The organism is Noviherbaspirillum sp. (genome assembly GCF_035254685.1).
In the GTDB taxonomy this organism is placed as follows: Bacteria; Pseudomonadota; Gammaproteobacteria; order Burkholderiales; family Burkholderiaceae_D; genus Noviherbaspirillum.
In genome coordinates this window covers 56,444-169,627 of the sequence record NZ_DATFAI010000041.1, presented here as the reverse complement: position 1 = coordinate 169,627, position 113,184 = coordinate 56,444, and the positions used below count along the sequence as shown (strand labels likewise).

General features: G+C 62.1%; 103 protein-coding genes and 1 CRISPR repeat array (1 of these 104 running past the window's edge). Of the genes, 42 read left to right on the top strand and 61 right to left on the bottom strand.

All coding sequences use genetic code 11. The features are described from left to right. The 3 genes from VJ698_RS18405 to VJ698_RS18395 all read right to left on the bottom strand — a co-directional run. Positions 1-1,081 carry the 5' portion of an efflux RND transporter periplasmic adaptor subunit gene (locus VJ698_RS18405; protein ID WP_324104253.1) on the bottom strand. The gene continues 17 nt to the left of window position 1, outside the view, so 1,081 of the gene's 1,098 nt are visible here — the first part of the coding sequence; its start codon is at positions 1,079-1,081; the stop codon falls past the left edge of the window. A 205-nt stretch (positions 1,082-1,286) separates the two neighbouring features. Further along, positions 1,287-1,667 (bottom strand): group III truncated hemoglobin, encoded by a 381-nt coding sequence (locus VJ698_RS18400; protein WP_324104252.1) that lies wholly within the window; start codon positions 1,665-1,667, stop codon positions 1,287-1,289. Between the two features lie 69 nt (positions 1,668-1,736). Further along, complete coding sequence (locus VJ698_RS18395) at positions 1,737-2,216, bottom strand: Rrf2 family transcriptional regulator (protein WP_324104251.1); 480 nt, start codon at positions 2,214-2,216, stop codon at positions 1,737-1,739. Between the two features lie 279 nt (positions 2,217-2,495). On the opposite strand from VJ698_RS18395, the gene VJ698_RS18390 reads away from it, so the two are divergent. After that, positions 2,496-2,855 (top strand): hypothetical protein, encoded by a 360-nt coding sequence (locus VJ698_RS18390; RefSeq protein WP_324104250.1) that lies wholly within the window; start codon positions 2,496-2,498, stop codon positions 2,853-2,855. A 181-nt stretch (positions 2,856-3,036) separates the two neighbouring features. After that, complete coding sequence (locus VJ698_RS18385; RefSeq protein ID WP_324104249.1) at positions 3,037-3,576, top strand: REP-associated tyrosine transposase; 540 nt, start codon at positions 3,037-3,039, stop codon at positions 3,574-3,576. A gap of 83 nt (positions 3,577-3,659) precedes the next feature. On the opposite strand, the gene VJ698_RS18380 is transcribed toward VJ698_RS18385, so the two are convergent. The 3 genes from VJ698_RS18380 to VJ698_RS18370 are packed head-to-tail and all read right to left on the bottom strand — an operon-like array spanning position 3,660 to position 6,819. Further along, on the bottom strand, positions 3,660-4,445 hold the full coding sequence (locus VJ698_RS18380; protein WP_324104248.1) for a metallophosphoesterase: 786 nt from the start codon (positions 4,443-4,445) through the stop codon (positions 3,660-3,662). 12 nt (positions 4,446-4,457) lie between these two features. Next, on the bottom strand, positions 4,458-5,600 hold the full coding sequence (locus tag VJ698_RS18375) for an acyl-CoA dehydrogenase family protein (protein WP_324104247.1): 1,143 nt from the start codon (positions 5,598-5,600) through the stop codon (positions 4,458-4,460). 34 nt (positions 5,601-5,634) lie between these two features. Beyond that, positions 5,635-6,819, bottom strand: coding sequence for a lipid-transfer protein (locus VJ698_RS18370; RefSeq protein WP_324104246.1), 1,185 nt, complete (start codon positions 6,817-6,819; stop codon positions 5,635-5,637). Between the two features lie 141 nt (positions 6,820-6,960). Between VJ698_RS18370 and VJ698_RS18365 the strand changes: the two genes are divergently transcribed. The 3 genes from VJ698_RS18365 to VJ698_RS18355 all read left to right on the top strand — a co-directional run bounded on the left by VJ698_RS18365 (position 6,961) and on the right by VJ698_RS18355 (position 10,253). Further along, on the top strand, positions 6,961-7,608 hold the full coding sequence (locus VJ698_RS18365) for a TetR/AcrR family transcriptional regulator (protein ID WP_324104245.1): 648 nt from the start codon (positions 6,961-6,963) through the stop codon (positions 7,606-7,608). 16 nt (positions 7,609-7,624) lie between these two features. Next, positions 7,625-8,635, top strand: a complete 1,011-nt coding sequence (locus VJ698_RS18360; RefSeq protein WP_324104244.1) for a DUF2804 domain-containing protein — start codon at positions 7,625-7,627, stop codon at positions 8,633-8,635. Positions 8,636-9,047: 412 nt separating this feature from the next. Next, a complete protein-coding gene (locus VJ698_RS18355; protein ID WP_324104243.1) occupies positions 9,048-10,253 on the top strand; it encodes an MFS transporter in 1,206 nt (401 codons plus the stop codon). A 17-nt stretch (positions 10,254-10,270) separates the two neighbouring features. On the opposite strand, the gene VJ698_RS18350 is transcribed toward VJ698_RS18355, so the two are convergent. Genes VJ698_RS18350 through VJ698_RS18330 form a run of 5 tightly spaced genes read right to left on the bottom strand, consistent with a single transcriptional unit; the run spans position 10,271 to position 14,621 of the window. After that, positions 10,271-11,650 carry a sensor histidine kinase gene (locus VJ698_RS18350; protein WP_324104242.1) on the bottom strand — a complete coding sequence of 460 codons (1,380 nt, stop codon included), beginning with the start codon at positions 11,648-11,650 and terminating at the stop codon, positions 10,271-10,273. Beyond that, positions 11,631-12,305 carry a response regulator gene (locus VJ698_RS18345; protein WP_324104241.1) on the bottom strand — a complete coding sequence of 225 codons (675 nt, stop codon included), beginning with the start codon at positions 12,303-12,305 and terminating at the stop codon, positions 11,631-11,633. The genes VJ698_RS18350 and VJ698_RS18345 overlap by 20 nt, the downstream gene beginning before the upstream one ends. A 3-nt stretch (positions 12,306-12,308) precedes the next feature. Next, positions 12,309-13,535: a beta-ketoacyl-[acyl-carrier-protein] synthase family protein gene (locus tag VJ698_RS18340; RefSeq protein ID WP_324104240.1), complete on the bottom strand. Its 1,227-nt coding sequence runs from the start codon at positions 13,533-13,535 to the stop codon at positions 12,309-12,311. Beyond that, on the bottom strand, positions 13,532-13,774 hold the full coding sequence (locus VJ698_RS18335) for an acyl carrier protein (protein ID WP_324104239.1): 243 nt from the start codon (positions 13,772-13,774) through the stop codon (positions 13,532-13,534). The genes VJ698_RS18340 and VJ698_RS18335 overlap by 4 nt, the downstream gene beginning before the upstream one ends. A gap of 19 nt (positions 13,775-13,793) precedes the next feature. After that, the gene (locus VJ698_RS18330; protein ID WP_324104238.1) at positions 13,794-14,621 is read right to left on the bottom strand and encodes an alpha/beta hydrolase; all 828 of its coding nucleotides are present in this window, start codon (positions 14,619-14,621) and stop codon (positions 13,794-13,796) included. Positions 14,622-14,754: 133 nt separating this feature from the next. Between VJ698_RS18330 and pcaC the strand changes: the two genes are divergently transcribed. Continuing rightward, entirely contained in the window at positions 14,755-15,138 is a 384-nt protein-coding gene (gene pcaC / locus VJ698_RS18325; RefSeq protein ID WP_324104237.1) for a 4-carboxymuconolactone decarboxylase, read from the top strand. Between the two features lie 59 nt (positions 15,139-15,197). After that, positions 15,198-15,872, top strand: coding sequence for a CHRD domain-containing protein (locus tag VJ698_RS18320; RefSeq protein ID WP_324104236.1), 675 nt, complete (start codon positions 15,198-15,200; stop codon positions 15,870-15,872). Positions 15,873-15,961: 89 nt separating this feature from the next. On the opposite strand, the gene VJ698_RS18315 is transcribed toward VJ698_RS18320, so the two are convergent. Both VJ698_RS18315 and VJ698_RS18310 read right to left on the bottom strand, forming a co-directional pair. Further along, entirely contained in the window at positions 15,962-17,392 is a 1,431-nt protein-coding gene (locus tag VJ698_RS18315; RefSeq protein WP_324104235.1) for a sugar dehydrogenase, read from the bottom strand. 241 nt (positions 17,393-17,633) lie between these two features. Next, complete coding sequence (locus VJ698_RS18310; RefSeq protein WP_324104234.1) at positions 17,634-19,064, bottom strand: phospholipase D-like domain-containing protein; 1,431 nt, start codon at positions 19,062-19,064, stop codon at positions 17,634-17,636. A 133-nt stretch (positions 19,065-19,197) separates the two neighbouring features. On the opposite strand from VJ698_RS18310, the gene VJ698_RS18305 reads away from it, so the two are divergent. Next, complete coding sequence (locus VJ698_RS18305) at positions 19,198-20,016, top strand: DUF429 domain-containing protein (RefSeq protein ID WP_414691189.1); 819 nt, start codon at positions 19,198-19,200, stop codon at positions 20,014-20,016. Between the two features lie 150 nt (positions 20,017-20,166). Here VJ698_RS18305 and VJ698_RS18300 read toward each other — a convergent pair whose 3' ends face one another. Continuing rightward, positions 20,167-20,418, bottom strand: a complete 252-nt coding sequence (locus tag VJ698_RS18300; protein ID WP_324104232.1) for a DUF6139 family protein — start codon at positions 20,416-20,418, stop codon at positions 20,167-20,169. Between the two features lie 388 nt (positions 20,419-20,806). On the opposite strand from VJ698_RS18300, the gene VJ698_RS18295 reads away from it, so the two are divergent. The 3 genes from VJ698_RS18295 (at position 20,807) to VJ698_RS18285 (ending at position 23,163) form a co-directional block, all read left to right on the top strand. Further along, complete coding sequence (locus VJ698_RS18295) at positions 20,807-22,093, top strand: dienelactone hydrolase family protein (RefSeq protein ID WP_324104231.1); 1,287 nt, start codon at positions 20,807-20,809, stop codon at positions 22,091-22,093. A 135-nt stretch (positions 22,094-22,228) separates the two neighbouring features. Next, entirely contained in the window at positions 22,229-22,465 is a 237-nt protein-coding gene (locus VJ698_RS18290) for a hypothetical protein (protein ID WP_324104230.1), read from the top strand. Positions 22,466-22,569: 104 nt separating this feature from the next. Further along, positions 22,570-23,163: a hypothetical protein gene (locus VJ698_RS18285; RefSeq protein ID WP_324104229.1), complete on the top strand. Its 594-nt coding sequence runs from the start codon at positions 22,570-22,572 to the stop codon at positions 23,161-23,163. 72 nt (positions 23,164-23,235) lie between these two features. Here the strand turns inward: VJ698_RS18285 and VJ698_RS18280 are convergent, their stop codons facing one another. Then, positions 23,236-23,556, bottom strand: a complete 321-nt coding sequence (locus VJ698_RS18280; protein WP_324104228.1) for a hypothetical protein — start codon at positions 23,554-23,556, stop codon at positions 23,236-23,238. A 162-nt stretch (positions 23,557-23,718) separates the two neighbouring features. Here VJ698_RS18280 and VJ698_RS18275 point away from each other — a divergent pair, with 162 nt between their 5' ends. Further along, positions 23,719-24,477 (top strand): YoaK family protein, encoded by a 759-nt coding sequence (locus VJ698_RS18275; protein WP_324104227.1) that lies wholly within the window; start codon positions 23,719-23,721, stop codon positions 24,475-24,477. A 194-nt stretch (positions 24,478-24,671) separates the two neighbouring features. Here VJ698_RS18275 and VJ698_RS18270 read toward each other — a convergent pair whose 3' ends face one another. Both VJ698_RS18270 and VJ698_RS18265 read right to left on the bottom strand, forming a co-directional pair. Beyond that, complete coding sequence (locus VJ698_RS18270; RefSeq protein WP_324104226.1) at positions 24,672-24,884, bottom strand: hypothetical protein; 213 nt, start codon at positions 24,882-24,884, stop codon at positions 24,672-24,674. Between the two features lie 154 nt (positions 24,885-25,038). Further along, positions 25,039-25,935: a DMT family transporter gene (locus VJ698_RS18265; protein WP_324104225.1), complete on the bottom strand. Its 897-nt coding sequence runs from the start codon at positions 25,933-25,935 to the stop codon at positions 25,039-25,041. A 218-nt stretch (positions 25,936-26,153) separates the two neighbouring features. Between VJ698_RS18265 and VJ698_RS18260 the strand changes: the two genes are divergently transcribed. The 6 genes from VJ698_RS18260 (at position 26,154) to siaD (ending at position 31,164) form a co-directional block, all read left to right on the top strand. Then, positions 26,154-26,870: an AzlC family ABC transporter permease gene (locus VJ698_RS18260; RefSeq protein ID WP_324104224.1), complete on the top strand. Its 717-nt coding sequence runs from the start codon at positions 26,154-26,156 to the stop codon at positions 26,868-26,870. Continuing rightward, a complete protein-coding gene (locus VJ698_RS18255) occupies positions 26,867-27,193 on the top strand; it encodes an AzlD domain-containing protein (protein ID WP_324104223.1) in 327 nt (108 codons plus the stop codon). The genes VJ698_RS18260 and VJ698_RS18255 overlap by 4 nt, the downstream gene beginning before the upstream one ends. Positions 27,194-27,425: 232 nt before the next feature. Continuing rightward, positions 27,426-29,417, top strand: a complete 1,992-nt coding sequence (siaA, locus tag VJ698_RS18250; protein WP_324104222.1) for a biofilm regulation protein phosphatase SiaA — start codon at positions 27,426-27,428, stop codon at positions 29,415-29,417. Between the two features lie 15 nt (positions 29,418-29,432). After that, positions 29,433-29,975, top strand: coding sequence for a biofilm regulation protein kinase SiaB (siaB, locus tag VJ698_RS18245; protein WP_324104221.1), 543 nt, complete (start codon positions 29,433-29,435; stop codon positions 29,973-29,975). A gap of 14 nt (positions 29,976-29,989) precedes the next feature. Next, positions 29,990-30,370 (top strand): biofilm regulation phosphoprotein SiaC, encoded by a 381-nt coding sequence (gene siaC, locus VJ698_RS18240; RefSeq protein WP_324104548.1) that lies wholly within the window; start codon positions 29,990-29,992, stop codon positions 30,368-30,370. A 2-nt stretch (positions 30,371-30,372) separates the two neighbouring features. Then, positions 30,373-31,164 (top strand): biofilm regulation diguanylate cyclase SiaD, encoded by a 792-nt coding sequence (siaD, locus tag VJ698_RS18235; RefSeq protein WP_324104220.1) that lies wholly within the window; start codon positions 30,373-30,375, stop codon positions 31,162-31,164. Between the two features lie 253 nt (positions 31,165-31,417). Here siaD and VJ698_RS18230 read toward each other — a convergent pair whose 3' ends face one another. After that, on the bottom strand, positions 31,418-31,915 hold the full coding sequence (locus VJ698_RS18230) for an SET domain-containing protein (RefSeq protein WP_324104219.1): 498 nt from the start codon (positions 31,913-31,915) through the stop codon (positions 31,418-31,420). Positions 31,916-32,185: 270 nt separating this feature from the next. Between VJ698_RS18230 and VJ698_RS18225 the strand changes: the two genes are divergently transcribed. The 6 genes from VJ698_RS18225 (at position 32,186) to VJ698_RS18200 (ending at position 41,890) form a co-directional block, all read left to right on the top strand. Next, positions 32,186-34,528 carry an AsmA family protein gene (locus VJ698_RS18225; protein ID WP_324104218.1) on the top strand — a complete coding sequence of 781 codons (2,343 nt, stop codon included), beginning with the start codon at positions 32,186-32,188 and terminating at the stop codon, positions 34,526-34,528. 550 nt (positions 34,529-35,078) lie between these two features. After that, a complete protein-coding gene (locus VJ698_RS18220; protein WP_324104217.1) occupies positions 35,079-37,001 on the top strand; it encodes a PrkA family serine protein kinase in 1,923 nt (640 codons plus the stop codon). Positions 37,002-37,233: 232 nt separating this feature from the next. Beyond that, positions 37,234-38,499 (top strand): YeaH/YhbH family protein, encoded by a 1,266-nt coding sequence (locus tag VJ698_RS18215; RefSeq protein WP_324104216.1) that lies wholly within the window; start codon positions 37,234-37,236, stop codon positions 38,497-38,499. After that, on the top strand, positions 38,496-40,055 hold the full coding sequence (locus VJ698_RS18210; protein ID WP_324104215.1) for a SpoVR family protein: 1,560 nt from the start codon (positions 38,496-38,498) through the stop codon (positions 40,053-40,055). Before VJ698_RS18215 ends, VJ698_RS18210 begins: the two co-directional genes overlap by 4 nt. Positions 40,056-40,480: 425 nt before the next feature. Further along, positions 40,481-41,350: a DUF4142 domain-containing protein gene (locus VJ698_RS18205; protein WP_324104214.1), complete on the top strand. Its 870-nt coding sequence runs from the start codon at positions 40,481-40,483 to the stop codon at positions 41,348-41,350. A 90-nt stretch (positions 41,351-41,440) separates the two neighbouring features. Continuing rightward, positions 41,441-41,890 carry a PA2169 family four-helix-bundle protein gene (locus VJ698_RS18200; RefSeq protein ID WP_324104213.1) on the top strand — a complete coding sequence of 150 codons (450 nt, stop codon included), beginning with the start codon at positions 41,441-41,443 and terminating at the stop codon, positions 41,888-41,890. 12 nt (positions 41,891-41,902) lie between these two features. Here VJ698_RS18200 and VJ698_RS18195 read toward each other — a convergent pair whose 3' ends face one another. Beyond that, the gene (locus VJ698_RS18195; protein ID WP_324104212.1) at positions 41,903-42,418 is read right to left on the bottom strand and encodes a BON domain-containing protein; all 516 of its coding nucleotides are present in this window, start codon (positions 42,416-42,418) and stop codon (positions 41,903-41,905) included. Positions 42,419-42,543: 125 nt separating this feature from the next. On the opposite strand from VJ698_RS18195, the gene VJ698_RS18190 reads away from it, so the two are divergent. Then, a complete protein-coding gene (locus VJ698_RS18190) occupies positions 42,544-44,202 on the top strand; it encodes an NAD(P)/FAD-dependent oxidoreductase (protein WP_324104211.1) in 1,659 nt (552 codons plus the stop codon). Between the two features lie 50 nt (positions 44,203-44,252). Next, entirely contained in the window at positions 44,253-44,438 is a 186-nt protein-coding gene (locus VJ698_RS18185; RefSeq protein ID WP_324104210.1) for a hypothetical protein, read from the top strand. Positions 44,439-44,512: 74 nt separating this feature from the next. Here the strand turns inward: VJ698_RS18185 and VJ698_RS18180 are convergent, their stop codons facing one another. The 10 genes from VJ698_RS18180 to VJ698_RS18135 all read right to left on the bottom strand — a co-directional run bounded on the left by VJ698_RS18180 (position 44,513) and on the right by VJ698_RS18135 (position 54,606). After that, positions 44,513-45,571 carry an AI-2E family transporter gene (locus tag VJ698_RS18180; RefSeq protein ID WP_324104209.1) on the bottom strand — a complete coding sequence of 353 codons (1,059 nt, stop codon included), beginning with the start codon at positions 45,569-45,571 and terminating at the stop codon, positions 44,513-44,515. A 327-nt stretch (positions 45,572-45,898) separates the two neighbouring features. Then, entirely contained in the window at positions 45,899-46,303 is a 405-nt protein-coding gene (locus tag VJ698_RS18175) for a ribonucleotide reductase subunit alpha (RefSeq protein ID WP_324104208.1), read from the bottom strand. A 179-nt stretch (positions 46,304-46,482) separates the two neighbouring features. Continuing rightward, complete coding sequence (locus VJ698_RS18170; protein WP_324104207.1) at positions 46,483-48,507, bottom strand: nitric oxide reductase activation protein NorD; 2,025 nt, start codon at positions 48,505-48,507, stop codon at positions 46,483-46,485. A 131-nt stretch (positions 48,508-48,638) separates the two neighbouring features. After that, entirely contained in the window at positions 48,639-49,439 is an 801-nt protein-coding gene (locus VJ698_RS18165) for an AAA family ATPase (protein ID WP_324104206.1), read from the bottom strand. A 15-nt stretch (positions 49,440-49,454) separates the two neighbouring features. Beyond that, positions 49,455-50,834, bottom strand: coding sequence for a cbb3-type cytochrome c oxidase subunit I (locus VJ698_RS18160; protein WP_324104205.1), 1,380 nt, complete (start codon positions 50,832-50,834; stop codon positions 49,455-49,457). Positions 50,835-50,847: 13 nt separating this feature from the next. Beyond that, on the bottom strand, positions 50,848-51,720 hold the full coding sequence (locus VJ698_RS18155; RefSeq protein ID WP_324104204.1) for a cytochrome c: 873 nt from the start codon (positions 51,718-51,720) through the stop codon (positions 50,848-50,850). Between the two features lie 15 nt (positions 51,721-51,735). Beyond that, complete coding sequence (locus tag VJ698_RS18150) at positions 51,736-51,861, bottom strand: hypothetical protein (protein ID WP_324104203.1); 126 nt, start codon at positions 51,859-51,861, stop codon at positions 51,736-51,738. A gap of 191 nt (positions 51,862-52,052) precedes the next feature. Then, positions 52,053-52,484 (bottom strand): hypothetical protein, encoded by a 432-nt coding sequence (locus VJ698_RS18145; RefSeq protein WP_324104202.1) that lies wholly within the window; start codon positions 52,482-52,484, stop codon positions 52,053-52,055. Beyond that, complete coding sequence (locus VJ698_RS18140; RefSeq protein ID WP_324104201.1) at positions 52,481-54,016, bottom strand: multicopper oxidase domain-containing protein; 1,536 nt, start codon at positions 54,014-54,016, stop codon at positions 52,481-52,483. The genes VJ698_RS18145 and VJ698_RS18140 overlap by 4 nt, the downstream gene beginning before the upstream one ends. Before the next feature lie 119 nt (positions 54,017-54,135). After that, entirely contained in the window at positions 54,136-54,606 is a 471-nt protein-coding gene (locus VJ698_RS18135) for a metallophosphoesterase family protein (RefSeq protein WP_324104200.1), read from the bottom strand. 301 nt (positions 54,607-54,907) lie between these two features. Here VJ698_RS18135 and cysE point away from each other — a divergent pair, with 301 nt between their 5' ends. From cysE to VJ698_RS18105, 6 genes are all read left to right on the top strand, one after another. Beyond that, on the top strand, positions 54,908-55,747 hold the full coding sequence (cysE, locus tag VJ698_RS18130) for a serine O-acetyltransferase (RefSeq protein ID WP_324104199.1): 840 nt from the start codon (positions 54,908-54,910) through the stop codon (positions 55,745-55,747). A gap of 268 nt (positions 55,748-56,015) precedes the next feature. Then, positions 56,016-57,893, top strand: coding sequence for a diguanylate cyclase (locus VJ698_RS18125; protein ID WP_324104198.1), 1,878 nt, complete (start codon positions 56,016-56,018; stop codon positions 57,891-57,893). Positions 57,894-58,010: 117 nt separating this feature from the next. Further along, a complete protein-coding gene (locus VJ698_RS18120) occupies positions 58,011-58,328 on the top strand; it encodes a hypothetical protein (RefSeq protein ID WP_324104197.1) in 318 nt (105 codons plus the stop codon). A 69-nt stretch (positions 58,329-58,397) separates the two neighbouring features. Further along, on the top strand, positions 58,398-59,855 hold the full coding sequence (locus VJ698_RS18115) for a hypothetical protein (protein WP_324104196.1): 1,458 nt from the start codon (positions 58,398-58,400) through the stop codon (positions 59,853-59,855). Between the two features lie 9 nt (positions 59,856-59,864). Then, the gene (locus VJ698_RS18110; protein ID WP_324104195.1) at positions 59,865-60,770 is read left to right on the top strand and encodes a metal ABC transporter substrate-binding protein; all 906 of its coding nucleotides are present in this window, start codon (positions 59,865-59,867) and stop codon (positions 60,768-60,770) included. Further along, on the top strand, positions 60,767-61,555 hold the full coding sequence (locus tag VJ698_RS18105) for a metal ABC transporter permease (RefSeq protein WP_324104194.1): 789 nt from the start codon (positions 60,767-60,769) through the stop codon (positions 61,553-61,555). Before VJ698_RS18110 ends, VJ698_RS18105 begins: the two co-directional genes overlap by 4 nt. A gap of 49 nt (positions 61,556-61,604) precedes the next feature. Here the strand turns inward: VJ698_RS18105 and VJ698_RS18100 are convergent, their stop codons facing one another. The 4 genes from VJ698_RS18100 to ygiD all read right to left on the bottom strand — a co-directional run bounded on the left by VJ698_RS18100 (position 61,605) and on the right by ygiD (position 67,270). Next, positions 61,605-62,321, bottom strand: coding sequence for a DUF2076 domain-containing protein (locus tag VJ698_RS18100; RefSeq protein ID WP_324104193.1), 717 nt, complete (start codon positions 62,319-62,321; stop codon positions 61,605-61,607). A 96-nt stretch (positions 62,322-62,417) separates the two neighbouring features. Next, entirely contained in the window at positions 62,418-63,797 is a 1,380-nt protein-coding gene (locus VJ698_RS18095) for a chloride channel protein (protein WP_414691188.1), read from the bottom strand. Between the two features lie 182 nt (positions 63,798-63,979). Continuing rightward, positions 63,980-66,199, bottom strand: a complete 2,220-nt coding sequence (locus VJ698_RS18090; RefSeq protein WP_324104191.1) for a two-component system response regulator — start codon at positions 66,197-66,199, stop codon at positions 63,980-63,982. A 228-nt stretch (positions 66,200-66,427) separates the two neighbouring features. Then, the gene (ygiD, locus tag VJ698_RS18085; RefSeq protein ID WP_324104190.1) at positions 66,428-67,270 is read right to left on the bottom strand and encodes a 4,5-DOPA dioxygenase extradiol; all 843 of its coding nucleotides are present in this window, start codon (positions 67,268-67,270) and stop codon (positions 66,428-66,430) included. 203 nt (positions 67,271-67,473) lie between these two features. On the opposite strand from ygiD, the gene VJ698_RS18080 reads away from it, so the two are divergent. Beyond that, on the top strand, positions 67,474-68,133 hold the full coding sequence (locus tag VJ698_RS18080; protein WP_324104189.1) for a class I SAM-dependent methyltransferase: 660 nt from the start codon (positions 67,474-67,476) through the stop codon (positions 68,131-68,133). 173 nt (positions 68,134-68,306) lie between these two features. On the opposite strand, the gene VJ698_RS18075 is transcribed toward VJ698_RS18080, so the two are convergent. From VJ698_RS18075 to gstA, 7 genes are all read right to left on the bottom strand, one after another. Beyond that, on the bottom strand, positions 68,307-70,325 hold the full coding sequence (locus VJ698_RS18075) for a sigma-54-dependent Fis family transcriptional regulator (protein WP_324104188.1): 2,019 nt from the start codon (positions 70,323-70,325) through the stop codon (positions 68,307-68,309). A 509-nt stretch (positions 70,326-70,834) separates the two neighbouring features. Further along, positions 70,835-71,341 (bottom strand): acetone carboxylase subunit gamma, encoded by a 507-nt coding sequence (locus tag VJ698_RS18070; RefSeq protein WP_324104187.1) that lies wholly within the window; start codon positions 71,339-71,341, stop codon positions 70,835-70,837. A gap of 32 nt (positions 71,342-71,373) precedes the next feature. Then, a complete protein-coding gene (locus VJ698_RS18065; protein WP_324104186.1) occupies positions 71,374-73,698 on the bottom strand; it encodes a hydantoinase B/oxoprolinase family protein in 2,325 nt (774 codons plus the stop codon). Positions 73,699-73,709: 11 nt separating this feature from the next. Continuing rightward, positions 73,710-75,854, bottom strand: a complete 2,145-nt coding sequence (locus tag VJ698_RS18060) for a hydantoinase/oxoprolinase family protein (protein WP_324104185.1) — start codon at positions 75,852-75,854, stop codon at positions 73,710-73,712. A 290-nt stretch (positions 75,855-76,144) separates the two neighbouring features. Next, entirely contained in the window at positions 76,145-77,125 is a 981-nt protein-coding gene (locus VJ698_RS18055) for an aldo/keto reductase (protein ID WP_324104184.1), read from the bottom strand. An 86-nt stretch (positions 77,126-77,211) separates the two neighbouring features. Then, positions 77,212-78,372 carry a patatin-like phospholipase family protein gene (locus VJ698_RS18050; RefSeq protein ID WP_324104183.1) on the bottom strand — a complete coding sequence of 387 codons (1,161 nt, stop codon included), beginning with the start codon at positions 78,370-78,372 and terminating at the stop codon, positions 77,212-77,214. Positions 78,373-78,406: 34 nt separating this feature from the next. Further along, positions 78,407-79,015, bottom strand: a complete 609-nt coding sequence (gene gstA / locus VJ698_RS18045) for a glutathione transferase GstA (RefSeq protein ID WP_324104182.1) — start codon at positions 79,013-79,015, stop codon at positions 78,407-78,409. A gap of 187 nt (positions 79,016-79,202) precedes the next feature. Here gstA and VJ698_RS18040 point away from each other — a divergent pair, with 187 nt between their 5' ends. Beyond that, a complete protein-coding gene (locus VJ698_RS18040) occupies positions 79,203-80,861 on the top strand; it encodes a long-chain fatty acid--CoA ligase (RefSeq protein WP_324104181.1) in 1,659 nt (552 codons plus the stop codon). A 295-nt stretch (positions 80,862-81,156) separates the two neighbouring features. Continuing rightward, positions 81,157-82,893, top strand: a complete 1,737-nt coding sequence (locus VJ698_RS18035) for a methyl-accepting chemotaxis protein (protein ID WP_324104180.1) — start codon at positions 81,157-81,159, stop codon at positions 82,891-82,893. 84 nt (positions 82,894-82,977) lie between these two features. On the opposite strand, the gene VJ698_RS18030 is transcribed toward VJ698_RS18035, so the two are convergent. Beyond that, positions 82,978-84,831 carry a glycosyltransferase family A protein gene (locus VJ698_RS18030; protein WP_324104179.1) on the bottom strand — a complete coding sequence of 618 codons (1,854 nt, stop codon included), beginning with the start codon at positions 84,829-84,831 and terminating at the stop codon, positions 82,978-82,980. 405 nt (positions 84,832-85,236) lie between these two features. Here VJ698_RS18030 and VJ698_RS18025 point away from each other — a divergent pair, with 405 nt between their 5' ends. Then, positions 85,237-86,070: an SGNH/GDSL hydrolase family protein gene (locus VJ698_RS18025; RefSeq protein WP_324104178.1), complete on the top strand. Its 834-nt coding sequence runs from the start codon at positions 85,237-85,239 to the stop codon at positions 86,068-86,070. A 283-nt stretch (positions 86,071-86,353) separates the two neighbouring features. Further along, on the top strand, positions 86,354-87,853 hold the full coding sequence (locus VJ698_RS18020) for a B12-binding domain-containing radical SAM protein (RefSeq protein ID WP_324104177.1): 1,500 nt from the start codon (positions 86,354-86,356) through the stop codon (positions 87,851-87,853). A 266-nt stretch (positions 87,854-88,119) separates the two neighbouring features. Here the strand turns inward: VJ698_RS18020 and VJ698_RS18015 are convergent, their stop codons facing one another. Further along, positions 88,120-89,019: a sigma-70 family RNA polymerase sigma factor gene (locus VJ698_RS18015; protein WP_324104176.1), complete on the bottom strand. Its 900-nt coding sequence runs from the start codon at positions 89,017-89,019 to the stop codon at positions 88,120-88,122. A gap of 123 nt (positions 89,020-89,142) precedes the next feature. Continuing rightward, a complete protein-coding gene (locus VJ698_RS18010) occupies positions 89,143-89,379 on the bottom strand; it encodes a hypothetical protein (protein ID WP_324104175.1) in 237 nt (78 codons plus the stop codon). 362 nt (positions 89,380-89,741) lie between these two features. Here VJ698_RS18010 and VJ698_RS18005 point away from each other — a divergent pair, with 362 nt between their 5' ends. Beyond that, a complete protein-coding gene (locus VJ698_RS18005) occupies positions 89,742-90,464 on the top strand; it encodes a phosphatase PAP2 family protein (RefSeq protein WP_324104174.1) in 723 nt (240 codons plus the stop codon). Between the two features lie 173 nt (positions 90,465-90,637). Then, positions 90,638-91,476: direct repeats of the CRISPR family, unit length 37 nt; unit sequence GTTTCAATCCACGCCCAACCCAAAGGTCGGGCGACAC. Positions 91,477-91,652: 176 nt separating this feature from the next. On the opposite strand, the gene cas2 is transcribed toward VJ698_RS18005, so the two are convergent. From cas2 to VJ698_RS17925, 16 genes are all read right to left on the bottom strand, one after another. Further along, complete coding sequence (gene cas2, locus VJ698_RS18000; protein ID WP_324104173.1) at positions 91,653-91,943, bottom strand: CRISPR-associated endonuclease Cas2; 291 nt, start codon at positions 91,941-91,943, stop codon at positions 91,653-91,655. A gap of 8 nt (positions 91,944-91,951) precedes the next feature. Then, the gene (gene cas1c, locus VJ698_RS17995) at positions 91,952-92,986 is read right to left on the bottom strand and encodes a type I-C CRISPR-associated endonuclease Cas1c (RefSeq protein ID WP_324104172.1); all 1,035 of its coding nucleotides are present in this window, start codon (positions 92,984-92,986) and stop codon (positions 91,952-91,954) included. 1 nt (position 92,987) lies between these two features. Then, complete coding sequence (cas4, locus tag VJ698_RS17990) at positions 92,988-93,620, bottom strand: CRISPR-associated protein Cas4 (RefSeq protein WP_324104171.1); 633 nt, start codon at positions 93,618-93,620, stop codon at positions 92,988-92,990. 47 nt (positions 93,621-93,667) lie between these two features. Then, positions 93,668-94,552, bottom strand: a complete 885-nt coding sequence (gene cas7c, locus VJ698_RS17985; RefSeq protein ID WP_324104170.1) for a type I-C CRISPR-associated protein Cas7/Csd2 — start codon at positions 94,550-94,552, stop codon at positions 93,668-93,670. Continuing rightward, positions 94,549-96,297: a type I-C CRISPR-associated protein Cas8c/Csd1 gene (cas8c, locus tag VJ698_RS17980; RefSeq protein ID WP_324104169.1), complete on the bottom strand. Its 1,749-nt coding sequence runs from the start codon at positions 96,295-96,297 to the stop codon at positions 94,549-94,551. The genes cas7c and cas8c overlap by 4 nt, the downstream gene beginning before the upstream one ends. After that, complete coding sequence (gene cas5c, locus VJ698_RS17975; RefSeq protein ID WP_324104168.1) at positions 96,294-96,959, bottom strand: type I-C CRISPR-associated protein Cas5c; 666 nt, start codon at positions 96,957-96,959, stop codon at positions 96,294-96,296. The genes cas8c and cas5c overlap by 4 nt, the downstream gene beginning before the upstream one ends. Positions 96,960-96,987: 28 nt before the next feature. Further along, the gene (gene cas3, locus VJ698_RS17970; RefSeq protein ID WP_324104167.1) at positions 96,988-99,246 is read right to left on the bottom strand and encodes a CRISPR-associated helicase Cas3'; all 2,259 of its coding nucleotides are present in this window, start codon (positions 99,244-99,246) and stop codon (positions 96,988-96,990) included. A gap of 366 nt (positions 99,247-99,612) precedes the next feature. Continuing rightward, positions 99,613-100,815 (bottom strand): pyridoxal phosphate-dependent aminotransferase, encoded by a 1,203-nt coding sequence (locus VJ698_RS17965; RefSeq protein ID WP_324104166.1) that lies wholly within the window; start codon positions 100,813-100,815, stop codon positions 99,613-99,615. Then, positions 100,806-100,934, bottom strand: a complete 129-nt coding sequence (locus VJ698_RS17960) for a hypothetical protein (RefSeq protein ID WP_324104165.1) — start codon at positions 100,932-100,934, stop codon at positions 100,806-100,808. The genes VJ698_RS17965 and VJ698_RS17960 overlap by 10 nt, the downstream gene beginning before the upstream one ends. An 8-nt stretch (positions 100,935-100,942) precedes the next feature. Further along, positions 100,943-102,160: an MFS transporter gene (locus tag VJ698_RS17955; RefSeq protein WP_324104164.1), complete on the bottom strand. Its 1,218-nt coding sequence runs from the start codon at positions 102,158-102,160 to the stop codon at positions 100,943-100,945. Positions 102,161-102,443: 283 nt separating this feature from the next. Then, complete coding sequence (locus VJ698_RS17950; RefSeq protein ID WP_324104163.1) at positions 102,444-103,280, bottom strand: alpha/beta hydrolase; 837 nt, start codon at positions 103,278-103,280, stop codon at positions 102,444-102,446. Next, the gene (locus VJ698_RS17945) at positions 103,280-104,341 is read right to left on the bottom strand and encodes a branched-chain amino acid ABC transporter permease (RefSeq protein WP_324104162.1); all 1,062 of its coding nucleotides are present in this window, start codon (positions 104,339-104,341) and stop codon (positions 103,280-103,282) included. The genes VJ698_RS17950 and VJ698_RS17945 overlap by 1 nt, the downstream gene beginning before the upstream one ends. Beyond that, positions 104,338-105,354, bottom strand: a complete 1,017-nt coding sequence (locus tag VJ698_RS17940; protein ID WP_324104161.1) for a branched-chain amino acid ABC transporter permease — start codon at positions 105,352-105,354, stop codon at positions 104,338-104,340. Before VJ698_RS17940 ends, VJ698_RS17945 begins: the two co-directional genes overlap by 4 nt. Positions 105,355-105,509: 155 nt before the next feature. Continuing rightward, positions 105,510-106,247, bottom strand: a complete 738-nt coding sequence (locus VJ698_RS17935) for an ABC transporter ATP-binding protein (protein WP_324104160.1) — start codon at positions 106,245-106,247, stop codon at positions 105,510-105,512. After that, positions 106,244-107,038, bottom strand: a complete 795-nt coding sequence (locus VJ698_RS17930) for an ABC transporter ATP-binding protein (RefSeq protein ID WP_324104159.1) — start codon at positions 107,036-107,038, stop codon at positions 106,244-106,246. Before VJ698_RS17930 ends, VJ698_RS17935 begins: the two co-directional genes overlap by 4 nt. Before the next feature lie 282 nt (positions 107,039-107,320). Further along, positions 107,321-108,478, bottom strand: a complete 1,158-nt coding sequence (locus VJ698_RS17925) for a substrate-binding domain-containing protein (RefSeq protein WP_414691187.1) — start codon at positions 108,476-108,478, stop codon at positions 107,321-107,323. Positions 108,479-108,741: 263 nt separating this feature from the next. Here VJ698_RS17925 and VJ698_RS17920 point away from each other — a divergent pair, with 263 nt between their 5' ends. The 4 genes from VJ698_RS17920 to VJ698_RS17905 all read left to right on the top strand — a co-directional run bounded on the left by VJ698_RS17920 (position 108,742) and on the right by VJ698_RS17905 (position 112,420). Next, positions 108,742-110,223, top strand: a complete 1,482-nt coding sequence (locus VJ698_RS17920; RefSeq protein WP_324104157.1) for a DNA-3-methyladenine glycosylase 2 family protein — start codon at positions 108,742-108,744, stop codon at positions 110,221-110,223. After that, positions 110,211-110,702, top strand: a complete 492-nt coding sequence (locus VJ698_RS17915) for a methylated-DNA--[protein]-cysteine S-methyltransferase (protein ID WP_324104156.1) — start codon at positions 110,211-110,213, stop codon at positions 110,700-110,702. Before VJ698_RS17920 ends, VJ698_RS17915 begins: the two co-directional genes overlap by 13 nt. Before the next feature lie 115 nt (positions 110,703-110,817). After that, positions 110,818-111,024 carry a hypothetical protein gene (locus VJ698_RS17910; protein ID WP_324104155.1) on the top strand — a complete coding sequence of 69 codons (207 nt, stop codon included), beginning with the start codon at positions 110,818-110,820 and terminating at the stop codon, positions 111,022-111,024. A gap of 475 nt (positions 111,025-111,499) precedes the next feature. Continuing rightward, entirely contained in the window at positions 111,500-112,420 is a 921-nt protein-coding gene (locus tag VJ698_RS17905) for a cation diffusion facilitator family transporter (protein WP_324104154.1), read from the top strand. Positions 112,421-112,456: 36 nt separating this feature from the next. Here the strand turns inward: VJ698_RS17905 and VJ698_RS17900 are convergent, their stop codons facing one another. Then, entirely contained in the window at positions 112,457-112,678 is a 222-nt protein-coding gene (locus VJ698_RS17900) for a glycine zipper 2TM domain-containing protein (protein WP_324104153.1), read from the bottom strand. Between the two features lie 139 nt (positions 112,679-112,817). Further along, positions 112,818-113,162: a DUF4870 domain-containing protein gene (locus VJ698_RS17895; protein WP_324104152.1), complete on the bottom strand. Its 345-nt coding sequence runs from the start codon at positions 113,160-113,162 to the stop codon at positions 112,818-112,820. Positions 113,163-113,184: the final 22 nt, after the last annotated feature.

Sequence of the window (113,184 nt, the reverse complement as noted above, 5' to 3'; positions counted from 1 at the left end):
ATCCGCCCAGGCCCAGCCACATGCCCTTGAGGGTTGATACCCCGCGCACCGCGATCTCATCGCCGGCCTTGAGCGCTCCCTGCACCGCCGCGCGCTCGGCGCCGCGGCTGGCGACCGTCACTTCGGCCGGGCGGAATCCGCCGCTTGTACGCACGAACACGTAGTCCTTGCCCTCAAAGCGCACCAGTGCTGCTGACGGCACCTCCATCGTGCCGGCCTGGGCACGACCCGGCTTAACGATCGCTTCGACAAACTGGTTCGGACGCAGGCAGGATTCCGCCGACGGCAGCTCGGCGCGCAGGATGATGTTCTGCGTCGCGCTGTCCACCTGCATGCCGACCGCGCTGATGCGGCCCGGCTTCGGGCATCCCTCCACGCTGACCGCGTCACCGACGGCGATCTGCGCGGCCTGCGCCCTGGCCGCCTGCAGCTCCAGCCACAGCCTGTTCGATTGCGCGATCTTCGCCAGCGGCGCGCCGGCTTCCACCCGCTGTCCCGGGGCGGCCATCTGCTCAATGATGGTGCCCGCCGAAGGCGCGGCAACGGTCAGGATGGGGGAAATTGCCTGCGAGCCGGCGAGCTTCCTGATGTCCTTGTCGCCCATGCCGGCGATCTTCAGCGCCTGGCGCTGCTCCTGCTCGGCCACACTGCTTTGCACCAGCGCGCTGCGCGCCTCCTGCAGGCGGCTTTCCGCGATGATGCCCTCCTTGAACAAGGCCTCATCGCGCTGGTACTTCGTGCGGGCGAGTTGCGCCTGCACGCTGGCCTGCACATAGCTGCGCTGCCATTCCATCAATTGCGGGCTGTGGATGCGCACGAGCGGCGCGCCGGCCGCGACCTTGTCCAGCGGCTCCGTCAGCACTGCCTGGACGACGCCGGCCGCCGAGGCGCTGATGACCTGGACGGCCTTGGCGGGAAATACCGCGTTGCCGGACAGCCGCAGGCCATCGCCCGCGGTGGACGAGGACGCGATGCGTTCCAGCGCGATGCCCGACTTGCGCATCTGGTCGTCGCTCAGCTTGAGTAAATTTGGGGACGCCGCGCTGGCGGAGGCGAGCGCGATGCCAAAGAGAAGTGGCAAAAAGGAAATTGTTTTCGTGCGTTTCATGAGCTGCCCGTGATTCATTTTTATGACGAGCCACTCTAGAAAGCAAACCTTAAGGCGTTCTTAAGAAACGGTTCCCTTGAGTAAAAACAAGAAAGTGCAGCAATGGATTGCTGCGCGGTATGGCGGGGTCAGGCGCAGCGGTGGAGCGTGAGGAGTACGTTGCGCGGAGTGCGACGCATTACAGGCGCACTGTCCGCTCTCCGAAATAGCCGAGTTGCAGGCTGCCCGCGATGCGGTCCGCGATCAGCAGCATCTCGCGCGATGCCGGATCGTCGAACAGGTCCGTTGCCGTCTGCTTGAACAGCGACAGCCAGCGCACGAAATGTTCCTCGCGGATGCCGGTGAGCGCCATGTGCTTGCCGAACACGTTGCCCTGAAAGCGCGCGGTGCCGAGCAGGACGGTCGACCAGAAGGCATACATGCGCGGCATGTGTTCATCCCACTTGCCATGCAAGGCTTCCTCGAATACCGGTCCCAGGACTTCGTCCTTGCGGACCCTGTCGTAGAAGGTGTCGACCAGGACGCGAATGGATTCTTCAGTAACTGCTTGAAATTTCATGATGTCTTGGGTAACGCAGAAAGGCGCGACCGCTGTGCGAACATCGCGACGGCACATGTTCAGAAACCGTCAGCGTGTTCGCGATCCGCCGGCGGCACGCGACAACTCTTTCAGGAAGCCGGTGTGCATCCGGGCAATCTGCTTGCCCGTGCTGCCCTCGGTGATATCGGCCAGCGTGTAGTTGTCCATGGTGGCGTAGAAGGCGCACAGTCCGACGCGCAGCGCATCGCGCAGCAGGCACACTCGCTTCAATGCGCAGCCGCGCTCTTCACAGCCAACCAGCTCGGTGTCGCCCTCGAGTTCGCGCAGCACCACGCCGACCTTCAGTTCCGCCGGATCCGCGCACAGGCTGATCCCGCCATTACGGCCGCGTATCGCCAGTATCCATCCAGCGCGCGCTAGATGGCCGACCACCTTCACCAGATGGTTCGCGGGAATCTCGAATTGGGTCGCGATCTCCGCCACCGTGACCGGCACCGTCCTCTCGCCGGTCTGGGCGAGGTACATCAGGACGCGCAGTCCGATATCCGAAAAGTGGGTCAGGTGCATGACAGGGCCGTGTGGTGGGGTTGGGGAATTTTACCAAACGCCGGTTTCGGGGAGGGCGAGGCGGAAGGGGGCGGGTGTGGATGAGCATCGCAGTATGGCATGCTGATGTTGTAATAATTGCAATAAAAACGTTAAACTGCGCGTCGGTGTTTGGCGTCGGGCGCTTGAACTGCATCTTGTCGAGAACGCTGTAGCTGGCAATCGCGTCATTCACTTCCGTCTTATGCGTTATATGCCTGAGATATTTTTAATTCATTAGCAGCTCAAACAGAGGACGTCATGCATCCTGTTATTCAAAAAACCCTTGGTGGCCTGTCGGCACCGTATTACTTCCGGCAAATGTTTTTTGGTCTTCTGCTTGCCGGTTTTGTTTATGTCATGTCAACGCGCGGTGGACACGGCATACCCATCGGCATGTGGTTCCTCATCATCGTCAACACCTTGCTATATCCCTACTCCCGCTTTGTTTATGAGAGCATCGTCGGCTTCCTCATGGGCGAGAATATCTTCGTTGTTCATGCATTGTTAATGTTGTTGGTTAAAACCCTGACCGTGTTGTTGTGCTGGGGCTTTGCAATCTTCGTTGCGCCGATCGGTCTGTTATACCTATACATCTATCATTCGCGGGCTCGACGTTAAGCTCTCCAGCACATATGTTGGGCAGCAAAGCCCAACATCGTAGGCTGCAAGCTCCAATGCGATGGCGGAGATCAAGCCGACGTTGCGGACGGTGGATGTTGGGCTTCCTTCGTCAGCACCAACCTACATCCATTATTGACAAGCAGCGCGGTAGGTTGGGCTGCAAAGCCCAACATTAAGCATGACACCAACAATGCAATACCGCAGATCAAACACGCCAGGGGGTACGTACTTTTTCACGGTCAATCTCGCAGACCGGAAAAGTGGTCTGCTGACAGATCACATCGCAGCGCTTCGACATGCGGTACGAACGATCCGCCAATCCCATCCTTTCGACATCGTCGCCATGGTGGTATTGCCGGATCATTTGCATGCGATCTGGCGCTTGCCGTTGGAAGATGCGGATTTCCCTTTGCGCTGGTCTTTGATCAAAGGCGTATTTTCACGTGCGATTCCCAAAACCGAAGTGGTTCGGCGCAGCAGGGAAATGAAACGCGAGCGCGGCATATGGCAGAGGAGATATTGGGAGCATCGGATCAGGGGTGAAGACGACCTTGCGCGGCATGTGGCTTATATCCACTTCAACCCGGTCAAGCATGGCTACGTCAAGCGTGCGACGGATTGGCCTTATTCCTCCATTCACCGGGAGATCCGACGGGGGAATTTGAATGATGATTGGGGCGGTGCGGCGGAAGAGGAAAGTGGAGACTGGGGTGAATAGGGCGATCTGTGCTGCGGGCGGTGGATGTCGGGCTTCCTTCGTCAGTACCAACCAACGTCCATTATTGACGAGCGGCGTCTCGCCTACACTTCAATTACCATCCGCGGATCAAATCCCGGATTCTCCCACTGCAGTTCCTCCGGCGATTGCGCACTCGAACGATTCAGCGTGTAGCCGCGCGGGTTGGCGATGACGCGTGTCTTGCCAACGCGGTAATCGAAGCTGTCGTGCACATGGCCGTGGATCCAGATGTCGGCCTGTTCGAGCAACGGCCCCAGGTCGCTGATGAAGGACGGGTTCAGCGGGCTGTCGGCGAAGCGCGGATGGATCGATGCGCGATGCGGGGCGTGATGGGTGACGACGATGGTCGTGCCGTCGAAGCGTTCCTGCAGTTTTTTTTCTAGCCAAGCGCGCGATGTGAGGTGCAACGCCTCGGCATCGCGCGGTAGGAAGAAGTTGCCGTTCAGCTTGATCAGTTCATGGTCGATCAGGATGCGCTCCGCTTCGGCCATGGATTCTTCTTTCCGGCCGCTGTACAGCTGGTAATCGGTCCACAGGCAGCAGCCAAGAAAACGCACGCCACCCTGCACATGTTCGTCGCATTCGAGGAAGCGGACCTTGGTGCCTTCTGCGCCTTCGCGCAGGCTCTTCACCATCTCGAGATAGTCGTGGTGATAAGCCTCGTGGTTGCCGTGCACGTAGAGCACGGGAATCGGCCAGTTGCGGAAGGCCTCAATGGCGCGGTTGCCCTTGTGTATATCGCCGGCGATCACCAGCAGGTCGGCATCCGTCGGCTCCACCACCCGGTAGTCCGGAAAACGGCGCGTGAGAAATTCGAGATGGAGATCGGAGGCGATTTGTATCTTCATGGTCGCGTCATCTTACAACGAGCGCGAAATAATTTCTTTCATGATCTCGTTGGCGCCGCCGTAGATGCGTTGCACACGGGCATCGGCGTACATCTGCGCGATCGGATATTCCAGCATGTAGCCGTAGCCGCCGAAGAGCTGCAGGCATTTGTCGATGAGCGCGCATTGCAGATCGGAGATCCAGTATTTCGCCATCGAGGCGAGCACGGTGTCCATGCGGCCTTCCATCATGTCGACGATGCAGCGGTCGATGAAGATGCGTGCGACCGTGGCTTCGGTCTTGACTTCCGCCAGCACGAAGCGCGTGTTCTGCATCTCGATCAGCGGTTGCCCGAAGGCCTTGCGTTCGCGCGTGTAGTCGATCGTGAGCTGCAATGCGCGTTCGATGCTGGCGACGCCGGCCACCCCGATGATGGTGCGCTCGTAGGGCAGTTCGTTCATGAGCTGCGCGAAACCCTTGCCTTCGACGCCGCCGAGCACGCTGTCGAGCGGCATGCGCACGTTGTCGAAGAACAGTTCACAGGTGTCCTGTCCTTTCTGGCCGAGCTTTTCCAGGATGCGGCCGACGCGGAAGCCTTCGCAGTTGCGGGTTTCCAGCAGCATCAGCGATACGCCCTTGGCGCCCGCTTCCGGTTCGGTCTTCGCGACGACCACGATCAGGTCGGCGAGATTGCCGTTGGAGATGAAGGTCTTGGAGCCGTTCAGCACATACGCATCGCCGTCCTTCAGCGCGGTGGTGCGCACGCCCTTCAGGTCGGAGCCGGCGCCGGGCTCGGTCATGGCGATGGCGGCAACCATCTCGCCGCTGGCCAGCTTCGGCAGGTATTTCTGCTTCTGCGCTTCGGTACCCTGGTTCAGCAGATAGTGCGCGACGATGGCGTGCACGTGCAGGCCGAAGGCGGTATCGCCGGCATGGCTCAATTCCTCGAAGACGACGCACTGGTGCGCGAAAGTGCCGCCCGAGCCGCCGTAGCTTTCGGGAATGTCGGCCAGCAGCATGCCCATTTCACCCGCCTTGTTCCACAGCCCACGGTCGACATGCTGCTGCTTTTTCCAGGCGTCCTGATGCGGCACGATCTCTGCATTGACGAAACGGTGCACGGCATCGCGAAAGCCTTCGAGTTCCGGCGTCATCCAGGGGGAGATGATATTCATGTTGTTCCTCTCGATGTGGAATGCGTGGAAGGCATCAGGATGCCTGATACAGGGTGACGACACAGGCGCCGCCGAGGCCGAGGTTGTGCTGCAATGCCGTGCGCGCGCGGGTGACCTGGCGCGCTTCCGCCGTACCGCGCAACTGGTGCGTCAGTTCGTAGCATTGCGCGAGGCCGGTAGCGCCGAGCGGATGGCCTTTCGACAGCAGGCCGCCTGAGGGGTTGGTGACGACCTTGCCGCCGTAGGTGTTGTCGCCTGCATCGACGAACTGTTCGGCGCTGCCTTCCGGGCACAGACCGAGCGCTTCATAGGTGATCAGTTCATTCTGCGCGAAGCAGTCGTGCAGTTCGACGACATCCAGCGCGTCCGGGCCGATGCCGGCTTCTTCGTAGACCTTGCTTGCCGCTTCCTTCGCCATGTCGTAGCCGACGAGCTGCATCATGTCGCCGGATTCGAAGGTACCCGGACGATCGGTGGTCATGGCCTGCGCGGCGATGTGCACCGAGGTGTTGAGGCCGTGCCTTCTGGCGAACTCTTCCGATACCAGCACCGCCGCAGCGCCGCCGCAGGTCGGCGGGCAGGCCATCAGCCGCGTCATCACGCCGGGCCAGATCATCGGGGCGTTCATCACGTCGTCGGTAGAGACCACCTTCCTGAACAGCGCGAGCGGATTGTTTTCGGCATGCCGGCTGGCTTTCGCGCGGATCTTCGCAAAGGTCTCGAGCTTCGTGCCGTACTTCTTCATATGGGCGAGGCCCGCGCCGCCGAAGTAGCGCAGCGCCAGCGGGATCTCGGGCATGCCGACCAGCTTGTCCGTGACGGCGTCGAAGGCATCGAAGGGCGTGGGGCGGTCCTGGAACACGGAGCCGAGCGCGCCAGGGCTCATCTGCTCGAAGCCGAGCGCAAGCACGCAGTCGACCGCGCCGCTGGCCACCGCTTGGCGTGCGAGGAAGAGTGCCGTCGAGCCGGTGGAGCAGTTGTTGTTCACGTTGACGATGGGAATGCCCGTCATGCCGAGCTGGTAGAGCGCCTTCTGGCCGGCGGTGGAGTCGCCGTACACATAGCCGGCATACGCCTGCTGCACCTCCGCATAGGCGATGCCCGCGTCCTGCAGCGCAAGCCGTCCGGCCGCAGCACCCATCTGATCGTAGCTGGCGCTCGCGCCCGGTTTTGCGAAGGGGATCATGCCTACGCCGGCGACATACACTTTTCGGCTCATGTTGTGCTCCGTCAAATTGGAAAAATTGTCCTTGTGCTACTTATTAGGTCGATTGACCGAGTAGGAAAAAGCATTATAGGTCAAGTGTACTATTCGTCAACGGACGTGGGATAATTTTGCGATCGATCAATTGACCTTGCAATGCCACTGAACATGCTGCCTGCACTCAAGACCTCGCTCAAGGGGAAAACCTCGAACACCACCGAAAAGGGCTACGAGCGGGCGCGCGATATCCTGCAGGCCGCACGGGAAATCTTCGCAGCCGAGGGCTATGGCGGATTGTCGATGCGGCGCGTGGCGGCGCATGTCGGCGTGAGCCTGAGCAACGTGCAGCATTACTTCGGCAGCAAGGACACGCTGATCGAAGCCTTGCTGCTCGACTCGATGAACCAGTTCCAGGAGAAGATCGACAATATCGTCGCTTCCATGGCCGGCAAGTCGCGCGTCGAGCAGTTCGTGGCGACGATCGACATGTTCCTCGAGGAACTCGGCAACCCGGTCACGCGCGGCATGTTCTTCGAGTTCTGGGCATTGGCGACACGCAATACCTTTGCATCTGCCCTGATGGAAAAGATGCAGGCGCGCGAGCGGAAGGCGATCTTCCGGCTGATCCAGGGCATGTCACCGCGCATTGCGGATGAGGATTACGTCATCCGCGCGGCGCTGATCGTGGCGCAGGTCGAGGGGCTGATGCTGTTCCGGGTGCGCAACCGCCCGAAACGCCCCGAGCTCGAAGGCCTGGAAAAGGCCGCACGCGAAGCGGTCCTGCGTCTGGCGACGCAACCCTGACGAGAACGGACTGAACATGACCGCATCGCCTTCGCAACCACTTCCCACCGCGCCGCGCCAGGTGCCAGGCCCTGACGGCGTACCGCGCTTCGGCCGTTTCACGGGCGCCACCGAAACCATTGACTGGGCGCGTCTCGATGCACCCTATGCGCGCAGCGCATTCTGGCGCCGCACCCATCACAAGCGCTGGCACTATGTCGCGCTCACCACCGACGTACTGTTCTGCGGCATGGCTATCGTCGATCTTGGCTGGAGCAATACCGCGTTCGCCTATGCTTTCGACCGGCGGCTCGGCAAGGAAGTGGCGGCTTACTCGCAGAACGGATTGCCGGGGCTGGGCGCACAGGTGGCGCAGCAACCCGGGCAGGGCAGCGCCTTCCACTGGCTCGGCAACCGGATCGCGATCCAGCCCCTCGGTGCGCAACGCCGGCAGGTGCTTCTGCATTGTGGCAATTTCCGGATCGATGCCGAGTTCGATGCTTCAGGTACCGCTCCGGTGCTGCTGGCAGTCGGGCCGATCTGCGGCGGTTCGGTGCATGCGACGCAGAAGTCGCCCGGTATGCCGCTGAGCGGCAAGGTGCAGGCCGGCGGCCGCACCTACGACCTGCGCGGCGGCGTCGCCAGCACCGACTATTCGAACGGACTGCTGGCGCGCCGCACCGCCTGGCGCTGGGCATCCGCGCACAGCCTGAAACTCGGCTTCAACCTGCAGGACGGCTATTTCGAGGACCGCGAGAACGCACTCTGGCTGGACGGACAGCTGATTCCGCTCGCGCAGGCGCGCTTCGAGTACGATCCGGCGAATCCGCTCGCGCCCTGGCACATCCATACTGACGATGGCCTGCTGGACCTGCACTTCACGCCCGAAGGCGCGCGCCGCGAGAACAAGCGCCTGTTAATTGCAGCATCACGCTACATCCAGCCCGTCGGCACCTTCAGCGGCTGGGTCAAGCCCGCGCCCGACGCCCCACCACGCGTGGTCGAACGGCTGGCCGGCGTAACGGAGGATCATTTTTCCAGATGGTAGCCAGCCGTGTGCGGCTGCGGGTACACTGAGCAGATATCCGCGTCATTCCGGCCACCTGATACGACGGCGCCATGAGCAAGCACTTAACGTTTCCTTTTCCGCGCAAGGGCTGAGGTTTCTCACAAGTCGGCTGATGTGCGCGCCGGCGTATGAGGAGCGTATCGTACGGTTCCTTCCCCCTTTGAGGGGGAAGGTCAGGATGGGGGTAGTGAGGTTGAATCGCCGCAAACGAAAAATCGATCTTCCCACCCCCATCCCAGCCTTCCCCCTCAGAGGGGGAAGGAGCCTTGCAGTGCGCCGGTCATGCTGCGCTCGCATGTCTTGACTTGTCGCCAACCCTACAGCTGCAAAGGAGGTCTGCAGCGCAGCGTTTGACGCAATAGTTACATGGCCTCATTCACAAGCCGCACGCATGCCCGACCGCAAAGATCCCTGGAAAATCATCCGCCTCCTGGCCATCACACAGATCGTGTCATGGGGCTCGCTGTTTTACGCCTTCGCCATCGTTGCGCACGATATCCAGCGCGAGCTCGGCTGGCGCACGGAACTCGTGTTCGGCGCCTACTCATGGAGCCTGCTGGTATCGGGCCTGGCCGCGACGCCGGCCGGCATGCTGATCGACCGCTACGGCGGCCGCTGGGTGATGGGCATCGGCTCGCTGCTGGCGGGCGCAGGCATGATCGGTCTTGCGCTCTCGCACTCCTTCGCGCTCTACCTCGTATCGTGGACAGTGATCGGATTCGCGATGGCGATGGTCCTGTACGAAGCCGCGTTCGCGACCATCAACCGCGAATTTCTGCACAGCCCGCGCAAGGGCATATCCGTACTGACGCTGTTCGGCGGGCTGGCCAGTACGGTGTTCTGGCCGCTTACGCTCAAGCTCAACGGCATGCTCGGCTGGCGCGACACCTTCCTGGTCTATGGCCTGATCCACCTGTTGCTGTGCGCGCCGCTGCACGCGTTGCTGCATGCCGGTCCGCGCCGCGCCGTTCCCGCCGCAGTCAAGGTGGCACGCGATTACACCCTGCACGAAGCCTTGCGCGATCCGACCTTCTGGAAGCTGGCCTTCGCGTTCTCCGCCAACATGTTCATCTTTTCTTCGCTGTCGGTGCATCTGATTCCCCTGCTGCAGCGCTTCGGCCACAGCGCCGGCATGGCTGTGCTGGTATCGACGCTGATCGGGCCGATGCAAGTCGCCGGCCGCATCGTTGAAATGACCCTGGCGCGGAACATCCGCCCGCAGATGATAGGCAAGCTGACCTTCGCCAGCATGCCGGCCGGCTTGCTGGCGCTGCTGTTCCTCGGCCAGCACGAGGTGGCGGTCGCCGCCTTTTGCATCCTCTATGGCGCGAGCAACGGCGTGCTCACGATCGTGCGCGGCACGGTGCCGCAGGTTCTGTTCGGCCGGGAAAACTACGGCGCGATTTCCGGCGCGCTGGCCGGACCGTCCCTGCTCGCCAAGTCCGCCGGGCCGATCGCTGCCGCGGCGTTCATCGAGTTCAATTCCTCTCCCGCGTGGCTGCTCGGCATTCTGTTCGCAGTGTCTGTGCTGTCGCTGGTCTTTTTCCTGGCGGCGGTCCGGTCCGAGCGTGCCGGCAATGCGATGGCGATGGAGTAGGGGTGCGCAGGGTCGGCCTACGCCGGCACGAAACTGACCCTGATGCAGGTCCCGCCCTTCTCGGGCGAGCTTTGCAGGCTGATCGTTGCGTCATGCCGGTCGGCCACTTCCTTGACGATCGCCAGCCCGAGGCCGGTGCCGGTGGGTGAGCCATCGGCGAGCCGGTAGAAGCGCTCGAAGATTCGCTCATGTGCGTAGGTCGGAATGCCCGGCCCGTTGTCTTCCACCTCCACGAACGGCCGTCCGTCTTCGCCGATGCCGCTGCGCGCGGTTACCGTGCCGCCGCGCGGCGTGTACTGGATGGCGTTGTTGATCAGGTTGGCAAGCAGTTCGCGCAACAGCCACTCCGAACCTTCGACCAGTGCCGGCTCCGGTTCGAACCCGAGGTCGATGCCTTTGGCCAGCGCGGCATCGAACCATGACGAGGCACTGGCGCGTAGCAGGTCTGCAAGGTCGATCCTGCGGCGCTCGTTGCCGATGTTTGCCTCGGGCCCCGAGCGCGCCAGGGCCAGCAGCTGATGCGTCAGGTGGCCGAGCCGTACGGTGGCGTCATGGAGGCGCACCACGCGGCTGTGATGCTCCTCGGGCAATTCCTCCAGCGCGAGTTCAAGCTGCGTCTGCAGGCCGGACAGCGGCGTCTTCAACTGGTGCGCGGCGTTGGCGAGGAATACCTGCTGCCCGGCGGCGGCGGCACGCAGGTCCGCGATGAGTCCGTTCATCGCATTGATGAGCGGTTCCGCTTCGCCCGGCGTATCGCGCTTGGGTATCGGACTGGTGTCATGCGCGGGCCGGCCGGCGATTTCCTGGCCGAGACGGTCCAGCGGCGCCAGGCCCCGGCGCACGCCGAAGTAGACCAGCACAAGGGTTGCCATCACGAGCAGCACATTGGGCAGAACCATCGCTGCCAGTATCCGCGACCCGGCGCGCTCGCGCTTTCTCAATGTCTCGGCAAACACGACGGTAACGTCCCCGAGGCCGGTCGCCTTCCTGTACGTCGCTTTGCGGATACGGGTGCCGCGCAGCGTCGCGTCGGAGATGCGCAGGCCGCTGGCGGGCAGCCGCATGTCCGGGGTGAGGTCTGCATCGCCGGCGAGCAGGCGGCCCTGCGGGCCGTAGACTGCGAGGAATTCCTGGTCGGTGCGATCGGCCCGCATGAGCGACTCGACGTCAGGCGGAAGATCGACGCGCAGCATGCCGTCACGCACGACGACGCGCATCGCGAGCTCATAGGCGCTTTCCGACAACGCATAATCGTAGGCTTCCTGCGCGGGGCTGTTTGCGAGCCGGTAGTCGAAGGGCAGGCCGAGCACGAGCAATGCGGCCAGCGGCAGCAGCAGGAAAACGAGCAGGCGCCGGCGCAGTGTCTGGCGCGCGGGTTCAGGTGGGGGCAACTTCATCGACGCGGTAACCGATTCCGCGCAAGGTGCGCACTTCCACCCCGCTGTTGCGCAGCTTGGTGCGCAGGCGGGAGATGTAGATTTCGATGGCGTTCATGGTCAGCTCGTTGTCCCATTCGCTCAGGCTCTCCACCAGCTTCTGCTTGGTGACGACGTTCGGGCTGGCGAGCATCAGCTGCTGCAGGATGTCCCATTCGCGGCCGGTCAGTTCGAGCGGTGCGTTCTTTACCGTCGCGGTGCGGCGGGCAAGGTCGAGGCTCAGCGGGCCGACGCTCAGCTCGGAGGATGCGACCGAGCGGCTGCGGCGGATCAGCGCGCGCACGCGTGCCTGCAGTTCGGACAGGTGGAAGGGCTTGACCATGTAATCGTCCGCGCCGAGGTCGAGCCCGCGCACGCGGTCGTCGACGCCGTCGCGTGCGGTCAGGATGAGCACCGGCACGCTGATGCCCCGCGCGCGGATCTTGTGGATGAAATCATGGCCGCTCATGCCGGGCAGGCCGATGTCAACGATGGCAAGGTCGTACTGCGTGAGCTCCATCGCATGCTCGACCGGTTCGGCCGAGAGGCTGTGGTCCACGGCATTGCCCGATTTCTCCAGCGCCTCGCGGATGCCGGAGGCCACCATGACATCGTCCTCGATCAGCAGGATGCGCATGGTTCACGCGGCGCGATGGCGCCTGATCGCGAGCGATACGTTGCTGCCGCCGAAGGCAAAGGTATTGGAGAGTGCCACGTCGATGTCCATGTGTTTTGCCTGACCGTGAAGGAGTTCGATGCCGTCCACGCCCGGTTCGTCGAGATGGGCGGTAGGCGGCAGCGTGCCGCGCTCCAGCGCCAGCACGGTGATCGCCAGCTCCAGCGCGCCGGCCGCGCCCAGCGTGTGCCCGTGCACGCCCTTGGTGGATGATACCGCAGGCGCCGCGCCGCTACCGGAAAAGAACTCGCGGATGGCGGCGGCCTCGATCTGGTCGCCGACGGTTGTCGCCGTGGCATGGGCATTGATGTAGCCGATCTCCGCCAGCGCCACTTCGCCGTCCCGCACGGCAAGCGCCATGGCGCGCCGCTGGCCGTCCGCATCCGGCCGCGCGTAATGGCTGGCGTCACCGGCATTGCCGTAGCCGCACAGTTCTGCGTGGATATGCGCACCGCGCGCCAGTGCCACGCTCTCCCGTTCCAGCACGAAGGCCGCGGCGCCTTCGCCAAGCGCCAGGCCGGTGCGCTTGCGATCGAAGGGACGGCAGCTTTTCTCCGGCGCATTCTCATCGCGGCGGGCCAGCACGCGCAAGGCGTCCCATGCCTGCATCTGGCCCGGCACGACGGGCGCTTCCGAGCCGCCGACAATGATCCGGTCGGCGCGACCCCAGCGCAGCGCCAGCATGGCTTCGCCGATGGCGGTCGCGGCCGATGCGCACGCCTGCGAGACGGAGAGTTGCGGCCCGCGCAGGCCGAACTCCAGCGCGATCTGCGCCAGCGCCGCATTCTGCATGGCGAGCAGCACGGTCATCGGACCGATGCGCTGACCCGCATGCAGGCGGGCGTAGCTGTTCTCGGTGGTCGCGGCGCTGCCGACGCCCGTGCCCCAGTAGACCCCGAAGCGTTCGCTCTGCACGGCAGACAGCTCGCCCAGCTGCGCATTTGCCAAGGCTTCGCGCACGGCGAGCGTGGCAAAGCCGACATGCCGGTCGACATTGGTCGGCAGCCCCGGCATCGAGCGTGAAGCCATCTCCTCGGGGATGGTGGCGGCCACCCAGCGGCTGTCCGGCCCGGGCCAGGGGCGGATTCCGGATTCGCCCGCAAGTGCGCCGGCAAACAGCGGTTCGATGCCGGCACCGAGCGCTGACACCGCGCCGATCCCGGTGATGACGACACGCTCCGGCCCGTTCATTGCACCGCCGGCGTGCGAAGCTGATCGACGAGGCTGGCGATGTCGGCCAGGCTCTTCAGGTTCTCGGCCTGTGCATTGTCGACCTGGATGCCGAAAACTTCCTCCACGCGGAAGATGAATTCCAGCACGCCGATCGAATCGATACCGAGGTCGGCGATGGTGGCGTCGGGCGTGATCTTGGCCGGGTCGCAGTTGAATTCCTTGACAGCGAGTTCTGCCAGCATTTGTCGTGTGTCCATGTGTGACCTTTCTTTCAGTTCAGGCAAGACGTCTTGCCAGGTGGGGTGCTCCCTCCGCCAGTTCGCGCAGGAAGCCAACGCTGGCGCGCGCAACGGCATCGCGGTCATTGTCGAGGGTGAGCATGTGGTAGCTGTTGCTGAAAATGGTCTTGCGTATGATCGCCGAGCCAAGTCGGCCGGCAAGCAGCGTGGGCGAGCGCAGGCTCGCGATTTCGTCTTCGGCCGCATGCAGGATGAGCGCGGGCTGGCTGATCTCGCGCAGGCCTTTCTTGACGACGCGCATCAAGCGGTAGGCTTCGTGGATCGCTGTCAGCGGCAGGTCGCGTGCGCCTGCAGCGGAGTTGCCAGTGTTTTCCATCTGGCGCGCAATCCATTCGCGGATGCGTACGTTCTTCACGCCGTAGGGATCCTTCTCGCGCAGCGAATAGCAGTGCCGCAGCGGCGTGCATCCGGCGATGGGCAGCAGCCAGCGGTACGAAGGCAGGTTCCATCCGTCATAGAAGAGCGTGGTGGAAATGAGCAGCAGGGCGGAGACGGATTCGCCCGACAGCTGCGCCAGCCGCAGCGCGAGGTTCGCGCCGATGCAGATGCCGCCGGCGGCAACCGGGCCGTGGCTGCGCACCAGTCCGTCCAGGCGTTCTTTCGCCAGTTCCGTCCAGCGCTCGCTGCGCGCCAGCGGCGTGCGGTCATGTTCGCTGTGACCATAGCCCGGCAGGAACGGCACGCTCACGGTATGCCCGGCAGCATGCAGCCGTTGCGCGAGCAGCTGCAGCTCCATCGGATTGCCGCGCAGTCCGTGCAACAGCAGCACCGGGCTGCCGCGTCCTTCCAGGAACAGATCTTTCATGGGGCCAGTCTTCGTGATCGGGAAACCCATCTTATGCGGGGCTGCCTTTCAATTGCCTGACAGGACATACATTGCAAATTGGAAAGGATCGCGTGTTTATAATCCCCGTTTTTCCATTCATCCGGAGTACGCCATGGACCAGAAAGACCAGCAGTTCGAGAACGGCTTGCAGGTGCGCAAGCAGGTGATGGGCGAGGAGTTCGTCAGCAAGGCATTTGCCAATGCGGACGAGTTCACCATACCCTTGCAGGAATTCATCACGCGCAATGCGTGGGGCACGGTATGGTGCCGCGACGGACTGGACCTGAAGACGCGCAGCCTGGTCACAGTATCGATGCTGACAGCCCTGGGCCGCGCGCATGAGCTCAAGGGACATGTACGCGGCGCTCTCAACAATGGCGCGACGCCGGAGGAGATCCGCGAAGTGCTGCTGCATGCAGCGGTATATTGCGGCGCGCCCCTGGCAGTGGATGCTTTCCGCGTGGCACAGGAAGTTGTCGCAGATTTATCTCGCTAGCCATTTCATTGGCGCACATGCGGCATGCGCCCTATGATGAATAGGAACACCTTTTTATCATGCAATGCGCCCGTGATGCGCTGCCCCACGGTAATGCGGGGCGCTGCCAGGCCGCATTGCCCGAGGGAGAATCCTTCATGGAAGCCGAGCGCGTGACTGCATTCCTCGTCAGGATGCTGGCCATTCTTGTCACTGCCATTCTTGTCACTGCTTGTGGCGGCGGCCCGGGTCCGGGCGTACGGGTATTCGCCGTCACGCTCAGCGGCGCCGAGGAAGTGCCGCCCAATGCCAGCACGGCAATAGGCACCGGACTCATCACGGTTGACCTCGACACCCTGACGATGACCGCGAGCATCGTCACGACCGGCATTGCGGACACCGCCGCAGCCATGCAGGCAGGCGCGGTTAGCGTCAATGGTCCGGTGCTCTTGCCGCTGGCGCGGGTGTCAGGCAGCCCGGTGTGGACCGGCGGCGCGATGATCAGCAATACGCAATTGCGCGCGCTGCGCAACGGCGCCGATTACTTCAACGTCTCCAGCACGGCTTTTCCGAACGGCGAGCTCCGCGCCCAGATCATCGAGCAATGGCCGACCGACGACGAATGGAACCGCCTGCAGGCCGCGCGCTTCCTCTCGCCGCAACTCGACCAGCAGATGTGGCTGGTCGAGCACGCAGACGATCTCAGGGACTGGCACGGCTGGGGATGGGGGTTTGGGTTTACCCTCGGATTTTAGGAAAAGCTTTTGTCCACGGAAAACACTAGGCGTGCCCCACGAAAGACACGGAAAAATTCCGTGTTTTCCGTGTATTCCGTGGACAAGAATTATTTCGGATACAACTGATAAATCGCTCCTGCCAAGTCATCCGAAATCAGCAGACCGCCCTTGCCGTCCGGGATGACGTCTACCGGCCTTCCCCATACTTCGCGCGCATCCGGATCGGTGACGAAGCCCCTCACCAGGTCGATTTCGGCGCCGGCGTTGCCGGCATCGTCGAAGGGGAAGAAGACGACCTTGTAGCCGGCGCGCAGGCTGGTGCAATTCCAGCAGCCGTGCAGCGCGATCGCCGCGCCCTTGTTATACGGCGCCGGTACATTGCTGGCCTGCAGGAAGCTGAACCCGAGCGGTGCGGAATGCGCCTGTATACCCTTGGAGGCGCGGTCGACCTTTGCGCAGTCGAGGTTTTCACTGTTCCTGTTGAGTGTGAAGTCGGGCAGCAGGTCAAGGTTCGACATGCTCGCGTTGGGCACCGCGTTGCAGAATGGCCAGCCATAATTGGCGCCGTCGCGCACCACGGTGAAAGGCTCCGGAGGATTGTTGTCGACATAGGCAGGCAGCAGCTTGCCGAGATCGCTCACGCCGTCGCCGTCGAAATCCACATCCAGCGGAAAGCGCACCTGGTCGCTGTTATTGACTGCCGCCCAGAGCGTGTTCGTGCCGGGAATGAAATCGAGTCCTTCGGCGTTGCGCAGGCCGCGCGCAAACAGGCGTCCGTCCTTGCCGTCGGCGCTGTACTGGTAAATCGCGCCGCGCACCGGATTGCTCACGGTGTCCTCGGCGCAGGCATTGCAGGCCGATGCGATCGAGACGTACAGCTTGTGGTCGGGCGATAGCGCGATGTTTTTCAGCTGGTGGCCATAACTGCCTTGCAGCTCCGGTGTGGAATCGTCGGGCAGGTTGTCCACCACGGCTTCGCGCTCGCCGGAGGTCGTGTCGCCATCATGGTAGATCGAGCGGCTGATGCGATTGGATTCCGCGACATACAGGTACATGACGTCGCCGATACGATGGAACACCATGTCCTGCGGATTGTGCAAGCCGGTTACGAAGTCGAATGCCTTGGGCACGTCGCCCGGGCGTTCGCGCAGCAGCGTGATCTTGCCTGCGCCCGGATTCGATACCAGGACATCGCCGTTGGGTGCGAGCGCCATGAAGCGCGCGTTCTGCACGCGTGACCACAAGCGGATGCCAAAACCGGGCGGAACGCTCAGGCTGTGTTCCTGGTTGAAGGGCGTGTCGGCCAACGCCTCCGGCACCTCGAGCGTGCGTACCGTGCTTGCGGCGGCAAGCTGCGGCTGCGGTGCAGGCGTTGCGGCGGCCGGTGCGGGTGCTGCGCTTGCATTGCCGGCACTCGCGTCACTGGCCATTGCTCCACCGCCGCCACCGCACGCCGTCACGGCCACACCAAGCGTAAGCGACAGGCAAAGCAGCAGCACCAGCATGCGCTGCCTGTCACGGCGCCATGCTGCCATCATCGATGATTTCATTCTTTTACAAGGTCTGATCGCAATGGCCAGTGTGATGCGAAACTGTCAATTTGGTTCAACCTTGAGAAAACACAAGATTCTGCGCTGCCAGGATTTATAAAAATCAATGGCGCGCATCATCTTTTTTCTGACGGGAGATGAGGGCGTGAGATTGGAACGTGATATGGGGTGGGCTGTCGATTGGATGAATCGATAAATTGCGGCGCGATGCTGCGTGATCACTGCTGCATCACAGCCAATACTGCAACGCGCGTGCTGCCCACTCGAGCACACGCTCCTTGATGCCGCGACTGCGCCATTGCTCGCGCGTGATTTCTGTTGAATCCTGCAGGTCGCGCGCGAACAGGTCTTCCATGCGGCGCGCGAAATCGACATCCAGTACCACCGCGTTGAGTTCGTCGTTGTGCAGGAAGCTGCGCATGTCGAGATTGGTGGAGCCAATGGTGGACCACACGCCGTCGATCACTGCGGTCTTTGCGTGCAGCACGTAGGCCTTGCGCTCGTAGACGTGGATGCCGGCATCGAGCAGTTCCGCATAATAGGACCGGCCCGCGTACAGGATCAGGCCCACGTCACTCAGGCTGGGAAAGATGACGCGCACATCGACGCCGCGCCGCGCTGCGTCCGCCATGGCCTGCACCACCTGGCGGTCCGGCACGAAGTAGGCGGTGGTGACATGGATGGTCTTGTCGGCATTTGTGAAGGCCGAGATGTAGGTCTTGTAGATCGCGTAGTCGGCCTTGTCGGGCGTGCTGGCGATGGCCCGCACCAGCGCTTTGCCTTCCGCTTTCAGGGGCGGAAAGAAGTCTGCATCGGGCAGCGACTCGCCGGTCTCGCGCCGCCAGGTATCGAGGAACTGGCGCTGGAAGTCGGCGACCACCGGCCCTTCGATCTGCATGTGCGTGTCGCGCCATGCATTCTCCTTGGCGTCCTTGGGCGGCGGCTCGTTGCTCCTGCTCTTGAGGAGCGCGCTCTTGCCGTACACCTTGCTGATGTTCACGCCGCCGGTGAAGGCAATGCGGCCGTCGACAACCAGCAACTTGCGATGGTCGCGCTGGTTGATTTCCCAGTCGCCCCTGGCATTGGCCGGATTGACCGGGTTGTATTCGAGTACGCGGATGCCTGCTTCGCGCAGCCGGTCGAAGAATTCGCGCGGGGTGCCGAGCGCACCCACGCTGTCGTAGATCAGGTTGACGGCCATGCCTTCCGCTCTTTTCCGGATCAACAGGTCGGCCAGCGCGCGCCCGACTTCATCGTCCTCGAAGATGTAGGTTTCCAGGTTGACGTGATGGTGCGCGCCGCGGATGGCTTCCATCATCGCGCGCATGGTGACCGGACCATCCGCCAGCAAGGTGACCTTGTTGCCGGCGACCAGCGGCCTGCCGCTGATCGCTTCCTCCGCTGCCACATGGCGCGCGAGGATATCGGTCTCGCCGACACGGCTCGCCATGTGTTCCAACAGCGCATGCGTCTTTGCCTCGGGCAATTCGCCGCGCACGCTGACGATGCGGGCATCCTGCGGCACCAGTTCGCGCTCGCGCAGGTAGCGCACGTCGGGAAGGCTCGCGCACGATACCAGCAGCGCGACCAGCAACAGCGTGCTGATCCATGTGCCGCGCAGCCAGCCCAGGCGTCTCCGGTGTTGGGGCAAACCGTCCATTGCGGCATTCGCTTTCCGTTGTTCCTGATAATTTATTCCGATCGGTGAACCGCGGAAAAATTCCTGCAATCCTTGGATGCATAGCAAAAAATCACGGCATCGGCACGATGCATTGCACGTTACACTTGCCGCCATGAACATCATCGGCGTCGATTTCACCTCCGCACCGCGGCGTGCAAAACCCATCACCGTCGCGCATGGCGAGAGCCAGGGCGATGTGCTGCGTATTGACAGGATCGCCGCGCACGACGACTGGACATCCTACGAGGCATGGCTGGCGCAACCCGGTCCGTGGGTCGGCGCATTCGATTTTCCGTTCGGACTGTCGCGCGAACTGGTCGAGCATCTTCAGTGGCCGCAGACCTGGGCGGAACTTGTCTCGCATTGCGCATCCATTCCGCGTGCGGAGTTGCGCGCCACCTTCAAGGCCTTCTGCGATGCGCGTCCCGTTGGCAACAAGTTCGCGCATCGCGTCACCGACGGCCCGGCAGGTTCCAGCCCTTCAATGAAGTGGGTCAATCCGCCGGTCGCCTACATGTTCCATGAGGGCACGCGCCGGCTGTTGCAGGCTGGTGTGACGGTGTTCGGGTTGCAAGCGGGCGATCCGCATCGTATTGCGCTGGAAGGCTATCCGGGGCTGGTGGCGCGCGCAGTCACGCGCGCTTCCTACAAGAGCGACGAGCGCGCAAAGCAGACGCCGCAGCGGCGCGCGGCGCGACAGGAAATCATCAAGGCGCTGGAAGAGGGCACGCATCCGCTCGGTGTCGTCCTGCAGGTGAGCACGCGCTTGCGGCGCGAGCTGATGGATGACGGCACGGCGGACCGGCTCGATGCGGTGTTATGCGCTGTTGCTGCAGCGTGGGCAGCGCGCCGGCCGAATTACGGACTGCCCTTGCAGATCGATCCGATTGAGGGATGGACGGCGGGCGCGGCGCATGAGGGGCTGGAATAAGTGGCTGAAACAATCACTGACACAAGCACTGAAACAAGCACTAAAACAACGGGGGATGCATGTTGTGCATCCCCCGTTTTATCACGCTTCCTTTCCCGCAACGGGAATTGGCACGGCGCCAATGAATGGCCGCGCGTGTGTGAAATCTCTTCAGATATTCGGACCTATCCGGACCTTGTTGCTGATGCTGGATATGGCATAACCCTTGGCGTCGATCTGCGCGAGCGCATCATCCGCTGACAGGCCGTGCACCGGTTCGGTGTTCTGGTCGAGGTCGATATTGTGTTCTGCAGTCTCCCAATCGATGTTGGTTGCTTCTTCAGGAATCGGCCTTCCTTCCGGCACGGCCAGATACGAAAACCTGCCTCCCTGCTCAGGGCGTTTGTACACATCAACTTTCATGGTGCCATCCTTATAAAAACGGGTGTGAACTGTTGGGTGTGAGCTATTGACTCCTCGTCATCACAAAGGTTGCGCCTTTCCGAAATCCATTTCGTGCAATGGCGATGTTTGCCATTGGAGAAATGCGTCCTGCTTACAAAGTGTAGTGCATGAAATGCACTGCGCCACCAGCAATTGATGACCTTCCTGCAAGGGAATGCGGGAAAGCGTTTTGCTCTGACAACATATTCGTAAAAAAATGTTTCTGAGTTGCATAAACGTGTATTGAATCGGGGAAAACCGGTATTTAGAATGGGCAACACTTGCGCTGCATCAAGGAGACTGAAGCAGCGCCCCGGCGGTTCGCGCAGCGGGCCGGTGTGTTTGTCATTCGATGGGTATCGGATTCATGTCAATACAGAAACCCCACGCGAAGAAGACCTGGACCCTGTCCGCTGTTCTGGGCATTCTCATTTTCACTTCCAGCCTGTTCGCAGGCCCGACTGCCGCCGAAGCCGTGGTGCTCGATTCGACGCTGCGCGAGCAGGTTGTCATGCTTCCTGTCATCTCGGCCGGTGAAGCAGTGGATCTCGAAACCACGATTTTCAAGCCGCCAGGCATCGGACCGTTCCCGCTGGTCATCATGAACCACGGCAAGGCCCTCGGCAGCCCGCGCAACCAGCATCGCGACCGTTTCGTTTCCCTGAGCCGTGAATTCGTCAAGCGAGGCTATGCAGTCATCGTGCCGATGCGCAAGGGATTCTCGAAGTCGACCGGCGACTATGTCGACCCCGGCTGCGACATGACCGCACACGGCCAGACGCAGGCAGACGACCTGCAGGGCGTGGTGGAATACCTGCGCACCCAGAGCTGGGTCGATCGTGATCACATCATCATTGCCGGCCAGTCCTATGGCGGCCTCACCGCGCTGGCATTCGGCACGCGCCAGTTCCCCGGCGTGCGCGGCCTGATCAATTTTGCGGGCGGCCTGAAGATGCACGGCGGTGACTGCCATTGGCAGCAATCGCTGGTGCAGGCTTTCGCCGACTACGGCGCGAAGACAACGCTGCCGAGCATTTGGTTCTATGGCGAAAACGACCATCACTTCGGCCCGGAACTGGCGGCGCGCCTGTACAGCGCCTACAACCATGCTGGCGGGCACGCGACCCTGGTCGCCTACGGCCCGTTCAAGAAGGACGCGCACGGCATGAGCGCCAGCCGCGACGGCATCAGGATCTGGTGGCCGGAAACGGAAAAATTCCTGAAGGAAGTCGGCATGCCGACCGACCAGGTGGTTGCACTGGATGACGAGGTCAAGGTGCCGGAGCATGAGTACGCTGCCATCGATGACGTGAAAGCGATTCCCTATCTGAAGGGCAGCGCGCGCGAACAGTACCGCGCCTTCCTCGGCAAGTCCCTGCCGCGTGCCTTCGCTGTATCGGCGAGCGGCGCATGGAGCTGGGCCGAGGATGGGGACGATCCGGTGGAACAGGCGCTCGAGGATTGCCAGCAGCACAGCAGCGTGCCTTGCAAGCTGTATGCGGTCGACAATCACGTGGTGTGGGCCGACGGCCAGCAGCCGGTCATGGCCACGGCTGCGCCCGTTTCCACTCCCGAACCCGCTCCCGCAGTGGCGCCGGTGCAGACCGCCTCCGCGCCGGCCCAGGCCAGCACCGCCGCCGTTACTGGGCCCTGACAGCCGGCCGGCATGAGCGCCCCTGCCGCGGGTGTTCATGCCGTCTCGTCGTGCACATTTTTCAACAAGCATTTTCTTCCGCAAGCCTGATGGATTGCTTCGCAGGATCCTGCCGTAGCAATCAAGGAGCATTCGATGGACAAGCAATCCGATCCCTCCCGCAAGAAATCCGGTTTCCTCGCCCTGTTCACGAGGAATTACTCCGGTCCGCTGACCGGCGTCGCGCTTTCCGCACTGAGCGCCTGGATGATCGTCACCGGCCTGAAGGGGCTGGCCGGATTTGAAGTCACCCGGGAATCCGCGCTCGCGGATCTGCTGGGCATCATCCTCATCATCGGTGTGGCGCGCTGGATGAGGCCCAAGGCCAGGTAAGCCTCGGCGCTGCAAGCAGGTTTGCGTCCTCTCAAGGGACGGGTGGGGAACTCTGGTAAATGTTGCGGGTAACGCACATTTTCCTGTAACGGCCGCTGACCACCATGCGAATTTCCTCCCTGCTTGCGCTCGTCCTGCTGTTTCCCTGCGTGCTTGCGTTCGCCAGCGAGGCGGATTTCAGCGGCGCGTGGGTCGCCTGGCTCTGTCCGCACGACGTGAAGCGCGAATCCGGCAAGTGTTCGAATTTCGTGCTGGAGCTGCACCAGAAGGACGACAAGCTGTGCGGCGCCCATTTCTTCGCGACCGCCGGCGCTGCCAGTATCGACGAGGGAGCGGCGCCCTCGATCATGGGCGAGATCGTGAATGGCACTGCAAGCGTGACGACGATCAGCAGCCGTGCACCTACTCCTGTGCGCTTGCGTGCGGAGATCCGGAAGGTCGAAGGCGGCCTGCAGTGGCGGCGCCTGGACGAGCCGCCGGGCGATTACCTGCTGCCCGAGCGAGCCCGGTTGACGAAATCGAAAAGCCGGACCTTGTTCGCGCCGGTCTTCGCGCAGCAGCTCACTGCCGCCTGTTCCTCTGCCTTCACTATGATCGAACACCGCAATGACGCGGCGGCTTCATCGCCACCTTCATCACCGCCTCCATCGTCGCCCTCAATACTGCCCTCATCACCGCAGAAACCGCAAAACCCATGAGCGCAGGCGCAGGCAGCGTTCTTTGTCGCCTTCCGCACGGCCGTTTCGCGAAATCTTCTTAGACAGACCGCTTCACTTTCCGGATTTTCTCTGGCGCAATGCCTGATACATTCCCTGCATAGTCATCGTGCCCGTCGATCGGCGGGCCGAAGCGGCATGTGCCCTGCCTGCGGCACGAACCCTGACGAAATACTCACCTTCCTCAGTGTCTCCTGAGGCTTGGAGTGGAGACGATGCGATGGCATTGCGGTCTCCACTCCCTTTTTCCCGGCTTGCCAGCGGAATGTGCGGGTGCAAAGAGGTCGGCTCTTCTCTCGCCAGGACGCCAAGCACGCCAAGGAAACAAGGGGCTACTTGTCGATCGACGATGCGAGCGATTGCATCTTTCGCCATCCTCGCCTTTCTTGGCGTTCCCTGCGTCCTGGCGAGAGAAAAATGGTCTTCCAGTAAAAACACCCCGAAAAACATGCTGCGCCGCAATTGGGGCGGCCAAAGTCGGCGGAGAGTGATACGCTATACGTTTTGCCGTGCAGCATTCAATGCGCGGCCGCAGTCATGTTTGCAGTATTTCACTCCATGCCGATCAACTATCTCGCTTCTCTTACCGCTCCCGAACGTTCCGCACGCGCCAATCTGCACCTCGGCGTTTCGCTCGCCTTCGTTGCCGGCGCACTCAATGCCGGCGGCTTCCTCGCTATCGGCCAGTACACCTCCCACATGTCCGGAATGCTGTCGACCGCCGCTGACTTTACGGTGCTCGGTAATTTCGAGGTCGCCGGCACAGCATTCCTGTCCATCCTCTCCTTCATCTCCGGTGCGGCCTCCACGGCCTTGATGGTGAATTATTCAAAGCGCAACACCGACCGCAACATCTACATGCCGCCGCTGCTGCTCGAAGCCACGCTGCTGCTGGTGTTCGGCCTGATGGGGGCGAACCTGCAGATGCATGAGTTCATCAACCTGTCGCTGACGGCCGTGCTGCTGTGCTACGTGATGGGCCTGCAGAATGCGCTGGTCACGAAAATCTCCAATGCCGAGATCCGCACCACGCACGTGACCGGGCTGGTCACCGACATCGGCATCGAGCTCGGCAAGCTGTTCTACTGGAACCGGCATGACAGCGATGCCAGGGAATTCTACGTGCTGGCCAACCGCACCAAGTTGCGCGTGCACCTGATGCTCGTGATCTCCTTCTTCAGCGGCGGCGTGGTCGGCGCGCTGGGCTTCAAGCACATCGGCTTTTCCACCACCATCCCGCTGGCGATCGGCCTGGTGATCATGTCTTCCGCGCCCGTGTTCAAACCGGACGAATAACGGGACAAATAGCGGGGCGAACAAGCGGCCAGACAAGGAGGCGGCCGCAGGCCTGCGCAGTCACGCGCAGGGCGGGAACGAGATGTACAAGGAAGCGGTCTGCGAAGCTGCCGGGCGGAGCCCGGATTGAACCACTGCGGATTGAATCCCCGCGGATTGAATCCCCGCGGATTGAACCCCTGCATATGGCAGGGCTATTTGCAGGCGATCGTCAGGATTTCTTCTTCAACCGGCGCCGGATGCCAGGTCTTTTCATCCGGTCTCCGCGTCGCGCATTCCACTATCGTGCAATGGCGGTACATCTGAAAAAGCTTGCGCTCGGCATCAGGCCGGTCGCGTCCGCCGATGATGATGTTGTCCACCCGCTGGCCGCTCCGGTTCTTCACCGAGAAATTGAACTTCAACATTCGTCCTCCCCTTTGCACTTCTGCTTCTTGTAATTGTTGTCCCTTTATAGGAGACATCAGGGGTGATGTCAAAGCCGATCAGGCAGGTTAAACCCGCCTATTTCACACATTCTTACAGGATTTACACGGGCGTTGCGGAAAGCTTGCCAAAGCATCATGCCTTGCTGACGATGGCGGCCTTCCACTTGTCGACCAGGCCGAGTGCCAGCGCAGTTGCGCACAGGACGACGGCGATGCCGATGACGGTGCCCGGCGTGATCGGTTCGCCAAGCAGCAGCCAGGCCCAGATCGATGCGGTGGCCGGCACCAGAAAGGTCACGGTGATGGCCTTGCTCGATCCTTCGGTGGCGATCAGGTGGAAGAAAATCGCATAGGCCAGCCCGGTGCAGAAGATGCCGAGCACCGCAACGGCCACCAGCACCGTTCCCGTTACCGTCGTTGCAGCATGCGGCACGGCGGGCAGGGCGAAGGGCAGCAGCGCGAGGCCGGCCGTCAGCTGGCTGCCCGTGGCCGTTGCCAGCGAGGGCAGGTCGGATGCCTTCATGCGGGTATAGGTGGCGGCGTAGCCGTAGCAGACCGCGGCGCCCATCCCGGCCAGTACCCCCAGCACCGTGTTGAGGTTGACGGCCGTCGGCCCGACACCGACCAGCACCGCCACACCGAGCAGGCCGAGCACGCAGGCCGCAATCCGCGTCGGCGTCAGGCGCTCGGCCAGCAGCAGGAAGCCGAACACGCCGGTGAAGATCGGCGCCAGCGAATTCATGGTGGCCATGTAGGACGAAGGGATATACAGCGCGGACCAGGCGAACAGCGCGAACGGGATCGCGGTATTGAACAGCCCGATAACGAGATAAGTGCGGGCGTTGCGCCGCCAGGCGAAGTCGATGCCGCGCGAGCGGGCGACGAAATACAGCGCGCTGCCGCCGAGCAGCACGCGCCCGAGCGTGGTCAGCATCGGGCCGATCACCGGCGCGGCGATGCGCATCAGCATGAAGCTCGTGCCCCAGATGGCACCGAGCAGGAAGAGTCTCAGAAGGTTGGAAGTGGACATGGTGCGGAAAGGATTTTGCAGGCCCGCGCAGGACTGCTGTTGTGAACAGGGCCGCTTTTAGAATCCACCATTTTATGCGGGTGCATGATGAAAGGCTAATGACATTTATTGACATGCCCTGTGAGAATAACTAACAACCGGCCGCACGGATGCATCGCCATGCGCAAGCAAACCAGGTCGCGTAAACTGGCGGCCTGAATCCATTCGACACTCACTTCATGATGCAAGCCTCACGTCTTTCAAGCTTCGCTGCCGGTGCGCGCGACACGCTGCCGATGCTGGTCGGCGCTGCGCCCTTCGGCATGATCTTCGGCACGCTCGTCGCCACTACTCCGCTCGCCGCGTGGCAGGGCCAGCTGATGTCGCTCAGCGTATTCGCCGGTTCCAGCCAGTTCATCGCGGTCGGTCTTGTCGCCGGCCATGCCGGCATGCTGGTGATCTGGCTGACGACCCTCATCGTCAACCTGCGCCACATGCTGTATGCCGCGACGCTGCTGCCGCACGTAGCCCATCTTCCCGCGCGCTGGCGCTGGACGCTCGGCTTCCTGCTGACGGACGAAACCTTCGCGGTGATGAACGGCTACTACAGCAAGCGCACCGACCCGCGGATCGGGCACTGGTACTTCCTCGGCTCCGGTCTGTCGATGTACGCCAACTGGCAGGCGTGGACGCTGGTCGGCCTGCTGTTCGGCGCGGTGTTCCCGCAACTGCAATCGCTCGGCCTCGACTTCGCCATGGTCGCGACCTTCATTGCCATCGTCGTGCCGCAGCTCAGCCGCCTGCCGCATCTCGGCGCGGCACTCGGCGCGGGCCTGTTCGCCTACCTGCTCAAGGACCTGCCGTACAAGCTCGGATTGATGTCTGCCGTGCTGGTCGGCGTCACCATCGGCGTGGCCCTGTCGCGCTGGCAGGCCAGGCAGGTGGAGGCGGCATGAACTTCACCCTCATGATCCTTGGTATGGCGGCGGTGACGATATTCATCAAGGCCGCCATCTTCGTGCTGGGCGGACGCGTGGTGTTTCCGCCCCTCCTGCAACAGGCGCTCGGCTTCGTGCCGGTCACCGTGCTGACCGCCATCATTGTGCCAATGGTGCTCGCGCCGCACGGCGAAGGGCTCGAACTCAACTGGCGCAATCCGCAACTGATCGGCGCGCTCGCGGCCATGCTGGTATGCGCCGCCACGCGGCGCCAGCTGCTGACGATCACGGTCGCGCTGGCCGTGTTCTTCGGCTGGCAGCTCGGCGTCATAGGGACGTAAATCGGCACATGAACCGGCACATGAATAGGTGCATGAGCAGGCATATGATTATTGAATTGATAACAATGTATCGCCCTTGATACGTTTCCCGGGTTGACTGGCTGTTGCTGCGGGCCTGACAATAATCAAAGGAAATATTTTGCCATCACAATACGCCGTGGCAGGCTGATACGAGGCTCAAGCAGAGGCTCATCATGCGTCGGGCCTGGCCATTCATCATGCTGGAGATTACATGGGTCGATCGCTGGGCCTGCGCGGCAAGTCTGTTCTCGCACTATTTATCACGTCCGTCCTGGTCCTGCTGATCGCCGGCGCAATCGGCTGGCAGGCGATCGACACCATACGCGCCCATCTCGGCACGGCCTTCACCCGCAACTTCACTTTGCTCAATCGCGAGCGCATCCTCGCTCCCGTGACGCGCGAACTGGCGCTGGCCAGGCGGCTCGCTGCCTCCCAGCTCATCCGCCAGTGGCTGGCCGATGACGCCGACCCTGCTAAGAAAGCGCTGGCATTGCGCGAAGCGGAGGACTTCCGCGCCGACTTCACCGACCACTCCTATTTCATTGTCGCCGCCGGCAGCAGGCACTACTACTTCAACGACACCCGGTCGCCCTTCAGCGCCGAAGCGCGCTACACGCTGAATCCCGCGGATGCCAACGATGCCTGGTTCTTCAATTCCATGAAAGCCGATGCCACGTTCAACATCAATGTCGACCCGGATGTGCGGCTGAACCTGCTCAAGGTCTGGATCAACGTGATCGTGCAGGACGGCGGGAAGCGGGTCGGCATGGCCGGCACCGGCCTCGACCTGACCACTTTCCTGCGCGAGTTCATTCATACCACCGAGCCGGGCGTGACGCCGATGGTGGTCAATCCCGACGGCGCGATCCAGGCGCATCCCGACGGCAAGCGCATCGCGTTCAACACCGCCGGGAAGAATGCCGGCGTGGAGCAATCCCTGTTCGGCATCGTGCAAGGAAAGAACGATGCCGCCATCGCGCGCGCCGCGCTCGCCTCCGCAGTCACCCAGCCCGGCAGCGCGCACCTGTTTTACGCCACACTGAACGGCAAGCGCCAGCTGCTGGCCGATTCCTACATCCCCGAACTGAAATGGCACGTGCTGACCGCGGTCGACCTCGATGCCGCGCAGCTGATCGATCCCGGCCTGATGAAATGGATCGCGGCAGCCGGGGTGGTGCTCTTCGCACTGGCGATGGCCGGCTTCGTGTACGCCGTCAACCGCCTGTTGATTGCGCCACTGCTGAAACTCAAGCAGTCGGCGCAGCAGATCGCGGCGGGCAATTACGCGGTCGCCCTGCCGGAAGGCCGTGCCGATGAAATCGGCGAACTGACCGAGAGCTTCGGCGCGATGGCGCAGAAGGTGCGCCGCCACACCGAGGAGCTGGAAGAAACGGTGCGCGAACGCACGCGCGAGCTGATGGTCGCCAACAGCGAGATGACGGCGGCCAACAAGAAGATCAGCGATTCGATTTCCTACGCCAGCCTGATCCAGCGCGCCATCCTGCCGGACCGCCAGCTTGGCCGCGCGCTGGGCAACAACCATTTCGTGCTGTGGCGGCCGCGCGATGTGGTCGGCGGCGATTTCTATGTCTACCGCGAAGCGGGCGACGGCTGCCTGCTCGGCATCGTCGACTGTGCCGGCCATGGTGTCCCGGGCGCCTTCATGACCATGCTCGCGCGCGCGGCCATGGACCAAGCGATCAATGAAGCCGGCGTGGCTGATCCCGCCGCGATCCTGCACCGCACCGATCGGGCGATGCGCGCGATGCTGCAGCTCGACGGCGGCCACAAGCACATTGCCACCATGATGGATGCCGGCGTGGCATGGATCGATTTCGCAAGTCGGCGCATCACTTTCGCCGGCGCGCGCATCGCGCTGTACTGGAGCGACGGCAGCGAGGTCGACAGCATCAAGGGCACGCGCCGCTCGCTGGGCGAGCGCCAGCAGGGAGAGTATGTCAACATGACGGCCGAGCTGCTGCCGTCACGCACCTTCTACCTGACGACCGACGGTTTTCTCGACCAGGCCGGCGGCAGCAAGGGCTTCGGCTTCGGCAATGCGCGCTTCACCGACATGCTGCGCCAGCATGCGAACCGGCCGCTGGCGGAGCAGAGCGGCGCATTCGAATCCACGCTGGCGGCATACCGGGGCGCGCATCCGCAGCGCGACGACATCACGATAGTGTGTTTCCGTTTCACCTGACCTGAGGGAGAAGGCATGCATTCAATCGATCTCTTTTCACTGCAGCAGACCTACAACCAGCAGCGCATCATGCTCTGCTTCAATGGTCCGCTGACCAGGAGTCTGATCGAGGAGATCGGCAACGCGCTGCGCAATTACATGCAGCGCGAAAACGCCACGGCTTCGTCCGCGATGGACGTGTTCGGCGCCTACATTGAACTGACGCAGAATATCCGGCATTACGCCGCGCGCAAGGGCTGGGATGATGCCAAGGCATCCGCTACGGTGATCATTGCGCGCGACGCCGAGGGGCGCTACGTGGTCTCGGCGGGAAATATCGTTGATGCGGGCGACGGCCCGGAACTACAGGCGCGCGTCAAGGCGCTGGCCGCGATGGACAAGGTGCAGCTCAAGGCAAGATACAAGGAGCAGTTGCGCCAGCCGCGCGACGAAGGTTCCACGACCGGCGCCGGCCTGGGGCTGATCGACCTCGCGCGCAAGGCGGCTGAGCCGCTTGCCTGTTCGCTGCGCACACTGGATGATGGACGCGCATTCTTCAGCATGCGCGTCGTGATGTAACGGAAGGAACAATGATGAACGACCTGAGAATTGAAGGCACGCAATCCACGCCCTCCATCGTGGCGGATGCGCGGACCGGCACCGTCGAGATGAGCGGCGACTCCTATCCGGAGAATTCCTTCGAGCTGTTCTCGCCCGTCCTGCAATGGATCGAAGCGTATCTGCGCGACACGCAACACGCACTGACCCTCAACCTGCACCTGCTCTATCTCAACACCAGCAGCGTCAAGGCCATGATGGACATCTTCGACATGCTGGAAGACGCGCACCGCGAAGGACGCGAAGTGGCGGTCAACTGGTTTTACGACGAGCAGAACGAGCGGGTGGCGGAGCTTGCCGAGGAATTCAAGGAAGATTGCAGCTTCCCCTTCATGATCGCCAGCCAGGTGGAATGACCGTGCGCGACGATAAGAACCTGGAACTGGTCATCGAGATGCTGCTGGCGGATCCTGCGCACAAGGAGAATCCGCTGCACTATCCGTTGCAGGAGCTGTACCAGGAATTTCGCGGCCTGCTGCGCCAGATCGACCGCATCACGCGCATTTCCGATGGCTATCAGAGCATCGTGCGCGAAGAGAAGCTCGGCCTGACGGAGCGCTACCAGCGGCAGTTGCGGCAACTGGAAAAGATCGCGCATATCTCCGACCGCTACCAGTCCATGATGCGCGACCTCAACGAGGCGTTGAAGGAAGCCTCGACCAAGGATCCGCTCACGGGCATCGGCAACCGGCGATTGTTGATGGACCGCCTCAAGGCCGAGGCGGCGCGCGCCGAGCGCATGGAGCGGCCCTTGACCATCGCGCTGGCCGATGTTGACCATTTCAAGACGATCAATGACAGCTACGGCCACGAGGCCGGCGACAAGGCGCTGATCGAAATTGCCGGCGCCATCAAGTCCGGCGTGCGCGACTACGACATCTGTGGCCGCTGGGGCGGCGAAGAGTTCCTGGTCATCATGCCCGAGATCGGCGCGGCCGAGGGTGTGCTGGTCGTCGAGCGTATGCGCAACGCCATCGCCGCACTGGAGCTGGACATCGTCGCCGGCAGTGCGCCGGTCGAGATCTCCGCCACCTTCGGCATTGCCGAACGCCGCCCGGGCGAGAGCATTTCCGATACCATCCGCCGCGCCGACACTGCCATGCTGCAGGCCAAGCGCGAGGGACGCAATCGTTACCGGATCGCCGAGTAATCTCCAGCCTTTATTCCATTCGGAGCGCTTTTGTCAGGTGGTCCACGAAAAACACGAAAGAGACCACGAATCAACAAGCTGGCATCGTGAGCCGGTAGGAATGACAGCAAGGCGGGAGGCGGTTTCGAACGCTTTTCGAACGTTGATCCTTTTCGTGTTTTTCGTGGGGCACGCCGAGTGTTTTCCGTGGACAAATCGCTTTCCCAGGTGGCGCTTCGCGGAAGAGATTCACGTTATCCCAAGGTCCGTCGATCTACGCCTGCTTCTTTTTTCTCTTTGGCGCCAGCAAAGTCCCACGGCAATTCTCCGCACCGCACAGGCAGGCGTAGGCGCGCTTGAGCGCCGGGGTGTGGCGGCCGTCCAGTGTCAGGCCGTAGTCGTAGTTGAGTTCTTCGCCGCGCTTGATATCGTGCAGGGAATAGATGAAGACGTGGCCGTCTTCTTCCCGTGCTTCGCAGTTGGGTGCACAGGCGTGGTTGATCCAGCGCGCGTCGTTGCCCTGGCTGCCGCCGTCGATGATCTTGCCGTTGTCCAGGCTGAAGAAGAAGGTGTGGAAGTCGTCGGGCGCCTTGGCATTTTCCCGCTTGACTGCTTCCTTCCCGCTGATGCGCTCGCCTTCGTATTCGACGATGCGGGTGCCGGCCGGGATCTTGCGTGCGGCGAAAACGCCGCGTCCGTGGATCCGGGAATTGCGTACGGCGAAAAGGGGGCGTTCGGTGGATGCGGCGGCTGCCTTGCTGATGCGACTCATTTCGGTTCCGGTGAATGAAGGGAAGGGCTGCTGGATGCCTTGTGCGACACGTTTTTCAGGAAGGTTTGAAGTTTAAACAATTCTCGGGCAGTTTGGGCTGCGCATCGCTTGCTCCAGCGAAAAAAACGATGCGGCGCCCGGCGGCGGAACCAAGACCACCCTGTTTCCTCAAATACAAGATGTTTGCGCATTGACGCGCTCGGCGTGCAGCCTATCTTGTATAGAGAGCACCCTGCATGGGTCGCACTATCAGAGGAAAGAAGGGAAGGCATGCCTAAGACCGCAAGGATTGTCCTGATCGCACTCGCCGCGCTGGTGGCGCTGCTGCTTGCTGCCGCGGGCATCGTTGCCGCAACCTTCAATCCGAACGATTACAAGCCCTTGCTCATCAGGATGGTGCAGGAAAAGAAGCAGCGCACGCTGCGGATTCCGGGCGATATCAAGCTGAGTTTTTTCCCGAAGCTCGGCGCGAAGTTCGGGCCGGCCAGCATTTCCGAGCGCAACAGCAGCGCGGAATTCGCCTCCGTAGACAGCGCGAGAGTATCGCTTGAACTCATCCCGCTGCTGGCGAAAAAACTGGTCATCGACCAGGTCCAGGTCGATGGCCTTCGCGCGACCATCACACGCCATAAGGACGGCAGCAGCAATGTCGACGACCTGACTGCAAAAGGCGAGCCCGGCCAGCAGGTGCTGTTCGATATCGACAGCGTGCGTATATCGCATGCCGACCTCGTCTACGACGACCGGGAGCAGGACCGCCGGTTCGAGCTGTTCGACATGGACATGGAAACCGGCAGGATCGCCAACGGCGTGCCGAGCAAGCTGAAGCTTGCAGCTGACATCAAGGGCAACAAGCCGGCGGTGAATGCCAGGCTGTCCTTCAAGAGCGGCTTCACGCTCGACCTCGAGCGCAAGCGCTATGCACTGAAAGGGATGGATGCGGAGCTGAAGGGGAGCTTGTCCGGCTTTACCGACCTGCTGCTGCACGCCGTTGGCAACGCCGACCTGCAACCGGACGCGAAACACTTCCTGCTTGACGGCATCCGCCTGTCGGCGAGGGGAAAGGGCGCGGGCAACGCACTCGAGGCGAGCGCCGACATTCCGAAGCTGGTGGTGTCCGATGCGAAGGTCAGCGGCAGCAAGCTGAGCGGCGAGGCGAAACTCAGCGAAGGCGCGCGCACCATCAGCGCCATCTTCAGCACGCCGAATTTCGAGGGCTCGCCTCAGGCCTTCACTCTGCCTGCGCTGATGCTCGATGCGACGATCAAGGATGCAGCGCTGGACGCGAAGGTGAAGCTGTCCGGCGCGCTCTCCGGAAATCTCGACAAGCTGTTGTTGACATCACCGCAAGTCGCCTTGAACCTGTCCGGCCGGCAGGGCGACACCGCACTCAACGGATCGATGACAACGCCACTGTCGATCAACCTCGCGACCCAGTTGATCGACTTGCCGCACATCGCCGCCGATTTCGTCCTGCCCAATCCCGGTGGCGGCACGCTGGCGCTGAAGGCGGGCGGCAACGCCAGCGTTCGCCTCGACAAGAAGACGATGTCGGCGACGCTCAAGGGCAGCCTCGACCAGAGCAACTTCAACGCAAGCTTGGCACAGAACGGATTCTCGCCGGCGGCATATACATTTGACATCGGCATCGACCAGCTCGATCTTGACCGTTACCAGCGCAAGAGCGCACCGCCGGCGAACGCGCCGGCATCAAAACCGGCGAAGCCGGAAGCGCCAATGGATTTTTCCGCGCTGCAGAAATTGCAGGCAAGCGGCAGTGTGCGTGTCGGCGCGCTGAAGGTACAAAACATCAGGACAACGAATGTGCGCTTCGATGTGCGCGCGGCGGGTGGAACACTGAATGTGCGACAGCTCACGGCCAGTCTGTATGGTGGCAGCGTCAACGGCGGCCTGGCCATTACTGCCGGCAGGCCGGTGCGTTTCGCGCTGCGTCAAACGCTCTCCGGCATCAATGTTGGCCCGTTGCTGAAGGATGCCATCGACAAGGCGCCGATCGAAGGACGCGGCAACGTGCAGCTCGACGTCACCACCAGCGGCGCGACCTTCGGCCAGATCAGGAAGGCATTGAACGGCACGGCGCGACTGGAGTTGCGCGACGGAGCGATTCGCGGCGTCAACATCGCGCAGGCGGTGCGGCGCGCCAAGGCGCAGATCGGCGCGATACGCGGCGACGTGCCGGCGCAGACGGGCACGTCATCTGCCGAAGAGAAGACCGACTTCAGCGAACTGACGGGATCCTTCCGCATCGCCAACGGCATTGCGCACAACGACGACCTCAATATCAAATCGCCATTGATGCGCATCGGCGGTTCGGGCGACATCAACCTCGGCGACGAACGCATCGACTATCTCGTCAAGGCAACTGTCGTGTCGACGCTGCAGGGACAGGGTGGTCCCGAACTGCAGGCGCTCAAGGGACTCACGGTGCCGGTGCGCCTCACAGGGCCGTTGGCGTCGATGAGCTGGCGCATCGATTTCGCCGGAATGGCAAGCGAACTCGCAAAGCAGAAGCTCGAAGAAAAGAAGGGAGAAGTGAAAGCAAAAATCGAGGAGCAGCTCAAGGACAAGCTGAAGGGCTTCCTCGGCCGATAGGGCGCTTCACATTTCAATATACCTCAGCGATTCAAACGTGCAAGAAATATTACGATGATGTGCATCGGCATTTGCATCGATGCAACGCACATCGTGCACGCACAACATATCGCGCAATCTCTTCCTGTCGCATCTGCATCAACACCATCGCACGAACAGCGCGTGCTTTGCCATTCAATTCATGCGTTCACTGCGCGACCACATGCATGACACGTGCAACGGTGTCGCATTTACGCACCATCTATCTTCGATGACGAATCAGCATGCTGCGCTGCACTGCATCGCGAAAACGCGCTTTCACGACAGCGATTGCGCAAAAAAGTTTTGCGCAATCAAAACTTTTTTCGCAGAAAACACGAGCGAAATACGAGAGAAATATCGCATTGAAAAGATGAAGTGGCTACACAAATTTTTAACGGTTTTCTCTGTCAGAAAAAATCCGAAAATTTTCTATGGACAATGGAAAACAGCGCGTATTATTAAATTGCGGAGTGGAAATTCAAATCTGTATCCGACACCCAATGACCGGTAGATTTACAAAGGAAACCCCATGAAGATCTTTGACAACTACGCATCACGGTATGAGCGGACACGGGAAGAGGAGTACTCCCTGCAAGAATATCTGGAATTGTGCAAACGCGATCGACTCGCCTTCGCCACTGCCGCCGAGCGCATGCTCGAAGCAATCGGTGAACCCGAACTCGTTGATACGCGTCACGATCCGCGACTCTCGCGCATCTTCGCCAACAAGGTTATCAAGATCTATCCTGCGTTCCGTGAGTTCTACGGCATGGAGGAAGTCATCGAGCAGGTCGTTTCCTATTTTCGTCATGCAGCGCAAGGCCTGGAAGAGCGCAAGCAGGTGCTCTATCTCCTCGGCCCGGTCGGCGGCGGCAAATCGTCGATCGCCGAAAAGCTGAAATCACTGATGGAGCGCGTGCCCTTCTACGCGATCAAGGGTTCGCCCGTGAATGAATCACCGCTCGGCCTGTTCGATGCGGATGAAGACGGCGCGATCCTTGAAGAGGATTACGGCATTCCCCGCCGCTACCTCAAGACTATCCCCAGCCCATGGGCGGTGAAGCGCCTGCACGAGTTCAACGGCGACATCAACCAGTTCCGCGTCGTGAAGCGTTATCCGTCTGTATTGAAACAGATCGCGATTTCAAAGACCGAGCCGGGCGACGAAAACAACCAGGACATCTCTTCGCTGGTGGGCAAGGTCGATATCCGCAAGCTGGAAGATTATTCGCAGGATGATCCGGATGCCTACAGCTACTCCGGCGGCCTGTGCCTGTCGAACCAGGGCCTGATGGAATTCGTCGAGATGTTCAAGGCGCCGATCAAGGTGCTGCATCCGTTGCTGACCGCGACGCAGGAAGGCAACTACAAGGGCACCGAAGGTTTCGGTGCGATTCCCTTCGACGGCGTGGTGCTGGCGCACTCGAACGAGTCGGAGTGGAAAGCGTTCAAGAACAACAAGAACAATGAAGCATTTCTCGATCGTATCTACATCGTGAAAGTGCCGTACTGCCTGAGAGTGTCCGAGGAAATCAAGATTTACGATAAGCTGGTTCGCACTTCATCGCTGTCGCAGGCGCCTTGCGCGCCCGGCACCTTGAAGATGATGGCGCAGTTCGCCGTGCTGTCGCGTTTGAAGGAACCGGAGAACTCCAGCATCTTCTCGAAGATGCAGGTGTATGACGGTGAGAATCTGAAGGACACCGATCCGAAGGCGAAGTCGCGCCAGGAGTACACCGACTACGCCGGCGTGGATGAAGGCATGAACGGCCTCTCGACGCGCTTCGCATTCAAGATCCTGTCCAAGGTCTTCAACTTCGACAACACGGAAGTCGCGGCCAATCCGGTGCACTTGCTCTACGTACTGGAACAGCAGGTCGAGCGCGAGCAGTTCCCGCCGGAGACCGAGCAGAAGTACATGTCGTACATCAAGGAGTACCTGGCGCAGCGCTACGTCGAGTTCATCGGCAAGGAGATCCAGACGGCCTACCTCGAGAGCTATTCGGAATATGGTCAGAACATCTTCGACCGTTATGTGACCTTCGCCGACTTCTGGATCCAGGACCAGGAATTCCGCGATCCGGATACCGGCGAGAGCTTCGATCGCGAAGCACTGAACAGCGAGCTCGAGAAAATCGAGAAGCCCGCGGGTATCTCCAACCCGAAGGACTTCCGCAACGAGATCGTCAACTTCGTGCTGCGCGCGCGCGCCCAGAACAACGGCAAGAACCCGGCCTGGACCAGCTACGAAAAACTGCGCACGGTGATCGAGAAGAAGATGTTCTCGAATACCGAAGAGCTGCTGCCCGTGATCTCCTTCAATGCGAAGGCGAGTGCCGACGATGCGAACAAGCATCAGGAATTCGTCGGGCGCATGGTGGCCAAGGGTTACACCGCCAAGCAGGTACGTTTGCTGTGCGAATGGTATCTGCGGGTGCGCAAGTCGTCGTGATGCAGATGTAATGCCTGCCGCTTCGCGGACCGGCGCCTTCCCCCTCCCAGGGGGAAGGTTGGGATGGCAGTAGGGCGGTTGAGCGGTCGACTCCGCTGGATCGATCTCTCTACCCCCACCCTGGCCCTCACCCTGCAAGGGGGAGGGGACTGGTGCGAGGAGGTGGGTACACCTCACTCCGTTCGCGGAGGAGAGGTACAACAAACGCCCATACAGAGTTTCAGGAGGCACTTTGGCTTACCTCATCGACCGGCGTCTGCAAGGCAAGAACAAGTCCGCGGGCAACCGCGAACGTTTCCTGCGGCGTTACAAGTCCCAGATCAAGGATGCCGTTGCACGTGCCGTCAAGGGCCGCTCGATCACCGAGGTCGAGAAAGGCGAAAAGATTTCCATTCCCGTCAAGGACATCAACGAGCCCACCTTCGGCCATGCGCATGGCGGCGTGTGGGAAACGGTGCGGCCGGGGAACAAGGAATACCAGAAAGGCGACCAGGTCCAGCGGCCGAAAGGCGGCAATGGCGCCGGCAAGGGCAAGGCAGGCAACAGCGAAGAGATCACCGAAGACGACTTCGTGTTCGAGCTCTCGCGCGAAGAGTTCATGAACTACTTCTTCGAAGACCTCGAACTGCCCAACCTCGTCAAGACACAACTCACTTCCATCACCGATTTCAAGCAGCAGCGCGCCGGCTACACCATCTCGGGCACGCCGACCAACATTCATGTGCTGCGCTCGATGCGCGGCGCGATCGGACGCCGCATCGCCGTCGGCGCCAAGTCGCGCAGGCGCCTGAAGGAAGCCGAAGCGGAAATGAATGAGCTGTTGAAGACCTGCTTCGAGGATGATCATCGCATCCTCGCGCTGCGCAAGGAGATCCATCACCTGCGCGCCAAGCTGGCCGGCATCCCCTTCCTCGATCCGATCGACCTGCGCTACAGCAACCGCATCAAGGTGCCCAAGCCGTCCACGCAGGCGGTGATGTTCTGCGTGATGGACGTCTCGGGCTCGATGGACCAGGCGAAGAAGGACGCCGCCAAGCGCTTCTTCATCCTGCTCTACCTGTTCCTCGAGCGCGCCTACGAGAAGATCGAGGTGGTGTTCATCCGTCATCATACGCAAGCGACCGAAGTCGACGAAAACGACTTCTTCAACTCGCGCGAGTCCGGCGGCACGGTGGTGTCCTCGGCGCTGCACCTGCTGGACAAGATCATCAATGAGCGCTATGCGCGCGGCGACTGGAACGTGTATGTCGCGCAGGCTTCCGACGGTGACAACTGGGATAACGACTCCATCACATGCCGCGAGCTGCTCATCAACAAGATCATGCCGCTGGTGCAGTACTACGCCTACGTCGAAATCACCGATGGCGAGCCGCAGAACCTGTGGCATGAATACACCCAGGTTCCGGACGTTCATCCGCACTTTGCGATGCAGAAAATCGAGTCGCCGGCAGACATCTATCCGGTGTTCCGTGAACTCTTCAAGAAGCAACCGAAATGACGACGACTGAGCTCAAGAAACCGGCAAGGAAGCCCCGCAAGAAGGCTGTCAAACCGTTCCGGCTGCCAGAGCAGTCGGAATGGACCTTCGAACTGCTTGAACAGATCCACGATGAAATCCATCGGGTGGCCGGCAACTTCGGCCTCGATACCTATCCGAACCAGCTGGAGGTCATCACCGCCGAGCAGATGATGGATGCCTACGCATCGGTCGGCATGCCGGTGTCTTACAGCCACTGGTCCTTCGGCAAGCATTTCCTCGCGACGGAAAAAAGCTACAAGCGCGGCCACATGGGGCTGGCGTATGAGATCGTGATCAACTCGAATCCGTGCATCGCCTACCTGATGGAGGAAAACAGCCTGACCATGCAGGCGCTGGTGATCGCGCATGCATCCTACGGCCACAATTCCTTCTTCAAGGGAAATTACCTGTTCCGCACCTGGACCGATGCGGATGCGATCATCGATTACATGGTGTTCGCGAAGAAGTACATTGCGGAATGCGAACGGCGCTACGGCATCGAAGCGGTCGAGCTGCTGCTCGACTCTTGCCACGCGCTGCAGAACTACGGCGTGGACCGCTACAAGCGTCCGGCCAAATTGTCGATGGCGAAAGAACGCGAGCGGCAGGAGGAGCGCGAGCGTTACCTGCAGTCGCAGGTCAACGAGCTGTGGCGTACGCTGCCGCGCAAGCCGGAAGTGGTGCAGGAAGACACTCCCAACCGCTTCCCGGCCGAGCCGCAGGAAAACCTGCTGTACTTCATCGAGAAATACGCACCGCTGCTGGAGCCGTGGCAGCGCGAGATCGTGCGCATCGTACGCAAGGTCTCGCAGTACTTCTATCCGCAGCGCCAGACGCAGGTGATGAACGAAGGCTGGGCGACGTTCTGGCATTACACCATCCTCAACCAGTTGTACGACGAAGGCATCGTCGGCAACGGCTTCATGATGGAGTTCCTGCAAAGCCACACCAATGTCGTCTACCAGCCGCCGGTCACGAGCAAGTACTTCAACGGCATCAATCCGTATGCACTCGGGTTCGCCATGATGCGCGACATCCGCCGCATCTGCGAAAACCCGACGGACGAAGACAGGCAGTGGTTCCCGGACATTGCTGGCAGCGACTGGAAGAAGACGCTCGACTTTGCGATGCGCAACTTCAAGGATGAGAGTTTCATCTCGCAATTCCTGTCGCCCAGACTGATCCGTGACTTCCACTTCTTCTCGGTGCTGGATGATGACAAGAAGGACAAGCTGGTCATCTCCGCCATTCATGATGATGCCGGCTATCGCTACCTGCGCGAGCAGCTTGCCGGGCAGTACAACATGCACAACCGCGAGCCGAACATTCAGGTGTGGTCGGTGGATACGCACGGCCATCGCGCACTGACCTTGCGCCACAACCAGTACCTGCGCCGTCCGCTCAATCAGCAGACGGACGAAGTGTTGAAGCACGTGGCGCGGCTGTGGGGTTTTGACGTGATCATGGAGACTGTCGATCCGGATGGAAATGTATTGAATATTACTGAACAAAAATGCGAGAAGAGACAGCGATAGCTGAAGACCGGTCATAGAAAGGATTGCGAGGACGCCGCTCGGAAAGGGGAGCGCCGCAAGGCGCAGCGGCGTCCATCGCAACCCGTCTGCAACCGTCTGCAATCAGTGTGGAGGCGCTTCTTGCAGGCGGCAATGGCCGCTCTTCTGTCATGGGCGCTTGTCGGAGCAATCCGGCAAGTCTTGATGCCAAGGCGAAAGCCTTGGCATTTTTTTGTCTGCGCACTGCCGATGCCACGCCGGCGTGCGCTGCGCGGCAACACTTGCTGTAAATATTGCACCCCCTTGTAGTCTCTTCCATGGCAGCACCGCGCATCACCGCATCCTTCACGGTTTCGCGCTCTGGCATGCACATTGCCTGACTTCGGATGCGTCGCATTGATGCACTTTGTTGGCTATTGCCATCATCTTCCTGAAGGAGACTTGAAATGGAAAAACGTCATCACCTGAACCGCCTGCTCAGCGTTGCTGCACTGGCGCTGCTGTTCGGCGGCACCTCCGTCTATGCGCAGTCCACCACACCGGACGCGTCCGGCATGACGAAGGAAAACAAGGCGGGCAAGATGAGCCCGACCGGCCAGAATGAAACGTCCAGCGCCAAGCCGCCGGCCAGCGGTTCGTCCGATACCGGCAGCAAGTCCTCGGCCGGCAGCAGCGGTTCATCCGATACGGGCAGCAAGTCCTCGGCCAGCAGCAGCGGATCGTCGGACACCTCGTCCAGTGCGAGCACGAGCGCGGGCGGCAAGACGCTGAGCAAATCGGACCAGAACCTGATGCGTGAAATCGCCCAGTCGAACCTGGCCGAAATCGAGGCGGCGAAAGTCGCGCAGAGCAAATCGAGTAGCCAGCAGGTCAAGGATTTTGCGCAGAAGATGATCGATGACCATACGCAGGCGCAGAAGGACCTGGAGCAGCTGGCCCAGTCCAAGGGCGTGACCCTGCCGACAGAGCCGGACAAGAAGCATCAGGCTGAAATCAAGAAACTCGGCGCGCTGGAAGGCAGCAAGTTCGACAAGCAATATATGGCCAAGGGCGGCGTTTCCGATCATCGCTCGACCGACAACTTCCTCAAGCGGGCAGAGCGGCGCGCGAAGGACTCCGACCTGAAGGCGTTGGTGGCGAAGATCAAGCCGACCGTTGACCAGCACCTGGCGATGGCCAAGGATATCGCCAGCGGCAAGGGGACGGCTTCCGGATCGTCAGCCGGATCAACCGGCAAGTCCGCATCGGGCAGCAGCTCTTCCGACACATCGGGTTCGGGCAGCAGCACCGGCAAGAGCAGCACCGGCAACAAGTAAGCCCGTGTTTCAAGCCGTATCCGCCATGCGTCTCCGCTCCGCCGCGCGGACGTACGGCGGCCGGCGCCTGCCACGCCTACTGGAGCGGACATGGACAATGATGAAGTGATCTCCACGCTGAACAAGCTGATCGAGACCAGCAAGGACGGTGAGGAAGGATTCAAGACCTGCGCCGATAACGCGAGCGATCCGCAGCTCAAGACCTTCTTTGTCAATCGCGCACAAACCTGCACCGCCGCCGTCATCGACTTGCAGCGCCTGGTGCGCGCTTACGGCGGCGACCCGGCCAACAGCAGCGACCTTGGCAGTGCGGTGCACCGGCGCTGGGTCGACATCAAGGGCCTGGTCACCGGCAAGGACGACAGGGCGGTGCTGAAGGAATGCGAGCGCGGCGAGGATGTCGCGGTGTCGAGCTACAAGAACGCGCTGGACAAGAACCTGCCAGCGGACGTGCGTGGCGTCGTGGAAAAGCAGTACCACGGCGTGCTGAAGAACCATGACCAGGTGAAGAGCCTGCGCGACCAGTACCGCAGCGCATAGCGCAAAGCGGGATCAGTGCGGCGGCCTTACCGGCTCATGCTGCACATTTTCCGCGCCGGGACGCACCAGCTTGTCAATCACGAACTCGACCATCGGCACGCGGCGTGCCGCTTCCAGGGCTGCTGTACGCTGCTGCTCGGATTCGATGCAGCCTTCGAGCTTGACCCATTTGTGCTCCGTCGATACCCAGATTGCCGAGCGCTGCAGTCCGGGCACGGCTTGCAGTGCCTCGACCACGTGCCTGTTGATCTCGGGATCGTGCATGTAGGGTCCGCCGGGTTCGCAAAGCCCGTTCAGCACGCAGGAGTTGCCGCGCTCGATGCGGTGATGCGCGTCCGCCAGGGCTTCCGCTTTCGTGCGCAGCGGGCCGTTCACGGTGCCGCATTGCGCTATCGCGCCCGTCGCCTGCTCGAACGGGTCGTTGTACCAGTTCTTCCTCTCCTCCGCATGCGCCATGGCCGATGCAAGAAGCAGCAGCGCCAGTGCGGTTTTCACCGTGCGAAGCGAGATCGGCAGTGTATCCATCATTCCTCCACGCGCAGTTGTTGCGAAGAGATTACCTGAACAAGGTCCGGGATGACAAAAATGCCACGGATCAGCCCCTGTGCCGTAGAGTAAAATAGCGCCCTTCCCACCGCATTTCTCTCACGCACATGCTGCGACTGACCAACGTCATCCTCCCGCTCGACCATCCCGCTGCCGACCTGCAAGCCGCCATCCTGGCAAGGCTGAAGATCGCGGCGGACGACCTTGTCCGCACCACCATCTTCCGGCGCGGCTACGACGCACGCAAGCGCAGTGCGATCACGCTGGTCTACACGCTCGATGTCGAAGTGAAGAACGAAGAGGCGGTGCTGACGCAGCTGAAGGACGTGCCGAATGTCAGCATCGCGCCGGACACCAGCTACAAGTTCGTCACCCATGCGCCCGAGCAGTTCAGCCAGCGCCCTGACGCGGCCCGTCCCGTCATCATCGGCTTCGGTCCCTGCGGCATATTCGCCGCGCTGATCCTCGCGCAGATGGGCTTCCGGCCCATCATCCTCGAACGCGGCAAGGTTGTGCGCGAGCGTACCAAAGACACCTGGGGCCTGTGGCGCAAGCGCGAGCTCAATCCGGAATCGAATGTGCAGTTCGGCGAAGGCGGCGCCGGCACCTTCTCGGACGGCAAGCTGCACAGCGGCATCAAGGATCCGAAGCACTACAGCCGCAAGGTGCTGACCGAATTCGTGAACGCCTACGCGCCGGAAGAAATCCTGTACGTCAGCAAGCCGCACATCGGCACCTTCCGCCTCGTGAAGATGGTGCAGGCGATGCGCGAAACCATCGAATCGCTGGGCGGCGAATTCCGTTTCGAAGCGAAGGTCGCCGACCTCGACATCGATCAGGGGCAGATGCGCGGTGTGGTGCTCGCCAGCGGCGAACGCATCGTCTCCGATCATGTCGTGCTCGCCGTCGGACACAGCGCGCGCGACACCTTCCAGATGCTGCATGAGCGTGGCGTATATGTGGAAGCGAAGCCGTTCTCCATCGGCTTTCGCATCGAGCATCCGCAGTCGCTGATCGACCGCGCGCGCTTCGGCAAGTTTGCCGGCCATCCGCTGCTCGGCGCCGCCGACTACAAGCTGGTGCATCACTGCAGCAACGGTCGCACCGTCTACAGCTTCTGCATGTGCCCCGGCGGCACGGTAGTCGCCGCCACCTCGGAACCGGGGCGCGTGGTCACCAACGGCATGAGCCAGTATTCGCGCAACGAGCGCAATGCCAACAGCGGCATCGTGGTAGGCATCACGCCGGAAGACTACCCGGGCGGGCCGCTCGCCGGCATCGATCTGCAGCGCGAACTGGAATCACGTGCCTTCGTGCTGGGTGGGGGCAATTACGACGCGCCGGGGCAACTGGTTGGCGACTTCATCGCCGGCAAGCCCTCCACCGAAGTCGGCGCGGTGCTGCCTTCCTACAAACCCGGCGTACACCTGACCGACCTCGCCCCCTCTTTGCCCGCGTACGCGATCGAAGCCATCCGCGAAGCGCTGCCCGCCTTCGACCGCCAGATCCGCGGCTATGCGATGCGCGATGCCCTGCTGACCGGCGTCGAAACGCGCACCTCATCGCCTGTGCGCATCAAGCGCCAGGACAATTTCCAGAGCGTGAACACGAAAGGTCTGTATCCCGCGGGCGAAGGCGCCGGTTATGCGGGCGGCATTCTCTCTGCGGCAGTGGACGGCATCAAGGTCGCGGAGGCGGTGGCGCTCAGCATGGTCGGTGCGGCCGATGCGCGCGGTGGGGCGCAGGCGGGGGAGCAGATTTATTAGGAAGTGGATTGGTCCACGAAAGACACGAAAAACACGAAAACAAGCATTTCATGTTTTTCATGTTTTTGGTGGACCGAATACTGCAACATTCGTCATCCGAAGGTTGGGCTGCAAAGCCCAACATGTCAAAAGATCAGCTTCAACACGCCGGTGACGACAAGCAGGCCGATGATGAAAATGATGGCAATAATCCACAGCAGTATTTTCAAGATTTTTCTCCATTGCTAGTGACATGAGCGGCGGCTTCGCAGGCCGTCGGTTCGGGCGTCGTCGTGCAGCGTGAGTGGTGCAGGGCAGAAGCTCCTGAAAGCTACACTCGCTTGTCGCTCTGCCCATGCTGCTCGACCTTGTCTCCGAGCATGTCTTCCACATACCACATCCTGACGATCACCATGCCGGCCGCCGTCAGCGGCGTTGCAAGAATGATGCCGAGCACACCGGCAAGGGTGCCGAGCAAGACCTGCATGGCGAGCAGCAGTGCGGGCGGAAGATCGACCAGGTGCTGTTGCAGCAGCGGTGTCAGGAGATAGCTCTCGAAGATCTGTACAGCGATGTACAGCAGCAACACATAGAAGGCTTTTTCCGGGCTCTCGAACAGAGCAATCAGAGCGGCCGGAATTACCGACGCGATCGGGCCGAAATTCGGAATGAAGGACAGCATTGCGGCGATGAAGCCGAGCACGAGTGCCAGATCGATGCCGAGCAGCCACAGGCCGAGCGTCGTCAGCACACCAATGGCCGCCATGGCGGAAAGCTTTGCAATCAGCCAGCTACGCAGCGTCGCCCCTGTCGCATTCGCGATAGCGCGCGCCCTGCCCCGCTTGTCCTTGGGAATCAGGCGCATGCTTCCGTGAATATACAATTGCGGCCTCACAGCGAGAAACAGGCCGACAAAGACGGCAAACACCAGGTTGCCCAGCGCGTTCAGAGAGGACGACAGCACACCGGCAATGGCGCCCACGCCTGACGACGATTCGGGCATCCACTGCTGCAGGCGCTCCCTGCTTGCCCACAGCCGGTTTGCCCAGTCGAATTGCAGAACGTATTGCTTCAGTGCCTCGACCGCGCGCGGCAGGCGATCCGCCAGATCGCTCGCCTGGTCCGCGACATCCGGCACGATCAACCAGCCGCCCACGCCAAGAACCGCAAGCGGAACAAGAATGGAGAGCGCAAGCGACCATTCTTCGGGAAGGCCGGTCTTGTGCGCAGTCCACGCCGACATGCCGTGAAGCAGGACGGCGAGCAGGATGCCCGCATAGATGACCAGCAGCACCTGCACGGCGTTCAGCAGCAACAGGATGAACAGGATGACCACGCCATACATGCTGGCCTGAATCAGTGCTCTCAGTGCTACCGTCTTGCCATCCACGAAACGCCTCCGATGCGCATTGCCATGCCATGAATTTGCCTGCCGCCCGAGGAGGCAAGCCGCATGCCAAGTGCCGGCAGGTACGACCCGTGGCGGCGCTTCCATGTTTCGCCCGCCGCGCGGTCAATCTACTGGTAGGGAAGGCAGAAAAGGCAGGATGTGCTTTGCGCATCAAACCGATTGCCACCCGATTCGCGATTCCATCGCCGATAAAAGGATGGCATGGTGACGTGTGAAAAACACGCCCTGCGTGTGCTGCCGCAAGACCAGGTTCAGAACGGCAGTGGCAAATGGAGCGGCAACGTCAAGGAACGTTGAACGTAAGCGTCAGGAGAACTGCACCAGTTCACCCGCACGGTCAAACGCCAGGAACCGGGCGAGCGAGCCCTGCTCGATCGCACTGATCATTTGCTTCAGGGCTTGCGTGGCGGAGTCGCTGGAGGGCACCACACCGCTGCGTCCGGACAAGGAGGCGGCGAACACGATATCCCAGTGCTGCCCGGTGCGCTTCGATTCCTCCACCAGGCCGGCAAAATCCTCGGCTTCGCCCGGCAGCTTGTCGACGCACATGATCGGCGTCAGCGTGCCGCCTTGCTGCGCGCGGAAGCTTTGCTTCTGGCTTTCGGTCGCATTCGGCGGCAGCGAGGATTCGGCAAAGACAAACAGCAGGCGCTGCGGCTCCGGCTGTCGTTTAGCCGCGGTCACAAATTCCGTGTAACTGGTGATATTCATTTGACGGGTTCCTTCCAAAGATGCGCGGTGCACATGGGCAAGCGCCGGGCGACATCTTACCTCCGCCGACTGTCGCCCGGCATCAAATTCTTTTTGGTCCACGGAAAACACGGAAGACACGGAAATAAAGACCGGATCTTTCCGTGTCTTCCGTGTTTTCCGTGGACCCTTTATCCGCCTTAATGCACCACCAGCCGCCGCAGCCAATCCAGCAGCACCGCCGGCAGCAGCTCCGGACTCGGCAGGAGTGCGTACTGGTGCGCGCCGAAAATTTGCGGCAGGTAGTTCGCGGCCTGACGGTCGATGGTCAGGCAGAACGGGAAGATGCCTTGCAGTTTCGCTTCCGTGACTGCCTGGCGCATGTCTTCCACGCCGTATTTTCCCTCGTAGTAGTCGAGGTCGTTCGGCTTGCCGTCCGATAGCAGCAGGAGCAGGCGATGCCGCGCTGGTTGCTGCATGAGCGTGGAGGTGACGTGGCGTATCGCCGCGCCGGCTCGCGTGTAGCGCTCCGGCTCCAGCGCGGCGATACGCAGCGCGACGAGATCGCTGTGCGGCTCATCGAAATCCTTGAGCGTGCGCAGTGTGACCCTGCCCGGTCCTTCGCCGGAGAAGGCGTGCACCGCGAAGGGTTCGTTCATGCCGTCGAGCGCGAAGCAGACCAGCAGCAGCGCCTCGCGCTCCACGTCGATGATACGCCGCCGCGCGGAGATCCAGCCGTCGGTGGAGCCGCTGATGTCGATCAGCAGCGCAATGGCCATGTCGCGCCGGATCATGCGCGAGGTCTGGTACAAAGCCTGTGCCATCGGCCGCCCCGCGCGAAAATCGGCGCGGCTCTCGATATAGGCATCGAGATCGATGTCTTCGCCGTCGATCTGCTTGCGCAGGCGCAGGCGGTCCGCGCGCAGCAGCTCGAAGCGTCGCCGGATGGCGTCGAGCATCGCGCGGTGTTCGGACAATGTGTTCGCCACCCATTGCGGCGAACCTTGCTGCGGCGGCAGCAGGTGCACGTGCGCGCCAGGCTCGCGATAGGCGTGGATGCGGTAGTCCCATTCAGGGTAGCTGAAATGTCGCTGTCCATGCTCAGGGCCGGAAGCCGCTGCCCTGGCGAGGGATGGCAGCGGATCATCCGACAGCAGCACTTCCTTCGGCCGTCCCGGCGTGGACACAAGACGCGCTTCCGGCAGTTCGGAGAGCGAATCAGCGAAATCCTCTGCAGCAGTCGATGCGTCGCGATCCGTCGGGCGCTGCATGCCGACCGGGTCTTCCGCGTGCTCCTGCGGTTGCGCGGTCTGCACCATCCACGCCCCGGTGCGCTGGTCGTCTTCATCCTCCGCCGCTTCGCGTACCTCGGGCCGGCGTGCGAGACGGGCACTGCGCGGATTCCTTTCATCGGGCTGCGCGGCGGTTTCGTCGTCCGTGCCGCGCATCGCAGTGCGTGGCGGCGGCGTTCGCAGCTCGCCGGTCCACATGTCCTTGCACAGCGGATGTCGGATGCGATGCAGTGCCGGTTCCGACTCGCGCGCGATGGCAGCGGCAAGAACGCGTGCCTGCTGCCACGAGCCCGCCGGCGTGCGTGAGATTGTCATGCCAGGTGGTGTCGCACGACAATCGGCTTGCAGTATCTTGCGCAGCAATTCCTCCACGTGTTGCCGTCCCGCTCTGAAGCGATTCATTGAAGGACGCTGCGACAATGCGTCGCGGCGCAGTGCATTCAGAGGCGCTGCAAGACCCGGCAGCAAACACGTCAATGCATGATCGGCGGCCACCGCTTCGAGCAGCAGGTAAATGTCGCGTTCCAGCGGCGTTGAACCCGGCGCACGCAAACCTGCGCTGCCGCGTGCGGCCCGCATCGCCTGCTGCAGCGCGAGGATGCGATAGCGCTCGATGGCTGCGTCGGAGGCGTTCAACTCGGACGGCAACCAGATCGCCTGCCCGTCGGTGACAGGCAGCGCAGATTGCGCAGCGGGTTGCTCATGCCGCCGAAGCAGCGCGCGCAACAAGGTCGGCGGTGCGGGAGCCTGCGCGACATGCAGCGGCATCGCATCGCCGAAAACAGCGGCGAGCAGCAGGCTGATGCGTTGCGCGACATCGGCCAGTCTTACCGAAGGTGTGGCAGTGGCCGCACGATGCCGTCGCCACAAACCCTGTGCGTAGGCAGTAGCGTGACGCGCCACATCCTGCAGAACATCTTCCGCTTCGGCCATGATCAGATGAGAAATGCAGGGCAAAAAACCATGTCCACGGAAAACACAGAAAACACGGAAAAGTTTTTATTTATTTCCGTGTTTTCTGTGTTTTCCGTGGACATCTCTTACGCTCTCGTCAATTCGACTGACTACACGAACGTCGCATCCACCAGGTCGCGCATCGCTCCCACAAGCGAGGCATCGTCGGAGAGCGGCGACACGAGCGCCGCGTAGCAGGCTTCCCGCGCTTCGATGCCGCTTGCGATCAGGCGTGCGGCGGCGATCAGGAGGCGTGTGCTGGGCACTTCGGCGAGGCCGCGATCCTGCAGGCTGCGCAGGCGCTGTCCGAGCGATACCAGCGCATGTGCCGTCGGGTGATCGGCGCCGCTTTCATGCTGCACGATGCGGATCTCGCGCTCTGCGCGAGGAAATCCGAGGTCGAGCGCGACGAAGCGCTGGCGAGTGCTTGGCTTGAGGTCCTTGAGCATGCGCTGGTAGCCGGGGTTGTACGACACGACCAGTTGAAAGCCGGGCGCCGCCTCGATCAGTTCGCCGGCCTTGTCGAGCGGCAGGATGCGCCGGTAATCGGTGAGCGGATGCAGCACCACGACCGTGTCCTGGCGCGCTTCGACGATTTCATCGAGGTAGCAGATCGCACCTTCGCGCACCGCGCGGGTGAGCGGACCGTCCTGCCATACCGTGTCGTCGTGCCGGATCAGGAAGCGGCCGACGAGATCGCTTGCGGTCAGGTCGTCGTGGCAGGAGATGGTGATGACGGGGCGGCCAAGCCGCCACGCCATGTGCTCGATGAAACGTGTCTTGCCGCAGCCGGTCGGGCCCTTGAGCATGACGGCCAGCCTGCGCGCATGGCATTGTTCGAAGATGCGCACTTCATCGCCCGATGGAACATAGAACGGTTCATCGTCGGGACGGCTCGCGGCTATCTGCATCCTTTGTCCGCTCCACTACAGTGTTGCCGTGCCGGCGCGGCCCGGTATCACCGGCTCCGGCTCGACCGCTTCGCTCGGTTCCAGGCGCGGTGCGTAGCGGAAGAAGTCCCAGATGAACAGGGCGACGCCGATCGTGAACAGCGATGCGGTGACGATCAGCATCAGGAAGTGCACCTGGATGCGCAATTGCGTGTCGAGATAGCCGAGGCCGAGGATGCGTTCCAGGTAAACCTGGGCTATGCCTGCGGTGGCGAAGGAGAGGGTCATGCCGAACATGCCGGCGAGTTGCAGCCAGAAGGCCCAGAAACCTACACTTGTTCCTTGCTCGGGCCGGTCGCGCGTCATCAAGGGCAGCGCGTAGCTGATCATGGCCAGTACGATCATGGCATAGGCGCCATAGAAAGCGGCGTGGCCGTGCATGGCGGTGATGAGCGTGCCGTGCGTCCACTTGTTGACGCTCGGCCAGGTGTGCGCCAGGCCGAGCAGGCCGGCGCCGAACATGGTGAACAGGGCGCTGCCCACGGTCCAGTGCAGCGCCAGCACGTTCGGATGCGCGAGGCCCGTGCGGCGAATGGCCGAATACGCATAGATCGCCATGCCGATCAGCGCCAGCGGTTCCAGCGCGCTGAAGAAGCCGCCGATCGGCAGCCAGTAGTGTGGCACGCCGACCCAGTAGTAATGGTGCGCGGTGCCGATGATGCCGGCGATGAAGACCAGGCCGACGATCACGTACAGCCACTTCTCCATCACCTCGCGGTCCGCACCCGACAGGCGGATCAGCAGGTAGGCGAGGAAACCGCCCTGGATCATTTCCCACACGCCTTCCACCCAGAGATGGATGGTCCACCAGCGGTAGAAGATGGCGATGGTGTAGTTGCGGAAGTCGATCAGCGACGGCAGATAGAGCACCGCTGCGCTCCCGAGGCCGATCAGCAGCACACCTTCGGTGGTGGTGAAGCGACCGGAATTTTTTATCGTCATGCCGATGTTGTAGAGGAACATGAGCATCACGATCACGATCACGATCTTGTGCGGCAGCGGCTGCTCGAGCAGCTTGTTGCCGGTACCGTAACGGAACAGGTAGCCGATGACGGCCGTCACGCCCATGATCACCCAAAGGATCAGCTGGATGTACGCGAGCTTCACGCTGTAGAGCTCGGTGCGCGATTCGTCTGGCACCATCCAGTAAGTCGCACCCATGAAGCCGGTGAGCACCCAGACGATCAGCAGATTGGTGTGGATCATCTTCGTGACGTCGAAGGGAAGGATGTAGAGCAGGGGATCGGGGCCGAGGTACTTGGAGGCGGACAACAGCCCGAACACGAGCTGCAGGCCGAACAGCACCATCGCCACCGCGAAGTACCAGTAGGCTACAGACTGGGAACGATATCGCATTGCAGTTCTCCCTTTATTTCAGGCTCATCAGGTAGGCGACCAGCTGGTCGACCTGCTCGGGCTTGAGTTCCTTGCTGTAGTTGTCCGGCATGAAGGACTGGCCATTCGCGGAGAAGGTCGGGCCGGGCACAAGATAGGCGCTCGGCTTGAGGATCGACTCGCGGATGTAGCCGGCCGCATCCTTGGCCGAACCCTTGTACTGGCCGGAGCCGACCAGCTGCTGCGCGCGCGTGGCGACGCCGGAGAGCGACGGGCCGACCAGGTTGACGCCGGGCGCGACCGAGTGGCAGGCGAAACAGCCCGGCGGCGAGGAATGGAACAGCGTCTCGCCGATCGCGACCGGATCGTCGCCCGACGTGACGGGGCGAGCGCCCGGTGTCTTTTGCGCGCCGCCCGCCGGCGTACCGGCCGGGTTCTGCTGCTGCGCCGGTGTCGCGCTGGTGCCCGGGATGCTCGCGCCGGTCACCAGGATCGGGCGCGGCGGCCAGTTCTGGTTGTCAACCTTGCTGACCCAGTCGAGGAAGGACAAGAGATCGTTGATTTCATTGTCCGACAGGTTTTCCTTCGGCATCAGGCGGCGGTGGCGCTGCTCGTTGTAGAACTTGGACGGATCGTGCAGGTAGGCGCGCAGGTAGGGCGTGCCGCGGTACTGCGTAATCTTGGTCAGGTCCGGCGCATAGTAGGCGCCTTCGCCGAACAGCGTATGGCAGTTGATGCAGTTGTATTTGTGCCAGACGTCCTTGCCATGGATCACTTCGGGCGTGAGGTTTTGCGCATTGGTCAGCTTGTCGACCTGTCGATGCGTATCGATGGTCATGCCGAGGAAGGCCACGCCGATGATGGTGGTGGAGACGATGGCGAAGAGGCGGCTTTGTCGTTTGTTCATGACTGGCCCGCCCCGTCAGACGCCGATGCCAGACCAGTAAGTCACCGAGATGTAGCCGCCATAAATGATGGCGCACAACATCAGCAGCAATACAAGGAAACTGAGGAGCCTGAGCGGAGCATACAACGCGGAGCCGTGCATGAGCGATTCCTCCATTGTCGGGATACCCGGGCATAGCAAGCACGATGCCACGATCCTTGGGGCAAGCCGGTATCGCCGCCGCCTCATACATATTGGGGTGGCCGCCGGATCAGGGCAGCAGAACGCTCCGGCATCGCCCTGGATGCCGGGTGCTTTTTACCGTTCCTTGCAATTCTTACGCGGCACTTTTTTCAAGGGCCGGAAGTTTTTGCACTGTCGACATTTTTCAGCTCGGCCGTACGTTCCATCACCCGCACCGGCTCCAAGCGCACGCCGAGCGATGATAGTTTCCTGTTCATCGACTTGACGGCACGCTCCACCGAGGTGCGCGAGGGATCGAAAGTAAAAGCCAGGGCGGGGTTGTCGATGGACACGCGCACGCTGCCGTGGTCCACGCCCTGCGCACTCTCGGCTGCGCGCGTCAGGTCATGTTGAGTGGCCTCGCCGGGCGGCAGGTTGCCCTCGATCGCGCAGAAGGCGACGTGATGGTGCGCCGCTTCGGCGCGCAACAGTTCCGCATGGTCATAGACCACCGCCACCTTGTCTTCGACGCAGTGGCCGCAAGGCAGCGCTGCGGTGCAGGACGTCGCAAGCGCCAGCGCGACAACGATTCTCCGGATCATGATTTTCCTTGCCCCGCAGCGGCCGGTGCGGGCGTAGCCGGATTCGAATCGACCCAATGGAAATACTTGATGAGACCGTTGATTTCCTTGTCCGACAGGTTCTGGTTGGGCATCGGCAGGTTGTTGTGTTCCTTCAGCAATGCCTTCGCATCCGGATCGGTGGCGAGCATGTCCTCGGGCGACTTCAGCCAGCGGCGCAGCCAGTCGTCGCTGCGGCGCTTGGTCACGCCGGCCAGGTCGGGGCCGATCTTCTTGCCGCGACCGCCCACCAGCGCATGGCAGGCGAGGCATTTCGATTCGAACTGGAGTTTCGCCTGCGCCGCGTCGGGATCGGTCGGCGTCGGCGAGGCGGCGATGTTGTGGTGCTCCGTGGCATTCTCGCCGGCGGCGCCGGTGCTCAGCAGGCCGACCGCGCCCTGCGATGCATTGGCGAAGTGATGGTCGACCATCACATAGGAACCTTCTTCCGGGATCATGAATTCTACGATCGCGCTGTTGGAGGAGCCGAGCAGCACCGTCTGCATGCCGCGGAACTGGTTGTCGGGATTGCCTTCCATCCAGACGCGATCGAAGATGGTGCCGACCACGTGGAAGCTGGAGGTCTTGCTGGGGCCGACGTTCAGCACATACAGGCGCACCCGCTCGCCGGCCTTCACCGGCAGCGGATTGCGCATCATGCCGTTGTGCACGCCGTTGAACACGGTATACGTCGACTGCGCATTGCGCAGGCGGTCGCCGTCCAGCACATACAGCGGCACGCCTTCCACCTTGGCATTGCCCGGGGCCGGCTTGACGTAGAACTCGCTCTGGATGATGACGTATTCACGATCGACCTTGGTCGGGTAGCCCTCGCGCGGCTCCACCACGACCGCGCCGTACATGCCGGAGGCGATGTGCTCCAGCGTCATCGGCGTGCCGCAGTGGTACATGAAGACGCCGGGGTAATTGAGCGTGAATTCGAATTCGATGGTCTGCCCGGGCGCGATCGAGCGGTACTTGTCCTCCGGCGACACCATCGCGGCGTGAAAGTCCATCGAATGCATCATAGGAGCTGCCGTCATCCTCGGGCCCGGCACCGGTTCGTCACTGCGGTTGGTCATCGAGAACTTGATGCGGTCGCCCACCCTGGCGTGGACTGTCGGGCCCGGCACCTGGTCGCCGAAGGTCCAGGCGCTGAAGCGCACGCCCGGCGCGATTTCGATGATCTTGTGCGTGGTGTCGAGGCGGATCGTTTTCACCGGCGACGGATCCAGCGGCTTCAGCGCTGCCGTCGTGCTCAGCGCGCTGCCTTCGGCGTAGACGCCGCTGTGCCGCTCTGAGGTGACCTTGGCGGGCGCCGGCTTGAGATCCATCTTCGCCGTATCGTAGCGCGAGGCGGCGGGGGAGGAGGCTTGCGCTGGCGCGGCAGGAGCGCTGGTTTGCGCGGACGATGTCGAGGCTCTTTCGCCGCAGGCGGTTGTAAGCAGTGCAAGGCTGAGCACGGCAGTGAGAGATGCAAGGGATGCGAAGCGCGGCAAGACGATTGCGTTCATGAAAGTCCTTTTCGGGCGATGGAAGACATTACGTTACCATGCGGAAAGGCGTGGCATATCCATCGAGAATTTCGGCCACGCTTCGATGCAATCGTCGTGCCGGAATTGATCCTGCGCCGCTAATCCACTTCCAGTGCCTGCAATTCGATACGGGCGCTGCCGTCCTTGATATGAAGAAAGCCGAGCGAGATCGGCAGTTTGAAGCGACGCGGCCCTGCGCTGCCGGGATTGACGTACTGCACGCCGCCCTCCCTTTTCACGGAGGGCCGATGCGAGTGGCCGCTGATGATTACGTCGATGCCCGCGCTTTTCGGATCGAGGTCGAGGTCGGCGATGTCATGCACCACGTGGATCTTCACGCCGCCGATGTCCAGCGTTTCCCTTTCCGCCAACGCTTCGGCCCAGGCACCACGGTCGTTGTTGCCGCGCACCGCAACCACCGGCGCAATCTCCCGTAGCGTCTGCAATACCTTTGCGTCGCAGATGTCGCCGGCGTGAATGATCAGGTCCACGCCCTTGAGCGCCAGCAGCGCTTCCGGCCGCAGCAATCCATGCGTGTCCGCGATCAGGCCTATGCGTTGTGTATTCATGTCCTTGAATAATGGTGGGGCGCGCACGCCCTGCGCCGAGATCTGCAAAATATGCTTTAATGGCTGGGACTGACGTGAAGGCGCACGGTGTTGCCATCCATTCAGTTTCTTATTCTTCCATTTTGACGTATGCGCGAGCCAGTTGTTTCATTGCTGATGTGTTGTTGCCGGCGGCCGGAGGGGCTTGCCGACTAGCGTGCGCGTTTTTCGTCAGATTCCAATGGCCGCAGTGTTGAAAAACCTGCGGCCATTTTGTTTCGTGCATGTTTCATGCGGCCAGGCCGCAAGCGAGAGGACTGCCATGAAAGCTGAAGCCCAGATTATCCACGCAGCGCCCCGCGTTGCATTGGTCCCATCGGCGACCGGGGACGAGGGCGCGATCTGGCGCGGCATTCGCGATGCCGCGCAGGCTGTCGCCCGGCGCGAGCCGATGCTGCGCATGCGCGTGAACTCGCTAGTGCTGTCGCTGGCTGCACCGGCATCGATCATTGCGGCCGTGCTCGCGCGCCGGCTGGCCTGCGAAGACCTGCAGGAGCCCGCGCTGCACGCCCTGATGGAAGACATCCTGCGCGACCAGCCGCTCATCCTTGCGCAAGTCACGGACGACCTGGCGGCCGTCAGGGAGCGTGATCCGGCATGCCCCGACTCGCTGCATGTGCTGCTCAACCTGAAGGGCTTCCACGCCTTGCAGACCTATCGCATCGCGCATGCGTTGTGGCAGGCGGGACGCACCGAGCTCGCCTTTGCGCTGTCGAACCAGGCTTCCGCGGTGTTTGCGGTCGACATCCACCCGGCCGCGCGCATCGGCAGCGGCGTCATGCTCGACCACGGCACCGGCATCGTGATCGGCGAAACCGCGGTGGTCGAGGACAAGGTCTCGATCCTGCAGAACGTGACCCTCGGCGGTACCGGCAAGGAGCATGGCGACCGCCATCCGAAGATCCGCCAAGGCGTGATGATCGGCGCAGGCGCAAAAATCCTCGGCAATATCGAAGTGGGAACGATGAGCAAGGTTGCGGCCGGCAGCGTGGTATTGAAGCCGGTACCGCCGCATTGCACGGTGGCCGGCGTGCCTGCGCGCGTCGTGCGGCATCATCGGCCGGAAAGCTGTCCCTCGGTGGAGATGGACCAGACGCTTTGAATGACCGCTGGTTGCATGCTGGCGCGAAACCGCCGGTTCAAGACGAGCTGATGATTCTGTCAGCACTTGTTAATGCGACTTTACACAATGCAGCATTGCAGCCGGTGCGAATTATCCGAGGGCAAAATCCAGCGAAATTCGCCGATTTCCTCGGAATTTTTTTTCAAAACTGCAACTAAAATGACCGGGATCAATTTATCTCGCATCCGGCGCGCATTGCCGACAGGTCGCTTTGCTGTGCCGGAGAGAGAAGGAATCCGAACCGGTCATGCGCAAGATTTTCCACAAACTACAAAGGGTTTCGAGGGTTTCGCCATCTTTTCAGCTTCTGGCAATTGTCGGCGCGCTGATTGCTGTCCTGTGGGGCGCGATCTGGTTCGATCTTGAACGTGGTCGCGAGGAGTCGCTCGCCAGGAGCCGCAACGACCTGACCAATCTCGCGCTAGCCTTCGCCAAGGAAATCGAAGCGTCCGTCAGGATGATCGACCTCACGCTGCAGGACCTGCGCGAGCACTGGGAAGCCGACCGGGATCGCTTCTCGGCCGTGGTACGTCATCGGCAGGACTACCTGGAGCGGGAAGTGGGGTTTCAGGTCGCAGTCATCGACGCTGACGGCATGCTGGTCTATTCCAGCATCGACCAGCCATCAAGACCTGTGAATCTTGGCGACCGCGAGCACTTCCGCGTCCATCGCCTGCGAAGCAGCGACGAACTCTTCATCAGCAAGCCCGTGCTGGGCCGTGTCTCGGGGCGCTGGTCCGTGCAGTTCACGCGCCCCATCTATGACAGGAACGACAGGTTCGACGGTGTGATGGTGCTTTCCGTGTCCCCCGAATATTTCTATCGGTTCTACCGCTCGATTGCACTTCCACGGGACAGCGCCGTCTCGCTAATGCGCGGAAACGGCGAGATCCTCGCGCGCTTTCCGGTGCCCGACCTTGCGCTTGGCCGGAACATCACGCACTCGCCTTTCCTCGACAGGCTGTCGGCGACGGCCGGCATCTTCCAGAAGATTTCGCAAGTGGACGGCATCGAACGGCTGTACGCCTGGCGCAAGCTCGAAAGACATCAGCTTGTCGTTTCCGTCGGATCTTCCATGCAGGCCATCTCGGCACCATACGAGCGGCAGAAGTCGCGCTCCATGTTCGCCGGCATCGTCGGCACCGCGCTGCTGCTGTTGACAGGATATCTGAAGCTGATCGCGATCAGGCAGCGGCAACGGGCCGATCGCGAACTCGCCACGAACGAGGAACGCTGGCGCGTCGCGCTCGAAGCCGTCGGCGATGGGGTATGGGACTGGAACATCGAGCGGAACCGGGTCGATTTTTCGGATGGGTGGAAGGCTATGCTCGGCTATCGACCCGGCGAAATCGGCAGCGACCTCGAGGAATGGAAGTGCCGGGTGCATCCGGAAGACCTGCCACAGGTGATGCGCAATATCAACGCACACTTCAGTGGAGAGACCGGTTTCTTCGCCAGCGAACAACGCATGCAGTGCAAGGACGGTAACTGGAAATGGGTGCTGGCTCGCGGCATGGTGATCCAGCGCTACGACCACGGCGCTCCCCGGCGCATGGTCGGTACGCATACGGACATTTCGGACAGGAAGGAACTGGAGAACGCGCTGCAGAACCTGGCCACCACGGATCCTTTGACAGGACTTTGCAACCGGCGCCAGTTCCTTGCCCTGCTGGAGGGCGAAATGGCACGCGCCGTGCGCTATCCAGGCAATAACGTCTGCGTGCTGATGGCAGACCTGGACCATTTCAAGCGTGTCAACGATGCCTTCGGCCATGCCGTTGGCGACGCCGCGCTGAGACATTTCGCGCAGATTCTGCGCAGCACGGCGAGGCAGACCGATTTCGTCGGACGTCTCGGTGGGGAGGAGTTTGCCGTTGTGCTGACGGAAACGAACCTGGAGGCTGCCGAACTGTTCGCCCGGCGACTGTGTTCAAGCCTGCGCGAAACGCCCTTGCAATTCGACGAGGTGACGATCCAGATGACAGTCAGCATTGGTGTTGCCACTTTGGAAGGGCTGGATGTTGCAGCGGAACATGTATTGCGTCGTGCGGACATGGCCCTGTATCAGGCGAAGGCTGCGGGACGGAACTGCGTCGTCACGAAATGCGGGTTATCGCAAGTGTAGCGGGGCGTGCGCCTGCTAGCGCTTGTTATAATGCGTAGCATACTTTTGGTACATACTTGCCGTATTGCCACTTCGTCTTTACTCTAAGCTCCTTTCATCTACGCACCTTTCATTGACATGAACGCCCGTCGCGTCCTTGCGCAATTCGCCTTCGTGCTCCTGCTGCTTTCGCAGCAGCTGGGAATCACGCACGCGATTTCGCACCTGTCGTCGGCGGCGGCGTCAGGCAAGGTGCAGGACAAGCAGCTGCCGGCGGAACTGCAGTGCGAGCAGTGCCTGGCCTTCGCTGCGATCGGTGCCGGTCTTGTCGGTTCGCCGCCGCAGGTTCCCCTGCTGGCTGCGCCGGCCGAGACAGGGATCGCCATCCCGCTCGTTGCGCAACTCCCTCCCGTTCCGCGCGCCTTCGATTCGCGCGCTCCTCCCATCCACGCCTGATTGCTGTATTGCCTGGTCGCCGGCCCGCAATGTGCCGGTCCGATCCCTATTTCTGAATCAGGATAGAACATGATGAAACGACCCGTCCTGGCGTCGGCAGTGGCCGTCGCCAGCCTGGCTGCATGGTGCGCGCCCGCCGCGCCCGCATTTGCGGCTGGCGCTCCGGCGGCCAGCGCCCCGGAGCTGGCGCAGATGCGCGAAGAGATCCGGCAGATGAAGCAGGATTACGAAACGCGCATCCGCGCGCTTGAAGAACGCCTGCAGGCCGCGGAAGCGCAGGCACAGTCCACGCAGGCCGCACAAGCTGCTCCAGCTCCAGTTCCAGCTCCAGTTCCAGTTCCAGCCCCGGCTCCAGCGACGGTGGCAGCCGCGGGCGCGAGCGCCTTCAATCCCGAGGTGTCCCTCATTCTCGGCGGCACGTACGCCAATCTCTCGCAGGATCCGCAGCGATACCGCATCCAGGGTTTCGTGCCCGGCGGCGAGGAAATCGGCCCCGGCAAGCGCGGCCTGAACCTCGGCGAATCGGAGCTGACGCTGCGCGCCAACGTCGATCCGCGCTTTGCGGGGCAGCTGACCTTTGCGCTGTCCCCCGACAACACCATGAGCGTCGAGGAAGCCTTCTTCGAAACGAAGGGCCTGTCGAGCGGCGTGAACCTGCGCGGCGGCCGCTTCCTGTCTTCGGTCGGCTACCTGAACGGCCAGCATGCGCATGTCTGGGACTTCGTCGATGCGCCGCTGGCCTACCAGGCCTTCTTTGGCGGCCAGTTCAAGCCGGACGGGCTGCAGCTCAAGTGGCTTGCGCCGACCGATCGCTTCTTCGAACTTGGCGCGGAAGCCGGCAGCGGCGCCGCCTTTCCCGGCAACGACCGCAACAAGAACGGCATCGGCTCGGCGGCACTGTTCGCGCACCTGGGCGATGACATCGGCGACAGCGCAAGCTGGCGTGCCGGCCTGTCCTTCCTGCGCACCGGCGCCAGCAACCGACCCTACGACGACACCGACCGCACGGGTGCGAGCGTGCGCAACGCCATCAGCGGCCACGCCAACATGTGGATTGCGGATGCCGTGTACAAATGGGCGCCCAACGGCAACGCGACGCAGACCAACTTCAAGCTGCAGGGTGAATACTTCCATCGCAAGGAAAGCGGCACGCTGACCTACGACACGCTGGCGCAATCGCTTGGCACCGCCGCCGGCGGCTACGCCAGTGCGCAATCGGGATGGTATGCGCAAGCTGTCTACCAGTTCATGCCGATGTGGCGCGCCGGGCTGCGCTACGACCGGCTGCATTCCGGGATGCCGGCAATCGGTCTGGTGAACGGCGGCGCGCTGTCGAACGCGGACTTCCGGCAACTGGCCTCGTACAATCCGGCGCGCACCAGCATCATGTTCGACTACTCGCCCTCCGAGTTCAGCCGCTTCCGCCTGCAGCTCGCACGCGACCGCTCACGCCCAGAAGCGACTGACCACGAAGTTTTCCTGCAATACATCATGAGCCTGGGCGCGCACGGCGCCCACAGCTTCTAGGAGCCCGACATGAAAAAAATTCTTTTCGGTTTGATCGCGGCGCTTGCGGCTATCGTCGCATCGCCGGCATTCGCCACCGTCAACATCCTCGCCTGCGAACCCGAGTGGGCATCGCTTGCCACCGAAATCGGAGGCGACAAGGTGAAGGTTTCCAGTGCCACCACCGCGATGCAGGATCCGCACCGCATCGAAGCGCGGCCGAGCCTCATTGCGCGCACGCGCAACGCCGACCTGCTGGTATGCACCGGGCTGGAGCTGGAAACCGGCTGGCTGCCGGTCCTGCTGCAACAATCCGGCAACGCCAGGATCATGCCCGGCCAGCCCGGCTACTTCGAGGCCGGCAGCGTCGTGCCGCGGCTGGAAGTGCCAACCCATGTCGACCGCAGCCAGGGCGATGTGCATGCGTCGGGCAATCCGCACATCCAGCAGGACCCGCGCAACATCGCGCGCGTCGCCGATGCGCTCGTCAAGCGCCTGAGCGAGATCGACTCGCCTAATGCAGCCTTCTACCAGTCGCGCTACAAGGACTTTTCCGGCCGCTGGACGGTTGCGATGAAGAAGTGGGAGCAGCAGGCGGCGCCACTCAAGGGCACGCCGGTGGTGGTCCATCACAAGAACATGATCTATCTGCTGAGCTGGCTCGGGATGCGTGAAGTGGGAACACTCGAACCGAAGCCGGGCGTGGAGCCGAGCGCAGCGCACCTGTCCGAGCTGGTCGCCCAGCTGCAGCGCCAGCCGGCGAAGATGGTCATCCGCGCAGCCTACCAGGACGCCCGGCCCTCGCAATGGCTGGCTGAGCACGCCCACATTCCAGCAGTGACGCTGCCCTTCACAGTGGGCGGCAGTGATGCGGCGAAGGACCTGTTCGGCCTGTTCGACGATAGCCTGCGTCGCCTCCTGGAGGCATCCAAATGAATGCTGATGCCATCGATTTTTCCATCATCGGGCCCGCCTTCCTCGCCGGCCTGCTGGTCCTCGCCACGCACGTACCGCTGGGTGCGCAGGTGCTGCGGCGCGGGATCGTGTTCATCGACCTCGCGATCGCGCAGATCGCCGCGCTCGGTGTGATCGTCGCCGGGATGGCGGATTTCGAGCAGGCTTGGGCGGTGCAGGTGGCGGCCGGCATTGCGGCCGTGCTGGGCGCCTTCCTGCTGACCTGGACCGAGCGGCGCTGGCCGGAAGTGCAGGAGGCGCAGATCGGCGTGGTCTTTGTCCTCGCCGCAACCGGCAGCCTGCTGCTTCTCGCGCACAATCCGCATGGTGGCGAACACCTGCGCGACCTGCTGGCAGGGCAGATCCTGTGGGTGCGCTACGATCAGCTGCTCATGCCGGCGATCGCGACCGCCGTGATCGCCTTCGTCATCTTCCGCTTTCACAACCACCTCGGACGGCTTGCGTTCTACCTGCTGTTCGCGCTGGCAGTCACGATCTCGGTGCAGCTCGTCGGCGTCTACCTGGTGTTCGCCAGCCTCATCGTGCCCGGCCTCGCGGTGCGCAACTATTCGGCATCGCGGCGCCTGCCGATCGCCTATGCAGTCGGTATTGGCGGTTATGCAGCGGGACTCGTGATATCGACGGTGTACGACCTTCCTTCCGGCGCGTTGATCGTCTGGTGCCTGGCGGTGCTCGCCGTCGCGGTGTATGGTCTCGGGCCGGCCGCCCTGCGCGACCGGAAAATGCCGGTGGTGGAAGGCTATTGATGTTGCGCTTGCGCAGCGAGGCAGGCCCGCATCGCTGCGCAGGATCGGATCAGATCGACGTGGTGTCGTCGTCGAAATTATCGACGTCGATGTTGTTCACATCGTCGAAGCTGTTGTCGGAGGATGAATCATTGTCAGCGACATCGCGCGGCTGTGTGTTGCCTTGCCCATCGCCTTCATAGAAGTTGTTGACGGTGAGGTTTTCGGTCGGCTGGCCTCCCAGCAGATCATGCCCCATGAAGCCTGAGCCGTGATGGCCCAGCAGGTTCTCGATGCCTTGGAACAGGAAGGCGCCGCCGGCCACGCCCGCCGCCGTCGCCGCCATGTTGCCGAGGAAGCTGCCTCCGCTGCCGCCGAAAAATCCGGGGCGCGATGCCGTTGCCACTGGCGGTGGCGTATAGCCGGGTTGCGCGTACCCGGGGTGCGATGGCGGCATCGTGCTGCCCGCCGGAGCGGCATGCGTGGTGGGCGCGCTGGTGGCGCTTCGTCCCCAGCCGGATGCGACGTCGTCGAAAAAGCTGCCGCTCGTGCCCTGGCCTGCGCGTGCGGTTTGCAGCTCGCCTTCCAGTTGTGCAATGCGCGATTTGGCATTGTTCAATGCCTGCTCGAGCAGGATCGCGCGCTGCACGAGGAGATAGGCGGCATCCGGTTGCTGGGCAAGTGCGCGTGAAATCATCGCTTCAGCCTGCGGGTCCTTGTTGACCCCGCGCACCTGTGCAAGCTGGTTGAGAAAGTCCTGCAGAATCTGGGTTTCCTGCGCATTCATTACATTCTCCTTGATAAGGCTCTCACCACATATTGCGTTTGCGGCACTGAATTCAAGGGGACGTTACATCGCGTAACAGGATGGGCTCATGCAGGCTCAGGACTCCTTCTGCTTTTCCTCGATGGCAACCGCTTCGCGCCTGAAATGCTTGGACACTGCGTGATAGAACGGATGCGGGCTGAACTGGCGCGATACGAAGGATGAGATCAGCGTTGCGGCCAGCAGGTAGAGCATGGTGTCCTGGCCGTGGGTCATCTCCATGACGATGACGCTGGCGGTGATCGGCGCCTGCGTCGCGCCCGCGAGGAACGCGGCCATCGACAGCAGCACCAGGATGCGCGGCTCGGCGATGCCATGCAACAGCAGCGCCACGTAGTCGCCGATGCCGGCGCCGATGGCCAGCGACGGCGTGAAAATGCCGCCGGGTATGCCAGCAAAGTAGGACACGACGGTGGCCGCCCATTTTGCGATGCCGAAGAAGTGGTTGTCCGCGACATGGCCGTTCAGCAGCGACGAGGCCTGTTCATAGCCCGTGCCGTAGGTGGTGCCGCCGGCCAGCACGCCGAGCATGGCGACGACCAGGCCGCAGCAGAAGGCGGAACGGATCGGATACTGCGCGGGCAGGCTGCGGAAACGGTTCGGCAGTAGGCCGGGTATGCCGCGAATGAGCGTGCTGGAAAACAGGCCGCCGAAGACGCCCCCGGCCAGCGCCGAGGCGATGACCGCGGCCCATGCGCCGTTCAGGATCAGGATCGGTGCGTCAAGGCGGAAATAAGAATAATTGCCGAACAGCGCCAGCGACAGAAAGCCGGCGGTGAGCACGCCGGACAGCACGATCCTGTCCCAGCGCACGGCGCTGCCGCGCCCCAGTTCCTCGATCGCGAACACGACGCCCGCGAGCGGCGTGTTGAATGCCGCAGCCAGGCCGCCGGCCGCGCCCGCCGCGATCAGGGCCTCGGAGCGGAAACCCGGGCCCATGCGCATTTTCTCGTGCCAGAAATCGCCCCACGCCCACATCACGGCGGCACCCACTTGCACCGACGGGCCTTCACGGCCGATCGAGGCGCCGAAGAGCAGCCCGGCGGCGGTGAGCACGATTTTCCAGAGCGACTGGAGCAGCGAGACGAGCACGGCCTGCGCCCGGCTGCCGGCAGGCAGGGTCATCGAGGCAATGATCTGCGGAATGCCGCTGCCGCGCGCCTGGAGCGCGTAGCGGATCGTCAGCCAGCGCAGGCCGGCAAGGCCGAAGGGCAGCACCAGGAATGCCAGCCACCAGTGCGCATGGAAAAGACGTGTGTTCCATTCGAGCATCAGTTCCGCGAGCCGCGCAAAGCCAAGTGAAACGAGCGCGACGCAGGAAGCGCCGCCAAGGAAAATCGCGTAGCGGAGAGTGTGCCGTGAAATCCTTCCCGTCTGCCGCACTCTTTTGGCCACGGAAAGCTTTACCTGGTTCTTTATTTTTTCAATCAATTGGATTCACCGTTCGCATCCCCGGCGAAGTGCGCCGCGTGCCGGCATGACCGGCCGCTGCCGAAGGGGAGGGTACTGATGGAATTCGCGCCGCCGGACGAATGCGTGCACGGTGCGGGCGGCACAGCGCTCTGGCGCGCAAGCGAGTGTAGCACGCAGCCCCCAGTCCCGCGCTGCGCTTCACGCCATCAGGCGTGTGCGGCCCGCGAATCCTGCCTGCGCAGCAGTTCCGTCAGCGTGTCGGCGGACACGGCCGGGCCGTAGTAATAGCCTTGCGCCGCGAGGCAGCCGTGGGATCGCAGGAACCTGACTTGTTCCGGCGTCTCCACGCCTTCCGCCAGCACCTTCAGGCGCAGGCTCTGCGCCATGGAAATGATGGCCGTGACCAGTGCCGTGTCGCTTGGGTTCTCGCCGATGCCGCTGACGAAGGAACGGTCGATCTTCAGGGCGTCGACCGGAAAGCGCTGCAGGTAGGCGAGGTTGGAGTATCCGGTGCCGAAATCGTCGATGGACAGCTTGATGCCCATATCGCTCAAGGCGTGCAGCGTGGACATGTTGTCCTCGGTGCGCTGCATGAGGATGCTTTCCGTGATTTCCAGGTCGACGTTCTCGGGCGACACGCCGTTTTCGTCGAGGATGCGCTGGATGCTTCCGTGGAAGCCAGGCTGGAAGAACTGCCGCGGCGACAAGTTGACCGCTACCACCAGCCGGGGGAAACCGAGCTCGTGCCACTTGCGCAACTGCCTGCAGGCTTCGCGCAAGGCCCACTCGCCGATGGGCAGGATCAGGCCGGTCTCTTCCGCGATCGTGATGAACTCGTTGCAGGCGATCGGGCCTTTGCCGGGGGACGTGCGCCAGCGCAGCAGCGCTTCGGCGGAAAATATCTTCCCGGTTTCCAGGTCCACCTGCGGCTGGTAATGCAGGACGAGCTCCTCCTTCGCCATCGCGTGCCGCAGCGCATTCGTCATCGCATGCCTGTGCTGCGCGGCCCGGTTGAGCGAGGGCGTGAAGAACTGGTAATTGCCGCGGCCTTTCTCCTTCGCGTAGTACATCGCCGTGTCGGCGGCACGCATCAGCGTCGCGACATCGTTGCCGTCATCCGGATAGACGCTGATGCCTATACTGCCGGACACATGCAGGTCGTGGCCACCCCAATGATAAGGCTCGGCCAGCACATCGAGCGCCTTGCGCGCCACCACGGCGACATCGGATGCATCATCGACCAGCGGCAGCACCAGCACGAACTCGTCGCCGCCCGGGCGCGCCACCGTGTCGCCTTCGCGCACGCAGGACAGCAGCCGCCCGGCTGCCATCTGCAGCAGGCCGTCGCCGACCTGGTGGCCGAGCGAATCATTGATGTGCTTGAAGTAGTCGATATCGATGAACAGAACGGCGACCTGGTGATCGTTGCGATGCGCCTGTGCGAGGGCCTGTTGCAGCCGGTCCTGCAGCAGGGTGCGGTTGGGCAGGCCGGTCAGCGCGTCATGGTCGGCCATGTAGCGGATGCGCTCTTCGGCCTGTCTGTGCCTGCTCATATCCAGCACGAAGGCGATGCCTTCCTGCTGCGATTCGTCGAGCAGCGCGGCGCCGATCAGTGCCGGCACCCGGCTGCCATTCTTGTGGAGGTATTCCCGTTCGAAGGGCGTCGAGATTCCCTTCCCTTTCAGCTCTTCCAGTGCGCGCCGGGCCTGCTGCACGAATTCCGGCGGCAAGATGTTCGCCAGCAGCACCTTTCCTGCCTTCAGGTCCTGCTGCGTATAGCCGAGCAGGTTCAGGAATGCATCATTGGCTTCGGTGATCCTTCCATCCATGCGCCAGAAATAGATACCGACAAGGTTCGATTCCACCAGCCGCCGGATGCGCGCATTCGCCCGCTCCACTTCGGCCGTGCGCTGCCCGACACGCTCCTCCAGCATCTCGTAGGCGTGCTGCAGGTGCGATTCGATCTGGCGGCGCAGCCCGACTTCCTTTTCCAGTTCGCGATTCTTTTCGCCCAGCATCTGCTGCAGGGAACGAAGCGCCAGTTGCGTGCCGATGCGCGCGAGCACTTCCTCGACATGAAAGGGCTTGGTGATGTAATCGGCCGCGCCGGCATCAAAGCCGCGCCGCTTGCTGCTGTAATCGCCCAGCGCGGTCATGAAGATGACGGGGATGTCGCGCAAGCCTTCTTCCGACTTGAACCGGCGACAGACTTCGAAACCGTCCATCTTCCGCATCATGGCGTCCAGCAGGATCAGGTCGGGATGCACGAGGCGGGCACGCTGCAGGGCTTCCTCTCCTCCCTGCGCCACCACCGTCCGATAGCCATGATCCTCCAGCACATGCGCCAGCAGCGCGAGATGGGACGTCGTGTCGTCCACCATGAGGATGCTTGCGCCAGTGCGCGGTGCAGAGCTGGCCTGGTTCATGCCGCACGCTCCATGCCGCAGGCGAGGTGCGAAAAGACACCGTGGAAAGAGGGGAGCGTGGCGGTGCGCATGGTATTGAATGGCGCTGGTCTGGAGATCGGGCAAGCCCTGCGATATAGATGCATGCAGCGATGCACGATGCAATGCACGCAGCAATAAAGTTTTGCAGGGGCGTGCCGCAAACGGCAATGCAAATTAGACGGACGGCAGGGAAGCGAGTTCAGGTATTCATGTCCCGAGGAACTCTTTCTTTTCTTCAGCGCCTGCCACGCCGGCCGCACCACCGTCGCCGACGATCACGCTCATCATGCTGATGGCCCCGAGTTCGATGCCGTCCACCGGGATCGAAACCGTTTCGCCTTCACGCCGTGCGCCGAGGATGTAGAGCAGCGGCAGGAAGTGTTCGGGCGTGGGCACAGACAGGTGCGCGTCCGGTCCCCATTGCGGATAGTCAGCCAGGCGCTCGACATCTCCGCTCAGCAAGCAGTCGCGCACCGCGTTGTTGAAGCGTTCGGCCCAGTCATGGGCGGCGCCGCCGTTCCAGTTCATCATGCGCAGGTTGTGCACCACGTTGCCGCTGGCCATGATGAGCACGCCTTCATCGCGCAGCGGGGCGAGGCGCTGGCCCATCTCGAAATGGAAACGGTGGGGACGAGTGGCGTCGATGCTGAGCTGGACGACAGGCACGTCGGCATCCGGAAACATTTTCACCAGCAGCCCCCAGGTGCCATGGTCGAGGCCCCAGGACTGGTCGGCTTGTACCTCGACCGGCGCGAGCAGTTCGCGCACGCGCGATGCCAGTGCCGGCGAGCCGGGGGCGGGATAGCGGATATCGAACAGCGCCTGCGGAAAGCCGCCGAAATCATGGATCGTCGCCGGCTCCTCTGTAGCCGTGACGTGCGTGCCGCGCGTGGTCCAGTGTGCCGAAATCGACAGGATCGACTTCGGTTTCGGCATGCCCGCGGCGATCTGTTGCCATGCGCGGGTATAGGCATTGTCCTCAAGGACATTCATCGGACTGCCATGGCCGAGGAAAACGGCCGGCATGCGGGAAGGAGTTGGCTGTGGCATGTTGTTCCTCTGAAAGGCGCGCTACTCCTTGTGCTGTCACAAGCGGCGCGGCCGCGATACGTGTAGTGTCGGGCAGAGTGCCATGACGGGCCTTGCGCCATGACAAGCGGAAACGGCCCGCCCGGTTAGTCGATGACTGAAAGTATAGATCCACGGCGCATTTGTTTCAGCGCCCGCTGTTGCAGAGCATCGGAGAGGCAAGCATGTCGAACCGCACCATCGATCTGAACGACGCGCTGTATCAATACCTGCTCGACGCATCCCTGCGCGAGCACCCGGTTCTCGCGGAACTGCGCGCGGAAACCCACCGCCATCCGCTCGCCAACATGCAGATCGCGCCGGAGCAGGGTCAGTTCATGGCGCTGCTGGTGCGGATGCTCGGTGCACGGCGCACGCTGGAAGTCGGCGTGTTCACCGGCTACAGCGCGCTTGCGGTCGCCCTGGCGCTGCCGGAAGACGGACGCGTGACAGGCTGCGACATCAGCCGTGAATACACCGATGTGGCGCGGACGTATTTCGACAAGGCCGGCGTCGCGCACAAGATTGAATTGCGCATCGCGCCGGCGCTAGAGTCGCTGGACGACCTGATCGCACAAGGGCAGGAGGGCGCGTTCGACTTCGCCTTCATCGACGCCGACAAGACCGGCTATGACGCCTATTACGAGCGCTGCCTGCGCCTGCTGCGTACCGGCGGCGTGATCGCGGTAGACAATGTGCTATGGGGCGGGCGCGTCGCCGAGCCGGCGACGGACGAGGACACCGCCGCGATCCAGGACTTCAACCGCAAGCTGCACCAGGACCAGCGCATCGACCTCTCCATGGTACCCATCGGCGACGGCCTGACGCTGGCAAGGAAGCGCTGACACGAGACGCTCTTGGTCGGAGCGCTATAGATGTCCACGGAAAACACGGAAAACACGGAAAACATCAACGACATCAACGACATCAAAATCAACAAGAATTTTTCCGTGTTTTTCGTGTCTTCCGTGGACAAGGTTTTTCAGCAGGTCAATGAATCCCTTCTATCCGCGTCGCCCTACGAAAGTCTGTGCCGCGTCTCGCTCACCGCACGATCCAGGTCGTACTTCCGGATCTTCTGGTACAGCGTGCTCTTTGCGATGCCGAGCTGGGCTGCGGCGCGGGTGAGGTTGCCGCCGCTGAAGGTCAGCGCGCTGCGGATCGATTCGGCCTCCGCGGCTTCCAGCGAGCAGACTTTGCCGCCGGCGGGCAGGCCCGTGGGCTGTGGCGCGCAGGCCGAAGCCTGCATGGACGCGACAATCTCGGGCGGCAGGCTGTCCGGCGTGATCACACTGCCCTGTGCCATCAGCAGCGAACTTTCGATCACGTTGCGCAGCTCGCGCACGTTGCCCGGCCAGTCGTAGTTCGCGAGGCTGGCATAGGCTTCGTCGTCGAAAGAGGCGGCGGGCAGGCCGTAGCGTTCGCACAGGTGGCTCAGCCAATAAGCCAGTAGCGCCGGCAGGTCGGCCTTGCGCTCGCGCAGCGGCGGGATGAGCACATTGGTGACGGCGATGCGGTAGAACAGGTCCATGCGGAATTTGCCCTGCGCGACGTCGTCCTTCAGGTTGCGGTGCGTCGCCGCGATCAGGCGGAAGCTCACCTTGCGCGGTGTGTTCTCGCCGAGGCGGTAGATCTCGCCTTCTTCCAGCACGCGCAGCAGGTGCGGCTGGATCTCGAGCGGCATTTCGCCGATCTCGTCGAGGAACAGCGTGCCCTTGTTGGCGGCCTCGATCTTGCCGGCCGCGCCCGACTTGCGTGCGCCGGTGAAGGCGCCTTCCGCATAGCCAAACAGTTCGCTGGCCAGCAGGTCCTTCGACAGTCCGCCGCAGTTGAGTGCGACGAAGGGGCCGTCTGCACAAGCGCTCGCCTGGTGGATGCCTTGCGCGAACAGTTCTTTGCCGACGCCGGTTTCGCCGAGCAGCAGCACCGGGACTTTTGACGGCGCGAGATGCTGCGCCTTCTGCACTGCCGTGCGCAGCACCGGGCTGTTGCCGATGATGCGCGAGAACGCCGGCTGCGCACGGTCGCGCACCTTGACCGCGTCGGCGGACAACTGTGTCGAGCGGTAGGCAGGTGCCGGGATCACGGCGAGGAAGCCGAGCACCTCGCCGTTTTCGCGGATGGTCTCGATGCGCGCCTGGCGCAGCCATTCCGGGCCGAGCTTCGCGGCGTCGTGGCCGGCCAGTGCGTCCGGGCTGGCGATGGGAAGCGTGCTGTTCACCTGTTCCGACACGCCCAGCCGCGCCAGCACTGACGCCGCCTTGGGATTGGCCTTGACGAGGCGGCCGCGGTCATCCAGCACCAGCACCGCATCGTCGCGACCCGAGGCGCAATAGGCCATGCAGCGGTCCAGCAGGCGCAGGCGGCGCTCCATGGCGAGCTTGGCCAGCCGGCTTTCGATCCGTCCCGCCATCGAGACGGTGAGCGCGAGGCTGTGCTGGCTGTAGGTATGCGCCAGCCCTGATACATCGATCGCGCCGAGTATGCCGCCATCGAGCGGATCGCGGATCACGGTGGCCGAGCAGGTCCAGCGCTTGATGCCGGCGCAAAAATGTTCGGCACCGTGGATCTGCACCGGCTGCTGCAGTGTGAGCGCGGTGCCGATCGCATTGGTGCCGGCGTTGAATTCGGTCCAGTTGCTGCCGGGGATCAGGCGCACTTCGCTGGCCGGGCCGACGATGCGCGTATCGCCTTCGAGCTGCAGGATCACGCCTTCGGGATCGGTGAGCAGCATGATGGTGCCGGTCTGCGCGAGGATATCGCGTGTCTGCTGGATCAGCGGTTTGCTGGCATCGAGCAGGCGCGCATTCTTCGCGCGACAGGCCATCAGGCGGCTTTCATCCAGGGGCGGCGGCGCGCGGTCAGCCGTGGGGTCGACGCGGCTGCTCAGGCAACGTCGCCAGGAATCGTCAATCACACCACGCAGGTCGGTTGCGCGCTCTGCCTTGCCGCTGATCAGGTGTTCCCATGCCAGAAGGATATCGGCATCGTGATCCGGACGGGAAAACCAGTCCATCGGAGTGCCTGTCTCTTGCATTCCGTATCTCCTCTTTGGCCCGGGTGTTCCGGGCTCTCTAGATTTGTTCACTCCCTGACTGCTTGATGGCGTGCCCTTGGGCAAGTACCCGGGCATCTTGTCGCCTTATCCTACTCCAATCATCCGACTGCCGTATTGATCAAAAGATGTTGGGATGACAACTGAGCAAGGCATGTGCCAGAGAAGGGGTGCAAGCACCGCGCGATGGCTTAGTGCGTCGGCCATGACAGGCCTTCTCTCTCTCAATCGCATGGCCGGCTTGGGGCATCCATCCCGGCATCCGCCCCGAAAATTCCCACCTACAACAACATAAAACGTCCGAAAACAAAACGGCCGTCCGAAAATCGAACGGCCGGCAATCGAACCACTGAAGTCATGCTTCAGTCACATTCGTCCACGAAAAGCACTAGGCGCGCCCCACTCGGGACCCGGGCAGGAAACGAACGTTGCCCGTTTCCTGCTGCTACTTTTTCGTGTTTTCCGTGCTTTCCGTGGACAAGGGTTTTACATCAATCCACCCGCTCAGGCACTGGCAGCTTCACCCATTCCTTGTAGAATGCCTCGATGTCCGGTTCGAAGTCGTGGATCACCGGATACCATGGGGTCGGTGCTTCCACGTCATGCATGGTGCCGCATTCCGGGCAGTAGTACTCGCGGTATACCTGCCAGCTGGTGTCGGGCGCCATGAGGCGCGGATACACCTCCGTCATGGCTTCCTCGTTATCGCGCACATAGACGTTCGCGTGCAGCTTCCAGTTCTCGCGGTAGTCGCAGAATACGTGTCCGCAGTCGCATTGCGTGACCCACTTCTTCGTCTTGGCCTGCTGCACGATGTACATGTGCGGGCCCAGTGGCAGGACGATGCGATCGTTCCAGCCCAGCTTCTTCTGGAGGGTATCGACATACATGCGGAAACGGTCGCCGTCCTTCGGCATCGACAGCATGCGCAACGTGGTGTCCCAGTCCAGCTTGCCATCGACCAGGTTCTTGATTTGTTCACTTGTGTACGTAGACATCTTGCTTCCTTTCGTGTGTAGTGTGGGCCGGATTACTCTTCGACCAGCACGACAGTCTTGACATCGGGCATCTGCGACAGGTCCATGCGGAACTTCGAACCGTAGGTCGGCACATCCAGTTCATCCTCGGTCAGCGTCCAGGAGGCCGGCAGATCCCAGAACTTGCGGAACTGCTGCTCGAACTTCGTCGACATGCCAAAGCTGGAGGCGAACATGTGCTGCACCTGCGTCGAGGCGTGCTTGACCAGGATGCGGTCGCGCTCGCCCTTCATCCATTCGCGCGTCGGTTGCGAACGCGCCAGGCGCTGCTTGCGGATCTCCAGGCGCATCAACGCAGTCTTCTTCGCATCGACCGTGTAGATGCCGTTGGCGTCCTTCTTCGCCACTGCGCCGTATACCTTCTGCGCATACTCCGGCAGCAAGAGCGCATTGTTCAGGTCGCGCTCGATGCCATCGATCTCGCGGTCGAGCGGATCGCCGAAGCCCGGGCCGCCGCGCAGGTAGTTCAGGTACAGGTCGTAGTTGTCGTAGCAGTCCTCGGTGGTCATGCACTGCTTGTCGCGCTTGACGGTCGCACCCGCGTTCAGGTGGTTCTCGTAATCCGGCAGATCCGGATTCGCGTCCGCGCCCAGCGGCAGCGTGTCGCCGGCGGCGATGCGCTCCTTCAGGCCGGTCTTGTGCGCTTCGAAGCGATAGCCGGTCGCTGCCGGATAGCCGCCCATCAGGCCCCAGTCGCTGTTCATGTAGCCGTTGCCCATGAAGAACATGGTCCAGTCCTGTGCCTTCCACACCATGCGCAGCGTTTCGAAGCCGCAGCCCCCGCGATACTTGCCGTAGCCGCCGGAGTTGGTCTTCACGTTGCGGCCCAGGTAGAGCAGCGGCTCCGCCATTTCCCAGATCTCGATGTCGCCCATGTCGCCTTCGGGATTCCAGATCGCCGCCGCGTGATTCAGGCCATCCTTGATCGCGCAGGCGCCAGTACCGCAGGACGAGGCTTCGAAGCTGTTGACCGCATGGATGTCACCGTCCTGGTTGATGCCGCCGCCCTGCAGCCAGTTCGAGGTGTTGGCATTGCCGGCATTGACCTCTTCCAGATAGCCGCGGCTGAAGTAAGCCTGCGACAGCCCGCGCCACATCGCGCTCCAGCCCGACACCAGGAAGTGCCATGCATAGGCGTGCCCGGTGCGGCGGTCGTCCGGATTCATCCAGCTGCCCTTGGGCAGGTGGAACTCGGTGCCGAAGTAGGCGCCGTCGTTGATGCGCTGGGTCGGTACCAGAGTCTGCGTCATCATCACCCAGATGCCGCTGGTGAAGGCCACCTGGTGCGCGTTGTAGGAGTGCCAGCCCCATCGGCTCGCGCCTTCGAAGTCGAGGCGCCAGGAGCCGTCCTTGCGGATCTCCATTTCCACCGGCGAGTGCATGATGGAATCGAGCTTGGCGAAGGCGTTGGAGGTCTGCACATCCTCATGCGCATAAGGCACGTCGACGAAGGCCACCTTGCGGTACTTGCCCGGCAGCGTCATCGCCTTGATGCGGGTCTGCAGGCCGCGCCGTCCTTCCTCGATCACTTCGTAGGAGAACTGCTCATAGGCTTCCAGGCCTTCTTCCTCGATCACTTCCTCGATCAGGTCGCGGATCATGTGGCAGCCGGCGATGCGGGTGCGCTCGTCCAGGATCCAGTACTTCGGCGTGCGCACCGAGCGCTGGCTTTCGTGCAGCCAGTCGCGCAGCGGCGTGTCGTTCACGCCAGTCTTGCGGCAGGTGATCATGTAGCCGTCGCCGAAGCGCTGCGTCTGGCCGGTGGACATCGAGCCCGGCGTGACTGCGCCGGTATCGATCACGTGCGTGACGCCGCCGACCCAGCCGACCAGCTTGCCCTGCGCGAAGATCGGCACGATAGTGGCGATATCGCACGGGTGCACGTTGCCGATCGAGCAGTCGTTGTTGGTGAACATATCGCCGGGATTGATGCCGGGATTGGCTTCCCAGTTGTTCTCGATCATGTACTTGATCGCCGCGCCCATGGTGCCGACGTGGATGATGATACCGGTCGAGGTCAGCACGCAGTCGCCGGCGGCGTTGTAGAGCGTGAAGCACAGTTCGCCTTCCTGCTCCACGATCGGGCTGGCCGCGATCTTCTTCGCGGTTTCGCGCGCATGCACCAGGCCGCCGCGCAGTTTCGAGAACAGCTTCTCGTAATGGATCGGATCCTTCTCGCGGAATTCGAGGCGCTCCAGGCCGTTGTAGTGGCCCGTTGCAGCGGTGCGTTCGAGGATACCGTCGCGGAATTCCTTCAACGTCTGGCCGGTCTTGAGCAGGTCGGCGAAGCCGACTTCCTTGCTGGACATCATATTCATGGTCTGTCTCCTTACTTGACTTCTTTCAGGTGGAAAAGGCGATGCTTGTCGAGCGTGGTCGAAAAGCCGCGCGGCACGACGAAGGTGGTGGCATCGGATTCGATGATGGCGGGGCCGACGATCACGTTGCCCGGCTTCAGCGACTCCATCTTCCACAGCACCGCTTCATGCCACTGCTTGCCGCGATACAGCGGACGGGTGCCGATGTGCGCTTCCTTCGGCGGCTTGCTGTCGCCTTCCGGATCTTCCGGCAGCACCGGCTTCTGGGTCATCACCATGCCGCGCATGATCGCGCCGGTGACGGAGAAACCGAGTTCCGGCGAGCGTGCCGAACTGGCGTACACACGGCCATAGGTTTCCTCGAATGCATCGACGATCTTGTCCCAGTCCTTCGCGGTCGCGGCACTGCCAATCGGCGAGCTGATCTCGAGGTCGTTCAATTGGCCCATGTACTGCATGCGATAGCCGGGGCGCAGGATCACGTCTTCCGCCTTGAAGCCGTTGATCTTGAATTCCTCGATCACCTTGGCAGCCAGGTCGGCCCATGCGTTCTGGATGGTCTGCGCAGCCTGCACCTTATCGGCATCATTGGCATGCTGCGGCACGGCCAGGTCCACGCTCTTGTCGTAGCGGTATTCGAAATCCGCGCAGGCGCAACCGAAGGCCGAGAAGCCCGCCGCCCAGGCCGGCACGATCACGTCCTTGAAGCCCAGCCCTTCGGTGTAGCCGTAGGTGTGCACCGGGCCGGCGCCGCCGTAGGAGAAGCAGACGAAGTCGGTCGGGTTGTAACCCTTCGCGCTGACGTTGGAACGCAGGTACTCGCGCAATTGCAGGTCGAGCAGTTCGATCACGCCGGCCGCCGCATCTTCCACCGACAGGCCGAGCGGATCGGCGATCTGCTGCTTGATGTGCTGGCGCGCGCGGTCGACGTCGAGCTTGATCGCACCGCCGAGGAAGTTGTCCGGATTGAGGTAGCCGAGCACAACGTGGCAATCGGACACCGACACCGTATCCAGTCCGCTTTCCGGCCAGCAGGTGCCGACGCGGTAGCCGGCGCTGTCGGGGCCGAGCTTGATCGCGCCGCTGTAGGGATCGAGGCGCACGAAGCTGCCCGCGCCCGCGCCGACGGAATCCATCGTCACCAGCGGCAGCGACAGTACCAGGCGCGCCATGTCCGGATCGGAAGCGATCGCGAAATTGCCCTTGGTGATCAGGGCCATGTCGAAGGAAGTGCCGCCGATATCGGAGCAGGCGATGTTGTCATAGCCCAGCGCTTCGCCCAGCAGCTTGGAACCGATCACGCCGCCGATCGGGCCGGACACGATGGTGCGTGCCAGTTCCTTGGCCTTCCAGCTGATGGTGCCGCCGTGCGTCGCCATCACGCGCAGGTCGAATTTCGCGCCGTGCTTCTTGAAACGGTCGCTGACCTTCTTCAATGTCTGGCGCGACGGTTCCGCCGCATAGGCTTCCAGCACGGTGGTATTCATGCGATGGCTTTCCTTGCGCTGCGGATAGTAGTCCACCGAGGCGAACACCGGGATGTCGCAGTTCATCTTCTTCAGTTCGTCGCGCGCGACATCGCGGGCACGCTGCTCGCTGCTGCCATTCTTGTGCGACTGCAGGAAGCAGATCACGATGGCCTTCGATCCCGCTGCCACCAGTTCCCGCGTGGCCTGGCGTACTTCATTTTCGCGCAGCGGTACCACGACCTCGCCCTGCACGTCGGTGCGCTCGGTCACGCCACGGGTGCGCGACAGCGGCACCAGCGGCTCGTCATAGCGGTGGGTGTTGAGGTGGATGCGCTCTTCCAGCGCATAGCCGAGATAGGACTGGATGGCGCGTCCCATCGAGTGCACATGCTCGAAGCCCTTGTTGACCATCAGGCCCACATCGAGGCCCTTGCGCTGCACCACGCGGTTCAACATGGCCGTGCCGGAATACACGCAGGTCAGCAGCTCGGGGTACACATCATCGACGTCGCGCTTCCAGTGCGCTAGCGCATCCTTGGAGGAATTGAAGATCGCGAGCGATTCATCCTCGGGATTGCTCTGCGCCTTGCCGACGACGAAGCGGCCGTCGGAGCGAACGAAAAAGGTGTCGGTCATCGTGCCGCCGGCATCGATACCCATCACCTGCACTTGTGATTGCACTTGCATAGCCTATCTCCTTCCGTTGTTGTCTCTCACGGATGCCGTAACACGGCGCCGTAACCAAAACACACCGCATTGACCACGATGGTTCGAGCCGTATTTCGCAAGCGCTGTGCCAGCAAAGGTGATTTGTGAAATTCCCTTATCGCTCAAAGGCTTGGCGCGAACGGGAGAAAAGACAGGGGAGGGGAGGCTGCGTGCGACGTCCAGAATCCGGACGTCCGAAGCGTTCGATTTCCGAACTACGGAAGAAGGGCGGTCGCTGCCTTTGCTGCAGCGACCGCGAGGAAAGATGATTAGCTGTGGCCGACCACCGCGTGCGGCACGTAGGGCTCTTCCAGGCGCTCGATTTCTTCCACGGTGAGATTGATGGACAGCGCCGCGACGGCCTCGTCGAGATGCTGCATCTTCGTTGCGCCGACGATGGGCGCGGTGACAGGCGACTTCTGCAGGACCCACGCGAGCGCGATCTGCGCGCGCGGCACGCCGCGCTCCTTCGCGATCTCGGCGACCCGCTCGACTACCTTGCGATCTTCGTTCGCAGTGTTGAGGTAAAGCCCCTTGCCGAACTCGTCCGTTTCCATGCGGGCACTTTGCTCATCCCAGTCGCGCGTGAGGCGTCCGCGCGCAAGCGGGCTCCATGGAATCACTGCGATGCCTTCCGCGCGGCACAGCGGCAGCATCTCGCGTTCTTCTTCACGGTACAGCAGGTTGAGATAGTTCTGCATGCTGACGAAGCGCGTCCAGCCATTCATCTCGGCGACATGCAGGGCCTTGGAGAATTGCCACGCATACATGGAGGACGCGCCGATGTAGCGCGCCTTGCCGGCCTTGACCACGTCATGCAGCGCTTCCATGGTTTCCTCGATGGGCGTCTTGTAATCCCAGCGATGGATTTGATAAAGATCAACATAGTCGGTGCCGAGCCGACGCAGGCTGGCATCGATCTCCGCCATGATCGCCTTGCGCGACAAGCCCTGTCCGTTCGGTCCGCGATGCATGCGGCCATGCACCTTGGTGGCGATGACAACGTTGTCGCGCGAGGCGTAATCCTTCAGCGCGCGGCCGACGATTTCCTCGCTGGTACCATCCGAATAGATGTTGGCGGTGTCGAAAAAATTGATCCCGAGATCGAGCGCCTTCTTGATGAAGGGGCGGCTCTGCTCCTCGTTCAGCGTCCAGGGATGGGAGCCGCGCTGCGGCTCGCCGTAGCTCATGCAACCGAGGCACAGGCGCGAGACATCCATGCCGGTGCGGCCGAATTTGATGATGTCCATGATGGCTTCCTTTTCTTGTTGTTCAGAATGGGATGACGGGCTGCACCGCTATGCTATGCGCAAACGGGAATTCCTGCCTTGAGGGACTACCGGCGCCGCTGTTCCTCGCACGCGCGCATCGATGCGGGCACAAGCTCATGCACCAGCACACCGGCACCTTCCGGCGCATCAGCGCGCCAGGCGCCGTGCTCGATCGCGCGGCAGGCGTCCTTGTAACCCTGTTCCCAGCGCCACTCGATTGAGCCACGCGAGAAGTTGATGTCCTTCGAGGCCATCTGCCAGTCGCGCCCCGCGTAGGCGAGCCGAACGATATGAATCGTGCTGTCGGTGCCGACCTTGTCCAGCTCCGCGCGTTCCTCCGCGCTTAGCATGTCGTCGGGCACCTTCTCTCGCAGCAGTCGCACCAGACGCCGCAGCCGGTGCCCGCGCAGGTAGGCATCGATATGGCGGCGCGACCGCGATGCGTACAGCACGTCCTTCTGGCGCGTGTGTACCTGCTCCAGCGTCATCGGCTCCGGACCTTGCGGGCTCCACAGGTCGACCATGAAGCAGACCGTGTTGACGCGCGGCTCGTCGGCCAGCACGGTTTCCAGCGGCGTATTCGAATACAGGCCGCCGTCCCAGTAGAGTTCGCCGTCGACGCGCACCGGAGGAAAGCCGGGCGGCAAGGCGCCGCTGGCCATCACGTGCGGGATGCCGACATGGCGATGCGCGGTATCGAAATTCTCGAGAAGGCCGCAGGTCACCTTGATCGCACTTACCGTCAGGCGGATGCCGCTGCAATCGTTCATGCATTCGAGGTCGACCAGGCGGGTGAGGGTTTCCTCGAGCGGACTGGTGTCATAGAAGCTGGCGCTTTCCGGCGGCACGGGAAGGCCGGCGAAGAACGGGTTGAGCCAGCGCAGCGCATAGAAACCCGGCACGCCGCGCGTGACCGAGTCGATGGTGGTCAGCATGGTGTTCAGGCGCCGCGCCGCATCGGGAACGCGGCGCATGTCGATCAGGTCGTTGTGCGCCACCTCATCCCAGAAGGCGTGCAGCCGGGTGAGGCGGACCGAGCGCTCGTTGCCCGCGATGAGCGCCGCATTGATGGCGCCGATGGAGGTGCCGACCACCCAGTCCGGCGTCAATGCATGTTCATGCAGCGCCTGGTAGACGCCGGCCTGATAGGCGCCGAGCGCGCCTCCGCCTTGCAGCACCAGCACCACGCGCGGCCTGGCGCCATCCGGTTTTATCCTTGCATCCATGGGCATGCGATTGCGAGGGAAACGGCATTGCAGACTATTCCTTGATCAGCCCCTGCGCCACCATGGCGGCATGCACCGTCGAACGGGCCGCCACGCGCTGCTGATAAGCCTGGACCGCGGGCCAGCGGGCGAGGTCGAATTTCAGCGGCCTGGCCCAGCCCAGCACGGTGATGAGATAGGCATCCGCCGCGCTGAATTGGTTCCCCGCGATATGCTCATGCTTCTGCAATTGCTTCTCGACTATGCCGAGGCGTGCGGCCAGGGTTTCCCGTGCCGCCTGCTTGGTTTCCTCCGGGCCCGGATGGAACAGTACGCCGAAGCCCTTGTGCAATTCGGTCGAGATGAAATTGAGCCATTCAATCAGGCGGTAGCGTTCCATGGTGCCGAATGCGGGCGCGAGCTGCTTCTCCGGCGCGAGGTCGGCAACGTACTGCACGATGGCCGGCACCTCGGTCAGGATTTCGCCATTGTCGAGCTGCAGCGCCGGCACATAACCCTTCGGATTGATGCTGGTGTAATCGATGCCGTCCGCGGTTTTCTTGGTCGCGAGGCTGACCTTTTCCGTGTCGAAGGGCAGGCCAGTTTCCAGCAGTACGATGTGCGGTGCAAGCGAGCAGGTTCCGGTGGCGTAATACAGTTTCATGAAGGCGTCTTTCGTGAAGTGGATGGAGTGCATGCAGGCGGCCGGCATCGGATTGACGCCGGTCAATTGTGAACAACTTTACATTCGCGATGGTAGCTCACGGTGCAAAATCGTGCAGGACGCAGCTCGTGCAAGATTTCAGCCACGAACTATAATCAATTGCACTACTACAAGAACGAAAGAGACAATGAACACCACCCACTACCGCTTCTGGCCGGAGGGCCTTCCGTACTCGATCACGACGCCGGAAACCAGCGTCTATGTGAACCTCGAAGTCTCGGCGCGCCGCTATCCCGACAAGCCTGCCATCATCTTCTACGACACGGTGCTCAGCTACCGCCAAGTGCACGAGGAAGTGCTCGCTCTCGCCGGCTACCTGCAGCGAGTGTGCGGCGTGCAGCGCGGCGACCGCGTGCTGCTCGACATGCAGAACAGCCCGCAGTTCATCATCGCCTTCTTCGCCATCCTGCGTGCCGATGCGATGGTGGTGCCGGTCAACCCGATGCTGGTGACCGATGAGTTGCGGCACTACGTGAACGACAGCGGTGCCAAGGTCGCGTTCGTCGCGCAGGAGCTGTATGGGCGCGTCGCGCCGCTGGTCGGCGAGGGCGGCCTGTCACATGCCATCGTGGGTGCGTATTCCGATTACCTAATTGCACCGACCGAACTCAACGTGCCGGATTTCGTGCGCGCGCCTTACAGCATCGCCGCGGCGCCCGGCGTGGTGGCATGGAAAGCGGCGGTGGCGGAAAAGCGCGAGCCGCGCTCGCACGAGGCCGGCCCGGAAGACCTCGCCTGCATGCCCTACACCTCGGGCACGACGGGCAAGCCCAAGGGCTGCGTGCACACGCACCGCTCGGTGATGTTCAATGCGGTGGCCAGCCCCGCATGGTCCGGACCCAATGTACCGGACCATGTCACGCTCGCGGTGCTGCCCTTCTTCCATGTCACTGGCATGCAGTCGGTGATGAACGCCATGATCTTCTCCGGCGGCGGGATCGTCGTGCTGCCGCGCTGGGACCGCGACGCCGCGGGCCAGCTCATCACGCGCTACAAGGTCACCACCTGGACGCTGATCCCGACCATGATGATCGACTTCCTGTCCAACCCGCGGCTCACCGAGTACGACATCTCCGGCCTGAAGCGTGTTTCCGGCGGCGGTGCCGCCATGCCGGCGGCGATTGCGCAGAAGCTGCTGGAACTCACCGGCCAGGAATACATGGAAGGCTACGGCCTGTCCGAGACGATGGCGGCAACGCACATCAATCCGCCCAAGCGCATGAAGCAGCAATGCCTCGGCATTCCGTATCTCAACGTTGATTCGCGCATCGTCGATCCGCATACGTTCAAGGAAGTGCCGCAAGGCGAGACCGGCGAAATCTGGATCCACGGCCCGCAGGTATTCCAGGGCTACTGGAACGATCCGAAGAAGACCGAGGAAGCCTTCGCCGAACTTGGTGGCAAGCGTTTCTTCCGATCCGGCGACCTCGGCTACATGGACGAGGAAGGTTTCTTCTTCTTCACCGACCGCCTGAAGCGCATGATCAACGCCAGCGGCTTCAAGGTGTGGCCGGCGGAAGTGGAGTCGATGATGTACCAGCATCCGGCGGTGCAGGAATGCTGCATCATCGCGGCGCGCGATGCCTATCGCGGCGAAACGGTGAAGGCGGTGATCGTCAGGCGCGCCGGCGTCGAAGCCAGCGAGGAAGACATCATCAAGTGGGCGCATGACAAGATGGCCGCGTACAAAGTGCCGCGCGTCGTGGAATTCGTCGACACGCTGCCAAAATCCGCTACCGGCAAGGTGATGTGGCGCACCTTGCAGGAAAAGGAAATGGCGAAGTAAGTCTCCCGTCGCCCTGTCCTCTGATCCCTCCCGGCCGGCGATCGCAATGCACGGTGCATTACGATCGCTGGCAGCATCAGCAGCTTCATTAGCAGCTTCATAAGCACTCCCACCGACTCTCGGTAACAAGCGCATTGCCGCTTTGTTCATTACCGTTGGAATTTTGCATCGCGCTCCATCGCGCTGAGCATTTCTGCTTGCGTTGCGTCAACTATCTGGCGCAATATTAAATGGCACACAACTCTTCGTCGGACCGCGGCGAGGGTCCCGCCACGCCTCCAGGAAGTACCATTCCATGAACATTCGAAACATGAAAGTCGGCACGCGCCTTGCGCTCAGTTTCGGCAGCGTCTGCATTTTGTTGTGGATCATCCTGTCGGTCGGACTCACCCAGCTTTCCAGTCTCGACGACGGCACCAGTTCCATTGTCCATGACCGCTGGCCGAAGATTGCAGCGTCAACGGACCTCCTGGCGCAAACCGACCGGATTGCCATCGACATCCGGAACATGATGCTCACCGACAGCAAGGACGACCGGCAGAAGCAGATCGACGAGATTGCGCAGGCGCGCAAGTCAACCACCACCGATCTCGACAAGCTGGAACGAGTGATCGTCATACCCAAAGGCAAGGAGTTGTTGCGCCAGGTATCGGCAGCGCACGAAAGATATGTCGCCGGACAAGACAAGCTGATCGCGCTGATCAACGAGGAGAAGGTGCCGGAAGCAAAGGCTTACCTCGCGACGGAATTGCGCCCGGTCCTGGACGCTTACAAGGCAAGCCTGAATGCCTTGATCCAGTTCCAGGTGGAACTGATGGATGCATCGGGCGTCACGGCGAACCGAACCTTCGCCAATGCACGCACCGTCATGCTTGCGCTTGGCGTTCTCGCCATCCTGATCGCCGGCGGTATCGGCTTCCTCATCACGCGCGGCCTGCTGAAACGGCTCGGCGGCGAACCGGAATTCGCGGCTGCCGTTGCCACGCGTATTGCATCGGGTGATCTGCGTGTGGATATCGATCTCCGGCAGAACGACGACGCCAGCATGCTGCACGCCATGCGTGCGATGCGCGACAATCTCGCCGGCATCGTCACGCAGGTGCGCCAGGCGACGGACACGATTGCGACCGCGTCGAGCCAGATTGCCTCCGGCAACCTCGACCTGTCCTCGCGCACCGAAGAGCAGGCCAGCTCACTTCAGCAGACCGCATCCTCGATGGAGGAACTGACCTCGACCGTCAAGCAGAACGCCGACAATGCGCAGCAGGCGAACGCGCTCGCGCTCTCGGCGTCCGATGTGGCCGGGCGCGGCGGCATGGTGGTGTCGCAGGTCGTGGACACCATGGGCTCCATCAATGAATCGGCAAAGAAGATCGTCGATATCATCAGCGTGATCGACGGCATTGCATTCCAGACCAACATCCTCGCGCTCAATGCCGCCGTGGAAGCGGCGCGTGCCGGCGAGCAGGGCCGCGGTTTCGCGGTGGTGGCGACCGAAGTGCGCAACCTTGCACAACGGTCCGCGAGCGCGGCAAAAGAAATCAAGGCATTGATCAACGACTCGGTCGAGAAGATCCATGTCGGCGCCAAACTCGTCGATGATGCCGGCGCAACCATGGGCGAGATCGTCGACAGCGTGAAGCGGGTCAGCGACATCGTCGGCGAGATCACGGCCGCGTCGCACGAGCAGACTGCAGGCATCGAGCAGATCAACCAGGCCATCGCGCAGATGGATGAAGTGACGCAGCAGAATGCTTCGCTGGTGGAGGAGGCCGCCGCCGCGTCCGAAGCGATGCAGGAACAGGCGCAGCAACTGGTGCAGATCGTCGGCGCATTCCAGGTGGATGTCACGCGTCTCGCGGCCGCTGCACCAGCAGCGAGATCCGCAGCCAGACCGCGCCCAAGCCCGTCGCCCGTACCGGCACGACGCACGGCGAAGAAGCTCGCGGCCAGCCGGCAGGAGTCCGCACCGCGCACCCGGCGCATCGCCGCGCCACCACCCGCCGCAGGGAGTGAGTGGGAAGAGTTCTGATGCGTGGCGCGAGCCGGGTGCACGACATGCCGCATGACAGGCAATAAGGCCCCGCATCACCACAAGCCGTGCGCACGACGCACGCTACCGGGTAACTCTTCCGGCTGCCGATGCAATCACGGCGCGAAAGAAATCTACCAGCGCCGGCACATGATGATCGAACGTGAACAGGTGCCGTTGCTGCCAGACCCGTTCGCGTACCGCCTGCATCTGCTGCCGGTCCTTCAGCCGTTCGGCAAGCTCCTCGACCGTATCAAAGAACACGCCGATGCCATGCCGCCGAGTGAATTCTTGCGTGGCGACGATCGCGCCGACATTCGCCTGTTGTAGCATCGGCAGGCCAGCTGCGGCAAGCGCGCTCATGCGGGCGGGATAGTTCAGGTCATCCCAGTTGGCGCGCCGGATCTCGCCGCCGTTGGCGCTCTGGAAGACATGCAGCCAGCCTGCGTCATAACGCGATAACTCGCTCGTCCACTCCGCATGCCCCACGTTGCGATGCAGATGCACATGGTGCGGCGCCAGTGCCTGCGTTTTCTCAATCCATTCCAGCCACATGCCATGCGTGATCTCGCCATAAAAGTGCAGGTGAATGCCGTGGCGGGCCAGTGCGGCGACATGCTGCGGATGCAGACCGATCGGCCGGCCCGGCGATACCGTGTGCAGTTCGCCGTCCGTCTCGGACAGCAGCGGCGTGCGCTGCTCTGCGAACCAGTCGCGCTTGGGCAGGTCGCCGTCCAGCACGTGCGTCGGCTTGCGGCCTGACAGGCCAGGGACGACGGTATCGAACCAGTCCCGCATTTCCGGACTGGAGAAGATCTGCCCGTCGGCCATCCGGTGCAGATCGATCAACTGCGGCCATGTTCCCTTTTCCATGCAGATGAACGGGCCTTCCTTGAAATGCCAGATGAAAGGGATGCCGCGCGTCGCCAGCATGACCTCATGGGCGAAGGGCACGGCCTGCCAGTTGAGCAGCGCATAGATCACATCCGGCTGCACCCGCCGGACCGCTTCCTGCCAGTTGTCGCGCGGCAGATCCTCCACATGGCCGAACGGCAAAGGGCCCACGGTGTTGTACCAGTAGGGCCGCTGCATCCACAGGCCATACAGCGTGTGCCCCTGTTCTTCCAGCGCGAGAATGCGGTCCGCGTTGTAGGCCAGCTCGCCGACCAGCAGTATCCTCAGGCCGTCGCGCGCCTGCGGCGTGTCGGGCCGCTCACGCATGGGCCGGTAATGTGCCACCTCATCGATCAGATGGCCGACTGTGCTGTGGAAACGCAGCGGTTCGCTGATGCGGTAATGGGAACGAAATGTGCTGATCCCGCCCTCCGGCTCGCGCATGAGCCGATGGCGCTGTGCCGGATGCGACACCCATTCACAGCTGATGGTGCCGCTGCCGACAAAGGCGCCGAGAGGCCGCAGCAGCGACCAGTAGAGACGTTCGAGATCATTCGACTCCAGTTCGGCGCGTTCCACCCATCGTGCATCGCATTTGCGGTGCATGCACTGCACCAGTTGCAGCGGAAAGCCTGGCACCTGGCCGGCGGCGTGGCGATTGTAGTGATGGCGCACGCCGGAATACGCAAGGGCCGCATCGTGGTTCGCGTCCAGGCAGGCTTTCAGATGGTCGAGGTGGTTTCGATAGTAGACGTCGTCACTCGGCAGGTAGGCGATCAAAGGCGCGCGTGCCCTCGACAGCGCTTCATTCAAGGCGTGCCCCAGGCCCGTATTGCCGGATAGTCGGTGATAGCGAATGCGCGCGTCATCCATGAATGCGGACACAGCTTCCGCGGTGCCATCCTCCGAGCCGTCATCGATGATGATCGCTTCCCAGTCGATCAGCGATTGCGCCTGCAGACTGTCGAGCCCGCGTGCAATGAAGTGTGCCTGCTCGAACGTCGGCACCAGTACGCTGACCGATGGTGTATGTGTCTCCGCCATGTGTGATCCTTTCGCCACATGATCGCCGGCGTGCAGCGATCCTGGCGGTGTTTGTTGTCTGCGTGCCATGATGTCGGACAACAGGAGGCGCATTGTTGATGTGGCACGACTCTCTTGCGCAAGCGCGCCGTGTCGTCTGCCTGATCGGGATCGCCGCGCCGTGCCGATCAGGAATGGCAATTTTTTGTTGATGCTGTTCTTGCATCAGCCAATGCATGCGGATATTGCATCAAGTCTCCATCTGGAAACTTTCCTCGGATCATCTTGTCTTTCTCTCGGTCATCCTGCCCATTGGCTTGGCACAATGATATTTGTCCTTTGGCACTAGTCGCGTCCGCCCACGTGCGTGACGCCGGGCAAAGTCGTTCCTGAGTCTGCCGGGCTCACGCATTCCTGGGGCTTAACATGAAACTACCCGCATTCCTCGCCGTTGTTCCATTCCTGCTCGCTGCTTGCGGTGGCAATGGCGGTGACGCCACGCCATCGAGCAATCTGCAATCCGCCGAAACGGCGGTGGTGTCGCAGCAGTCCGCAGTGGCGCCGGTCGTTGCCGTGCCTGCGCAGGCGACAGTTGTTCAGGCAGCACCGGCGCAGCCGCCATCAACACAAGCGCCAACCACGACGCCGATCCAGGATGCAGCACCGGCCAGCGCAAGCCCCGCTCCGAGCAATCCGGCCCTGGTTGAATACTATGGCGATTCCATTGTCTGGGGATGGATGCCGAACACCGACTGGGGGCGTGTCGACAGTCCCGCGCCGGCAGCCTTCGCGGCCGATACCGGCCTGAACGTGCAAAACATGGGCAGCCCCGGCCGCCTCGCGGAAAACGCGCTTGCCGGCGACAGCGTCTATCCGGCATGGACCCAGCAAATGGCACAGTCCAAAGCCACGCACGTCATCATCGAATACCACTCCCACGACACAGTAACGAACACGACTGCACGCGTGCGCCAGTTGATCCAGATCGCCAAGGCCAATGGCAAGAAAGTCATCGTCGAAACGATCGGGCCGGGCAATCATCCCGGCGAGCTGAGCTATGACCAGATCACACAGGCCCAGCGCGACGCAGCCGCCGCCGAGAACGTCCCGGTCATCGACCAGACGGCGTACCTGAAGCAGTACCTCGCCAGCACGGGCAAGGGCGTGTGGGACATTTGCGGCGATGGCCTGCATCCCAATCCGGATGTCTATGTCATGAAGGGGCACTATGCCGCGACGCAGTTTGCGTCGATGCAGTGAGGTGCGTTGGTGAGCGATGCGGGACAGTAGGCCGGGATTGCATCCCAGCCTACTTCGTTAGTATTGAAGCGGCGTATGTTGCCACGAGGTGATTGTCAACTCAACATCAAAAAGCGGGGCAACACAACCGGCTGCAAGCCGTAGGCTGGGATGCAATCCGAGCAAACATCAATTCAATCAAACCATGCCGCAATTGCATCCCAGCCTCCCCGCCACCAAGGCAAACCGCCCACCTTGCCCACAAGCGTAAAATACGCCACTCACCGATTCACGCAACCCTCCCATGACCATCCTCCTCGCCACGCTCAACGCCCGTTTCACCCACGCATCGCTCGGCCTGCGTTACCTGTACGCCAACATGGGCGACCTGCAGCCATCGACGCGCCTGGAAGAATTCGTGATCGGCACAAAAACCACCGACGTGGTCGAGAAGATACTCGAGCATCGCCCGCGCATCGTCGGCCTCGGCGTCTACATCTGGAATGCGGAAGAGGCGGCCAAGGTGGTGGCCGTGCTCAAGCGCGTCGCGCCGGACATCGTCGTCGTGCTCGGCGGGCCGGAGGTGTCGCATGAGACGGAGCAGCAGCAGATTGCGCAGATGGCCGACTACGTCGTCACCGGCTGGGGCGACGCCACCTTCCCGAAGTTGTGCCGCGAGATCCTGAACGGCCCGAAGCCGTTGATGAAGATCCATGCCGGCGTGCAGCCGCCGATGAACGAGATCAAACTGCCCTATGCGTTCTACAACGAGCACGACATCGCGCATCGCACGCTCTACGTGGAAGCCTCGCGCGGCTGTCCATTCAAGTGCGAGTTCTGCCTGTCCTCGCTCGACAAGACCGCGTGGCCCTTCGACCTCGATACGTTCATGGCGGAACTGGAATCGCTGTATGCGCGCGGCGCGCGGCTGTTCAAGTTCGTCGACCGCACCTTCAACTTGAACATCAAGTCGAGCCTGCGCATCATGCAGTTCTTCCTCGACAAGCTGGCGGCCCGTCCGGAAGATCCAGTGTATGCGCATTTCGAAGTGGTGCCCGATCACTTGCCGGATGCGCTGAAGGAAGCGATCAGGAAATTTCCGCCGGGCACGCTGCAGCTGGAGATCGGCATCCAGACCTTCAATCCGGAAGTGCAGACCACCATCAGCCGCAAGCAGAACAACGAGAAGGCTGCTGAAAATCTGCGCTGGCTGTGCGAGCAATCACACGCGCACTTGCACGTCGACCTGATCGCAGGCCTGCCGGGCGAAGACATCGACAGCTTCGCGCGCGGCTTCGATCACCTGGTGAAGATCAATCCGCACGAGATCCAGTTCGGCATCCTCAAGCGCCTGCGCGGCACCCCCGTGATCCGGCATACAGAGACCTGTGGCCTGGTGTTCGACCCTTATCCGCCCTACACCATCCTCGCGAACAACTGCATCGACTTCGCGACCATGCAGCGCCTGGTGCGTTTCGCGCGTTACTGGGACATGATCGCCAATTCCGGTCGCTTCGCGAACACGCTGAAACTGATCCTTGGCGAGACGCCGTTCGCCGGTTTCATGGCACTGTCCGACTGGATCTATGAAAAGGCCGGCGCCACGCACCGCATCGCGCTCGAACGCCTGACTGCGCTGGTGGGCGAATGGCTGCGCGAGCGCGGCCACGATGCGGATGCGGTGGCGGCGACGCTCGACAGCGACTACGCCGGCCAGATGCAGAAACGCGAAAACCGCCTCAAGGGCGCGACGCAGGTCAAGAGCGACGCGCTGCAGCGGCAGACGCGACACCTTGCGGCTTGATGCGAAGGCGCTGTGACGCGGTGAGATGAATTTGCAGAGACCGTGATGGATGTCCACGGAAAACACAAAAAACACGGAAAGCATTGGGATCTCTCAGAGGAAAAACAGTGTTTGCGCTCCACCGGCGAATGGAACCAATTAAGATCGATGCAGGCCACCAGGAACATTTCCATGCTTTCTGTGTTTTTGTGTTTTCCGTGGACGATGGGTTTCAAACCAAACACGAATTCGACTATGCTTCATTCATCAGATTTCTCCAAACGCTTTTATGACGGATTCACCCTCCGCAGCTTGTCCGGATTGCGCATCACATAGATTGCACTGATGACGTTGTTCACGCCGATCTCCAGCGCTATCGTTTGCACCGGTTCGCTCTGTGCAGTGAAGAGTACGAAACCCGGCAGGCCGTTGATGCGCGCACGGCGCATGCGATAGAGCGCCGGATCGTACAGGCGTGCGAAGCCAATCAGCACCTTCGCGATCTGGTCACGCCCATGTAGCGGTTTTGGCACCGCCGTGACACGCCCGCCGCCATCCGACACGAAGCGCGCATCCTCCGCCAACGCTTGCGCCAGCGCATCGACGTCGCCTTCGAGCAAGGCGCGCACGAAGGCGCTGGCCAACCGCTGCTCCACCTCTGGCGCCACCTTGACGGCGGGTCGGTTCGCGCGGACGTTCGCGCGTGCGCGCGACGCCAGCTGGCGGCAGGCGGCTTCGCTGCGCCCGAGCGCAGCGGCGACCTCACCGAAACCCATGTCGAACACATCATGCAGCAGAAAGGCCGCGCGCTCCAGCGGCGACAGGCGTTCCAGCGTCAGCATGAAGGCGAACGACAGGTCGCTTGCGAGTTCATGCGCCGCTTCCGGTCCTGGCTGGAATTGCGCCTCATCATCCACCACCGGCTCCGGCAGCCACGACCCGACATACACCTCACGCTGCGCCTGCGCAGACTTGATGCGGTCCAGGCACAAGTTCGTCACCGTGCGCGACAGAAAGGCGCGCGCATTGTCGACACTGGCGCGGTCGGCCGAATGCCAGCGCAACCACGCATCCTGCACGACATCTTCCGCCTCTGTGCGCGAGCCGAGCATGCGATAGGCGAGGGCGCGCAGATGGCGACGATGCGGTTCGAAGTCGCCTGCCTCAGGTGCATTCGCGGCCTTCATGCCGCCGACTCGCGCAGCGTTGCGGAATATCTGGTCACGGGCGAGTGCCGCACCGAGGCAGTGAAGCGGGTCTCCTTCCGCATGTAGTTCGCGTTATGGTGAAAGGCCCGCTCAAAGGTCTGTTCAATGGCGGCGAGCGGGCGCCGCGCGATCCATGTCAACATCGAAGTTCTCCTTGGTTAATGTTTTCCGGCTCGGTAAGGTCAGCAGGGCCATCAGGGATACGCCGGGCGGAACATGCATCAAATGATGCGCTTCGAATCCGCCAGTCAGCAAGTCGCCAGCATGCACCAGCGAGTGCAACACCAGAAATGCTCCGCCAGCCTTCGCCGCGAGCAAGAGGAGGGCAAGGGATTGCATGGGTTCCTCATTGTGTTGCCTGTCTTGACATCAAGACGAGGCAGCAGACCAGAACGTGACACGGAAGATGCAGACAGGCCATCGCCCGCGGATGTTCATGACAAGCATGGCAACGCCGGCATCGTCTGGGGGCTCGCGGGTTCGAATTCAAGCCAAATGTCCTTTATTGAACTCTTGTAAAGACATGTCTGCAAGGAACTGTTGACATGGATTCATGCCTGGCCTGAAGGGGCGGCATAACATATTGCATGAAGGCGCCGGCGCAGCAACGCACCTGGCTGGCCATGCTATCCTTCACATCCCCCGGTGATGCCGCAAGACACGGCGAATCCAGCCGGGAACGCTTTCCAACGGATATTCCCATGACCTACCTGAACAATGCATGGCGCAAGTACTGGCACCTGTGGCTGGCGCTTGCGCTTGCGCCGATGATCTTCTGGCTGTTCGAAGCGACACCGCTCGACCGCACGTTGATCGGCTGGTATTACGACGCGCACGCGCATGGTTTCCCGCTGCGCGACAGTCCGTTCATGCAGAACGTCATGCACACCGGACTGAAGATGGTGATGGTCGTGTTCGGCGCGGCGGTGCTCATCGCCTTCCTGCTCACCTTCATCCGGCCGCAGTGGCGCGCGCATCGCCGCCGGCTGCTGTGGCTGTTCGCTGCGATGGCGGGTGGCCCGATGCTGGTGTCGCTGTTCAAGGCCACCAGCCCGATGCATTGCCCCTGGGACCTCGCGGAGTACGGCGGCTACGCACCTTTCAACGGCCTGTTCGAGCACCTGCCTGCAGGTATCGCCGCGGGCCACTGCTTCCCCGGCGGCCACGCCTCGGGCGGCTTTGCACTGATGGCGTTCTATTTCGCCTTGCGCGATACCCACCAGCGCGCGGCGCGCCTGTTCCTCGTGATCGGCCTCGCCGCCGGCATGCTGATGGGATGGGCGCAAATGATGCGCGGCGCGCACTTCCTCTCGCACAACGTGTGGTCGGCGTGGGTGGTGTGGGTGTTTCTGTCGGTGTTTTATTACTTGTTGCCGCCGGTGCCTGCCGGCGACGCGAAGGTTGTTTCTGTGGGGCGCGTGTAACAATCCGCGCAACGCTACGGCATGTACGGTGTCAATCCACGCCCGGCCCAAAGGCCGGGCAACACAAACCTCATAAGCCAGCCGCTTGCACTCTTGCCAGTTTCAATCCACGCCCAACCCCAAAGGTCGGACGACACGCGCGCATGAAGCTGCCGTATGGCTCGGGCATCTGGGTTTCAATCCCCGCCCAACCCAAAGGTTGGGCGACACTGACAGGCCGGCTACCGTGCGAAGCAAACTCGCGTCGTTTCAATTCACGCCCAACCCAAAGGTCGGGCGACACCCGCGACAAGCCCGACGCCCGCCGCCGATGACGACGTTTCAATCCACGCCCAACCCAAAGGTCGGGCGACACCGTTTGCGCGACCCATTTTCGCCCAGCCAGGTCAACGTTTCAATCCACGCCCAACCCAAAGGTCGGGCGACACCACCGCGACCGCGCCTATTTCGATTCGACGATCCGCGTTTCAATCCACGCCCAACCCAAAGGTCGGGCGACACCTTCGATCACTGCCGCCGATGTCCTCAAGTGGCGGTTTCAATCCACGCCCAACCCAAAGGTCGGGCGACACAAAACACCTCCCGCACCTCACGGCTGCGGATGCGTCGGTTTCAATCCACGCCCAACCCAAAGGTCGGGCGACACGCCGCTGTCGTCGCAGGCTTTGCCGAGATGATTTCGTTTCAATCCACGCCCAACCCAAAGGTCGGGCGACACGGCATAAGTGCTCACGATGGCGATTGCTCCGGCATAGTTTCAATCCACGCCCAACCCAAAGGTCGGGCGACACCGTAGGCTCCAGGTAGGCATATTTGCGCCCGGTCGTGTTTCAATCCACGCCCAACCCAAAGGTCGGGCGACACGATTTTGTCCCGCGTGGCGGCGCATCGCCTTGTCCATGTTTCAATCCACGCCCAACCCAAAGGTCGGGCGACACCCCGTTTTTCGCCTATCGGACGCTGGCTAATGGGCAAGTTTCAATCCACGCCCAACCCAAAGGTCGGGCGACACTCTACCTGCATAACTCCCTCAATCGAAAGAAGAATTCCGGCCCATTCCGCGAACCACCTTGCAATAACTTGCATACATGCCCATTCAGCGCAGCATGTCCGTAAATCCCCATAAAAATCATGTCCTTGAAAATAGCGCGAATGCACGGCGGTGATCCCGCCGATTGCGTTTCGCGCTTACGCAATGAGCGTTCCTTCAAAATCGGTCGAGCGGAAGCAGCCATACTGTTTTACCCGGAGGCTCACGGGCTCCGTAATGCGGTAGAACCGCAGATTATCGCGTTCCACGTCGATCTCTGCCAGCAATGCACGTTCGAGGCGCTCGAATTGCATCTCGTCGACGTTGCATTCAAAAACGGATTTCTGGACGCGCTGGCCCATGCTTTCGCACACCTTCGCTACGCGCCGCAACCGCTTCCGGCCGGCGGCAGTCTCCGTCGAAACATCGTAGGTCACGATGATCAACATGCGGCGTTCTATCGTGCCACGTACGGCAGATAGCCTTCTATTTCGCCGCGTATGGTACGGGCCATGAAGCGCGCCTGGATCAGCGGAATCACTCCCACGGCCATCCTGGTTTCGGTAAGCGGATGAACCAGCTCTTCATGCTTGCGCTCCTGCCATGCGGCCACCACCGCGCGGCGCCCCTTGTCGTTTAGCATGACGGCGCCGCCTTCATGTTCGTCGAAATCTGCCGGTGTCACCTGTTCGCGGTTGATCAGGGTCAGTGCCAGTCTGTCGCTGACAACTGATCGGAACTCCTCCTGCAGGTCCAGGGCGAGTGCAGGGCGGCCGGGGCGAACGGCGTGCAGGAAGCTGAGCTGCGGATCAAGTCCTGCGGCCTCGCATGCGGAGCGGCAGTCATTCAGCAGCATCGCGTAGAGAAAGGAAAGCAGGGCATTGAACCGGTCGAGTGGCGGCTGGCGGGTGCGCCCGTTGAGCGAGAATGCAGGACGGTGCTGCGGGGTGACGATCAGGTTGAGGCCCGCAAAATAGTTCTTCGCACCTTCCCCCTCGATGCCGCGCAGCACGTCCAGGCTGCTGGCGCCGGCCGCGGCGCGCAACGAAGCCGCGAGGTCTTCTGCTATGCGCCGGAGCGCGGCGACATCCTCAGGATTGGAGGCATCGCGTGCGCCGCGCTGGATCGTTGTCCTGCTGTTCTTGAGCTTGCCCGCCACAATCGCTCGCGCAAATTCGAGACTGAATGCGGGATCAGCGGCCATCCGGTAGTGTGCCTGCCGCAAGAGGATATTCCCGGAAAGAGGCCCTTCGAGCCGTGCCTTGAAGCGGCCGGCGTCAGTCAGCAGCACAAGGGACTTTCCCTCGTCCGCCAGACGGTGCATCAGGGCAGGCGAGACCATCACATTGCCGAAGCAGACCAGGCCACCCACGTGGTGCATGGGAACGCAGAGTTTCTGCTCATGGTCGACGTCGATCCGCACCGACGAATTCTCCAGGTGGGCGTAGGCATTCGGTGTCATGACGTACAAGGTGTTCTGGACAGTGAGCATGCTATGCCTCCGGATCGAACAGGCGTTCCCGCTGCTGATGCAGCCTTGCCCGTTGGTGCAGCGCCTCGGGCTGGCAAATATCCTTCAGCGAACACTCGCGGCATCGCAAGTCATTCACGGGAGGTGGCAAGATCTCCGACGCGAGCATGTCACGAACGCACTTCGCTGTTCTGATGGCCAGTTCCTTGAGCTCCGCCGTGACGAGAACTTCCCGCCTTCGATGGCTGCTGGCATGATAGATGGCGCCTTTCGGTACCGCACGGCCCAGCATCTCTTCGAGGCATAGTGCCTGCGCGGCAAGCTGGACATCGTCGTGCAGCTTACCGCGCTTCGTGCCATGCTTGAACTCCACCGGGTAAGCCGTGCCGTCCGGATGAAACTCGACAAGATCGGCCTTGCCGGTGAGGCCATGCCGCTGTGACCGGAGCGGCATGGCACGCACGACGCGCATTCCGGGCCTGGACTCAAATCCGGGCGTATCGACGAGACGATACACCGCATGTCCGCGCGCGGTATGAATGTTGTCCGCGAACGTCTGTTCGAGATAAATCAGTCCGCACTGACGAGGGCAATACACCCAGTGCTGCAATGCGGAGAGGGCAACGGTGATGTCATCGCCGGCGGAAGTCGTCATCTACGTCGCGGACTCGCGCAACCAGAATGGATACATCGAATGCATGGCTAGCATGGCATGCTCAGGAACGTCACACCGGATGGAAGGCTGGCATCGTGGATGCTGATCTTGTAGTCATCGAAGCCGCGCGGGGCAGTCACGCCATCCCTGAGCTTTGGCTGGATGCGCGAGAGCAGGACATGCGCCGGCGCATTGCCAAGTTCCGAATCATGCTTGAATACATACAGGCCGCGCGTGCTCATTTCCCCTCTTGCGGCGGAGCGGTCATGGTCGAACATCAGGATCAATGCTTCCCAGAACAGGTTCAGGTCGTCGTTGGAAAAGCCGGTCTGTTTCGCCAGAAAACTCGAGACGAATCCATGCGCCACATAGAGGCCATACGGGACCGTATGCTTGCGGCCCATGGTGCGGTTGTCCCCTTCCTGTTTCTCCGCTTCGGCCTCGGTGGCAACCGCCATGCGCGTAATGGCATGCTCCTGCGCGATGATCGGATCCACCGAGCGCGCAAACGTCAGTTGCACCGGACCACGCACCTGGCCGCAGTTGATTTCGGTGGACATGACGGCGCCGAAGGTGCGCACATCGTAAAAATTCCGGCACATCCACTTGCGCGCATCGTCCACCGCGTCGCCACCCTTGCGCTTCTTGCCCTCGTCCGCGAGCATGTCCTTGCGGTCGATGCCGATGTAAGCGCGCTTGTGCTGGTTGTTGAGGACGGCCTTTTCCTTGACATAAATTTCATAGGGCGGCTTTTCGCCTTTTACCATGCCGACGAAATTGCGCACCTTTCGCTTCAGGCAGACGTCGGTCACCAGGCCGTGGCCGGTTTCCGCATCCAGACGCGGCAGGTTGCCCGCATCGGGGTCGCCGTTGGGATTGCCGTCCTTTACATCGAAAAGAAGTACGAAGTCATAACGGTTGCTCAGGCTCATTTGGATTCCCCTTTGTGATCGGCATGTTCGGATTTTGTGAAGAGGGCTTGTCGCTGGTGGTAGTAACCGAGGGCGAAGCGCCCCTGGTCGGGCAGGGTGAGGACGCGCGGGAAGTCACAAATACCATCCATGATTTCGCCGGCCAGCTTTTCCATCTGTACGGCACGGCCCTTGTGAAGCTTGGCGAGATGATGGTTGTGAAGCCGCAGCAATGTCGTGAATACCGCGACGGGTGTACTGGAAGCGGCGCTGTAGAAGCGGTCGCGTATCGTGGCATTCAGGCCGGGGCTGGCTTCTTCCTGCACCTTTTCCAGGGTGGCAAAAAGCCGCCCCAGGCGATACGCCGTGTTGGGGTTGGCCGGGTCAAGCATGATGTCGAACTCCTTCTCGGGATGGGAAGTGGTTGAATGGTTGCGGCGGATCAGCCGGTTCAATGACGCCTTGATTGCCGATGCGCGCCCGTAGGTCGGCCCTTGCTCGGCGCGGCAGCGCTGGATGGCGAGCGTGAGCAAGGATGACGGATAGGGCAGTCCCGTCAGGACAGAGCGCATGATTTCTCCGCCAAGTCTGGGTGGGATGTTGTCCGCTTTTCCTTGCGCAGCCACCGAGGTCAGCAGGCGGAACATCGACAGGTGCTCGGGATCGTGCGGTGCGCGAACGATCCGGAGGTCATCAAAATGCGCCGAGATGCGCCGAGCGAGATCGTGCGCGGTCGCGGTTTCCCAGAACCGGATGGCAATGCGTGCTGCATTAGGGGCAAGGCCAAGCACATGGAATCGTGTCGTTGCCTTGCCGCGGGAGAACTTTCCGGTTTCGACGGCCTTGTACAAGGCCCTCAGCGCATCGGTCCCTCTGTCAGGATCATCCTTCTGCGGCTCGCCGAACAGGTCGTGAAGCGTGGTTTCCAGCGCATGCGCTTCTTCCGCCCAGAACACCGTTGACGCGTCGCCCACCTGGACATGCTGCCTCGACTCGCGTGACAGCAGGTGGTTGAGCGCAGTGGTGTAGCTGAACGCGACCGCCTTTCCGACCGGTGCGTTGGCGCCCTGCGCTTTGCCATAGGAGTTGAATGCGGGCAGGTTGAACGAGACAATGTTCGCGCCGGAGGTCTGGGCATTCCAGACACCCTTGATGGCAGGATGGAGCCGTTCGATGGCAGTGAACTCTCCGCTGACAAGGCATTGGCCTTGCGCCGTATCATTCGCTGTTTCATGGGTGACGGCAGCAATGATGGCGGGGCGCTGGCAAACCAGTTCGTCGTCGCCGTGCAAGCGGAAGCTCACGACCGCATTCGTGGAAATGAGATCGGCCCAAGCCGACTGCTTCTCAAGTTGCTGTGGCTTGGCATGGGCAAGGAATGCGTGGACTGCCTGCACCCCCGCGTCATGGAGCGCCCTGGGCGGCAATGCGTCGATGCGCGCGCAGAATGCCGCATGCTGTTCCGCGGCGCGTTCGGGTTTCCCCCTGGTCGTGATGCCGAACACGTATTCTGCGGAATCCCACAGCAGGTTTGATGCAACACCGGAGGTTTTTTTCACGCCTTGGGGCACGAGGAACCGCTGGCCTGCTTTTCGATTTCCGTCCGGTACCCGAGTGTCCGCGATGTTAACTAGCCGCCCCTTCGCATCAAGCTCGATCACAAAGGGAATTTCCTTCAGTTCGAAGCCGAACGCGGGCAGACGGTCCTTCGGATCGGGCGAGTGCTGGCGGCGCAGGTAATAGGCATGCAGGGCTTGCAGGATCATGCTCGCACCTCCTCGCTGTTCCACGGCGGGACATGGACGACGCCATGCTCCAGTTGCGCTCGGAAGAAGCGCGGCGACGGATCGTGGGGCACCGCGAAATTCAGGTCGTGCAGCATGAAACCGAGGTCCCTGCTTTCGGCGATGGGAGGCGGTCCCTTTTCGGCAGCGGACACCAGCCGAAATTGCGCTGCGAACTCCCGGCATCCAAGATACGGCTGGTTGATGCATTGGCCCCGCCTCGCACGCCGTTCGAACATCTCATGGAATTTCGTGGCATGCGAGGATCGGTCGCGCTCATGAAAAAATTCCATGTCGGCGTGAACCCGATAGGCCACATCGCGCAGGAACAGCCCGGCACGCTGCTGGCGCTCGTCCTCGATATGCAGCCCGAGAATGCCGTTGCCGTTGTGCATGGCGAGCTCGACATTGCGAACGGAGATGATGCCGGCGACCTCATTGCGCCGCAGGTTAATCCAGCGTATCGGCTTGAGGACTTCGATTTTTCGGATATGCCATCGTATTGCCGGCTTCCACAGGATGGCTTCAAAACAGGCGCGCGCGGCGGAGGGCGTCATGACGTCATAGCTCACGCGTTCGACCTTCATTTCAGGCCGGGTGAAGCAGGCGAAATCACCGGCGAGTTCAAGACAAAAACGTTTCATGCATCCTCCATGTCCGAGATTGAATCTGTCACACGATGCTGCCGGCGGAACCGAGCGGCCTCCCATCCGGAAGAAGGCCGACATGACTGTCATACAGCCAGTCGCTGACCTGGACGAACAGGCCGGGGAACAATTCTTCGATGTCGCCCTGTTCGAGAAGTACCTTGGCTTGCCGGCGAGGTATGCCCACCGCGTAACGCTGAAGCTTGCGCATCAGCCAGCGTTCCGGGCCGTCGCTGCGCAGGCTTGCCAGCAGCCGGTCGACCGTGTCGTCCCGCGCATCTTCTCCGCGATAGCGAACGATGACCGAGATGCCGTCGTCGTCCGGAATGAGCCGGAACCTGTCGGCGGCGGTTCGGAAGTTGACAGCAAGGGTGTTGCCGTCAACGGCAAGCAGCTGCGTGATGTGCTGCGCGTCAAGATCGCAGGCGTGATAGAACAGCTCGAAGTAGCGGGTGAACAGAGAGCGGGAAAGGGGATTGCCGGCGTCGCCATGAAGCAGGCTGCGGCAGGTATCTTCTCCCTTGCGCAAGAGACCGGGCGGCGCGGGCTGCGGGGGAATGAACACAACGACTTCGCCGAGCCGGCCTTGTTCCGCCAGCCGCCCCTCGCGATTGCAGCGTCCTGCAGCCTGCGCGATGGAATCGAGGCCGGCAAGCGCGCGGTAGACAACAGGGAAATCGAGGTCGACACCAGCCTCGACCAGCTGTGTGCTGACGACGCGCGTCGTCACGCCATCTTTCAGCTGCGCCTTGATGCGTCGAATCGTACGCGAGCGATGTTCTCCGCACATCAGTGCCGAGAGACGGACTGTCCCGGTTGGCATGCGCTGCCACAGCTCGCGCGCATCTCGCCGCCTGTTCACGATGGCCAGCACCGAATCCTGCCTTGCAAGCTTCGCTGCAAGCTCGTCCCAGCCTGTGCGTGCGTCCCAGTCGCCGGGCAGGTGAATACGGACGCGTTCCAACGCGGCATAGAGCGCATCGGGGTCGTGCACGATCTCCCGCACATCTTCCAGCCCGCGCATGTTGTTTCTCGCGTCAAAGTAAGTGCGTGTCGCCAGCGCAGGCTGCGTTGCGGTTGAGAGCACGAAGGTGACGCCATAGTGACGTGAAAGCAGGTTCAGTATGTCGAGGATGGGTTGCAGGAATTCCGGCGGCAGCATCTGTGCTTCGTCCAGCACGACGATGGAATCGACGATGTTGTGCAGTTTGCGGCACCGCGATGTGCGCGCGGCAAACAGGGATTCGAAGAACTGCACGTTGGTCGTCACCACAATGGGTGCATCCCAGTTTTCGCAGGCGAGCCGCGTCTTGTGGTTTTCCCTGTCGGGATCGGCATCGGTATTGCTGTGGTGCTCGATGAGAGCGTCGCCGAAAATGCCGCGGAATGCATCGGCGGTTTGCTCGATGATGCTGGTGTACGGAATGGCGTAGATGATGCGGCGCTTGTGATGGTGCCGGGCATGCTCCAGGGCGAAAGCCATGCTCGAGAGGGTCTTGCCGCCGCCCGTCGGAACTGTCAGCGAGAACAGCCCCGGCGCGTCGTGCGCTTTGACGCGGCATTGGCGCAGAACGTCGTTGCGCAAGGCATTGACAGCGGTGCGAGGGGCGTCGCCAAGTTTTGCGAACATATGGCGATTGAACAGGTCGAGCAGATGCGGGAGATCCGGCCAGTCGCCACGCTGTCGTGCACGCCCTGCATCCATGTAGCGTTCCGTATCCAGGAAATCCGCATCGACAAGGCAGGAGAACAGGATGCGCACCCAGAGCGCAAAACCATCCTTGCCGCCCGGCGTGGCGCGAAGATCGGGAATGAACCCGGCATGATCGATGACATCATCAGGGGGATGCGCAGACAGGCTTTCCTTGAGTTCGGTGCGGCTTTCTTCTCGTTCTAGGCGTTCGTCGAGGCCGCCGAACCAGTCGCTCAGCCCCGCGTGATGTCCGGCAATTAGGTAGGCGAGTACGCGACCCGTGGTCGTGAACCTGTCGCAGGCGAGCATGGCGCCGGCGGTGGAATGCGGCGTTCTCCCGGCCTCGCCGGCGATATGGGCATCGGGGTCGAAACCGCTTGCTTGTCGAATGTACTGCTGGAAGCGTGGGCGGTATTTTCCAAGGTCATGCCACATGCCTGCCAGGTATGCCCAGGGGCCGCTATGAAACCGGTTTGCAAACTGTGATGCCAGGTCCGCTACGGAACGCAGGTGATCCGCGAGGTCATGCGCCTCGCGCCAATTGCCGTTGGCATCCCTCGCGGCATGAGCAATGGCCCGACTGGTGTTCATCGGTGGTGCCTGCTTTCCCCTTCCGATCAACCTGCTGCGCTGCCTTTAGCCCGAGCAAAAAGAAAGACGACACTGGATTGCGGGCGCTGCGCCGGGTGGAAGCGCTCAAGAATTCAACGCCCGCGCGACGCGTGCAGCATCGATCACTGTTGCACGAATCGTCGTGGCTTGGAATCCCATGAATGGCATAGGGAACAGGACACCCGGCGGCAGGAGTGCGACGCCGTCGGACATGGAAGGAAATTGCTGCGGTTGGATTTTCCGCGTGTCTTACAGACCTTGGCGGCCTTGGCGCAGGACGCGATGGCGGATGTTGCACTTGCCGCCCCGCAGCATGGAGGAAGCGTGTTTGCCGAAGACGTCGCGTTAGCGCTTCATCAAGAAACGCTCCAGCCGCCCCACCCCATCCTCCAGCCGCTCCAGGGAACTCGCGAAGCACCAGCGGATGTAGCCTTCGCCTTCCGGGCCGAAGGCATTGCCCGGCGCGAGGCCGAGCTTCGCTTCGCGCACCAGTTTCTTGCACAGGTCCAGCGTGTCAAGCGTGCCCATTGCCCCCTGCACACCTTCGATGCGGAAGAACAGGTACATCGCGCCTTTCGGTTTGGGTGAGGTCACCCCGGGCAGGGCGTTCAGGCGGTCGTAGAGGAAATCGCGCGCGGCCTGGTAGCGTGCGACGGTGTGTGCGATCACTTCCTCGCCGCGTTCGATTGCAGCAATGCCGGCGCGCTGCACAAAGCCCGGCGCACAGGAAGTGTTGTACTCGATCAGCTTGCCGAGATCGGCCATCACGGTCGGCGGCGCGACCACCCAGCCGAGCCGCCAGCCGGTCATCAGCCAGGACTTGGAAAAGCTGTTCGCCGACACGATGCGGTCGTCCGGTGCGGCGATGTCGAGAAAGGACGGCGCGCAGGCTTTGCCGCCGGGAGCGATGTCATACACCAGCCGTTCGTACACGTCGTCGGCAAGGATCCAGATGCCGTGCTTGCGGCAATGCGCGAGGATCGCTTCCTGCTGCGCGCGGGTGATCACCCAGCCGGTCGGGTTGTTCGGCGAATTGAGGAACACTGCCTTCGTGCCGGGCGTGAGCGCATCGAGCAGTTGCTGCAGGTCGAGCTCCCAGGTCTGGCCGAATTGCAGCGGTACATCGACTACTTCCGCACCGAGGATCTTCGGGATTTCCACCAGGTTCGGCCACAAGGGCGTCACCGCCACCACGCGATCGCCGGGATTGAGGATGAGCTGCGACAGCAGCATCAGCGCCGAGACGCCGGAAGAAGTGACGGCCACGCGGCTCACGTCAATCGGGCCGTGCAGTGACGACACATAGGCGGCGATGGCTTCCCGCAGCGGCAGGATGCCGAAATTGTGCGCATAAAACGTATCGCCGGCATCGAGCGCTTGCTTTGCTGCGTCGCGGATGAAGGCGGGCGTGACTTCATCGGGCTCGCCGAACCAGAAGGGCAGTACATCGGGAATGCCGATGCCTGCATTGGCGACTTCGCGGATGCGCGAGGCACCCAGGTCTTGCACGATGGGACGGGCGAGCGGGGCGGAAGGAGTCAGAAGCATAGGATGATGCGGTTGGCGAGATCGACAATGAAGGAAGGGCGCAGGTAGGCGACGAACACGACTGCCAGCACCGCCACCACGGCGGCGCCAAGCAGCAAGCTTTTGATGCGTTCGCGCATGACCGGATTCAGGCGGCCGCGACGCGGGTGCGCGCGATGGCTTTTTCGTTGATCGGCAGGTTCACCAGCGCCGCGAACACGCCGAGCACAATCGTGATGCCCCACACGGTGTTGTAGTTGCCGTCGCGGGTGAACAGGTAACCGCCGAGCCACACGCCGAGGAAGCTGCCGACCTGATGCGAGAAGAACACGAAGCCCGACAGCATCGACAGGTAGCGCACGCCGAAGATACCGGCGATTACACCATTGGTAAGCGGCACGGTCGACAGCCACAGCGCGCCCATGACGCAGGCGAAGATGTACACCGACCACGCGCTAAGCGGCGCCAGCAGGAAGATCGCGATCGCCGCGGCGCGCGTAATGTAGATGGCGGAGAGCAGGTAGCGCTTCGGCAGGAAGCCGCCCAGCTTGCCGGCGTAATACGAGCCGAAGATGTTGAACAGGCCGATCAGCGCGAGCGCCATGACGGCCACGCCCGGATCCATGATGCCCTTGTCCTTCAGGTAGGACGGCATGTGCACGCCGATGAACACGAGCTGGAAGCCGCACACGAAATATCCCGCGATCAGCAGCAGGAACGGGCGATAGGCAAAGGCTTCCCTGATCGCATCCGACATGCTCTGGTGATGTCCGGCCGCTTTTTCATGTGGCAGTTCGCGCAGGCCGAAGGCCATCGGCAGCATCACGACGGCGACCAGGGCGGCGAGGATGTAGAAGGCCGTTTGCCAGCCGGAGTAGGAGATCATGTGCTGCTCGACCGGCATCATGAGGAACTGGCCGAAGGAACTGGCGGCGGAGGAAATGCCGAAGGCCCAGGAGCGCTTCTCGTCGGGCGCGACACGCGCGATGATGCCGCTGACCGCGCCGAAGGCCGTGCAGGCGAGCGCCGCACCGATCAGGACGCCGGAGCCGACCACGAACAAGGTCGGCTGGCTTACCGTTGCCATCCACAGCAGGCCGCCGGCATAGAACAGCGCGCCGACAATGACGACCCGCGCCGTGCCGAGGCGGTCGGCTGCCATACCGGCGAACGGGCCGAATACGCCCCACAGCAGATTTTGCAGCGCCATCGCCAGCGAATACGTTTCGCGCGTCCAGCCATGCGCCTGCGAGATCGGCTGCAGCCAGAAACCGAAGCCGTGGCGCACGCCCATGGCAAGCGTGAGCACCAGGCCGCTGGCGATCAGGACGGTCTTCAGTTGCGGGGCGCGGGTGGCGGTGAGCATGGCGGAACCTCGATGGGACAAAACGAGCGATCGAGTGTAGCGTAAAGCCAAAAAACGTGTGGCCCGGTGGTCTGGCCGGGCCGGCAGTCGGAAAAGTCCAGGTGCAAGAAAAAAGTTCTATTTGACACACATGCGATAACACATTGATCTTCGCAGGCGGGCGATTGCCTGAGCAATATGCTTACCGCTCTTCGTCGTTCCCACCTTCACCGGAATGACGATGATGTGAGAGGCGAGGGGCCAATACCACCAAAAAACCTTTGCCTTTCTGGAAAGATGCCAATCAACCCGCGAGGAAATTGCGCACCAGCGAAATCTGCTCCGCCACATTCAGGGCAGGCGCATGACCGCAGCCGGGGATCACCGCGACCTGCGCCATCGGCCCGCGCCGCTTCATGTCGTCCGCAGTTTCCTGCAGCAACAGGTCCGAATCCGCGCCGCGCAGCACCAAGGTCGGCATGTCGAGCGCATCGTACTCGTCCCACAGTTCGTAATCGTCCGGATGCACGATGAACTGCCGCACCATTGCCGGATCGTAATGCGGCGTGACTTTTCCGTTCAGCATGCGGCGCGTGGAGGTTTCCGTCATGTGCCGCCATTGCGCATCGCTTTGCCAGCCATAGGGCTTGTACACCGTGCGGAAGAATGCTTCGAGCTCTGTCACCGTATCGAACTGCGGCGGATTGCCCGCATAGGACTTGATGCGCTCGATGGCCGTGGCTGCGAGCGAGGGGCCGTTGTCATTGAGCACCAGGTGGCTGATCCGTCCCTTCAACGTCGTCGCGCCGGCAACGGTGCCGATCGCGCCGCCCATCGACGTGCCGAGCCAGCGCACGCGCGCCAGGCCAAGTTGGTCCACCAGCGACTGCGCAATCTTTGCATAGAAGGCAAGACAGTATTCCTTGTCGGGATCGGGACTCCATTGCGACAGGCCGCGGCCGATGGTGTCCGGGCAGATGATGCGGTAGGTGTCGGACAGTTCAGCGGCGATGTCGTCGAAGTCGCGGCCGGTGCGCGCCAGTCCGTGCCACATGATCAGCGGCGGCGCGTCCTTCGCGCCCCATTCGACATAATGGATTTCACGATCACAGCAGCGCAGGTAATGGGAAGCGGGAAGCATCACGTCCTCCATGTGCGAAGTTTGCCGACGATGCCCGTCGGGAAAAAGTAGACCGACAGGATGAACAGTATACCCAGCCACAGCAGCCAGCGATCGGGTGACAGCAGCGCGGACAGCACCGGCACCGATTGCGTCGCCTCGGCCGCCAGGCCCATCAGGTCCTGCAGGTAACTCTGCGCCAGCAGGAACACCGTCGCGCCGCAGATCGCGCCGTACATGGTGCCCATGCCGCCGATCACCACGATCAGCAGGATGTCGATCATGATCTCGAAGGAGAGCGAGGTATCCGGCCCGTTGTAGCGCAGCCAGATGGCGAGCAGGCAGCCGGCGAGGGTGGCGAACACGGCGGCCAGTACATTCGACCAGGTGCGGAATACGACGGTACGATAACCGATCGCCTCGGCGCGGAAATCGTTTTCCCGGATCGCTTTCAGCACGTGGCCGAAGGGCGAATTGACGATGCGCAGCATGGCCAGGAACAGCACGGCCGCACAGACGAACACGAGGTAATAGGTGATGAAGCGGCCGTCGAGGTAAGTGCCGAGGAACGGGTCGTCGCCGATCTGGAACGAGGGCGCCAGCACTTCCGGAAGCTTGAAGTTCAGGCCGTCCTCGCCGCCGGTGATTTCCGAGAGCTGCGAGGCCAGCGTCTGGAATGCGGAGGCCACAGCGAGCGTGATCATGGCGTAAAAGATGGCGCGTACCCGCAACGAGAACAGGCCGATCACGAACGAGAGCAGGAGCGACAGCAGCATCGCGCCGAGCGCGCCGACCAGCAGGCTGCCCCAGCCCGGCCCCATGCGCGAGCTCGCGATCGCAATGCCATAAGCACCGATGCCGAAGAACATCGTATGCGCGAAGGACACGATGCCGGTGTACCCGAGCAGCAGGTCGTAGCTCGCGACCAGCACGATGAAGACGAGGATCTTGGCCGCCACGTTCATCGGCTTTGCGCCGTGGAACAGGAAGGGCGCGAAAGCCAGTCCGAGAACGATCAGCGTCAGGATCACCGCCAGCACGCGGCTGCGCGGCATGTCATGCGAGAGTAGGCGCGTCATCATTTGCTGGTCACCGGATAAACGCCCTGCGGACGCCACAACAGGATGGCGATCATCAGGAGGATATTGGAAAAGAGCGCGATCTTGGGCGCAAGGAAGCCGGTGTAATTCGCCAGCAGCCCGACCAGCAGCGCGCCAAGGAAGCAGCCGGCGGTCGAGCCGAGCCCGCCGATGATGATCACGATGAAGATCAGCACGTTCACTTGCGCGCCCATCTGCGGGATCACGTTCTGCTGGTACAGCCCCCACATCACGCCACCGAGGCCGGCCAGCGCGGACCCCGCGATGAACACGCCGATGAACAGGCGGCGGATGCGATAGCCGAGGCTCTCCACCATTTCGCGGTCCTGCACGCCGGCGCGGATCAGCAGACCGAGTTTGGTGCGGTTGAGCATCAGCACCAGCGCCGCGAACACGACCAGTCCGACCACGACCGCCATCAGCCGGTATTTCTCGATCGCCGCATCACCCAGGAACACGGAACCCCGCAGCGCCGGCGGCAGCGGCAGCGGAATCTGCTGCGGTCCCCAGAACACTTTGATCAGTTCTTCGCCGACCACCATGCCGCCCATCGTGATCAGAATTTGCTTCAGGTGCTGGCCATACACCACGCGCACCAGCACGCGCTCGAACAATGCACCAAGCACCCCAGCCACGAGCATGGCCACCAGCATGGCCGCGCCGAGCGCGCCGACGTTCTGCAGCAGGCTTTCCGCATTCGACCATTCCGGCATCGCACCCATCACCGACACGGCAACGAAGGCGCCGAGCGCGATGAATACGCCATGGCCGAAATTGAGCACGTCCATCAGGCCGAAGATGAGTGTGAGGCCGGAGGCGATGACGAAGACAATCATGCCCATCGCCAGCCCTGCAGCGGTCAGCGTGATCCAGGTGGAAGTCGAGTCGATGAAAGGCAGCGCGGCGAGTGCGAGCGCAGGCACCAGTGCGAGCGGCAGCCAGTCGATCTGTTTGCCCGCGGGAGGTGCGGCCGATTGTGTTAATGCTTGTGCCATTCGTAGTCTCTCAAAAGTGATCGGCTGCTTGTTCCCTCCCCCTTGCAGGGGGAGGGCTAGGGTGGGGGTAGTGAGGTCGAGTTATCTAGGGCGCTTGCTCGACCTCACTACCCCCATCCCAACCTCCCCCCTGCAAGGGGGAAGGAACCTGTTCTCTAATGATGCGCCGCCAGCGACAAGCCAAGCAGCTTCGTCTGCAGCGCCTCCTCCTCCGCCAGCTCCTGCATCAGGCCACGATGCACGATCCTGCCGTCGTCCATCACCGCCACCGTATCACCGAGCTGCTTCGCGAAATTGAAATTCTGCTCGACCAGCAGGATGGTCGTGTCGGTCTGCTTCAGTTCGCGGAAGGCGGCGATCATGTTGGCGATGATGGCCGGCGCGAGACCCTTGCTCGGTTCATCGATCAGCAGCAGCTTGCGCGGTTCCACGATCGCGCGCGATACAGCGAGCATCTGCTTCTGCCCACCCGACAGCTTGCCGGCCGGATGCAGCCAGAATTTCTTCATCGCCGGGAACAGCGAGAATATCCATTCCAGTCGCTTGCCATCGATATCCTCGATGCGCCGCGCGGAACGCGCTGCGAGCAACATGTTCTCCTTCACCGAGAGGTCGGCGAAGATGCCCATGTTCTCCGGCACGTAAGCAATGCCGCGCTGCGAGATGTCGGGCGTCGCCTGCGCGGTGATGTCCGTGCCATCAAAAGTGATGCGTCCCTGCGAGGTCTGCCACAAACCCATGATGGTGCGCAGCGTCGTCGTCTTGCCGGCGCCGTTGCGGCCGAGCAGCATCGTCAGTTGCCCACGCGGGACTTCAAGATCGACACCGTGCAGGATGTGATACGCACCGATATGCGTATGCACGCCTTCGAGTTTCAGGAGCGGGGCATTCATGCGGCTTCCTCCACCGGCGCGAGACCGAGATAGGCTTGCTGCACCACCGGCGAGGCGATCACCGTTTCCGGATCGCCGTCGGCCATCAGCGTGCCGTTGTGCAGCACGATGATGCGATCGGCCAGTTCGCGCACGACATCCATCTTGTGCTCGACCAGCAGGATCGTCTTGTCGCGCCGCGCCTTCAATGCGCGGATCAGGTCCAGGATCACCGGCACTTCATCCACGCTCATGCCGGCAGTCGGTTCGTCGAACATGTACACCTCGGGATCGAGCGCCATCAGCAGGCCGACTTCCAGCTTGCGCTGATCGCCATGCGGCAGCGCCGACGCGGGCATGTCGCGCTTCGTGGTCAGGGCCACGCTTTCCAGCAACTGGTCCGCACGCTCGATCAGGGCGCGATGACGGTTCCACACATTCCACATGTCGAGCCCGATGCGCTGGCGCGCCTGCAGCGCGAGCCGGACGTTCTCCATCACGCTCAGGTTCGGGAACAGGCTGGTGAGCTGGAACGCGCGACCCAGCCCGGCGTGAGTACGCGCCGGAGCCGAGAGCGAGGTAATGTCGCGTCCGTTCAGCAGGACCTGGCCTTCGCTCGCCTTGAGCTGGCCGGAGATCAGGTTGAAGTAGGTGGTCTTGCCCGCGCCGTTCGGGCCGACGATGGCGGTCAGCGTGCCCGGCGCGAAGGCGCAGGAGACGGTATTGACCGCCACGTGACCGCCGAAGCGGATGGTCAGGTTGCGGGTTTCGAGCGAACCGGCGTGGTGCGGTTCGGTGTGATGCAGGGGCATGGAGATATCTCCGCTGTCAGTACAATGCAACTACGCATTCCCTCCCCCTTGCAGGGGGAGGGTTAGGGTGGGGGTAGTGAGGTTGACCTACCGCAGAGGTGGATCCTCGCACTCTACCCCCATCCCAACCGTCCCACCTCGCAGCTTGCAAGCTGCTCGGATAAATGCGGCGCAAAGCATGCTTTGCGAAACCCCGCATTTATCCCCCTGCAAGGGGGAAGGGGTCATGTAGATGCTTGTTCGACAGTAGGTGAGAAAGACAGAGAAAGATGCGACAACCGCTCAGCGCTTGTTCCTGATCGGAATCTGCATCTCATCCATCTTGATCTCGCGCACCAGCTCAGGCACGCCCCACGGGAACGCCGGATCAACCTTGATCTTGAAGTGGTACATCGACTGCAGCGCCTGATGGTCTTCCTTGCGGAACATCATCTTGCCCTTCGGCGTCTCGAAGCTCATGCCTTCCATCGCGGAGATCAGCTTTTCGGTATGGGTGTCGCCGTTGGTCTTCTTCAGCGCTTCCACCAGCGCGATGCCGGCCGCCATGCCGCCCGCAGTGAAGAAATCAGGCGGGGACTTGTAGCGCTTGTAGTGCTCGGTGACGAGCCAGTTGTTGGCCGGGTTCTTTGGGATGGCGAAGTAGTAGTAGGTCGCGCCTTCCATGCCGGGGAAGTTCTTGTAGGCCGCCATCGCCGGCAGGATGTTGCCGCCGGTCGCGATTTCGATGCCGTAGCGCTTCGGATCGAGGTCGGCGATCTTGAACGGATTGCCCGCGCCGGCCCAGATGATGAAGATCACCTTGCGGCCTGCCTTGCCCTTGAGCGAATCGAACAGGCGTTGCGCGCCGGCGGTGAAGTCGGTGGTGTTGGTCGGCAGGTATTCCTCGTGCACCACCTTGGCCTTCTTCAGCGCTTCCTTGAACGCCTTCACGCCGTCGCGGCCGAAGGCATAGTCCTGCGCCAGCGTGGCGATCGAGACGCCTTCCTTGTCCAGCGCGACCGCGTTCGAGATGGCATCCTGCGAAGAGTTGCGGCCGGTGCGGAAGATGTAGCGGTTCCACTTGTCGCCGGTGATGGCGTCGGCAACGGCCGGTTCCACCAGCAGGATCTTCTTGTATTCCTCTGCCACCGGCAGCATCGCCAGCGCCACGCCGGAACTGGTCGGACCGACCGCGATGTCGGCCTTGTCATCGGCGAAGGCGGAAGCCAGCTGCGCCTTGCCCACGTCGGGCTTGCCCTGGTTGTCTTTCTCAATGACGACCAGCTTGTTGCCGTTGACCTGCATCGTGCCCTTGGTCGCGTAATCCAGCCCCATCATCAAGCCAATCTGGGTCTGCTTCGCATAGGCTTCCAGCGCGCCGGTCTTGTCGTACACGTGCGCAATCTTGATGTCTTTCGCGTGGACTGCTGTGGTGCAGCATAGCGCGGCGAACGCCGCCATCAGGTGGTGTCTCATTGCGTCTCATCCTCTTGTTGGTTGTTGTCGGGCTGGATGGCCTGTGCATTGCGCAAGACGCCCGGCAGACCAACCCGGGACGCAGGAGCGAAGCTCCATTGACGACACACAAGAAATCCGGCTTCGGCCAGATTACTCCAAGCTTGTATAACAGGAAAGTAGTAGAACTACGATAAGCGCTCCGGTGCGGGTGGAATCATGTCCGAAAACGGCTAGACGCCAAGGGAAGCGGCGCGTATAACGACGCCATGGACACCTCTCAATCGCATTCCGGATCCGCCGTCCTCGACCACGCCAGCTGCTACCGGGCGCTGGCTGCAAGGGACACGCGTTTCGACGGCATCTTCTTCACGGGCGTGACCAGCACCGGCATCTATTGCAGACCGGTGTGCACCGCGAAGACGCCGCGCGAATCATCCTGCCGGTTCTTCAGCAGTGCGGCCGCAGCCGAAGCCGCCGGTTTCCGCCCCTGCCTGCGCTGCCGCCCGGAACTTGCGCCCTATGCGTTGCAGCAGAATCTCGCCCACGCCGTCTGGCAGCGCATCGCCGCCGGGGCGCTCAACGATGGTGATATCGAACGCCTCGCGACCGACGTCGGACTGTCGTCGCGCCAGTTGCGCCGCGTACTGCTGCAGCACTTTGGCGTCACGCCCGTTGAACTGGCGCAGACGCAGCGTCTGCTGTTCGCGAAAAAACTGCTGCAGGAAACGCGGCTGCCGATGGCCGAAGTGGCATTCGCTGCCGGCTTCGGCAGCGTGCGCCGCTTCAACGCGCTGTTTGCGCTGCGCTACGGGATCGCCCCTGGTGCGATCCGCCGCGCAGCCGGCTCGGAAGACGCCAGCGGGCAGGACGCGCTCACGCTGCGCCTGGCATACCGCCCGCCTTATCACTGGCCGCGCATTCTTCATTACCTTGCAGGCCGCGCGATTCCCAGCGTGGAGGCGGTCGAGACTGATGGGCGGGACGGCGCGTACCTGCGCAGCGTGCGCATTGGTGATGTCAGCGGCTGGCTGCGCGTGACGCATCGCGCGGAGAAGCACCAGCTTGAACTTGAGGTCGCACCCACGCTGGCGCCGGTGCTGATGCCCTTGCTGGCACGCGTGCGCACCCAGTTCGACCTGGATGCCAATCCGTCCGTGATCGAGACGCACCTGCGCCAGGACCCGCTGATCGCAGGCCGTATCGATGCCTTGCCGGGCCTGCGCGTTCCGGGCGCCTTCGACGCCTTCGAACTTGCGATCCGCGCAGTGCTCGGCCAGCAGGTGAGCGTTGCGGGCGCGACCACCTTGTCCGGCAGGCTGGTGCAACGCTTCGGCGACGCGATGACCGCGCCGCATGGAACGGTCGCGCATCATTTTCCGCGCGCCGAACGTCTTGCGCAGGCGGACGTGTCCGAACTCGCTGCCATCGGCCTGCCCCAAACGCGCGCGCAGACCATACGCAATCTCGCGCAATTCGCGGAGCAAGGCGGTTTGCACATGCCGCCGGGGCTGTCGCTCGACGACGCGGTCGCGCGCCTGCGGACCGTGCGCGGCATCGGCGACTGGACTGCGCATTACATCGCACTGCGCGCATTGCGCTTTCCCGATGCGTTCCCCGCCGGAGACCTCGGCCTGCAGAAGGCGGCGGCCGAAGGGGAAAGCCGGCTCACCGAAAAACAGCTTGCCGCGCGCGCCGCTGCCTGGTCTCCGTGGCGCGGCTACGCGGCAATCGCATTATGGATGGCCTGATCATGATCTATTACACCGAACACCCCAGCCCGCTCGGCACGCTGCTGCTGGCGGCCAGTGATGCCGGCCTGTGCGGCCTGTACTTCGACGAGCACAAGTACTTTGTCGGCCCGCAGGAATGGACGCGCGACGATGGACACCCCGTGCTGCGCCAGGCCGCGACGCAGGTCGATGAGTATTTCGCCGGCGCGCGCAAGACATTCGACCTACCGCTCGACCTGCGCGGCACGCCTTTCCAGCAAGCGGTGTGGAAGGCATTGCAGGAACTGCCTTTCGGCGCCACCTGCACTTATCAGGAAATCGCCCGTCGCATCACCAATCCGCGAGCAATACGCGCGGCAGGCACGGCCATCGGACGCAATCCGGTATCGATCGTCGTTCCCTGCCACCGCGTGCTCGGTGCATCGGGAGACTTGTCTGGCTATGCGGGAGGGTTGGAGCGCAAGCGCTTCCTGCTGGCGCTTGAACAGCGCGCTTGAATGCTTGCGTGTGCAGGGAAGAGGTGATGCCAGTGAGCTGCCCGGCGGAAGCGGGCCGCGTTCATGCCGACGGCAGTCTCACGGGCGATCGGCTTACTTCGAAGTAGAGCCGGAAGTGGATGAGCCGGTGGAACCGGAGGTGCCGGAGCTGCTTGATGTGCCGCTCGAGTCCATGGAACTGCCGGAAGATGTGCCGGAGCTGGGCGTCGACGGAATGTTGGAACCGGAATTGCTGTTCTCGTTCGGCGAAGACATGGAAGATGTTCCGCTGCTGCTTGGGCTGCTCGGGCTGCTGGAGGTGCCGCTTGCGCCAGTGCCGTAGCTGCCGGAAGCACCGGAGCTGGGCGATGAGGACATGGTGCCCGACGCGGAGCCCGAACCGGAACCCATGCCGGAGGTTGAACCGGACGTGGTTCCCGTGCCAGTGGTACTGCATGCGCCCAACAGCAGCGCGCACGCCATAGGGATGGTCCATTTCATCATAAGAATTCTCCTTTAGAAATCATGCCGATTCATTGAAACGTCACAGACTGTTCATGCCAGAATTGCATGCATGCGGTTGAGTAGAATCCTTTCAATTAGTGAAAGTTCCGGCGCAGATCGGGCTTGATACATTGTGTTTCAACTTGGCTGGCGGCCACTTCGCGCCGGCAATTTCCACGCATTTCGATTTCCGCTGGCGCAAAGGAAAGCACTCTCGCTGCAGTAATGCGTCTGTCCGCTGCAAGGAGCGAAGGACTTGCACGCAAGCGAAACAGCAAGTAATGTGAGGCCGTCGTTTTCCTTTTGATAATTCCATGTCCTCCCATTCCGACGGTTCTACCAAAGCGATTTTCTATGCGCTCGGCGCCAACGGTGGCATCGCTGTCGCCAAGTTCGCCGCCTCGCTCTACACCGGTTCTGGCGCGATGCTGGCCGAAGCCATCCACTCGCTGGCCGATTGCACCAACCAGGTCTTCCTGCTGATCGGCCTGAAGGAAGCGAAGAAGCCGGCCGATGAATGGCATCCGATGGGTTATGGGCGCGTCGTCTATTTCTGGGCGATGATGGTGGCGCTGCTGCTGTTCTTCCTCGGTGGCGCATTCTCCGTCATGGAAGGCATCAAGCATTTCAGTCATCCCGAGCCCTTGAGCAATCCGGTCGTCGCCTTGTCGGTGCTCGGCATCTCGGTCGCGCTGGAAGCCTTCTCGCTGCATGGCGCGATGAAGGAGATTCGCAAGATCGCGCAGGGAAAGCCCTTCCTGCGGTGGTTCCGCGAAACGCGCCAGTCGGAATTGCTGGTCGTCGCCGGCGAGGACATCGCTGCGCTGGCAGGCCTGAGCTTCGCGTTCATTGCCGTGCTGCTTGCGGTCGTGACCGGCAATCCGGTATGGGATGCGGTTGGCTCCATCGCAGTCGGCGTGCTGCTGATGATTGTTGCCGTGTTCATCGTGCGCGAGGTCAAAGCGATGATCACGGGCGAGTCCGCCGCGCCGGAAGTGCATGATGCGATCAAGTCGCATATCGAGGCGCGGCCGGAAGTGGAGCACGTGATCCACCTGATCACGCTCCAGTGGGGCGAGCAGCTGATGATCGCGGTGCAGGCGAAGATGCGGCAGCAGCCCTCCGATGCAGCGCTGGTGGATGCCATCAACGCAGTCGAAGACAGCATCCAGCGCACGTGGCCGCAAGCCAAATGGTGTTTCTTCGAACCGGATGTCGTGGCGGGGAAGGACTAGTGGCCGGCGCGCGGAATGGCTGCGCGCCGGATGCTTCTACTTCTTCGGTTTGGTGACTTCGTTACCGATCAATCCGCCGACCGCCGCACCGCCCACCGTGCCCAGCGTACTGTCGGTCAGCACATGGCCCGCCACGCCGCCGAGAACGGCACCGGTGCCTATGCCTACCTGCTGGTGAGTCGGCGTGGTGCCGCAGGCGGACAGAACCGTGGCCAGCGTCATCGCGCTGGCGATCGACATCAGCTTGCGTGTATTCATCTTGCCCTCCGGAAGATCAAGTCGAAACCTGTAAAGGAAGTGATGCGTAATCAGTTCGACTGTTGCCCTGCAGAGGGAGTTCCGGCGGGTATTTCCGAGCGGGAATTGCGCTGTGCCGGCGCTGGCGTGGAGCAGGCGTTCAGCTGACGAGGCGCAGCGTGAGCGGATAGCGGTAATGCCTGCCCCTGGACGCCGACACGGCGCCGAGGATGCTGAAGATGAAGTTGACGACGATGATGATCGGGAACAGCAGGAAGCCGATCAGGAGCAGCTTGAGCATCACGCTGGCGGCCAGTGCGATGGCAACCGTGATCTGAAAATTCAGCGCTTCCCGCGCTTCTTCCGCAACAAAGCCGGGCTCATCCTTCTTCACCAGCCACAGGATCAGCACGCCGACGAAGCCGGTGAACGCGCCGAGCAGATGCGCCAGCATCGCAAGATTGCATTCGTCCTTGTCCGGGCTGCCAGGAATGACACTGTTCATGATCGGCTCCTGATTCTGCTGC

What these genes read in the sequence shown, in the direction of transcription:
- cas1c (WP_324104172.1), bottom strand. Translation starts at nt 92,986, where the DNA reads ATGCTCACTGTCCAGAACACCTTGTACGTCATGACACCGAATGCCTAC.
- VJ698_RS18060 (WP_324104185.1), bottom strand. Translation starts at nt 75,854, where the DNA reads ATGCAAGTGCAATCACAAGTGCAGGTGATGGGTATCGATGCCGGCGGC.
- VJ698_RS18090 (WP_324104191.1), bottom strand. Translation starts at nt 66,199, where the DNA reads ATGAACCAGGCCAGCTCTGCACCGCGCACTGGCGCAAGCATCCTCATG.
- VJ698_RS17920 (WP_324104157.1), top strand. Translation starts at nt 108,742, where the DNA reads ATGGACACCTCTCAATCGCATTCCGGATCCGCCGTCCTCGACCACGCC.
- VJ698_RS17935 (WP_324104160.1), bottom strand. Translation starts at nt 106,247, where the DNA reads ATGAATGCCCCGCTCCTGAAACTCGAAGGCGTGCATACGCATATCGGT.
- VJ698_RS18155 (WP_324104204.1), bottom strand. Translation starts at nt 51,720, where the DNA reads ATGAACAAACGACAAAGCCGCCTCTTCGCCATCGTCTCCACCACCATC.
- pcaC (WP_324104237.1), top strand. Translation starts at nt 14,755, where the DNA reads ATGGACCAGAAAGACCAGCAGTTCGAGAACGGCTTGCAGGTGCGCAAG.
- VJ698_RS18300 (WP_324104232.1), bottom strand. Translation starts at nt 20,418, where the DNA reads ATGAAAGTTGATGTGTACAAACGCCCTGAGCAGGGAGGCAGGTTTTCG.
- VJ698_RS18220 (WP_324104217.1), top strand. Translation starts at nt 35,079, where the DNA reads ATGAAGATCTTTGACAACTACGCATCACGGTATGAGCGGACACGGGAA.
- VJ698_RS18365 (WP_324104245.1), top strand. Translation starts at nt 6,961, where the DNA reads ATGCCACTGAACATGCTGCCTGCACTCAAGACCTCGCTCAAGGGGAAA.
- cysE (WP_324104199.1), top strand. Translation starts at nt 54,908, where the DNA reads ATGAAAGCTGAAGCCCAGATTATCCACGCAGCGCCCCGCGTTGCATTG.
- VJ698_RS18370 (WP_324104246.1), bottom strand. Translation starts at nt 6,819, where the DNA reads ATGAGCCGAAAAGTGTATGTCGCCGGCGTAGGCATGATCCCCTTCGCA.
- VJ698_RS18110 (WP_324104195.1), top strand. Translation starts at nt 59,865, where the DNA reads ATGAAAAAAATTCTTTTCGGTTTGATCGCGGCGCTTGCGGCTATCGTC.
- VJ698_RS18390 (WP_324104250.1), top strand. Translation starts at nt 2,496, where the DNA reads ATGCATCCTGTTATTCAAAAAACCCTTGGTGGCCTGTCGGCACCGTAT.
- siaB (WP_324104221.1), top strand. Translation starts at nt 29,433, where the DNA reads ATGCATTCAATCGATCTCTTTTCACTGCAGCAGACCTACAACCAGCAG.
- VJ698_RS18335 (WP_324104239.1), bottom strand. Translation starts at nt 13,774, where the DNA reads ATGGACACACGACAAATGCTGGCAGAACTCGCTGTCAAGGAATTCAAC.
- VJ698_RS17945 (WP_324104162.1), bottom strand. Translation starts at nt 104,341, where the DNA reads ATGATGACGCGCCTACTCTCGCATGACATGCCGCGCAGCCGCGTGCTG.
- VJ698_RS18290 (WP_324104230.1), top strand. Translation starts at nt 22,229, where the DNA reads ATGGACAAGCAATCCGATCCCTCCCGCAAGAAATCCGGTTTCCTCGCC.
- VJ698_RS18015 (WP_324104176.1), bottom strand. Translation starts at nt 89,019, where the DNA reads ATGAAGGCCGCGAATGCACCTGAGGCAGGCGACTTCGAACCGCATCGT.
- VJ698_RS18340 (WP_324104240.1), bottom strand. Translation starts at nt 13,535, where the DNA reads ATGAACGGGCCGGAGCGTGTCGTCATCACCGGGATCGGCGCGGTGTCA.
- VJ698_RS18005 (WP_324104174.1), top strand. Translation starts at nt 89,742, where the DNA reads ATGACCTACCTGAACAATGCATGGCGCAAGTACTGGCACCTGTGGCTG.
- VJ698_RS18310 (WP_324104234.1), bottom strand. Translation starts at nt 19,064, where the DNA reads ATGGACGGTTTGCCCCAACACCGGAGACGCCTGGGCTGGCTGCGCGGC.
- VJ698_RS18070 (WP_324104187.1), bottom strand. Translation starts at nt 71,341, where the DNA reads ATGTCTACGTACACAAGTGAACAAATCAAGAACCTGGTCGATGGCAAG.
- VJ698_RS18275 (WP_324104227.1), top strand. Translation starts at nt 23,719, where the DNA reads ATGTTTGCAGTATTTCACTCCATGCCGATCAACTATCTCGCTTCTCTT.
- VJ698_RS18360 (WP_324104244.1), top strand. Translation starts at nt 7,625, where the DNA reads ATGACCGCATCGCCTTCGCAACCACTTCCCACCGCGCCGCGCCAGGTG.
- VJ698_RS18375 (WP_324104247.1), bottom strand. Translation starts at nt 5,600, where the DNA reads ATGAATATCATCTCCCCCTGGATGACGCCGGAACTCGAAGGCTTTCGC.
- VJ698_RS18120 (WP_324104197.1), top strand. Translation starts at nt 58,011, where the DNA reads ATGAACGCCCGTCGCGTCCTTGCGCAATTCGCCTTCGTGCTCCTGCTG.
- VJ698_RS18195 (WP_324104212.1), bottom strand. Translation starts at nt 42,418, where the DNA reads ATGATGGATACACTGCCGATCTCGCTTCGCACGGTGAAAACCGCACTG.
- VJ698_RS18285 (WP_324104229.1), top strand. Translation starts at nt 22,570, where the DNA reads ATGCGAATTTCCTCCCTGCTTGCGCTCGTCCTGCTGTTTCCCTGCGTG.
- VJ698_RS18260 (WP_324104224.1), top strand. Translation starts at nt 26,154, where the DNA reads ATGATGCAAGCCTCACGTCTTTCAAGCTTCGCTGCCGGTGCGCGCGAC.
- VJ698_RS18400 (WP_324104252.1), bottom strand. Translation starts at nt 1,667, where the DNA reads ATGAAATTTCAAGCAGTTACTGAAGAATCCATTCGCGTCCTGGTCGAC.
- VJ698_RS18080 (WP_324104189.1), top strand. Translation starts at nt 67,474, where the DNA reads ATGTCGAACCGCACCATCGATCTGAACGACGCGCTGTATCAATACCTG.
- VJ698_RS18140 (WP_324104201.1), bottom strand. Translation starts at nt 54,016, where the DNA reads ATGAACGCAATCGTCTTGCCGCGCTTCGCATCCCTTGCATCTCTCACT.
- cas5c (WP_324104168.1), bottom strand. Translation starts at nt 96,959, where the DNA reads ATGAAACGTTTTTGTCTTGAACTCGCCGGTGATTTCGCCTGCTTCACC.
- VJ698_RS18050 (WP_324104183.1), bottom strand. Translation starts at nt 78,372, where the DNA reads ATGGATGCAAGGATAAAACCGGATGGCGCCAGGCCGCGCGTGGTGCTG.
- VJ698_RS17965 (WP_324104166.1), bottom strand. Translation starts at nt 100,815, where the DNA reads ATGCTTCTGACTCCTTCCGCCCCGCTCGCCCGTCCCATCGTGCAAGAC.
- VJ698_RS17950 (WP_324104163.1), bottom strand. Translation starts at nt 103,280, where the DNA reads ATGCTTCCCGCTTCCCATTACCTGCGCTGCTGTGATCGTGAAATCCAT.
- VJ698_RS17915 (WP_324104156.1), top strand. Translation starts at nt 110,211, where the DNA reads ATGGATGGCCTGATCATGATCTATTACACCGAACACCCCAGCCCGCTC.
- cas4 (WP_324104171.1), bottom strand. Translation starts at nt 93,620, where the DNA reads ATGACGACTTCCGCCGGCGATGACATCACCGTTGCCCTCTCCGCATTG.
- VJ698_RS18295 (WP_324104231.1), top strand. Translation starts at nt 20,807, where the DNA reads ATGTCAATACAGAAACCCCACGCGAAGAAGACCTGGACCCTGTCCGCT.
- VJ698_RS18055 (WP_324104184.1), bottom strand. Translation starts at nt 77,125, where the DNA reads ATGGACATCATCAAATTCGGCCGCACCGGCATGGATGTCTCGCGCCTG.
- VJ698_RS18100 (WP_324104193.1), bottom strand. Translation starts at nt 62,321, where the DNA reads ATGAATGCGCAGGAAACCCAGATTCTGCAGGACTTTCTCAACCAGCTT.
- VJ698_RS18315 (WP_324104235.1), bottom strand. Translation starts at nt 17,392, where the DNA reads ATGATGGCAGCATGGCGCCGTGACAGGCAGCGCATGCTGGTGCTGCTG.
- VJ698_RS18040 (WP_324104181.1), top strand. Translation starts at nt 79,203, where the DNA reads ATGAACACCACCCACTACCGCTTCTGGCCGGAGGGCCTTCCGTACTCG.
- VJ698_RS18225 (WP_324104218.1), top strand. Translation starts at nt 32,186, where the DNA reads ATGCCTAAGACCGCAAGGATTGTCCTGATCGCACTCGCCGCGCTGGTG.
- siaC (WP_324104548.1), top strand. Translation starts at nt 29,990, where the DNA reads ATGAACGACCTGAGAATTGAAGGCACGCAATCCACGCCCTCCATCGTG.
- VJ698_RS17895 (WP_324104152.1), bottom strand. Translation starts at nt 113,162, where the DNA reads ATGAACAGTGTCATTCCTGGCAGCCCGGACAAGGACGAATGCAATCTT.
- VJ698_RS18125 (WP_324104198.1), top strand. Translation starts at nt 56,016, where the DNA reads ATGCGCAAGATTTTCCACAAACTACAAAGGGTTTCGAGGGTTTCGCCA.
- VJ698_RS18025 (WP_324104178.1), top strand. Translation starts at nt 85,237, where the DNA reads ATGAAACTACCCGCATTCCTCGCCGTTGTTCCATTCCTGCTCGCTGCT.
- VJ698_RS18200 (WP_324104213.1), top strand. Translation starts at nt 41,441, where the DNA reads ATGGACAATGATGAAGTGATCTCCACGCTGAACAAGCTGATCGAGACC.
- cas3 (WP_324104167.1), bottom strand. Translation starts at nt 99,246, where the DNA reads ATGAACACCAGTCGGGCCATTGCTCATGCCGCGAGGGATGCCAACGGC.
- VJ698_RS18350 (WP_324104242.1), bottom strand. Translation starts at nt 11,650, where the DNA reads ATGAAGTTGCCCCCACCTGAACCCGCGCGCCAGACACTGCGCCGGCGC.
- VJ698_RS18065 (WP_324104186.1), bottom strand. Translation starts at nt 73,698, where the DNA reads ATGAATATGATGTCCAGCAAGGAAGTCGGCTTCGCCGACCTGCTCAAG.
- VJ698_RS18205 (WP_324104214.1), top strand. Translation starts at nt 40,481, where the DNA reads ATGGAAAAACGTCATCACCTGAACCGCCTGCTCAGCGTTGCTGCACTG.
- VJ698_RS18020 (WP_324104177.1), top strand. Translation starts at nt 86,354, where the DNA reads ATGACCATCCTCCTCGCCACGCTCAACGCCCGTTTCACCCACGCATCG.
- VJ698_RS18150 (WP_324104203.1), bottom strand. Translation starts at nt 51,861, where the DNA reads ATGCACGGCTCCGCGTTGTATGCTCCGCTCAGGCTCCTCAGTTTCCTT.
- VJ698_RS18030 (WP_324104179.1), bottom strand. Translation starts at nt 84,831, where the DNA reads ATGGCGGAGACACATACACCATCGGTCAGCGTACTGGTGCCGACGTTC.
- VJ698_RS18115 (WP_324104196.1), top strand. Translation starts at nt 58,398, where the DNA reads ATGATGAAACGACCCGTCCTGGCGTCGGCAGTGGCCGTCGCCAGCCTG.
- VJ698_RS18265 (WP_324104225.1), bottom strand. Translation starts at nt 25,935, where the DNA reads ATGTCCACTTCCAACCTTCTGAGACTCTTCCTGCTCGGTGCCATCTGG.
- VJ698_RS17905 (WP_324104154.1), top strand. Translation starts at nt 111,500, where the DNA reads ATGTCCTCCCATTCCGACGGTTCTACCAAAGCGATTTTCTATGCGCTC.
- VJ698_RS18330 (WP_324104238.1), bottom strand. Translation starts at nt 14,621, where the DNA reads ATGAAAGATCTGTTCCTGGAAGGACGCGGCAGCCCGGTGCTGCTGTTG.
- ygiD (WP_324104190.1), bottom strand. Translation starts at nt 67,270, where the DNA reads ATGCCACAGCCAACTCCTTCCCGCATGCCGGCCGTTTTCCTCGGCCAT.
- VJ698_RS18170 (WP_324104207.1), bottom strand. Translation starts at nt 48,507, where the DNA reads ATGGCCGAAGCGGAAGATGTTCTGCAGGATGTGGCGCGTCACGCTACT.
- VJ698_RS18385 (WP_324104249.1), top strand. Translation starts at nt 3,037, where the DNA reads ATGACACCAACAATGCAATACCGCAGATCAAACACGCCAGGGGGTACG.
- VJ698_RS17930 (WP_324104159.1), bottom strand. Translation starts at nt 107,038, where the DNA reads ATGCCCCTGCATCACACCGAACCGCACCACGCCGGTTCGCTCGAAACC.
- gstA (WP_324104182.1), bottom strand. Translation starts at nt 79,015, where the DNA reads ATGAAACTGTATTACGCCACCGGAACCTGCTCGCTTGCACCGCACATC.
- VJ698_RS18135 (WP_324104200.1), bottom strand. Translation starts at nt 54,606, where the DNA reads ATGAATACACAACGCATAGGCCTGATCGCGGACACGCATGGATTGCTG.
- VJ698_RS18345 (WP_324104241.1), bottom strand. Translation starts at nt 12,305, where the DNA reads ATGCGCATCCTGCTGATCGAGGACGATGTCATGGTGGCCTCCGGCATC.
- cas8c (WP_324104169.1), bottom strand. Translation starts at nt 96,297, where the DNA reads ATGATCCTGCAAGCCCTGCATGCCTATTACCTGCGCCGCCAGCACTCG.
- VJ698_RS18280 (WP_324104228.1), bottom strand. Translation starts at nt 23,556, where the DNA reads ATGGCGAAAGATGCAATCGCTCGCATCGTCGATCGACAAGTAGCCCCT.
- VJ698_RS18035 (WP_324104180.1), top strand. Translation starts at nt 81,157, where the DNA reads ATGAACATTCGAAACATGAAAGTCGGCACGCGCCTTGCGCTCAGTTTC.
- VJ698_RS18145 (WP_324104202.1), bottom strand. Translation starts at nt 52,484, where the DNA reads ATGATCCGGAGAATCGTTGTCGCGCTGGCGCTTGCGACGTCCTGCACC.
- VJ698_RS17940 (WP_324104161.1), bottom strand. Translation starts at nt 105,354, where the DNA reads ATGGCACAAGCATTAACACAATCGGCCGCACCTCCCGCGGGCAAACAG.
- VJ698_RS18175 (WP_324104208.1), bottom strand. Translation starts at nt 46,303, where the DNA reads ATGAATATCACCAGTTACACGGAATTTGTGACCGCGGCTAAACGACAG.
- cas2 (WP_324104173.1), bottom strand. Translation starts at nt 91,943, where the DNA reads ATGTTGATCATCGTGACCTACGATGTTTCGACGGAGACTGCCGCCGGC.
- VJ698_RS18190 (WP_324104211.1), top strand. Translation starts at nt 42,544, where the DNA reads ATGCTGCGACTGACCAACGTCATCCTCCCGCTCGACCATCCCGCTGCC.
- VJ698_RS18165 (WP_324104206.1), bottom strand. Translation starts at nt 49,439, where the DNA reads ATGCAGATAGCCGCGAGCCGTCCCGACGATGAACCGTTCTATGTTCCA.
- VJ698_RS18305 (WP_414691189.1), top strand. Translation starts at nt 19,198, where the DNA reads ATGAACATCATCGGCGTCGATTTCACCTCCGCACCGCGGCGTGCAAAA.
- VJ698_RS18380 (WP_324104248.1), bottom strand. Translation starts at nt 4,445, where the DNA reads ATGAAGATACAAATCGCCTCCGATCTCCATCTCGAATTTCTCACGCGC.
- VJ698_RS18255 (WP_324104223.1), top strand. Translation starts at nt 26,867, where the DNA reads ATGAACTTCACCCTCATGATCCTTGGTATGGCGGCGGTGACGATATTC.
- VJ698_RS18320 (WP_324104236.1), top strand. Translation starts at nt 15,198, where the DNA reads ATGCAATGCGCCCGTGATGCGCTGCCCCACGGTAATGCGGGGCGCTGC.
- VJ698_RS17900 (WP_324104153.1), bottom strand. Translation starts at nt 112,678, where the DNA reads ATGAATACACGCAAGCTGATGTCGATCGCCAGCGCGATGACGCTGGCC.
- siaA (WP_324104222.1), top strand. Translation starts at nt 27,426, where the DNA reads ATGGGTCGATCGCTGGGCCTGCGCGGCAAGTCTGTTCTCGCACTATTT.
- VJ698_RS18230 (WP_324104219.1), bottom strand. Translation starts at nt 31,915, where the DNA reads ATGAGTCGCATCAGCAAGGCAGCCGCCGCATCCACCGAACGCCCCCTT.
- VJ698_RS18075 (WP_324104188.1), bottom strand. Translation starts at nt 70,325, where the DNA reads ATGCAAGAGACAGGCACTCCGATGGACTGGTTTTCCCGTCCGGATCAC.
- VJ698_RS17960 (WP_324104165.1), bottom strand. Translation starts at nt 100,934, where the DNA reads ATGCGCGAACGCATCAAAAGCTTGCTGCTTGGCGCCGCCGTGGTGGCG.
- VJ698_RS17955 (WP_324104164.1), bottom strand. Translation starts at nt 102,160, where the DNA reads ATGCTCACCGCCACCCGCGCCCCGCAACTGAAGACCGTCCTGATCGCC.
- VJ698_RS18010 (WP_324104175.1), bottom strand. Translation starts at nt 89,379, where the DNA reads ATGCAATCCCTTGCCCTCCTCTTGCTCGCGGCGAAGGCTGGCGGAGCA.
- VJ698_RS18160 (WP_324104205.1), bottom strand. Translation starts at nt 50,834, where the DNA reads ATGCGATATCGTTCCCAGTCTGTAGCCTACTGGTACTTCGCGGTGGCG.
- VJ698_RS18210 (WP_324104215.1), top strand. Translation starts at nt 38,496, where the DNA reads ATGACGACGACTGAGCTCAAGAAACCGGCAAGGAAGCCCCGCAAGAAG.
- cas7c (WP_324104170.1), bottom strand. Translation starts at nt 94,552, where the DNA reads ATGAGCCTGAGCAACCGTTATGACTTCGTACTTCTTTTCGATGTAAAG.
- VJ698_RS18185 (WP_324104210.1), top strand. Translation starts at nt 44,253, where the DNA reads ATGTTTTTCATGTTTTTGGTGGACCGAATACTGCAACATTCGTCATCC.
- VJ698_RS18395 (WP_324104251.1), bottom strand. Translation starts at nt 2,216, where the DNA reads ATGCACCTGACCCACTTTTCGGATATCGGACTGCGCGTCCTGATGTAC.
- VJ698_RS18105 (WP_324104194.1), top strand. Translation starts at nt 60,767, where the DNA reads ATGAATGCTGATGCCATCGATTTTTCCATCATCGGGCCCGCCTTCCTC.
- VJ698_RS18270 (WP_324104226.1), bottom strand. Translation starts at nt 24,884, where the DNA reads ATGTTGAAGTTCAATTTCTCGGTGAAGAACCGGAGCGGCCAGCGGGTG.
- VJ698_RS18355 (WP_324104243.1), top strand. Translation starts at nt 9,048, where the DNA reads ATGCCCGACCGCAAAGATCCCTGGAAAATCATCCGCCTCCTGGCCATC.
- VJ698_RS17925 (WP_414691187.1), bottom strand. Translation starts at nt 108,478, where the DNA reads ATGGCGGCGTTCGCCGCGCTATGCTGCACCACAGCAGTCCACGCGAAA.